General features: G+C 63.4%; 64 protein-coding genes, 8 pseudogenes and 1 other annotated feature. Of the genes and pseudogenes, 61 read left to right on the top strand and 11 right to left on the bottom strand.

The window, feature by feature from the left end:
* From IY145_RS24905 to IY145_RS24855, 12 genes and pseudogenes are all read left to right on the top strand, one after another.
* Nucleotides 1-186, top strand: a pseudogene (locus IY145_RS24905) (type II secretion system F family protein); the annotation flags it as partial.
* Complete coding sequence (gspG, locus tag IY145_RS24900) at nt 183-647, top strand: type II secretion system major pseudopilin GspG (RefSeq protein WP_196410944.1); 465 nt, start codon at nt 183-185, stop codon at nt 645-647. The pseudogene IY145_RS24905 and the gene gspG, both read left to right, overlap by 4 nt.
* A complete protein-coding gene (locus tag IY145_RS24895) occupies nt 634-1,077 on the top strand; it encodes a prepilin-type N-terminal cleavage/methylation domain-containing protein (RefSeq protein ID WP_196410943.1) in 444 nt (147 codons plus the stop codon). Before gspG ends, IY145_RS24895 begins: the two co-directional genes overlap by 14 nt.
* A complete protein-coding gene (locus IY145_RS24890) occupies nt 1,067-1,486 on the top strand; it encodes a prepilin-type N-terminal cleavage/methylation domain-containing protein (protein ID WP_196410942.1) in 420 nt (139 codons plus the stop codon). The genes IY145_RS24895 and IY145_RS24890 overlap by 11 nt, the downstream gene beginning before the upstream one ends.
* A 14-nt stretch (nt 1,487-1,500) precedes the next feature.
* Entirely contained in the window at nt 1,501-2,265 is a 765-nt protein-coding gene (locus IY145_RS24885) for a type II secretion system protein J (protein ID WP_196410941.1), read from the top strand.
* A gap of 267 nt (nt 2,266-2,532) precedes the next feature.
* On the top strand, nt 2,533-2,757 hold the full coding sequence (locus tag IY145_RS26400) for a hypothetical protein (RefSeq protein ID WP_312030671.1): 225 nt from the start codon (nt 2,533-2,535) through the stop codon (nt 2,755-2,757).
* Nucleotides 2,758-2,831: 74 nt separating this feature from the next.
* Nucleotides 2,832-3,164, top strand: coding sequence for a hypothetical protein (locus IY145_RS26395; RefSeq protein ID WP_409455335.1), 333 nt, complete (start codon nt 2,832-2,834; stop codon nt 3,162-3,164).
* An 87-nt stretch (nt 3,165-3,251) separates the two neighbouring features.
* On the top strand, nt 3,252-4,211 hold the full coding sequence (locus IY145_RS24875; protein WP_196410939.1) for a PilN domain-containing protein: 960 nt from the start codon (nt 3,252-3,254) through the stop codon (nt 4,209-4,211).
* A gap of 3 nt (nt 4,212-4,214) precedes the next feature.
* The gene (gene gspM, locus IY145_RS24870; protein WP_196410938.1) at nt 4,215-4,775 is read left to right on the top strand and encodes a type II secretion system protein GspM; all 561 of its coding nucleotides are present in this window, start codon (nt 4,215-4,217) and stop codon (nt 4,773-4,775) included.
* Nucleotides 4,776-5,626: 851 nt separating this feature from the next.
* Nucleotides 5,627-6,475: a molybdate ABC transporter substrate-binding protein gene (modA, locus tag IY145_RS24865; protein WP_196410937.1), complete on the top strand. Its 849-nt coding sequence runs from the start codon at nt 5,627-5,629 to the stop codon at nt 6,473-6,475.
* Between the two features lie 396 nt (nt 6,476-6,871).
* Nucleotides 6,872-10,081 (top strand): beta strand repeat-containing protein, encoded by a 3,210-nt coding sequence (locus IY145_RS24860; RefSeq protein ID WP_312030669.1) that lies wholly within the window; start codon nt 6,872-6,874, stop codon nt 10,079-10,081.
* Between the two features lie 29 nt (nt 10,082-10,110).
* Complete coding sequence (locus IY145_RS24855) at nt 10,111-11,835, top strand: ShlB/FhaC/HecB family hemolysin secretion/activation protein (protein ID WP_196410935.1); 1,725 nt, start codon at nt 10,111-10,113, stop codon at nt 11,833-11,835.
* Between the two features lie 170 nt (nt 11,836-12,005).
* Here IY145_RS24855 and IY145_RS24850 read toward each other — a convergent pair.
* A protein-coding gene (locus IY145_RS24850; protein ID WP_196406395.1) for an IS5 family transposase occupies nt 12,006-12,766 on the bottom strand; the annotation gives its coding sequence in 2 pieces (ribosomal slippage) (nt 12,006-12,433 and nt 12,433-12,766; 762 coding nt in all).
* A gap of 64 nt (nt 12,767-12,830) precedes the next feature.
* On the opposite strand from IY145_RS24850, the gene IY145_RS24845 reads away from it, so the two are divergent.
* The 3 genes from IY145_RS24845 to IY145_RS24835 all read left to right on the top strand — a co-directional run bounded on the left by IY145_RS24845 (nt 12,831) and on the right by IY145_RS24835 (nt 16,453).
* Nucleotides 12,831-13,034, top strand: a complete 204-nt coding sequence (locus IY145_RS24845) for an ABC transporter permease (RefSeq protein WP_210332904.1) — start codon at nt 12,831-12,833, stop codon at nt 13,032-13,034.
* 213 nt (nt 13,035-13,247) lie between these two features.
* Complete coding sequence (locus IY145_RS24840) at nt 13,248-14,915, top strand: ABC transporter ATP-binding protein/permease (protein ID WP_246722443.1); 1,668 nt, start codon at nt 13,248-13,250, stop codon at nt 14,913-14,915.
* Between the two features lie 47 nt (nt 14,916-14,962).
* Nucleotides 14,963-16,453, top strand: a complete 1,491-nt coding sequence (locus tag IY145_RS24835) for a glycoside hydrolase family 15 protein (RefSeq protein WP_196410933.1) — start codon at nt 14,963-14,965, stop codon at nt 16,451-16,453.
* Between the two features lie 36 nt (nt 16,454-16,489).
* Here the strand turns inward: IY145_RS24835 and IY145_RS24830 are convergent, their stop codons facing one another.
* Complete coding sequence (locus IY145_RS24830; protein WP_210332903.1) at nt 16,490-19,819, bottom strand: hypothetical protein; 3,330 nt, start codon at nt 19,817-19,819, stop codon at nt 16,490-16,492.
* Between the two features lie 260 nt (nt 19,820-20,079).
* On the opposite strand from IY145_RS24830, the gene IY145_RS24825 reads away from it, so the two are divergent.
* The 14 genes and pseudogenes from IY145_RS24825 to IY145_RS24760 all read left to right on the top strand — a co-directional run.
* On the top strand, nt 20,080-22,953 hold the full coding sequence (locus tag IY145_RS24825) for a discoidin domain-containing protein (RefSeq protein WP_196410931.1): 2,874 nt from the start codon (nt 20,080-20,082) through the stop codon (nt 22,951-22,953).
* A 95-nt stretch (nt 22,954-23,048) separates the two neighbouring features.
* Nucleotides 23,049-23,252, top strand: a pseudogene (locus IY145_RS26065) (ISL3 family transposase); the annotation flags it as partial.
* Nucleotides 23,253-23,684: 432 nt separating this feature from the next.
* A complete protein-coding gene (locus tag IY145_RS24815; protein WP_196410930.1) occupies nt 23,685-24,413 on the top strand; it encodes an SIMPL domain-containing protein in 729 nt (242 codons plus the stop codon).
* A 64-nt stretch (nt 24,414-24,477) separates the two neighbouring features.
* A complete protein-coding gene (gene atpD / locus IY145_RS24810) occupies nt 24,478-25,938 on the top strand; it encodes a F0F1 ATP synthase subunit beta (protein ID WP_196410929.1) in 1,461 nt (486 codons plus the stop codon).
* A complete protein-coding gene (locus tag IY145_RS24805; protein WP_196410928.1) occupies nt 25,935-26,381 on the top strand; it encodes a F0F1 ATP synthase subunit epsilon in 447 nt (148 codons plus the stop codon). Before atpD ends, IY145_RS24805 begins: the two co-directional genes overlap by 4 nt.
* Nucleotides 26,378-26,668 (top strand): AtpZ/AtpI family protein, encoded by a 291-nt coding sequence (locus tag IY145_RS24800; RefSeq protein ID WP_196410927.1) that lies wholly within the window; start codon nt 26,378-26,380, stop codon nt 26,666-26,668. The genes IY145_RS24805 and IY145_RS24800 overlap by 4 nt, the downstream gene beginning before the upstream one ends.
* Nucleotides 26,665-26,946 carry an ATP synthase subunit I gene (locus tag IY145_RS24795; RefSeq protein WP_196410926.1) on the top strand — a complete coding sequence of 94 codons (282 nt, stop codon included), beginning with the start codon at nt 26,665-26,667 and terminating at the stop codon, nt 26,944-26,946. The genes IY145_RS24800 and IY145_RS24795 overlap by 4 nt, the downstream gene beginning before the upstream one ends.
* Complete coding sequence (locus IY145_RS24790; protein ID WP_196410925.1) at nt 26,943-27,629, top strand: F0F1 ATP synthase subunit A; 687 nt, start codon at nt 26,943-26,945, stop codon at nt 27,627-27,629. Before IY145_RS24795 ends, IY145_RS24790 begins: the two co-directional genes overlap by 4 nt.
* Before the next feature lie 16 nt (nt 27,630-27,645).
* Nucleotides 27,646-27,891: a F0F1 ATP synthase subunit C gene (locus tag IY145_RS24785; protein ID WP_196410924.1), complete on the top strand. Its 246-nt coding sequence runs from the start codon at nt 27,646-27,648 to the stop codon at nt 27,889-27,891.
* 13 nt (nt 27,892-27,904) lie between these two features.
* Nucleotides 27,905-28,651 carry a F0F1 ATP synthase subunit delta gene (locus tag IY145_RS24780; protein WP_196410923.1) on the top strand — a complete coding sequence of 249 codons (747 nt, stop codon included), beginning with the start codon at nt 27,905-27,907 and terminating at the stop codon, nt 28,649-28,651.
* Nucleotides 28,641-30,167 (top strand): F0F1 ATP synthase subunit alpha, encoded by a 1,527-nt coding sequence (locus IY145_RS24775; protein WP_196410922.1) that lies wholly within the window; start codon nt 28,641-28,643, stop codon nt 30,165-30,167. The genes IY145_RS24780 and IY145_RS24775 overlap by 11 nt, the downstream gene beginning before the upstream one ends.
* Nucleotides 30,164-31,072, top strand: coding sequence for a F0F1 ATP synthase subunit gamma (locus tag IY145_RS24770; protein ID WP_196410921.1), 909 nt, complete (start codon nt 30,164-30,166; stop codon nt 31,070-31,072). The genes IY145_RS24775 and IY145_RS24770 overlap by 4 nt, the downstream gene beginning before the upstream one ends.
* A gap of 44 nt (nt 31,073-31,116) precedes the next feature.
* Nucleotides 31,117-31,877 (top strand): IS5 family transposase gene (locus IY145_RS24765; protein ID WP_196406395.1). Its coding sequence is split into 2 segments (ribosomal slippage): nt 31,117-31,450 and nt 31,450-31,877, totalling 762 coding nucleotides; the frame shifts between segments, so codons are not numbered across the junction.
* Nucleotides 31,878-31,944: 67 nt separating this feature from the next.
* Nucleotides 31,945-32,672 (top strand): annotated as a pseudogene (locus tag IY145_RS24760) (IS5 family transposase); the annotation flags it as partial.
* A gap of 335 nt (nt 32,673-33,007) precedes the next feature.
* On the opposite strand, the gene IY145_RS24755 reads toward IY145_RS24760, so the two are convergent.
* On the bottom strand, nt 33,008-34,255 hold the full coding sequence (locus IY145_RS24755; RefSeq protein ID WP_196410920.1) for a bifunctional 2-polyprenyl-6-hydroxyphenol methylase/3-demethylubiquinol 3-O-methyltransferase UbiG: 1,248 nt from the start codon (nt 34,253-34,255) through the stop codon (nt 33,008-33,010).
* A 485-nt stretch (nt 34,256-34,740) separates the two neighbouring features.
* Here IY145_RS24755 and IY145_RS24750 point away from each other — a divergent pair.
* From IY145_RS24750 to repC, 6 genes are all read left to right on the top strand, one after another.
* A protein-coding gene (locus IY145_RS24750) for an IS3 family transposase (protein ID WP_196410919.1) occupies nt 34,741-35,873 on the top strand; the annotation gives its coding sequence in 2 pieces (ribosomal slippage) (nt 34,741-34,996 and nt 34,996-35,873; 1,134 coding nt in all).
* A 324-nt stretch (nt 35,874-36,197) separates the two neighbouring features.
* Nucleotides 36,198-36,815, top strand: coding sequence for a DUF433 domain-containing protein (locus IY145_RS24745; protein WP_196410918.1), 618 nt, complete (start codon nt 36,198-36,200; stop codon nt 36,813-36,815).
* A 4-nt stretch (nt 36,816-36,819) separates the two neighbouring features.
* A complete protein-coding gene (locus IY145_RS24740; RefSeq protein WP_196410917.1) occupies nt 36,820-37,203 on the top strand; it encodes a DUF5615 family PIN-like protein in 384 nt (127 codons plus the stop codon).
* Between the two features lie 534 nt (nt 37,204-37,737).
* Nucleotides 37,738-38,949, top strand: coding sequence for a plasmid partitioning protein RepA (gene repA / locus IY145_RS24735; RefSeq protein WP_196410916.1), 1,212 nt, complete (start codon nt 37,738-37,740; stop codon nt 38,947-38,949).
* A gap of 78 nt (nt 38,950-39,027) precedes the next feature.
* Nucleotides 39,028-40,023, top strand: coding sequence for a plasmid partitioning protein RepB (gene repB, locus IY145_RS24730; protein ID WP_196410915.1), 996 nt, complete (start codon nt 39,028-39,030; stop codon nt 40,021-40,023).
* Nucleotides 40,024-40,173: 150 nt separating this feature from the next.
* Complete coding sequence (gene repC / locus IY145_RS24725; RefSeq protein WP_196406476.1) at nt 40,174-41,508, top strand: plasmid replication protein RepC; 1,335 nt, start codon at nt 40,174-40,176, stop codon at nt 41,506-41,508.
* 41 nt (nt 41,509-41,549) lie between these two features.
* On the opposite strand, the gene IY145_RS24720 is transcribed toward repC, so the two are convergent.
* From IY145_RS24720 to IY145_RS24710, 3 genes are read right to left on the bottom strand one after another with little or no spacing between them, the layout of a single operon-like run.
* Nucleotides 41,550-42,464 carry a recombinase family protein gene (locus IY145_RS24720; protein WP_196406475.1) on the bottom strand — a complete coding sequence of 305 codons (915 nt, stop codon included), beginning with the start codon at nt 42,462-42,464 and terminating at the stop codon, nt 41,550-41,552.
* A gap of 28 nt (nt 42,465-42,492) precedes the next feature.
* The gene (locus tag IY145_RS24715) at nt 42,493-42,723 is read right to left on the bottom strand and encodes a toxin-antitoxin system HicB family antitoxin (protein WP_246721621.1); all 231 of its coding nucleotides are present in this window, start codon (nt 42,721-42,723) and stop codon (nt 42,493-42,495) included.
* Between the two features lie 41 nt (nt 42,724-42,764).
* The gene (locus IY145_RS24710; RefSeq protein ID WP_196406473.1) at nt 42,765-43,187 is read right to left on the bottom strand and encodes a putative toxin-antitoxin system toxin component, PIN family; all 423 of its coding nucleotides are present in this window, start codon (nt 43,185-43,187) and stop codon (nt 42,765-42,767) included.
* Nucleotides 43,188-44,346: 1,159 nt separating this feature from the next.
* On the opposite strand from IY145_RS24710, the pseudogene IY145_RS26060 reads away from it, so the two are divergent.
* The 5 genes and pseudogenes from IY145_RS26060 to IY145_RS24695 all read left to right on the top strand — a co-directional run.
* Nucleotides 44,347-44,514: pseudogene (locus IY145_RS26060) on the top strand (sigma factor); the annotation flags it as partial.
* Nucleotides 44,515-44,717: 203 nt separating this feature from the next.
* A complete protein-coding gene (locus IY145_RS26055; RefSeq protein ID WP_312030668.1) occupies nt 44,718-44,846 on the top strand; it encodes a sigma factor-like helix-turn-helix DNA-binding protein in 129 nt (42 codons plus the stop codon).
* 107 nt (nt 44,847-44,953) lie between these two features.
* A pseudogene (locus tag IY145_RS26050) lies at nt 44,954-45,109 on the top strand (FecR/PupR family sigma factor regulator); the annotation flags it as partial.
* A gap of 78 nt (nt 45,110-45,187) precedes the next feature.
* The gene (locus IY145_RS24700) at nt 45,188-45,901 is read left to right on the top strand and encodes a FecR family protein (protein ID WP_246722447.1); all 714 of its coding nucleotides are present in this window, start codon (nt 45,188-45,190) and stop codon (nt 45,899-45,901) included.
* Between the two features lie 486 nt (nt 45,902-46,387).
* Entirely contained in the window at nt 46,388-48,940 is a 2,553-nt protein-coding gene (locus IY145_RS24695) for a TonB-dependent siderophore receptor (protein WP_409455334.1), read from the top strand.
* Nucleotides 48,941-49,555: 615 nt separating this feature from the next.
* On the opposite strand, the gene IY145_RS25375 is transcribed toward IY145_RS24695, so the two are convergent.
* Nucleotides 49,556-49,738 carry a hypothetical protein gene (locus IY145_RS25375; protein WP_210332902.1) on the bottom strand — a complete coding sequence of 61 codons (183 nt, stop codon included), beginning with the start codon at nt 49,736-49,738 and terminating at the stop codon, nt 49,556-49,558.
* A gap of 130 nt (nt 49,739-49,868) precedes the next feature.
* Between IY145_RS25375 and IY145_RS24690 the strand changes: the two genes are divergently transcribed.
* The 7 genes from IY145_RS24690 to IY145_RS24660 all read left to right on the top strand — a co-directional run bounded on the left by IY145_RS24690 (nt 49,869) and on the right by IY145_RS24660 (nt 55,629).
* Nucleotides 49,869-50,378: an RNA polymerase sigma factor gene (locus IY145_RS24690; protein WP_196410914.1), complete on the top strand. Its 510-nt coding sequence runs from the start codon at nt 49,869-49,871 to the stop codon at nt 50,376-50,378.
* Nucleotides 50,379-50,447: 69 nt separating this feature from the next.
* Nucleotides 50,448-51,137, top strand: a complete 690-nt coding sequence (locus tag IY145_RS24685) for a DUF4189 domain-containing protein (protein WP_196410913.1) — start codon at nt 50,448-50,450, stop codon at nt 51,135-51,137.
* A 359-nt stretch (nt 51,138-51,496) separates the two neighbouring features.
* Complete coding sequence (locus IY145_RS24680) at nt 51,497-52,642, top strand: pyridoxal phosphate-dependent aminotransferase (RefSeq protein ID WP_409455333.1); 1,146 nt, start codon at nt 51,497-51,499, stop codon at nt 52,640-52,642.
* Nucleotides 52,643-52,755: 113 nt separating this feature from the next.
* On the top strand, nt 52,756-52,851 hold the full coding sequence (gene mbnA, locus IY145_RS24675) for a methanobactin (RefSeq protein ID WP_157235562.1): 96 nt from the start codon (nt 52,756-52,758) through the stop codon (nt 52,849-52,851).
* 84 nt (nt 52,852-52,935) lie between these two features.
* Nucleotides 52,936-53,766 (top strand): methanobactin biosynthesis protein MbnB, encoded by an 831-nt coding sequence (mbnB, locus tag IY145_RS24670; protein WP_196410912.1) that lies wholly within the window; start codon nt 52,936-52,938, stop codon nt 53,764-53,766.
* Nucleotides 53,738-54,328, top strand: coding sequence for a methanobactin biosynthesis protein MbnC (mbnC, locus tag IY145_RS24665; protein WP_196410911.1), 591 nt, complete (start codon nt 53,738-53,740; stop codon nt 54,326-54,328). Before mbnB ends, mbnC begins: the two co-directional genes overlap by 29 nt.
* Nucleotides 54,325-55,629 carry an MATE family efflux transporter gene (locus IY145_RS24660; RefSeq protein WP_196410910.1) on the top strand — a complete coding sequence of 435 codons (1,305 nt, stop codon included), beginning with the start codon at nt 54,325-54,327 and terminating at the stop codon, nt 55,627-55,629. Before mbnC ends, IY145_RS24660 begins: the two co-directional genes overlap by 4 nt.
* Before the next feature lie 27 nt (nt 55,630-55,656).
* Here IY145_RS24660 and IY145_RS24655 read toward each other — a convergent pair.
* The 3 genes and pseudogenes from IY145_RS24655 to IY145_RS24645 form a co-directional block, all read right to left on the bottom strand.
* A pseudogene (locus IY145_RS24655) lies at nt 55,657-56,599 on the bottom strand (IS3 family transposase); the annotation flags it as partial.
* Nucleotides 56,194-56,309 (bottom strand) — a sequence feature (AL1L pseudoknot). Its footprint overlaps the pseudogene before it by 116 nt.
* A 47-nt stretch (nt 56,600-56,646) precedes the next feature.
* Nucleotides 56,647-57,741 carry a HAMP domain-containing sensor histidine kinase gene (locus IY145_RS26040; protein ID WP_312030667.1) on the bottom strand — a complete coding sequence of 365 codons (1,095 nt, stop codon included), beginning with the start codon at nt 57,739-57,741 and terminating at the stop codon, nt 56,647-56,649.
* A 296-nt stretch (nt 57,742-58,037) separates the two neighbouring features.
* Nucleotides 58,038-58,727, bottom strand: a complete 690-nt coding sequence (locus IY145_RS24645; protein ID WP_196410909.1) for a response regulator transcription factor — start codon at nt 58,725-58,727, stop codon at nt 58,038-58,040.
* 774 nt (nt 58,728-59,501) lie between these two features.
* Here IY145_RS24645 and IY145_RS24640 point away from each other — a divergent pair.
* From IY145_RS24640 to dhbA, 14 genes and pseudogenes are all read left to right on the top strand, one after another.
* Entirely contained in the window at nt 59,502-61,715 is a 2,214-nt protein-coding gene (locus tag IY145_RS24640; protein ID WP_196410908.1) for a TonB-dependent siderophore receptor, read from the top strand.
* 277 nt (nt 61,716-61,992) lie between these two features.
* Entirely contained in the window at nt 61,993-63,207 is a 1,215-nt protein-coding gene (locus tag IY145_RS24635; protein ID WP_196410907.1) for a PepSY domain-containing protein, read from the top strand.
* Nucleotides 63,208-63,957: 750 nt separating this feature from the next.
* Nucleotides 63,958-65,991, top strand: a complete 2,034-nt coding sequence (locus tag IY145_RS24630) for a TonB-dependent receptor (RefSeq protein ID WP_246722442.1) — start codon at nt 63,958-63,960, stop codon at nt 65,989-65,991.
* 10 nt (nt 65,992-66,001) lie between these two features.
* Nucleotides 66,002-66,265: a hypothetical protein gene (locus tag IY145_RS24625; protein ID WP_196410906.1), complete on the top strand. Its 264-nt coding sequence runs from the start codon at nt 66,002-66,004 to the stop codon at nt 66,263-66,265.
* A gap of 2 nt (nt 66,266-66,267) precedes the next feature.
* Nucleotides 66,268-66,552 carry a hypothetical protein gene (locus tag IY145_RS24620; protein WP_196410905.1) on the top strand — a complete coding sequence of 95 codons (285 nt, stop codon included), beginning with the start codon at nt 66,268-66,270 and terminating at the stop codon, nt 66,550-66,552.
* A gap of 9 nt (nt 66,553-66,561) precedes the next feature.
* Nucleotides 66,562-68,223, top strand: a complete 1,662-nt coding sequence (locus IY145_RS24615; protein WP_196410904.1) for a PepSY domain-containing protein — start codon at nt 66,562-66,564, stop codon at nt 68,221-68,223.
* Complete coding sequence (locus IY145_RS24610) at nt 68,216-68,425, top strand: MbtH family protein (RefSeq protein ID WP_026597790.1); 210 nt, start codon at nt 68,216-68,218, stop codon at nt 68,423-68,425. The genes IY145_RS24615 and IY145_RS24610 overlap by 8 nt, the downstream gene beginning before the upstream one ends.
* A 58-nt stretch (nt 68,426-68,483) precedes the next feature.
* On the top strand, nt 68,484-75,128 hold the full coding sequence (locus IY145_RS24605) for a non-ribosomal peptide synthetase (protein WP_312030666.1): 6,645 nt from the start codon (nt 68,484-68,486) through the stop codon (nt 75,126-75,128).
* A complete protein-coding gene (locus IY145_RS26035; protein ID WP_246722444.1) occupies nt 75,079-75,669 on the top strand; it encodes a thioesterase domain-containing protein in 591 nt (196 codons plus the stop codon). The genes IY145_RS24605 and IY145_RS26035 overlap by 50 nt, the downstream gene beginning before the upstream one ends.
* A complete protein-coding gene (entS, locus tag IY145_RS24600; protein ID WP_210332899.1) occupies nt 75,666-77,000 on the top strand; it encodes an enterobactin transporter EntS in 1,335 nt (444 codons plus the stop codon). Before IY145_RS26035 ends, entS begins: the two co-directional genes overlap by 4 nt.
* 132 nt (nt 77,001-77,132) lie before the next feature.
* The gene (locus IY145_RS24595) at nt 77,133-78,311 is read left to right on the top strand and encodes an isochorismate synthase MenF (RefSeq protein WP_196410903.1); all 1,179 of its coding nucleotides are present in this window, start codon (nt 77,133-77,135) and stop codon (nt 78,309-78,311) included.
* Nucleotides 78,308-79,924 (top strand): (2,3-dihydroxybenzoyl)adenylate synthase, encoded by a 1,617-nt coding sequence (locus IY145_RS24590; protein WP_196410902.1) that lies wholly within the window; start codon nt 78,308-78,310, stop codon nt 79,922-79,924. Before IY145_RS24595 ends, IY145_RS24590 begins: the two co-directional genes overlap by 4 nt.
* A 20-nt stretch (nt 79,925-79,944) precedes the next feature.
* Entirely contained in the window at nt 79,945-80,814 is an 870-nt protein-coding gene (locus IY145_RS24585; RefSeq protein WP_196410901.1) for an isochorismatase family protein, read from the top strand.
* A gap of 52 nt (nt 80,815-80,866) precedes the next feature.
* Nucleotides 80,867-81,611: pseudogene (gene dhbA / locus IY145_RS24580) on the top strand (2,3-dihydro-2,3-dihydroxybenzoate dehydrogenase).
* A gap of 214 nt (nt 81,612-81,825) precedes the next feature.
* On the opposite strand, the pseudogene IY145_RS24575 reads toward dhbA, so the two are convergent.
* Nucleotides 81,826-82,358 (bottom strand): annotated as a pseudogene (locus IY145_RS24575) (type II secretion system protein GspD).
* Between the last annotated feature and the right edge of the window lie 126 nt (nt 82,359-82,484).

Genomic DNA, 82,484 nt, shown 5'->3' with positions numbered 1-82,484 from the left:
ACCGGCGATCTGCCCGCGATCGCCGCCCATGTGATGCAATTCTACGAGCATCGACTCGGGGCCGGGCTCGATCGGCTCATGGGCGCGATCGGCCCAGCGGCCATCGTCGTCGTCAGTGTCCTCGTCGGCGCTCTCGTCACTTCGATCATGAGCGCTCTTCTCAGCATAACGGATCTCGCCCAATGACACTCTCCTGCACGCCGCATCACGGTCTCAGTCGCATCCCGAAGGGCGCGCGCGTCGGCTACACGCTCGTCGAAATGCTGGTGGTTCTCACCATCATCAGCCTCATCCTCGGCCTCGTCGGTCCGCGCGTGCTCAATTATCTCGGCGAATCCCGCGTGAAGACGGCGCATTTGCAAATCGAGAGCTTCGCCTCGGCGCTCGATCTCTTCTACATCGACGTCGGACGTTATCCCTCCTCTTCCGAGGGGCTCGCCGCGCTCGTGCAGCGGCCGAGCGACGTGGATATTTGGAACGGTCCCTATGTGAAAGGCGGGCGCCTGCCCAATGACCCCTGGGGCAAGCCCTATTTGTATCGCTTCCCCGTCGATCACGTTCCGCCTTACGAAATCGTCTCGCTCGGCTCGGATGGGCAGGAGGGCGGCGTGGGCGCGGCGGCGGATATCTCCAATGTCGAACATTGAGTGGCGCGCAGGCTTCACGCTCGTCGAGATGATGGCGGTGATGATGATCGTCGCGCTGATCTCCGCTCTCGTCGTCACATGGACCTTCGGCTCGGGCCGACCGACGCTGAAAGCGGTCGTGCTCGAGGCGGCGGCGCTCCTGCGGCGAGAACGGCTCGGCGCCATGTTGAGCGGCCATCCCCGTCATGTCGCGCTCGATGTCTCGACACGGGTGCTGATCGGCGAGAGCGGCGGAAAAGTCGCCGTGCCTCGAGATGTCTCGCTCGATCTTCTCGCCGCAGATGGGGCGAATGGCAATCTGCAGGGGGTCGCGCGTTTCGAGCCGGACGGCGCCTCGACGGGCGCGGTTCTCGCCTTCGCCAAGGAGCGCGTGCGCTATGATGTGCGAGTCGATTGGTTCAGCGGACGAGTATCCGTCGATGCGCCGTGACCGAGCCCGCCGCCGCGCCGGCTTCACGCTCATCGAGGCGCTGGTCGCGCTCGCCCTGCTGACCGCCTTCGCCGCGGCGCTCGGCCCGCAGCTCTTTCATGCGCGTGGCGCGCTCGCCAAGGGCAAGGGGCGCGTCGTGGCCGAGCAGCTGCTGCGCTCGCTCATCGAGGCTCCGTTCGACCGCGCCGGCCCTCTCGAGACGCGGGAAGGGGAGCGTGACGGCTTTCGTTGGCGCGTCGTCGTCGAGCCGATCTTTCTCGAGACGCCGAGCTTCCGGGAGTCGTCGCCGATAAAAGAGGGCGCCGATGAACGCGAATGGTCGGCCTATCGCGTGGAGGCGCGGGTCGCTTGGGGCTCCAGTGGTCAATCCATCGCGGCGGAGACGATCCGCCTCGCGCTCGTCCCTTAGACGGGAGGAAGACGTTGCGAAGCAGGGCAGAGACAGGACGCCGCGCTGGCTTCACTCTCGTCGAGACGCTCGCCGCCCTCGCCGTGGCTTCCTCGATCATCGTCGGGGCGGCGGCGCTCACCCATCATGTCGCCACTCATTTCGACCATGGGGCGCGCGGCGTGAACGACGCCGAGCGTTTCGCCCTCGCCATGGAGCGTCTGTCGCGCGACTTCGGCGCGGTGAGCTATGTCGCGCTGAAGCCCTCCGGCGCCATAGCGCCGGCGTCCGCCAACGCGCCCGGCAAGAAGCCGGAGGAGCCGCCTGCTCGGGTCGCTTTCGACGGGGATGGTCAAAGCGTCGTCTTCGTGACGGCGAGCGCCATCGGCGCGCAGGCGGCGCTGGAGGAGATCGTCACGCTCTCCGTCGAGCGCGCCGGCGAGAGCGCGCGTCTCATCCGTCGGCGCACGCCATGGCTCGGCCCACGCGCTGGGCTCGATGGGGGGCAGGCTCGAGACGATGTCGTGCTGCTCGAGGGGCGCTTCGACATCTCCTTCGCCTATGCGCGGGTCGAGAAGGACGTTGCGAGCTGGAGGGAAATTTGGCGCGGCGAGAGCGAGCTGCCGCGCCTCTTTCGCCTCGATCTGCGCGACCCGGAGACGGGCGCGAGCCTGTCGCCGGGAGCGGAGTTCCTGCTGCGCGCCGACGCTCCGGCCGACTGCGCGAGCGCCAAAGCGCAATGCCTTCCGGCGGCAAAGAAAGCGCCGCAGTCGCCGGCGCCGCGGCGGGCGCCGACATGAAGCCCCCCCGGAGCATCCGCTCGCGTCGGGGCGTCGTCCTCGTCGCCGTCTTGTGGACGATCACGCTGCTCTCGGCGCTCGCCATGGCGGCCTCGGCGAGCCTGCGCAGCTTTTGCGGGACTGCTGGCGGTCGATCGCGACCGCATCCAGGCCGAGGCGCTGATCGCCGCTGGCATAGAGGCGGGCGCCGATCTGCTGATCAAATATCGCGGACGGCCGCTGCTTCCGATCGAGACGCGTTTTTCCCTGCGGAACGGCGAGGGACGCGTGCGGATCAGCGACGAGCTCGGCCGCATCGACATCAACAAGGCGCCGGTCGAGACGCTCGCTTCTCTGCTCGCCGGCCTCGGCGCGCCGGACGCAGAGGCCGCGCGCTGGCGATCTCGCGCCGGCGCGAGCCGGCCGAAGCGACCGCTCCAAAGGCGGCGCAAAAGCCCGAATCGTCCGAAAGACGCCATTTCGACCAGATCTTCACCAATGTCGACCAATTAGCGCAGATTCCCGGCGTTCAGGCCGAATATGCGCGTCTCGTCGCGCCTTATGTCACCGTCTTCGGCGAGGCGACGGTGAACGCCGCGACAGCGCCGGCGGAAACGCTCCGGCTGCTGCCGCAAATCACGGAGGCGCGCATCGAGCGCCTGCTGACCGCGCGCGCGGAGCGGTCGCTCCAGGCGCCAGATTACGAGGGAATTCTCGGTCCCGCTGTGCGTTATGCGAAACCCGCCGATCACAGCGTCGCGAGGCTCGAGATCGCGGTCGCGCTCGCCGACGGTTTCGCCTCCGAGGCCGAGGCGATCATCGTCACGCTGCCGAAAGACAGCGAGCCGTACCGAATTCTCGCCTTTCGCCAATCGCCCCGGGCTTCGGCCTATGCCGGCGGCTTTTCGGAGACACGCTGAAGTGCCGAATTTCGACCTTCTTCTCCGCTGGCTGGACATTCTCTCGGCCTCCTCCTGCTTATCGCGGACGTACGGCGCAACCGAAACGTGTTGCGCGTCACACGCTCGGGCGATCGAATTCTGCTTCGTTCGGGCGCCGATCCCGATGCGCCGCCCCTCGCCGCCGCCCCGATCGGCGCGACTTTGCCGGAGGAGATCTCGCAACGTGCGCGCGGCGGCTTCGTCCTGCTCGAATGGCCGCGCGAGATGACCGTCATGCGCACTTTGGTGGCGCCGGCGCAAGCTCGCGAGTTTTTGGCCGGCGTCGTCGCCAATCAGCTCGATCGTCTCTCGCCCTGGCCCGCCGGCCAGATATTGCATGGCCATAAAGCGACGCCGGCGGAGGCCGGACGTGTGACGGCGCGGGTGCTGATCGCGCGCAAAGCCGATATCGACGCCACCCGCGCCGCGCTCGCCGAAATGGGGCTTTCGGTCGATCGCGTCGTCGGCGTCGCGGACGGGTTCCACGAGCCCATCGTTTTCTGGGCGAAGGGGGCGACGCAGAGCGACGCGGCGCAGCGTCGGCGCATGCGGCTTTTCGTCGGCGGCGGGATCGGCGCTTATGTCGCGCTCTGCGCGCTCATCGTGCTGGGGGCGTCGCTTTCCGCCAGCGCGCTCCAGGAAGAGGCGGCAACATTCGCGGCGCGCGCCCATGCGCTGCAAAAGCGCGCCGACGCCGCCAAGAACCCAGCCGTCGTCGCCGCTCTGCAGCCGCCCGAGCGCGCCTGGATCTGGAAAGAGGCCTCGACGCCCGCCGTCGCTCTCATCGACGCACTCACGCGCGCCATTCCGGACAGCGCTTTTCTCGAGAGCTTCGGCTTGGAGGGCGGCAAGCTGCGCATATCCGGGCTCGCCGAAGACGCCCCGCCGCTCATCGACGCTCTGGAAAAGACCGGACGATTCTTCGACGCGCATTTTTCTGCTCCGACGACGCGCGCTTCCGACGGCAGGCTGTTTCGCTTCGGCATAGAGGCGCAGCTCGCCGCCGCCACGAAAAAGGGAAAGTGATCCATGCGGATCGGTTTCGATTTCCAGCTCGATCGCGCACAGAGTCTCGCGCTCGGCGCGCTCGCCCTTCTCGTGGCTTGCTTCGCCGCCGCCGCGGTCTTCGCCCTCGGTTCTTGGAGCGAGGCCGCCGAGGAGGCGGCGCAGCGGCGCGCTATTCTCGCGCAGGTGGAGGCGGCGCAAGGCAGCAGCGGCGCCCGAGGCGGCAAAGCCGTGTTCGCGCCCGAGGCGGCCTTTTTCGCCGCGCCGACGCAAGGCCAGGCGAGCGCCTTGTTGCAGGCCCATCTCACGAGGCTCGTCGTCGCGCAGCATGCGAGCGTCACGACATCGGCCGCGCAACCGACGACGCGCGAGGACACGTCCGACGTGGTGCGGCTCCGAGCGACATTCGATATGGGTCTCGCACCCTTGCAGACGCTGCTCTACGAGCTCGAGACCGGCGTGCCCTATGTGTTCGTCGATACGCTCGCCGTTTCGCCACAACGCGGCGGCCAGAGGGGCGCCGAGCCGCCGGTGCTGCGCGTCACCTTGGATCTGCGCGCTCTCTGGCGGAGGACTCGGATATGAGGCGCTTTCACCTCCTGGTCGCCTTACTTGTCGCCGCTTGCGGCGCCGCCTCCGCCCAAGAGGCAGGAGAACGCGCCCGTCTCAACCCCTTGGCGCGCTTCGAGCCGGGGCAGCTGGCGGAGACGCTGCGACGGCCTCTGTTTTCGGCGAGTCGGCGTCCTCCTCCTCCGCCCACCGCGGCGCCCCGAGACGAGGCGCCGCCTCCGCCGCCAGAGCCTCCGCGGCTCACGCTGATGGGCGTCGTGACCGATTGGAACGGCGCGCGAGCGCTGGTGAAGACCGGGCCGCCGATTCGGATGCGCAGCTTGCGGAGAGACGACGAGATCGAAGGATGGCGTGTGGTCGAAATTGCGTCCCGGCGCGTGGTTTTCGGGCGGGACGCGAGTCGTCATGTCGTCGCATTGTTCGCGTCGCCGGTTCGCCCGGCGATCGCATCTCCTTTACCCGATGCGCCAGCTTCCGAGGGCGATTGAGGGCGCCGGCTCGCGCCAGCGGACCGAAAGGATACAAATTATATGAATAATATATTACAGCATACGAGTCCCCGCCAGATATTGTCCAGCCGACGAAATCAGCGATAGCCTATCTAAACGTCACATGACGCGAATAAAATAGGCGATTTGCTTCTACAAACAGCCTGCTGTCGTGCAACATCTTCATTTTTTGAAAAACAAGCACGCTTGACAGGCAAAAAATCGTTGGTAATATACTTTCGACTCATAACGCATATCTATGTTAGAATTCCATGCGTATGAGCGAATATAATACTTCAGACGATAGCCGTAAGTCGGGATAGCCGGCTTGCGTCGCGCCTTTTTACGAAAGGGGTATGGGGTATGCAAAAATACAAAATGAAGACGGTTCTGTCTGCGGTGGCGATTGTCGTGTCGCTTTTCTCCGGAGGGGCATCGCCGGCGCTGGCTACGACGAATATCAACGTCTCTGCCGCAGCCAATTTCTGCGCTCCGCCGAATCCTGGTGATCCGACTCCATTAGGAGATCTGATTACGGCGTTCCAGACGGCCAATCCGTCATATACGGTCACTCTGGTCCAATGCGGCGCCACCGGTACGCTCGCGAGCCAGATCACCGGCGGCAATAGCCTCGGCGTCGATCTCTTCCTCGCCGCCAACAGCTCGACTCCTGCGAGCCTCGCCAGCGGCTATGGCGTCGGTAGCCCTTTCACCTATGCGGTGGGCACGCTCGCCTTCTGGTCCAAGTCGGTGAACGTCAGCGCGGGCTACAGCTCCAGCACCTATTCCAAGGTGGCGGTCGCCAATCCCAGCACCGCGCCCTATGGCGCGGCCGCTTCGCAATTGCTCACGGGGCGCTATGGTCTCACTGCGCCGCTCTCCAGCAATAGCCTCGTCAACATCTACTCGAACATCGATTTGACCTTCCAAGCCGTCAACAGCGGGAGTGAGACGGTCGGCTTCGTCGCGCTTTCGCAAATCTGTTCCGCCGGAACCTATCCGAGCTCCGGTTACGCGCTCGTCTATCCGCCGACGGACACCAGCGTGTCGCCGGTGATCTATAATTACGACCCGATCAATCAGGCGGGCCTTCGCATCGCCCACAGCCGGACCAGCGCGCAGGATACGGAACTCAACGCCTTCGTCTCCTATTTGACGGATCACACGCTCTCGCCGCAGTCGCAGATGATCACGACGCTGCTGAACTATTGCTACGGCGTTCCGTGAGCATAGCGCGCAGCTTCGCTTATTCGTGCTGAAACGAGCCGAAGACAAAGAGAATGCCGCCGCGGCTCCCGCGGCGGCATTTTTCGCATCCGCCCAATGCCGCCCCGCCAGCCGGAGTCTTCGATGCGACGCCGGGCCCCAGGCTCCAAAACTGAGTACGAAGGCGCTCTGCATCGAGATTGATCGTTATGCATCAAATTTATATGGCTATTCACAAAATTTGCTCATCCTGATGCCTGCGCCCGCCTTGACCGGAGCATTTTCTATTCGATAATGTAGTTCAAATACATAATAAAAGTAGTCAGGCGCAAAAAGGCGTGCTCGATGAACCGAAAAGATTATAAAGTCTTATGTCGCGTCGCCGCTGGCCGCCCCTCGCGACTCGATCGGCCACCCGTGTCGCAGTCGTCCTGCATGACAATGACGGCGATCGCGGCAATTCTTGCCCTGCCGAGCTTCGCGCTCGCCAATCCGACGGGGGGCGTCGTCGTCGACGGCGCGGCGACCATCTCCTCGACGCCCAACGTCACCAACGTCGTGCAATCGACCAATCGCGCCATTATCAATTGGCAGGGCTTTTCGATCGGCGTGGGTGAGACCGTCAATTTTCTCCAGCCCACTGCGATGTCGGTGACGCTCAACCGCGTCGTCGGCAATGAGCAGAGCATCATCGCCGGCGCGCTCAACGCCAATGGCAAGGTGTTCATCGTCAATTCCAACGGCATTATGTTCACCAAGGACGCACAGGTGAATGTCGGCGGGCTCGTCGCCTCGACGCTGGATATCTCCAATTCCAATTTCATGGCCGGCAATTACACTTTCTCCGGCTCTTCCGCCGCTTCCGTCGTCAATAAGGGGACGATCAACGCCGCCGATGGCGGCTATGTCGCTCTGCTCGGCCGGGCTGTCTCCAATGAGGGGACGATCGGCGCCAAGCTCGGCACGATCGCGCTCGCCTCCGGCGAGCAGATCACGCTCAATTTCGGCGGCGATTCGCTGCTCGATGTCACCGTCGACAAGGGAACCTATGACGCGCTGGTCGAGAACAAGGGGCTGATCAAGGCCGACGGCGGCAATGTGGTGATGACCGCGCGCGCGGCCGATGCGGTTCTGTCGGCGCAAGTGAACAATAGCGGAATCATCCAGGCGCGCACGCTCGCCGATCTGACCGGCGGATCGTCATCGACGAGCGGGACTGTGCGCGTCGGCAAGATCAAGCTGCTGGCGCAGGGCGGAACGACCAAGGTTTCCGGCACGCTGGACGCTTCCGCGCCCAATGGCGGCAAGGGCGGAACGATCGACACTTCCGGCGAGAAGGTGACGATCGCCGATGGGACGCTCGTCACCACGGCGGCCGCGTCGGGCGAGACGGGAAGCTGGATCATCGATCCCGACGGCTTCACCATCGCCGCGAGCGGCGGCGACATCACCGGAACGCTGCTCGGCAGTCTGCTCGCCAACAATAATATCACCTTGACGTCGACCAATGGCGGCGGAACGGACGGCAATCTCAACGTCAACAGCGCGGTGAGCTGGGCGGCCAATACGATACTGACGCTGAACGCGACGAACAACATCAATATCAATTCCTCTATCACCGCGACCGGCGCGAGCGCCGGGCTCGCCCTCAATTATGGCAATTACGCCTCGACCGGCAGCGCTGCCTCTGGGACGAATTACAGCGTCAACACCGCCAATGGCGCCTCGGTGACGCTGAGCGGCGCCAGCGCGAGCCTGAAGATCAATGGCGACGCCTATAGTTTGATCCGCAGCATGAGCGATCTCGCCGCCATCAGCGGCGGCTCCGGCTATTATGCGCTGGCGCAGAATCTGGACGCGTCCGGCACGACCTATACGAGCGCGGTCGTCCCGACATTGGCCGGCACGCTCGCAGGCCTCGGCCATACGGTCGCAAATCTGACGATCAACGATAGCGCCGGAAATGGCGATATCGGGCTGATCGGAATACTCGGCGCGCAGACGAACTCCGCAGCCGCAGTTCGCGATATCGGGCTCGTCGGCGCCAGCATCACGGGCTCGACTGCGAGCGTCCGAGTCGCTTCGCTCGTCGCAGAAAATTGGGGCAAGATCACAAACGCCTATGCGTCGAATTTGACGATCAACGGCCTCTTGACCGTGGGCGGGCTTGTCGCGGTGAATTGGGGCACGGGGGTGATCGACAATTCCTATGTCACGGGAACTTTGACGACGCCCGTCACCACGACCCCCGCGAGTAATATCGGCGGGCTGGTCGGATCGGATCTCGGCGTCATCACCAACTCCCATACCAATGTGGCGATCACTATATTGGGCAGAGGCACCAATGTCGGCGGCCTCGTCGGGCAGAGCAATGGCGGCACAATTTCCAACTCCTACTCCACTGGAGATATGAACGCGAATGACACGTCCTACATCGGCGGCCTAGTCGGATTGGCCCAGAACAATAGCTCCATTGTCAACACGATCACCAACTCCTACGCCACCGGCAATGTGACGGTGAATTGGACAAACACCACGGGAACGAGCGGCGGCGCGATCGGCGGGTTGGTCGGCAGTGAATCTGGCGGAGCGATCACGAATAGCTGGGCGTCCGGAAACGTGACCGTCAATGCGCCCGACAGCACCTATGGGGTGAGCAATGTCGGCGGCCTTGTCGGCAGCCTGTCGGGAGTCAATAATCTCGCTCTCGTCGGCGGCAAGGTCGTCGTCGTCTCCACCACCACCGCCACCATTACGGGCTCGAGCGCGTCCGGAAATGTGAGCGCCGGCGTCAATGGCACGAATGTCGGAGGCCTCGCCGGAAGCGCCAGCCTGAGCAGCATCTCCAATTCCTCCGCCAGCGGCAATGTGACCGGTCTCAACTCGGTCGGAGGATTGCTCGGCAGCAACAACGGCAGCCTCTCCAACGTATCCGCCACCGGCAATGTGACAGCGACGGGCCTGCTCGGATGGGCCGGCGGCCTCGTCGGCGTCAACAGCGGCGCGATCGACAGCGCTTTTGCGAGCGGCGACGTTTCCGGCAGAAGCGATGTGGGAGCCCTGGTCGGGAGAAACATAGATTTAGTTCAGAACACGGGAACGCGGATCGGCTCGGTCACGAATTCGACGGCGACCGGCAGCGTGTCGGGCGGTGCGAACGCAGGCGGCTTGATCGGAAACAATACCGGCAAGCTAGGCGCGATCGCGAATAATTCCTATCATGACGTGAAGGCGGAGGCGCGCGCCGCCGCGCAGCTCGCCGCGACGCAGCGGACGGCCGCGGCGGCCGGCAATGTGATCTCCGACGCCGCGCAGGCCGCCTCGAAGACTCTTCCGAAGGCGGCGGCCTCGACAGCCGCGGGCAGAGCCGCGGTCGCCTCGGCCAACGCCTCGGCGAATGTCGATGATAAGCTGACGGGCCAGGAGTCGACGCAGACGCCGCTTCCAGCCGCGCGCGCGCCTGCGCGCCATGCATCCGCGGCGACCGCGGACGGCGCGCGCAGGGCCCATGCCCCTTCGCCCGGCGCCGGCTATCGCGCGCGCATCCGCAGCATCGACATCGATGGGCAGCATTTCGACCTCGGTCCCAATAGCAGGGATCTCGCGCCCGCGCCGAAAGCCCAGTGACCCGTTTTCCATCAGAAAAGTCGATCCAAATGAAACTCCGTGTTCTCCTCCTCTCCTGCGCCGCCACGCAGGCGCTTCTCCTCGCCGCGCCGCAGGCCTTCGCGCAGAGCGCGCCGACGCCGATCCTGCCCTATAATATCGGCGACGCCGTCCGTCAGGCCGAGGAAGCGCGGCCCGCGCCGCCACGGCAGAGCGGAGCGCCCGTGCTGCCCCAACTCGCCGAGCCGCGCTTCACTCTCGCCAACAAAGAGACGCTGTTCGTCGAGCATTTCGTGGTCGAAGGTCCGCTTCTCGTCCAAGACTCCGAGCTGCGCGAGATTCTCACGCCCTATGAAGGCCGCAAGCTCACGCTCGGCGATATCTACGGCGCCGCGGATAAAATTACGCTGCTCTATCGCGCCAAAGGCTATCTCGTCGCCAAAGCCTTTGTGCCGGCGCAGGATGCGCGCCATGGCTCTTTGAAGATCAAGCTCGTCATCGGCAAATATGGCAGCGTGCTCGTCAAGAACTCTTCCGCCGTCGACACAGACTTTCTGCAAGGCGTTGTCGACACCGCGCTCGAGGACGAAGCGCTCATCCATAAGGATGCGCTGGAGCGTGCATTGCTGCTCGTCTCCGATCTCCCCGCCGCCGGCGTGCCGCGCATCGCGGTCTCGCCCGGCCAGCGCCAAGAGACATCGGACTTTCAATTCGCCGTGCCGGAGGGAAAGCGCGTCGAGGGCTATCTGCTCGGCGATAATTTCGGCTCGCCCTATACGGGTCGTGACCGTCTGAACGGCGGCTTCAATATCAATTCGCCGCTCGGCTTCGGCGATCGCCTGTCGGGCTCTGCGATCGTCTCCGAGCGCGCCGCGCTCGCCAATGGCCGCATCGCCTATTCACTGCCGCTCGGCTATGACGGGCTGCGCGCCGAGATCGGCGCCTATCGCACGACTTATGCGCTCGGCGGCGCCTATAAGGATCTCGACGCCACCGGCAGCGCCTATGCGCTGACCGGGACGCTGAGCTATGCGCTGATACGCCAACGCGAGGAGAGCATTTCGCTGTGGGCGAATTTCACGCATAAATGGCTCAACGACAGGATCGCCGACACCTCGACCGCCAATCGCAACATCGCGCTCGGCACGCTCGGCGTCACGCGCGATACGGCGCAGGATTTGTTCGGCCTGCCGCTGGCGACGAGCTCGACGCTGTCCTTCACCTCCGGCTATGTGAATTATCTCGACGTCACGCAGAAGATTCAGAACCGCGCCGGCGCCGACACGGTCGGCAATTTCTATCGCATCAATCTCTCGATCAATGCGACAGTGGCGCTCGACGAGAAGTTTTCGCTGTCGACTCATCTGCGCGCGCAAAAGGCGCTTTTCGGCAATCTCGACACCAGCGAGCAATTCAGTCTCGGCGGCTTTTGGGGTGTTCGCTCCTTCGACGAAGGCCTCGCCGGCGACAGCGGCTATATAGTGACGCCGGAATTGAAATATGCGCTGCCGCAGATCGAGAATTACCGCCATGCGCTCGGCGTCTTCACCGACATAGGCGGGGTGTGGCTGGAGAACGGCTCCTACACGACGACGCAGCGCAGCTATACGGGGGTGAACGATCTCGGCGTCGGCTATTATGCGACCTATGACATAGGCGGCGGTAGCCTGCTGGTGCTCAAGGCGCAAGCCGCGCATACCTATGGGACGAACAGCGGCGCGACGGCTTACGACCGTCACACGAAGGGGCTGTTGCAGGTCGGGTTCACCTTCTGAGGGGCTCTGCTTCAAAATGAGAATCCTGCAGTGGCAGGATCCGCGCGCGAAGCCGTTCGATGCTCGCGCGTCCGTACATCGGGCTGTGGCGCAAATTTCACGAACGGCCATGAGTTGGGTTCGGGCGTTGTTTGGTTCAGGCGGCAAGCACCGAGGTCTAGGCTCAGGACTCATTGATTGAGATAGAAGGCGACAGCGGCGGCGATGCATATGGCGGAGAAGAAGGCGTGCGCGCATCGATCGTAACGGGTGGCGATGCGCCGCCAGTCTTTGAGCTTGGCGAAGAGGTTCTCGATCTTATGACGTTGCCGGTAGAGCGCCTTGTCGTAATCGAGAGGCTTCTTACGGCTCTTTGTCGGCGGAATGCAGGGCTCGGTCCCGCGTTCCGCGAGCGCTCGCCGAAACCAGTCGCTGTCGTAGCCGCGATCTGCGATCAGGGCCGAGGACGGCGGCAGCGCGTCGAGCATCGGCCTCGCGCCTTTGTGATCGCTCATCTGCCCTTCGGTCAACATCATGACAAGCGGCTTGCCGGCGCCGTCGCAAACGACGTGGAGCTTGGAGTTCAGCCCGCCTTTCGTGCGGCCGATACAGCGGGAAAGAGCCCCTTTTTTAGGAGGCTCGCCGCCGTCCGATGCGCTTTCAGATGAGTGGAGTCGATCATGATCCGCTCCGGCTTCGGCCCTTCTCCCGCGAGCGCGGCGAAGATACGATCGAAGACGCCGAGCCGGCTCCAACGGATGAAGCGATTGTAGAGCGTCTTGGGCGGCCCATACTCCTTCGGGGCGTCCTTCCATTGCAGGCCATTCTTGATGACGTAGACGATCCCGCTGACCACGCGGCGGTCGTCCACCCGCGGCACGCCGTGCGCCAAGGGAAAGTGAGGGGAAATTCGCGCCATCTCCGCTTCGCTCAGCAAAAACAAATCACCCATCAAAGCCTCCATTTCGGAGACCTTGAATCACGCCTCACTCCAAATTAATAGGTCCTGAGCCTAGGTGACCGGCGGGCTCGCCGGCATTGTCCTGGGCGTCGCGGTCTCGGGAATTGTCTCGCTGTTTTCCGAATGGTCCTCGCCGGTCTCTCTCGTGGCGGTCGCGGTGGGCTTTCTGTTCTCTGCGGCGGTCGGCGTCTTCTTCGGCTATTATCCCGCGTGGAAGGCGGCTCATTTCGACCCCATCCAGGCGCTGCGCTATGAATAGCTCGACCGCTGCTTGTCGTAACGGCTGTCGAGGAAAGCGATTTGGCGCTGAAGTCGTGCATTTGGCCGAGAGCGGGAGATCTAGCCGAAGATGGCAAAGGACGCATCTACACGACCCGGGCCGGTCGCGGAGCCAGGATGGATATCTCGAGAGTTCGCGCGCGAGGCTCTGACTCTCGGGCAGGTTCTCTGGGGCTCGCCGGAGCGACGCGTTTTGATCGGCATTTGGACCGCGCTCATCGTCGTCATCGGTGCGACCGCCTACGGCCAGATCGCACTCAACGCCTGGAATCAGCCTTTCTATGACGCGCTCGCCCGGCGCGACTCGGAAGGATTCGCGCATCAGCTCGGCGTCTTCGCCGTCATCGCCGGCGCATTGCTCGTTCTGAACGTCGCTCAGACATGGCTCAATCAAATGTCGCGCGTCGAATTGCGGAAGAGATTGACGCGCGATCTCTTCTCCCAATGGCTTGCGCCGAAACGCGCCTTCCTGCTCGCCGGCGTCGGCGACATCGGCGTCAATCCCGATCAGCGCGTTCACGAGGACGCTCGCCATCTCAGTGAGCTCACCACCGATCTCGGCGTCGGCCTGTTGCAGGCGGCGCTGCTGCTCGCCTGCTTCATCGGAGTGCTGTGGGGCCTTTCTAAGGGCGTGACGCTCCATTTTTGGGACAGCAGCGTCGTCATCCCGGGCTATATGGTGTGGAGCGCTCTGTTCTATGCGGGCGCCGCCTCGCTCGCGAGCTGGCTCGTCGGCCACCCGCTCGTCGGTCTCAACGCCGAACATTACGCGCGCGAATCCGACATGCGTTTCGCGCTCGTTCACGTCAATGAGCATAGCGAGGGCGTGGCCGTCTATCGGGGCGAAGCGGAGGAAGAACAGAAGCTCGACCTGACCTTCGACCGCCTGCTCGTCGTGCTACGCGAGCTCGTGCGCGCAACCACCAATTTGAGCTGGGTGACGGCGGGATATGGCTGGTTCACGATCGTCGGGCCCATCGTCGTCGCGGCGCCCGCCTTCTTCAGCGGCGATCTCACCCTCGGCGGCCTGCTGATGAGCGCCGGCGCCTTCACCCAGGTCCAGCAGTCGCTGCGCTGGTTCGTCGACAACGCCGGCGCGATCGCGGATTGGCGCGCGACCTTGCATCGCGTCGGCGCCTTCCGTCTCGCTCTCCTCGAAGTGGACAAGATCGGCGAGGCCACGAGCAGAATCGAATTCGGCGAAGCGGCGAGCGAGCGATTGGTTCTCGACGAATTGCAAGTGTCGCTCCCCACGGGAAGCATCCGATTGAGCGAAAGCCATGTGGAGGCCTCGCGCGGCGCGCGCATATTGATCGTCGGCGCGGCGCGCTCGGGCAAGACCTGCCTGTTTCGCGCCATCGCGGGTCTTTGGCCCTGGGGCTCGGGCCGCATCGAGCTTCCCTTGCCCGCTCGGGTCATGTTCATGCCAAAACGTCCCTTCATTCCGGACGGCGACCTGCGTCATATCCTCGCTTATCCCGGGCCGCCGGACGCCTTTCAGGATGAGCAGCTGCTCGCCGCGCTGACGAGTCTCGATCTTGGCTATCTCGGCCCCGATCTTTATCGATCGGCGCGCTGGGACCAGGAGCTCACGCATGAGGAGCAGCTCGGCCTCGCCTTTGCGCGGCTGCTCCTGCACAAGCCCGATTGGGTGGTCGTGGACGAAGCGATCGAGGCGATCTCGCCGGAGAGGCGGGATTTGGTCTTCGAGGCGCTCGCCAATGAGCTCTCGTCGACGTCGCTGCTCGTCATCGGCGGCCCGCGCGCGGAGGCCTCGCATTACAATCGAATCTTGCGGCTCGTCTTCGACCCGAAGGGGCCGCGTCTCGCGCCAATCGGCGCAAAGCCCGAGGCCGCGTGAGAAGCGCCTCGTGAAATTCGAATGCGGGCAGGCTCGGAGGGCGGAGAGTGAATGGCGGCGACAAAGGTCTCCTCGAATGGACGGCGGAACAGTATCGCTTCTGCGCCACGGCGATGTCGCGCGCCGTTTCTGCGACGACTCTCGTGAAGCATCGCTCCGCGCTGGGGCAGACGATCCGTCCTACGCTCGGCTCGATCGTGGCGTCGACAGAGATGGCGTCGTACGATCCCAATCCGGACTATTTCTTTCACTGGCTGCGGGACTCCGCCCTCGTCGCCGACGCGCTGCGGGAAGCCATCGAAGACGGAACGCTCGAACCGTCCGCGATCGAGCATCTCACTGAATTCGTCGCCTTCAGCCTCGATCTCTGTCGTTTGGACGGCCCATCCTTTTTGCAGCGAAGCTTCTATCCAGAAACAGTGGAGCCGTCCTTCCGACAACATCTGCGTTCACGTGAGGAGATCGCCGAGATCACCGGCGACAGAGCGCTCGGCGAAACGCGCTACAACGCCGATGGAAGCATCGACCTTATGAAATGGGCGCGGCCGCAGAGTGACGGACTCGCCTTGCGCGCGCTCACAGTCGTGCGCTGCTTCGCCTTGGACGGCTTTCGCGAGCGGGTGGGCGAAACAGCCTCGGCGTTGCTGCGCTACGATCTCGATTACACGCTGTCGCACTGGCGGGGGCCTTGCTACGATCTCTGGGAGGAAAATCTCGGCTTCCACTATCACACGCGCCTCGTCCAGCAGGCGGCGCTCGCCGCAGCCGCCGAGTTTTTGGCGGCGGAGGGCGACGCGGAGCGCGCGGCCGCCTGCGCTGACGTCGCGTGTGCGCTGCTCGCCGAGCTCGACGCGCATTTCGATCCGCATGACGGGGTCTATCGCGGCCGTCTCCCGGATGCAGCCCCGCCGCCGGATGCGCCGCCGCCGCGGCGCCTGGACATAGCCGTGGTTCTCGGGGCGATCCAGGCGGGCCGGCGCGCAGGGCCGCACAGCGTCGTCGATCCGAGAATGCTAGGGACTCTGGCGGCGCTCGAGCATCTGTTCGAGCAGGACTATCCGATCAATCGGACGCGTCCCGCCGATTGCGCGCCGGCGCTCGGCCGCTACGCCGGCGACAGCTATTTCACAGGCGGCGCCTATTACTTCTCGACACTGGGCGCGACACTGGGCGCGGCGCAATATTCCTTTCTTCTCGCGCAGGCCGCCGCGGAGGGGGAGGCGGTCGTCGTCTCCGAAGAGAGTCGCGGGCCGCTGGCCGAGCTGCTGCAGGCGCCGGCGGAATCGCTTCCCCGGGGCGCGCTCGCGCCGCCGCTTCGAGAACGGCTTGCCGAAGCGGCGCTTCGACGCGGCGATATGTATCTCGCAATGGTGCGGCGACACACGCCGGCGTCGCGCGAGATGGCGGAACAGTTCAGCCGATACGACGGCGCGCCGACATCTTCGCGCAATCTTACCTGGAGCTACGCCTGTTTCATCTCAGCCGTCGCGGCGCGCCGACGCGCCGCTCTCGCGATAGAGGAAGCGCGAGTCGGCTGAGCCGGTTTCGATGGCGCGCCATTCTCTCTTTCGTGCTCAGCCGAGCCTGACATACAGGCGGTTCACGCCATCGTCGATGATCCGACTCAGCACGGATTCGATCGCGATTTCCGCGGCGCCGACGCGGTAAGGATTCTCGCGGCGAAGGAAAGGCAGGTCGACGCCATTTAGATTCGTCCCGATGGGACCGCAGCCGACTTTGTCGACCGCATAGGTCACCTCGAAATCATGACCGAACAGCTCGATCTCGACACGCAAGCCGTTCAGGCTCGGAGGGATCGCCGGATCGAGCACGAGCGCCGATTTTTCCTGCGTCAATCCGAGGAAGCAGCAGATGATCAAACGGACCGCGACGCCCGGCCCGCTGGAATAGATCCTCCAACCACCCTCGGTCGGGATCGTTCCGCGCATGACGCGATCGTAATTGTCGCGCGCCTCATAGCGATCGGCGAAGTCGGCGTCCGAGCTGGTGTAGTAGCAATTCGACTGGCGTAGCGCCGCGGAGGGCGTGAGGTCGCGAATGCCGATGGGGTTTGCGAGGCGAAGGGCGCGAAAGAACCCATCGACGTCGCCGTAACGCCACAAGGCCTCCGCATAGCGCAAATGCGCGTGAGTGTACATCAGCCCGACCTCGCGGCCGAAGAAGGCGGCGGTTTCCGCCCGCTGAAAGCATTTTTGCGCGCCGCCCCGATATTCGATCGGCCGATCGAAAAGCCTGGCGCCATCGGGCGCCAGCAGATGGCGCTCGATGATGGCAAGATGCTCGCGCGCCTGCGCGGGCGTGAAAAGGCCGGCGATAATCGAATGGATCATCGGAATGAGGCTGTAGGAGACGCCCGTCGCCGCATCGCGTGGATGCAGCAGATAATGATCGGCTCCACGGCGATCGGCGCCACGGAATGAGGCCAGTCCGGCGACCACGCCGTCGACGATCAAGAGGCGCTGGAAGTCCTCCCTCACTCGCTCCGCTCGGGCGCGGATATCCGCCGCCCTCGCAGCCGAGCCTTCACGAAGATAAGCGTCGGCGAGCGCGATATAGGTCTGGTAATGCAGCGTCACGGTCCAGGCGCTGCAATAAGTGTCGCGCATGCTCGCGTCGGCGGGCTGCAGCGTGTCGTTCCAGTCGCCGCGGCCATAGGCGGCGAGGCGCGTTCCGTGGATCACGCGCCGGGCGATGAGATCGAGCGCTCGCTCGACATGTTCTTCGATCGGCGTCGGCTCGATCGCATCCTCGCGTTCTGCGTAAAAGGGGATGCGTTCGACGAGGATATCGCGATCGTGGGAGGCAGTCAGATATCTCGCCAACGCCAGCAAGGGCCAGAAAACGACGTCGCCATGGGAGTCGTCGGCGCGATCGCGTCTCTCCCGCGCGAACACGCCGAAGAATTGCGGCCAGTCGCCGTCGGGATTCTGCTGCGCGAACACGCGCCGCAGAATGTCGCGCAGCGCGTCGAAGCGGCCGAGAGCGAGAAGCATTTCGACCGGCCCCTGCGTGACGTCGCGGACGCCCCAGCTGCCGCCGGAAAATTGTTCGAGCCCCCTCGGCGCGAGATAATGGACGAGCGCGTTCTGCGCGAACCAGGGCAGAATCTCGCCGATCCGCGCTGCGTCCTGCGCCAGAGGGGCGTTCGGGGGCGCGTGTATTCGCATGCCCGAGGACATATCGCGCCAATAGCGATCGGCCGGCGCGCCCGTCGGCGGCTGCGGCCGCAGCAGACGGCCGAGGATGCGAAAGCCGATCGATCGCGCGGGCGAAACGATCAGGCAGAGGAAGGGCTGGCGCCGCGAAACGCCGTCCGGGAAGAGAGCTTCGTCCCCCGCGATGCTTTCGATGTTCGCGCCGGGTAGTGGATCGATGCGGAAGCCGCCGCCGGGAAAGCGCCTCCCGATTTCGCTGTCTGGAGCCGCTCGAACGAACACACCCTCGCCGTCGCGAACATAGCGCGTCGGCGCCTCGTCGGCGCCGTCGTCGTCATCGAGGGCGATGTGGTTCGACAGAAGGCAACGCATCGGCGAACCCGAGAGAAACTCGACAGACAGTCTCAGCTCCTGGCTTTCCGTCAGCGCCCGGCTCTCGACCCGTATCAATCCGGCCTCGTGCTTATAGAACCAGCGACAGGCGTCTGGGGTCATCTCGAAAGCCGAGGGCTCGTCGAGTAGGCGCCAGCCGCTTCCGCCGTCCACGAACAGTCGCTGGCCATGCGAGCGGAACAGACCGAGGTAGCTCCGGCTCCCGGAAAGGAACCGATCGACGCCGACATGGCCTTGCGTCAGCTGCGAATGAAATACGCCGGACATCCAGACCGTCGAGGTCAGCGCGGCCTCCTCGGGAAGCGAGCCACCGCCGGTGCGCAGGATCTGGCCATGAGGCCGCAGCGTTCGCAGCTCCTTCGCTTTCAGCGCCACATGGCTTCGTTCGCCGCAGAAGAAGGAGAGAAGCCGCCCGTTCTCCCGCTCCCCATGCCGGAGATCTTCGCCGAAGAGTTGCGAGATTTCTCCTTCGGTCAACTCCAGCGCGTCGAGGAGAGGCGCGGAGCAGAACAAGCTCGACGGATTCGGGACCGCGCCCCCCTTCCCGCAGGCAAACCACGCGGAGCGCGCTTCGGGCAGCGCCGAGGCTCGATCAACGAAAGCCGTGTCTGCAGCCGACGTCGGCGCCGAATGGTCTGGCTCGAACCAACCGAAAAAGCCGCGCTCGATTCGCTCTCCCGGCGCGAGTTGGAACGGCGCATCCTGTATGGCGGCCAGCGAATGCTCGTGCTGGAGGCGCTTGCCCGGGAGGCCTCGCGTCATCGCCTCCGGGGAGCCGCCCGCCCGCGTGGACAGACCATTGACCTGCAAGGCGTCGGTGGCGAAGCCGATCCCTCGCCCGAGCGAGCCGATGATGCACCATGGATGGCGCCCGTCGACGGTCTGGTTCTGGCGGGAGGCGACGACGACGCCGCGCTCCGGGTGAGACAGTGGCGCGTGATCGACATATTGGCTGACGTAATATTCGTTGGATCGCGCCGCTTCATAATCGGCCAGGCCCAGGTCCTGCGCATAGATCATATCCAGCCGCTGGGCTTTGTCGCCGCGATTTTCGAGCGCCAGACGCCAGAACCATGCGGCGGCGGATCGGGCGAGAACGAGCGTCAGGGAAAAGCGAATGTCTCGCCACGCGCCCTCGACGGTCATGCCTCGATCGTCGAACTGCGCGGCCGCGCCGCTGCGTGGTCCGAGCAAGCCGATCGCATCCCGCCCATCGTCGAGGCCGCGCAGGTAGATATTGGCGGGTCCGCCCTCGACCTCATTGCCGAGGAACAGGTTGAGCAGAACCCCATGGCGCCGCAAGCGCCGGATCGAACCATTGGCGTTCGCTTCCACGATCAGATCCGACTCACTCTTCAGCAGGCGAGGACTTGTCGGAGGTGGGTTTGCTTCCATGCCGGCGTGACCCTCGTCTCGGCGGCGCATGTTGCGTCCGCTTGGAACAGAATATGCGTCCTCGGCCGCCCGTTCCAAGCGCCATACCCCAGCGCAGTCGGCGCGCGAAGGCGAGGCTGTCGAAGGCGAGGCTTGCCTCCGGCGCAGCGTCGGGAGTTAATCGGCGGCGGGACGCGCATGACGTCCGTCGGAAGCGATAGATGAACGTCCCGCCGAAAGCCGCGTGGAAGGCGACGGCCAGCTGCGGCGATCCGCGACATGCGATCGACGATCGCTATTCCACCGCATGGTCGGCCGAACCGTCGGCAAGGCCGTGGCTCGAGATCGATCTCGGCGAGGCGGCCGTGCTCGGCGGGCTGGAAATCTACTGGGGGCGGCGCGCGTCGAGCGAATATTGGTTCGAGGGCTCGCCGGACGGAAAGCGATGGATGCGCGTCTGCGGCTCCGGGCACGGCGAAGGCGGCCAGGAGATTTTCGCCTTTCCGCCGACGCTGGCTCGTTTCTTGCGCTGGAGCGCCGAGAATCCGGAGCGCCGGCCGGGTCCAGACATCGTCGAAATCAATCTCTACGGCCCGGCCGACGCCGCGACGACGCTGGAAGCGGAGCGGATCGCCGCGCTCGGCCATGCGCCGGTCCGCCTGCGCGCGGGCGAAAGCATAACCGTCGACTTCCGTTTCGTCAGATCCGTGGTCGGCGCGCTCGTCGAGTGGGGAGAGAGCTATGGACTGGATTTCTCGGCCTATCTCTCCGATGATGGCGAAAATTTCCGCGAGCTCGGCCGCATCACGGCCGGCGGAGGGGGAAATGGCAGCTTCTGGTGGCCGCGCGCGAGCAGTCGGTTTCTTCGCCTGACGCTGCACGAAGCGAGCGGGCCCGAAGGCGCCGTCGTCGACGAGCTCAAGCTCCGCATCCTCGACAGCGATCGCATGCCCATCGGCCAGCTAGAGCGGGCGGCGCGCGCCGGGCGCGGCGAGCTCTACCCGCAATCGCTGCTCGGCCGTCAAGTCTATTGGACCGTGCTGGGAGAATTCGATCGAGAAGGAGAAGCGCTTTTCGACGAATATGGCGACCTCGAACCCCGCCGCGGGTCGCCGCAGATCACCCCGCTGCTGCGATCAGGCGACCAGCTGCATGGGGCGCCGGCGAGCGCGCGCATCCGCCATTCCCTCGTCGGCGGCTCACTGCCGATCCCGAGCGTCATTTGGTCCATAGATGGACTGGAAATTCGCGCGACGGCGCTCGCTCACGCCGGGCAGGCGCTGGTGCAGTATCGGATCGTCAACACATCTCGCGCGCCTCGAAAAGGAGCGCTCGTGCTGGCGGTGCGGCCCGCGCAGATCAATCCCTATTGGCAGCACGGCGGTCATGCGCCGATCGACGCCATCGCCGTCGTGGGACGCGAGGCGCGGATCGACGATCAAATCTATGCCGCGTTTTCGCGTGAACCGGACGCGGTGACGGTTGCCGACTTCGACGATGGAGACGTGGTGAGACTGATCGAGAGCGGCGCGAGCGGGACGGATCGCAGCCTTCGCTCGGACTCGGGGCTGCTCAGCGCCGCAGTCGAATTCGCATTTTTGCTGCCGCCCGGGGCGAGCGACGCCATCGTCGTCGCCGCGCCGCTGCGGGCCGGCGTCGCGCCCGACGCGGACGAGCAATTCTCCGCCCTGCGCAAGAAGGTCGCGCGCCGCTGGCGGAACAAGATCGGCCCTCGGCGGATATCGGTCGGCGACCCGGACGTCACCGAGACGGTCGAGGCGCAGATCTCCCTGATCCTCGTGAATGCGACGCGATCCGCCTTCAAGCCCGGCCCCAGAAATTACGATCGCATATGGATACGCGACGGCTCCGCTCAGGCGCTCGCCTTGCTGTGGGCGGGGCTGACCGAAGAGGCCGAGGCGTTCGTGCTGTGGTATTCGCAGCGCATCTATGAGAACGGAATGGTCCCGCCCATTCTCGACGAGGATGGGGCAATAAATCGGGGCTATGGTAGCGATATCGAATTCGACGCGCAGGGAGAGTTCGTCTGCATCGCCGCGGAGGCCTATCGGATCACCAAAGACCGCGCGTTCCTGACGGCGGTCCTCGAGCCCGTGGTCCGAGCGACGCGCTTCATAGAGGAGCTTTGCGCCCGAACCAACGCGCAGCATGGCCCTACGTCCCGTTTCCACGGTCTCTTGCCGCCGTCCCTAAGCCATGAGGGCTATGGTGAGCCGAGCTATAGCTATTGGGACGACTTCTTCGCATTGAGCGCCTTTCGGGACTGCGCCTTTCTCGCCGACGCGGCAGGCGAGAAGGAGATAGCGGCGCAGGCGCGAACGTGGGGCCGAAAGTTCGCCGCGGATCTTTCTCGCTCGATCCGAATGACGTCCGAACTCATGGGCAACGGGTCGATCGCGGGCTCCGCCGATCGTGAGGATGTCGATCCCACCTCGACCTCGATCGCCTTCGAGCCGTGCCGCGTAGCGGATGTTCTTCCACCCGAGTTGCTTGCAGCAACCTACGACCTCTGCGCTACGCAAACAAAATCACTCGGCGCCCCGGACTTCGAGGGCAACTTCACGCCCTATATCGTGCGCAATCTGAATGCCTTCGTGTCGCTGGGCCGGTTCGAGGACGCATTGGGTCTGCTCGATCTGCTTCTCGATCGCCGGCGGCCCGAGAAATGGCGGCACTGGGCCGAAGTGGTCTGGATGCCTCCTCGCGCGCCGCAATATATCGGCGACATGCCGCACACTTGGGTCGGGGCGGAGTTCGTCACTGCGATCCGAAGAATGCTGCTGCGCGAAAACGGCGATGCCTTGGAGCTGTTCCGCGGCGCACCAGACCATTGGTGGGACGGCGACGGGATCACTCTGCGGGATCTGCCGACGGCCTTCGGCGTCGTCGATCTGCGAGCTCGCCGGACGAAATCGAAGGCGACGATCGAACTGGCCTCGTCAGGTCCGTCGCCGAAGCATGTCACGATACGCTTTCCTGCGGCCAAGCGCGCGTTTGCGGACGGAAAATCCTGCGTCATCGCCGGCGATGTGATCTCCTCGGCGAATTTCCGTCGACTGGTCATCGACTATTGAGCCGTGCGCCGGTTCTTCCTCACTTCCTGTTGCGCACTTGATCGACCCGGGGAGAGACCATAAAGGCGCGCCGCTCGGAGGAGGCGACGCGCGTCGTGGGCGTCGAGGATTGGGCCCGGCGCAAGGGTTCCACTTACGGGACCATCGTGGTGGACCTGGAGCGGCGGGAAGTGCTCGATCTATTTCCAGAACGCGCCGCAGGCATGACTGCCGACTGGCTCAAGCGGCATCCCGGCGTTGAGATTGTCAGCCGCGATCGCTGCGGGTCGATCGCCCAAGGGGCGCAGGAAGGCGCGCCGCAGGCGCGACAAATCGTCGACCGATTTCATATCGCGCAGAATCTGTGCGAGGCCATTCAGGCCCAACTCGGCCACGCGGTCGGGTCGTGCCCCCTCTGGTGGTGTAGCAGTTCGGGAGCAAGCCACTCGCGACGAGATGATGAGCCTGCGAGCGCTTCTGGAAAAGTCCCCCGACGCCGATTTCCTTCGCGAGATGATCGGCTTCGCCGCCGAGCGGCTGTGGCAAAGCCACATGTCCTGATCTGTGAGGGCGAAGCCGAATGGCGGAGCTACTCGACCACGATCTACACCGAGAGTGAAACAGAGCCATATATTGGTCGATAATGCTTCACGCACGCCCTCGCCTCGGATTGCCGAATCGGCGGGAGCCGGAAGCGCCGAGCGTGCATTTTTCGCGGCGACCCGTGTCGTTCGCTTCAAGGGACAGAGTCGATGGCCCGATTATCTCTCGCTGCGCTGGCGAGCATCGTCTTCCTCGCGAGCGCTTCGGCCGAGACTTTGAAGGATACGCTCCCGCATATTTCCGTGACGGGAGAGGCGTCGGAGGATGAGTTTCCCGATAAGGCGACCCTCTTCCTGGATGTCGTGACAGAAAGGCCGACCGCGGTCGAAGCCGTGAGCGAGAACGCGCAGAAGACGCAAGCCTTGCTGGACGATCTTGTCCGCCAGGGGGTACAAACCGAGAATATTCGCGCCGCAGGCTCGACGCTCGTCTCCGTCACGTCGGACGACTCCGCCGTGCGTGGCGCGCATGGACGGCGCGTCTCCAGGGGCTTCCGAGCGCGAAACGAGTTGAGCGTTCTCGTGAATTCTCTCGATAAGGCCGGGGCGCTCATCCTGCGCGCCATCGACGCCGGCTCCAATGAAGTTCGGGGCGTGGAATTCGTCGTCAGCGACGAGAGGGCGCGTCTCGAACGGCTGCGGATCGTGGCGCTCAAAAATGCGGAACAGCGCGCGCGAAGCTATGTCGAGGCCTTGGGCTCGAAGCTGGGGCGCATCATTGAAATCGATCACGAAGAGATGGCGCCCTCCGACGAAATCAAACGTGAGTCGACGCCTGCGGCCACCGCGTCGGCGAATGGAGCGATCAACCTGCCTCTGCGGCCCGCCGCGCGACGGCTCACGGCAAAAGTCTCGGTGACATGGGCGCTTTCGCGTTAGCGTGCTCTGTCTGCGTGTATGATCTCAAGCTCCGAGCTCGAGCTCGGCCTGAAAGTCGAAACGAATGCGCGAAACACCTTTTTCTCCCGAAACCGCGGCGCGGCATGGAACGGTCTCCGCGGTTCGGGGAGCGGTGATAGACGTGCGTTTCGAAGAGGGCGAGCTGCCGGAGATCGAGGAAGCGCTGATCGTCGAGAAGAACGGCGGCGGAGAAATCTACGTAGAGGTGCAGGCGCATCTCGACCGCAACAGCATACGGGCCATCGCTCTGCAATCGACCGTCGGATTGTCGCGTGGACGCAGGGTCAGGGCGACCGGCGGCCCGATCGCGATCGCTGTCGGCGATGCGACTCTCGGACGGTTGATCGATGTGACGGGCGGCGTGGGCGACAATGGGCCGCCCCTGCCCGCAGACGCGCCACGCCGGCCGATCCATCGCGCACCGCCGCCGCTCGCCGAGCGGCCGCGAGGCGCCGAGATTTTCGCGACGGGGATCAAGATCATCGATCTGCTGACCCCCATCGCGCAAGGCGGCAAGGCCGCGATGTTCGGTGGGGCGGGCGTCGGCAAGACCGTGCTCGTGATGGAGCTCATTCACGCAATGGTCTCGGGCTATCGGGGCGTGTCGGTGTTCGCCGGCGTCGGCGAGCGCTCGCGCGAAGGTCATGAGCTGCTGCTCGACATGGGCCGCTCGGGCGTCCTCGACCGCACCGTGCTGGTCTACGGCCAGATGAACGAGCCTCCCGGAGCCCGCTGGCGCGTGCCGCTCACCGCTTTGACGATCGCGGAATATTTCCGCGACGAGAAGCGCCAGAACGTGTTGCTGCTGATGGATAATGTCTTCCGTTTCGTCCAGGCCGGGGCGGAGGTTTCGGGCCTGCTCGGGCGATTGCCCTCGCGCGTCGGCTATCAACCGACGCTCGCGAGCGAAGTGGCGGCGCTGCACGAGCGGATCGCCTCGGTCGGCGGCGTCGGAGTGACGGCGATCGAGGCGGTCTATGTCCCTGCGGACGATTTCACCGACCCGGCGGTGACGACGATTGCGACGCATATCGACAGCATGATCGTATTGTCGCGGCAGATGGCGGCGGAGGGCATGTATCCGGCGATCGATCCGATCGCCTCGTCCTCCGTTCTGCTCGACCCGCTGGTCGTCGGCGAGGAGCATGCCAATGTCGCGGAGGACGTCCGCCGCGTCATCGAACATTACCTCGAATTGCAGGATGTGATCGCTCTGCTCGGCGTCGAGGAGCTCGGGGCCGAGGACCGCAGGCTCGTCGCGCGCGCGCGCCGACTGCAGCGCTTCCTTACGCAACCTTTTGCCGTGACCGAGGCCTTCACCGGCGCGCCGGGGCGATCGGTCCCGCTCGCCGACACGCTCGCGGGCTGCCGAGCGATTCTCTCCGGCGCCTGCGACGAATGGCGTGAAAGCTCCTTCTATATGGTCGGAGCGCTCGGAGAGGCGGAGCTGAAGGAGAAGGCCGCGGCTCTCCAGGACGCCGAGACGAGGGGAGGACGGGCATGAGCAGAGCATTGCGGCTCACCATCACGACGCCGAACGTCGTCCTCCTCGATGAAACCGGCGTGCGCTCCGTTCGAGTCGAGGACAAGAGCGGCGGATTCGGGCTCCTGCCCGGACACGCCGATCTGCTGACAGTGCTGCCGCCGTCGGTCGTACGCTGGCGAGCCTCCGACGGGACCGAGCGCTATTGCGCGATCCGAGGCGGCGTGATGACCGTCCGAAAAGGCGAGAGCGTGTCGATCGCATGCCGACAAGGCGTAATGGGCGGCGATTTGCGAAAGCTGGAAGCCGAGGTCGAGTCGGCGCGGGCGGCGGAGAAGGACGCGTCGGCGCGCGCTCGCGTCGAGGAGACGCGGCTGCACGCCAGCGCCGTGCGTCAGCTCGTCCGCTATCTGCATCCTTCGAGCGTTTCGGAATTATTCGGCGACGGAAAGGACGCGCCATGAGCGAGCCCGGCCACGAGCGAGAGCGCGACCCTATGGCGGAAGCTTCGCGCCTGGCCGCCGAGCGCCGCGAGCTGTTGCGCGAGCAGGCCGAGCCCTCGCTCGGACGACGGCTGGGGCAGATCGGCGCGCTCGGCTGGACCATTGTCCTTCCGGCGCTCGCCGGACTGTTCCTCGGCCGCTGGCTCGACAGGACCTACGCCACGGGCGTGTTCTTCTCGGCTCCCCTCGTCATGATCGGGGCCGGCGCCGGCCTGTGGCTCGCCTGGAAATGGATGTCGCGTCAATGACCCCTCCCGCCGCCTCACTCGTGTTCCAACTCGCGCTCGGCGCGGGGGCGGGCCTCGCCGCGGGCTTCGCCTATTTCATCGCCTTGCGCTGGAACGTCGATCTCTTCGAGCGGGGCGCGACGCCCAAGGCCTTACTCCTGCTCATGGCGCGCTTCGGCGCCCTCGCCCTGGCGTTGACGGCGCTCGCGAAAATCGGAGCCATCGCCCTGCTCTCCGGCGCTCTGGGATTGCTCGTCGCGAGGCGCGCCGTTCTGCGTCGATTGGGAGGCCTTCGATGAAATCCTCGCCGCTCGCGCTAGAGCCCGGCTTTCAGCTCGGACCAGCGCCGATCAGCAAGCCCGTCGTCGTCACATGGTTTCTGATGGCTGCGCTCACGCTCGCGAGCCTCGTCGTGACGCGGCGGCTCTCACTGCGGCCGGGGACCGCGCAATCCGCGCTCGAGCTCTTCGTCGAGACGCTCGACGGACAGATAAGGGATACTTTGGGCGCGGATCCGGCGCCCTACCGAGCGCTGCTGGGAACGATCTTCCTGTTCGTGCTCGGCGCCAATTGGTCGTCGCTCATTCCCGGCGTCGAGCCGCCCACCGCGCGGCTGGAGACGGACGCCGCGCTCGCGCTCATCGTCTTTTGCGCGACCATCTATCACGGCCTGCGCACGCGCGGCCCGCTCGGCTATCTCGCGACTTTCGCCGAGCCGAGCTTCGTCATGATCCCGCTCAACCTCATCGAGCAGATCACGCGGACCTTCTCGCTGATCGTTCGCCTGTTCGGGAACATAATGAGCGGCGTGTTCGTCATCGGCATCGTCCTCTCACTCGCCGGTCTGCTCGTGCCGATACCGCTGATGGCGCTCGATTTGCTGACCGGCGCGGTCCAGGCCTACATTTTCGCGACGCTCGCCATGGTGTTCATCGGCGCGGCGGTCGAGGAGCGCGACTCTCGAGCGCGCGAAGGTCGATAGCGGAGGAAGCCGCGAAATGGACGATATTCAATATATCAGCGTGATCGCCGCCGCCGTGGCCGTGTCTTTCGGCGCGATCGGCCCGGCGATCGCGGAAGGCATGGCGGTCGCCGCGGCCATGGACGCGATCGCACGCCAACCGGAGGCCGCTGGCGTCCTGTCGCGCACATTGTTCGTCGGCCTCGCGATGATCGAGACCATGGCGATCTATTGTCTCGTGATCGCGCTGCTGCTTCTCTTCGCCAATCCTTTCGTCAAATAAGGCGCGCGCACGCATGCAGATCGACTGGTGGACGCTCGGTTTGCAGACGGTCAATGCGCTCGTGCTGATCTGGCTGCTCTCCCGTTTTCTCTTCCGTCCGATCGCGTCGATCCTCGCCGATCGCAAGGCCGAGGCGCAGCGCCTTCTCGACGAAGCCGCCGCCGCCGAAGCCGCGGCTCGAACATTGGAAGAGAAAGCGCGGGCCGCCGTCGAGGAGATCGCGTCGAAGCGCGCGGAGACGATCCGCGCCGCCACGGAGGAGGCGAAGGCGGCGAGCCGGGAGCTGCTCGACTCCGCCGAGGCCGACGCCGATCGCATGCGGGCCGACATGCGCGCCGAGATCGAGCGCCTCGAAAAATCGGAGCGCCGCGCCGAAGCCGAGCGCGCCAGCCTCCTTTCCGTCGACATCGCCCGGCGTCTGCTCGACAGGCTGCCGCAGGAGTCGCGCGTCGCAGGCTTCGTCGAGGGTCTCGCCGAGGCGATCGCCGCTCTGCCGGAGCCGGAGCGCGTGGATTTCCGTCTGCGCGGCGACGCGACGCTGACCGCGCCGCGCCCGTTGACCGCCGAGGAAGACTCCCTTTGCAGGAGCGCGTTCGAGCGCGCTCTCGGGCGCCCGTTGCAATTCACCCTTCGCGTCGATCCGACATTGCTCGCCGGCCTCGAATTGGAGAACAATCACACGAGCATCCGCAACAGCCTGCGCGCCGATCTCGAGCGCATTTCCGCAACCTTGCTGACGGAGCGGGAAAATGCCGGATGACTCGTCGGCCTCCGGCGAATGGCTCGCGCGCGGCCGCGCGGCGCTCGCGGAGATCGATCTCGGGCCGAAAGTCGAGACAGTCGGTCGGGTCGAGAGCTTCGCCGACGGAATCGCCTTCGTCTCCGGTCTGCCTCAGGTCCAGCTCAATGAGCTGCTGCGTTTCGAGAGCGGCCAGCTGGGCTTTGCGCTCGCGCTCGAAGCGGACCGTATCGGCGTCGTGCTTCTCGATTCGGGCGAATCGATCGAGGCCGGCGCGCGCGTCTTCGGCACGGGCGAGGTTGCGCGCGCGCCGGTCGGCGATGGGCTACTCGGCCGCGTCGTCGATCCGCTGGGGCGCCCTCTCGACGGCGGCGAGCCGATCTCCGCCGCCGCGTTTCATCCCGTCGAGCGCGAGGCCCCGAGCATCATCGCGCGCGATCTCGTGACCGAGCCGGTCGAGACCGGCATATTGGTCGTCGACTCGATGTTCGCTCTGGGGCGCGGCCAACGCGAGCTCATCATCGGCGATCGCGCCACCGGCAAGACCTCGATCGCCATCGACGCCATCATCAACCAGCGTCATTCGGACCTCGTCTGCGTCTATGTCGCCGTCGGGCAACGGATGACCGCGGTGGAGCGCGCGATCGAAGCGGTGAGGAGGCGAGGCGCCGCGGAGCGCTCGATCTTCGTCGTCGCCTCGGCCGCCGCGCCTCCCGGCCTGCAATGGATCGCGCCCTTCGCGGGCGTCACCATGGCGGAGTTCTTCCGTGATCGCGGCGGTCACGCGCTCGTCGTCATCGACGATTTGAGCAAGCACGCGGTCACCCATCGCGAGCTCGCTCTGCTGACGCATGAGCCGCCGGGACGCGAGGCCTATCCCGGCGACATATTCTATGTCCATGCGCGGCTGCTGGAGCGCGCCGCCAAATTGTCGAAGGAGCTCGGCGGCGGCTCACTGACCGCGCTCCCGATCGCCGAGACCGATTCCGGCAATCTCTCGGCCTATATTCCGACCAATCTCATCTCCATCACCGACGGCCAGATCGTGCTCGATCGCCGCTTGTTCGCCGCCGGCCGCCGGCCGGCCGTCGACGTCGGTCTATCGGTCAGCCGCGTCGGCGGCCGCGCGCAGCCGGAGGCGCTGCGAGACGTCTCGGGAAGGTTGCGGTTGCAATACTCGCAGTTTCTCGAGCTCGAAATGTTCACGCGCTTCGGCGGCATGTCGAACGCGCGGATCGAGCGCGACATGATCCGCGGCGAACGCATTCGCGCGCTGCTGACGCAGCCTCGTTTCACGCCTCTGCGCCTCGCCGATCAGGTCGCTCTGCTCGCCGCCTTGGACGCGGGGATTCTCGACTCCCTGCCCGTCGCGGCCATTCCGCTGCTGACGGCGAGACTTCCTGCGCATCTCGATTCCGTCGCTGCCCAAAGCGTCGCCGCGCTCGCGCATGGCGCGCCGCTCGATGCGGCGAAACGCGCGGATCTGGCGGCGAAAGTGCGAGACCTCGCGACAGAGCTCGGGGCGCCGGCGTCATGACGGAGCGCTCGAGCGACATAAACGCGCATATCGTCGCGACCCGTCAGCTCGAAAGCGTTGTCACGGCGATGCGCGGCGTGGCCGCGGTTCGAGCGCGCGAGGCCCAATCGCGTCTCGATGGCGTGCGCGCTTATGCGGCGGCCCTTGGCGAAGCGATCGGCGCAGCGCTCGCTCTGATGGCGGAAACGCCACATCTGCGCAATGCGGGCAATCATCGGCCCGTTTCCGGCCACATCATCCTGGCCTTTTGCTCGGGACGCGGGTTCGTCGGCGCGTTCAACGAGCGCATTCTCACGGCGGCGACGCGGCTCGCCGCGGGCGCTGGCAAAGAGCGCGCGAGCGTTCTCATCGTCGGAGAGCGTGGCGGGACCCTCGCCCACGAAAGAGGCTTGCCAATCGACTGGACGCTGCCGATGGCCTCGCGCGTCGACGACGCGCCGTCGCTCGCCGAACGGATCGCCGACGCGCTGTATCGGAGACTCGGCGAACATAGCGCGGATCGCGTGACGCTCATTCACGGAACGCCGAGCGCCGCCAGCGTCGAAATCATCGAGCGATCACTGATTCCTCTCGATCTCGCCCGCTTTCCAACGGCGCCGCGTCTCGTCCCGCCGCTCGTCACCCTAGCGCCCGAAGCGCTCATCGAGAGCCTGGCGCAAGAATATGTCTTCGCCGAATTATGCGAGGCGGTGGTGCTGTCCTTCGCCGCAGAAAACGAAGCGCGAATGCGCGCGATGATCGAAGCCCGCAACAATGTGCAAAAGACTCTCGAAGAGCTGGAGGCGTGGCATCGCCAAAAGCGGCAGGAGGAAATCACCGAAGAGATCGTCGAGCTCGTAAGGCCAACTTCCGAGGGAGCCCGCGCCAACTTCTTGCGGCGCGGGCCTAGGCTCAGGACCTATTAATTTGGAGTGAGGCGTGATTCAAGGTCTCCGAAATGGAGGCTTTGATGGGTGATTTGTTTTTGCTGAGCGAAGCGGAGATGGCGCGAATTTCCCCTCACTTTCCCTTGGCGCACGGCGTGCCGCGGGTGGACGACCGCCGCGTGGTCAGCGGGATCGTCTACGTCATCAAGAATGGCCTGCAATGGAAGGACGCCCCGAAGGAGTATGGGCCGCCCAAGACGCTCTACAATCGCTTCATCCGTTGGAGCCGGCTCGGCGTCTTCGATCGTATCTTCGCCGCGCTCGCGGGAGAAGGGCCGAAGCCGGAGCGGATCATGATCGACTCCACTCATCTGAAAGCGCATCGGACGGCGGCGAGCCTCCTAAAAAAGGGGCTCTTTCCCGCTGTATCGGCCGCACGAAAGGCGGGCTGAACTCCAAGCTCCACGTCGTTTGCGACGGCGCCGGCAAGCCGCTTGTCATGATGTTGACCGAAGGGCAGATGAGCGATCACAAAGGCGCGAGGCCGATGCTCGACGCGCTGCCGCCGTCCTCGGCCCTGATCGCAGATCGCGGCTACGACAGCGACTGGTTTCGGCGAGCGCTCGCGGAACGCGGGACCGAGCCCTGCATTCCGCCGACAAAGAGCCGTAAGAAGCCTCTCGATTACGACAAGGCGCTCTACCGGCAACGTCATAAGATCGAGAACCTCTTCGCCAAGCTCAAAGACTGGCGGCGCATCGCCACCCGTTACGATCGATGCGCGCACGCCTTCTTCTCCGCCATATGCATCGCCGCCGCTGTCGCCTTCTATCTCAATCAATGAGTCCTGAGCCTATGGCCTGTTGGGATTCAAGATTCCCATTTTTAGCTTGGCGTGATTCAAGCTTTGGATGAATCGCTTCGTATTGACGGACGCCCAATGGGCGAAGATTGAGCCGCGTTGCCTCGGCAAGGCCAGTGATCCCGGCCGCAGCGGCAGGGACAACCGCCTCTTCGTGGAGGCAGTGTTGTGGATCGCGCGCACAGGAAGTCCCTGGCGCGATCTGCCAGCGCTTTTCGGCAACTGGAGCACTGCATACACGCGTTTTCGCGACTGGGTGAAGGCGGATGTCTGGCAGCGAATGTTCGACGCTGTCTCTGATGAGCCCGACATGGAATATGTCATGGTCGATGCGACGATCGTGAAGGTCCATCGCCACGGTCAGGGCGCAAAAGGGGGACTTCGAGCCAGGCCATAGGCAAATCCCGAGGCGGCGTGACCACGAAAATTCTGGCGCTCACCGATGCGCTCGGCAATCTCGTGCGCTTTCGTCTGATGCCGGGGCAGCGTTTCGACGCCGTCGATGTGCCGCCGTTGATCGAAGGATTGTCTTTCGCGGCGCTGATCGCCGACAAGGCCTTCGACAGCAACGCCATCATCGCAGATCTCGACGAGCGCGGCGCCAAGGTCGTGATTTCACAACATCCGCGCCGCAGCCAGCCGCATAAATGGCGGCATCTGATCGGAAAATTTCTTCGGGAAGCTCAAAGAGTTCAAGCGCATCGCGATGCGAGCCGACAAGACAGATCAGAGCTTCTCCGCATGATCTATCTCGCCGCCGCCGTGATAAGCTCACGGCGAATCCCAACAGGCCCTAATCGATACTGGTGGGATTTTTCAGGGGCACGTCAGCGACCGTGTGACGTTTGAAGATGGGCAAGGGCGTACGGCCGACGGCACGCTGACCCGCTACAATCGCAAATCTGTGACCGTCATTGGAGCTGGTGGACGGCACTGGAATGTCGCGCCGGGCTTCTTGCGGAAAGCAGATCAAGCTGCCACGGCGAAGACGCTCCCAAACGATAACATCAGGAGAGGGCGTAAGCATATCCATGCACCAACACCGCGCGATGATCGCATTTGGGCTGAAAAAGCCCCTTGTCCATAACGGATACTCTAGTTTGCCAAAGTAGCTAGTCGGGCGACGGCACCAGCTGTATCTTGAGTTCTTTGAGTACCCCCTGGAAACCTTGCTCCGAGAAGAGGCGCACCTCAACCATCTCGCTTTCATCTGCCAGGAAAAAAGTCAGCGTCGCCGAGTCGTCTTTCAGTGATGCGGACGTTAATTTCTGCCGCGCAATTTGCCGCTGGCCGCTATCCACGGCGACATCCATAAGCGCTTCGCCAGCCAGGCCGGGCGCAAAAACAAGAGTCGCGGCATAATTTCCAGCGGGAAGGTGGATGTAGGGGCCAAAGAGACAGAGGCCAGACTCCTGCGGATTGAATGCGACGCCATCGTTTCTTTTGATGCCGACCGCCGTCTTTAACCGGGGATCGGTTGCGCGGAACTCAAATTTAAACTCTTTGCGACGCGTGGCCTTCCAAACGCAATTCCAAGCCATGTCTCGCGAAGCAAAACGCTCGCCCAGCCATCCCTTCCGGGTCAGCGCTTCGCGAAAATAATCGTCGCGAAAACCAAGCTCCATCCAGCCCATGCGTCGCACCGCCCACATCGACTCCCCGTCGAGCCGCAATCCCCAGGGCATGGGAAAATCTGACGAAATCGGCTCCGATCCAAAGTAAATCGCGCCACCGGGTGCTACGACGCGGTCGAGCGCCGTCAGTAGCCGATTGTGGTCAGCGCAGTGATGGAAACACTCGAAAAATAGAACCGCGTCGAACTGACGATTCAGGCGTTCAGACAAATAGAAATCGTCATTAATGACTTCGATATCAAGGTCATAAAGCGCAGCGCGTCGTTTGATGAGTTCGCAGAACGAGACCTCTATATCCACAGCAGTGACTTTATGGCCAAGCCTCGCGAGCGCGAGCGTGGTATTTCCCCACCCTGGGCCAAACTCCAATATGCGTGAAGGATGGCCGAGAGACAAACTGCGCAGCAGGAACCCCATCGCCTGATAGTGTTCGCCCGCGCGTAGATGGCTATTCGTCTGATAAGGGTAGGGAAACCTGACGGCACCAGCTACATCAAATTTTGTTACTTCGTTCTGACGATCGTAGGCTTTTCCTGAAATTCTCTGATAGAAATCCATCTGATAGCGAAGATATTCAACGGAAAACGGGTCTGATGGTAAATCGGTTGGCGGTGCTAAGTGATAAGAATTGAAGACGTCCCTCAGCGCGTTGTCCGAAATGGCCGCCGCCCGCTCACACTCGGCGAGCATTTCATCGATTTCCTTGGTAGTTGACAGGCGCTTCATAATAACCTCGAAGGATGCCAGGGGCTGGCTCCGATTGTCTTTTTTGGGCGTGATCTACAACGAAGCTGCTACCTACTGGCACGACGAAAACGACAGCCTCCAAGATCCCCGATACCTCTATAAGTGCTCGCGTACGGCTTGAAAAGCAGGTATCCGACATCGCATTTAGAAATGTTCGCCCGTGAGATCCGCCTCTGTCGCGCGGAAGGCGGAATGCGCGCCGCACGCCGCGGCGCAGCAGCACCGCCCGCAGATAGGCCGCAGCGAGATGCGGGCTGATAGGTTGCGGTGCAAATTGAGGGAATGGGCACGCGATCAGGTTCGGCATTTTGCCGGGGATCAGGCGGCGAGCACCGCGCTCCAAATTTCGGGGGCAGTTCGTCCGGCGGTTCTAAAAGAGCCGGCCTCGGAAATTCGGACAGTGTCTTGAGTGGATTTTCTGCCTGACAGCGGCGAGGATTCTCGCTGCGAATCAGGAGCATTCGATGACGAAGAAGAGCCGCCGGACGCATTCCCCGGCGTTTAAAGCGAAAGTGGCTTTGGCCGCGATCAAGGGCGAGAAGACGCTCAGCGAACTCGCGCAGCAGTTCGACATTCATCCGAACCAGATCACGACTTGGAAGGGCCAGCTTCTCGAAGGTGCGGCGGGCGTTTTCGGTCAGGAAAAACCGGAAGCGAAGGAAGCGGCGGTCGATTTGAAGGCGCTTCACGCCAAGATCGGCGAACTGACGCTGACCAATGATTTTTTGTCCGGCGCGCTCACCAAAGCGGGATTGCTGAGCGTAAAACGATGATCGACCGCAGCCACGAACTCCCCATCGCCCGTCAGGCGCGAGCGCTCGGCGTCGCGCGCAGCTCGGTCTACCACAAGCCGCAGCCCGTCTCGGCCGAGGATTTGAAGCTCATGCGGCGGATCGACGAATTGCATCTCGAACATCCCTTTGCGGGGGCGCGGATGCTGCGCGATCTTTTGCGGCGCGAGGGCGTCGTCGTCGGTCGCCGCCATGTGGCGACGCTGATGAAGCGGATGGGCATTGCCGCGATCTATCGGCGTCCCAACACGAGCAAGCCCGCGCCGGGGCACAAGATCTACCCTTATCTCCTGCGCGGCGTGAAGATCGAGCGGCCCGATCATGTCTGGGCGACGGACATCTCCTATATCCCGATGCGGCGCGGCTTCGTCTATCTCGCGGCGGTCGTCGACGTGGCGAACCGGCACGTGCTGGCGCATCGCGTATCGATCACGATGGAGGCGGAGTTTTGCGTCGAGGCGTTGAAAGAGGTGCGGGCAAAGCATGGCAGACCCGAAATCTTCAACACGGACCAGGGCAGCCAGTTCACCGGCCATGACTTTACGAGCGTGCTGCTCGATGCGAAAATCGCCATCGGCATGGACGGCAAGGGCGCCTGGCGCGACAATGTGTTCGTCGAGAGGCTGTGGCGCAGCGTCAAATATGAAGAGGTCTATCTGCGCGCCTATGACAGCGTGTCCGAGGCGCGCGCGTCGATCGCCGAATATCTGGCCTTTTACAATGAGCGGCGCCCGCATTCGAGCCTCGACGCCCGCACGCCAGACGAGGCTTATTTTGGTCGTGGAGAGACCGTGATGGCGGCATGATCGTCGCCACGATTTTGTCGCGCCTCTGGTCGGGCTACGCCCTCCCGACGCCGCGACAAAATCGCGAAAGCCCCGCGTTCGGCAAACCCCGGCAGGATTCCACCTTATTTTCGTGGGGCGCTGTCCAAATAGGCGAGGCCGGCTCTCTGCGAGCTTCGCCGCGCCGTTGCGAGGTCCTCCGGTGAGACCTCGCTCGGCGCATGCGTATAGCGTCGGCGAGGCGTCCGACGGACGAATTCCGACGGCGCCGTGTCGGATCGACATTGGATTTTCTCACTCCATCATATAACCTATCCCTAATTAGGAACCAATTTAGAGGCGAGCATGACCCGCACTGCAGCCGATCTCACGCCGCGCGAAGTCGCCGAACTCGCCGGTGTACCCAAACGGGCCATCGAAAAGGCGATCGAGGAAAAAGTACTGCCGGTTCATACCGGCAAAATTCCCGCCCTGCGCTCCGGCAAGGCGATGGGCACGCGCCGCTTCCTCGGCGTGGAGAGCGTCGCCTACGCCACGCTGGTCCGTCGACTGACCGGTGACGTCACGCTGACGATCGCAGGCAAGCGCAAATTGATAAAGGCTCTCAAAAGCCACGAGCTATCGCGTCTGAAGACCGCGCACGTCGAAATCGCGCCTTCTGTAACGGCCGATATCGGGGAACTCGCCGGTGAGGCGCTCGAGCGCACCGATCGGTATCTGAGAGCGCGCGAGACTTGGATCGACAGCGTCCCTGGCATCAAAGGAGGACTGCCTGTTATTAAAGGCACGCGCCTCACGGTGCATTCCATCGAGGCTCGCCTCGAGCACGGCGACAGCATGGACGACATCGTCGCCGAAAATCCGGATCTGCCACGCGAAGCCCTCGAAGCGGCGCTCCTGTTCGCCAGATCGCATCCGCTCTCCGGCCGCCCCCAAAACGTCTCGCGACGGCCGGCGGCCTGATCGAATGCGATTGTTCATCGACGAGTGTCTGTCGCCGAGTTTCGCCATCGAGCTCGCCCATCTCGGCCATGATGCAATTCACCCGCTTCATGTCGGCCGACGCGGTCAGCTCGACCACACGGTAAAAGATCTCTGCATCGCCGAGGATCGTGTCATCGTCACCGAAAACATCGGCGATTTTCGCGGCCTACTCGGCCGTGAACCGATCCATCCGGGATTGATCGCCCTGCCCCAGACCAGTCGCGCGCGCGGATGGGCTCTGATCGAAGCGGCCCTCGTTTTCCTCGAAACGCGCGGCGGCGATCCGATGGACGCGATGATCAATCACTGTCTCGATTTCGACGCCGACGGTCGACCCGCGCTCCGCGCCCTATTCGCCTCGGGATGACCGTCGGTGTCAGCTGAGTGGAATTGGCGTAGGCGCCACGCACATCCGCCAAGCTATCGAAGGGCTTTCCAAGCGAAAGGCTCGGTGCGCGCGTTTTCGGTTTGGAGCTTCTCGGGCTCTTAGGGCCCGAACTAGCACTCAGAGGCTCGCGAAATCGCGGATAATGCACGTCTTCAACTGTTCCATGACGGCACCCTCTCCTGCTCCGGTCCCGTTGCTTCCGCATGCGCTACGTGGCCGGCACGCGCCGCAAGCGCCTCGTCGTCAGCGTGGGTGTGGCGCGCCGACAATTCGCTGCTCCAGCGAACGCATGATATGCCCACATTCTCTTTTTGACAGCCGTGCAAGATCTCAGAAAATTTCGTAAAAACAACTAAATAGTGCAGGCAGTGAGCCAAGGCTCGTCGCTGGGGCGGTCCACGACGTTAACCAGTCATTAACCAAAAACTCGTTGCGGAGCAGAGAGAATCAGGATTAATTCCCGCTTGTAGGCGGGTTTGGCGTGGAAAAGCGTTATTTCGGGAATTGACGCCGATGAATGTGACGACAGCTATCGACGAGACGGGCGGTTTCAGCTTCTACGAGACTATTCTTCAACAGGGAGAATTGATCTCGGATAAGCTGAACATGCTCCGGCTAGAGCATTATCCGCCCGACGCCGTTAAGAGCCTTCGCTCCTTTTCCTTGGCGGAGGCCGCATATTTTCTGGGCGTGACGTCATCTAACATTAAGAAGCTCCATCTCGAAGGTAAGGGTCCTACTCCCGCCACCTCGGCGTCCGGACGTAGGAGCTACACGGCTGAGCAAATGTTAGAGTTGCGGCAGTATCTCGATCGTCACGGGCGAGCCGATTACAAAAAATATGTGCCGCATCGACGTGGGGGGGAAGAGCTCCAGGTCATCGCCGTCGTCAATTTCAAAGGCGGCAGCGGAAAGACCACGACGGCGGCTCATCTGGCCCAGCACCTCGCTCTCACCGGCCATCGCGTGCTCGCAATTGACCTCGATCCACAGGCCTCCCTTTCCGCGCTTCACGGTATTCAGCCCGAGCTCGATCGGAATCCGTCACTCTATGAGGCCCTACGTTACGATGGCTTGAAGAAGCCGATTTCCGAGGTCGTTCGGCGCACCAATTTCCCCGGGCTCGACATCGTTCCTGCGAATTTGGAACTGCAGGAATACGAATATGAAACGCCTCTCGCCGCTTCCGACAAATCCTCGGCCGAGGGCCGGATGTTCTTCACCCGGATCACCGACGCACTGAAGGAGGTCGATCACGATTATGACGTCGTGGTGATCGATTGCCCCCCGCAGCTCGGCTATCTCACCTTGACCGCATTGGCAGCTTCCACCGCCGTTCTCATTACCATCCATCCTCAGATGCTGGACGTCATGTCGATGAGCCAATTTTTGCTGATGCTGGGCGGCGTCCTTCAGTCGATCAGCGGAGCCGGAGCCGATGTCCGCCTAAAATGGTTTCGGTATCTTGTCACACGCTACGAGCCGACCGATGGCCCGCAGGCGCAAATGGTTGGTTTCATGCAATCGCTGTTTCCAAAGCAGATGCTCAAAAGCCCGATGGTGAAATCGACCGCTATTTCGGACGCGGGGATCACCAATCAGACGTTGTACGAGGTCGAGCGCGCCCAATTCACGCGCGCAACATATGACCGCGCATTGGAGGCGTTGAATGCAGTCAATGAGGAGATCACGGCGCTCATCCATCAAGCGTGGGGGCGGAGATGATCTTCCTTTTGACAGCCGTGCAGAATTGCCGAACCGCTAAATTCCTCAAGAGATTAGCGCAAGGGAGAGGAGCCTGATATGGCCCGTAAGAACCTCTTGGCGACTATCACGGGGGCGGAGACGCCGAAGGCCGATGTTGCCGCGCGGCATGATTATGCGCTTCGCGGAGCGTCTCGCTCGATGATGCTTTCGATCGATGAGATGGCCGAGAACGCAAAGAAAATGCTGGCCGGGGAAACAGTCGTCGAACTCGATGTCTCAGTTCTAGATCGCTCTTTTGTCGCGGATCGCATCGAAGACGACGATGCTGATTTCGCCGATCTGCGCGAGGCGATCAGGGAGCACGGGCAATCGACGCCGATTCTTGTGCGGCCTCATCCGCAGAGCAAGGGTCGATTCATGATAGTGTTTGGCCACCGTCGCGCGCGCGTCGCCAAAGAACTGGGTATTCCTGTTCGCGCGGTGATCAAGAACCTAGAGGATATCGCGCATATTATCGCGCAAGGTCAGGAGAACACTGCACGAGCAAATTTGTCTTTCATCGAAAAGGCGCTGTTCGCCAAGAAGCTCCTCGATATGGGGCAGCGGAAGGAAATTATCAAATCCGCGCTGACGATCGACGACAGCTTGCTGTCGAGGATGCTTTCTGTGGTGGAGACGGTTCCTGCGCCCGTGATCGAAGCAATCGGCGCGGCCAAGACCATTGGCCGTGACCGGTGGGAAGAACTCAAGAAGCAGGTGAAGTCGCCGAAGGCCGGGGAGGCTGCGATTATCGTCGTGGCGTCCGACGAATTCCGTTCCAAAGACGTAATGGAGCGGTTCAATTTTTTGCTCGCCCAGCTCCAGACGCTCGGACGCAAGCCACGGAAGTCCGCGCGGGGGAGGATCGACCCGGCGTGCTGGGAATCAGAGAGCAAGACCGTGTCTGCAAGCTACCGGAATAACGGAAGCAGCTTCAACCTCTCGCTCAAGTCGAAAGAAGCGAGTGAGTTCGGCCGATACATCTCGTCTAATCTCGACGCACTCTATCGAGCGTTCAAGGAGACGAAGATCATAAGTGAATCAGGAGATTGAACCCGCAAAAGAAAAAAGCCCCCGAACGTCGCCGCCCGGAAGCCCTTCTCTGATTTAAGCACTCCGAGAATCCCACTTCCGCGAATCGCTGTCAAGAGTCGGCGCCGTTTTGGTGAGCGGATTTCTTTTGCCTGAACGAGGCAAAGGAACATGCAGACACGTCCAACGACGCCCTTCGGGCGGCGGTCGCTATCGCTCGCCATGGTGGCGAGCCAGACCGCGACCGAAAATTTCGCCGCCAAGCCGGGAGCATCCGAAACCGTCGTGCATAAATGGCGGCTATTTCGCGCGCTCACCGAAGCCAAGGAGCCGCTCGGCGTCACCGAGCGTGCGCTATCCGTATTGCACGCGTTGCTGAGCTTCCACCAGGAGACAGCGCTCTCATTGCCAGGGAATGACGCGCGGTGCGAGCCGGGGGCCGGAGCCGGCGCCGGCATCGTCGTGTTTCCCTCGAACAAGGAACTCTCGATCCGCGCTCATGGCATGGCGCCGGCGACGTTGCGGCGGCATCTCGCCTGCCTGGTCGACGCCGGACTGATCATCCGCCGCGATTCTCCGAACGGCAAACGCTTCGCCAGAAAAGGGCAGGGCGGAGCCATAGAGGATGCTTTCGGCTTCGACCTCGCGCCGCTCGTGGCGCGTTCGAGCGAAATCGAGAACCTCGCCGAGGAGGTGCGGGCCGAGAACCGCGCGATCACGCTGCTGCGAGAAAAGATCACCATCACCCGGCGAGACATCGTCAAAATGATCGAGACCGGATTGGAGGAGGGCGTTTCGGGCGACTGGGAGGGCGCGCATCAGCGCTATGCGACGCTTTCGGGGAGCTATGGACGTGGGCTTTCCCGCGTCGATTTGGAGGCTTTGGCCGACGAACTTGCCGCGCTTGCGGCTGAAATCCACAAGCTGCTGGAAACGCACATAAAAGCTCGAAATATGAGCGGCAATGAGTCTCAAACTGAGCGCCACATACAGAATCAAACCACAAACTCTTCTGATCTTGAATCTAGCCTTCAAAAAGGCAGGGCCGATCCGTCCGAGCCAAATCTCGAACAGGCCAGGTGGCCGATCGAGCGAGAGCCGGAAGCATCTTCGGATCGCTCTCGGGTTACCCATCCCAAGCCCGCGCTTCGAGCCTATCCGCTGGGTATGGTGTTGGAGGCGTGTCCGGACATCGTCGATTACGGCCCGAGCGGCGAGGTTTCGTCGTGGCGAGACTTGGCTGCGGCGGCGGCGACAGTGCGCTCGGCGCTCGGCGTTTCGCCGGACGCCTGGTCGCAAGCCTTGGACGTCTTGGGCGAGCATGACGCCTCGATTGTCATCGCCGCGATCCTGCAACGCGGCGAGGAAATCAAAAGCGCCGGCGGTTATCTTCGCGTTCTGACCGAAAAGGCGAGGGCAGGGGAGTTCTCGCTCGGGCCCGTGCTGATGGCCCTGTTGCGCGGCAAGGCTGGGAAGGCGGCGCGAGAGCGCAAGAGGACGGGGTGACGCGAGGTGTGTTTTCGGACGCGCCTCGGTAATCCGCTCGGTCACAGTGTTTCGACGCTGAGCAACCGGAGCTTTTCCGCGCGGTCGAGCAGACTTTTGACGGAGGAGGGCGCCCAGCGGGTTCCGCCGCGCGGCGTGCGCTCATACATGGCCTCGAGCTGCGCGCCGATTTGCGCGAGCGTCAGATCGGGATTGGCCCGTTTGATCCCGGCGACCAGCGTGACAAGGCGTTCGCTGCTGACTTTTCGGCTGGCGGCTTGAAGGAGGAGTCTCGGCTCGATCAAACCCTCGGCGACGAAGCATTTGACTGCGCGCTTCAGACGCTCGACGGTCCATTGGGGCAGGGGAACGCCGCTGACGCTATCGCGCTTGGCGTTGAGCACGCGCACGACATCCTGCCAGCGGTGATCCGGGCGCATTTGCCGGACGATCGGCAGCCAATGTTCGGCCGTTCGATTGACGCGCTCGAAATAGTTTGCCGCCTTGATGTCGACGATACGCTGGATGGCGTCGCGGTCGCCGGCGCGCAGTTTTGGATTGCCGCCGATGCGGCCGCGCTTTTTGGCGGCGCGCAAGCCGTCTTTGGTGCGCTCCTGGATCAGGGCGCGCTCCAATTCCGCCACGGCGCCCAGAACCTGCAAGGCGAAACGGCCTTGCGGCGTCGTCGTGTCGATCGGATCGGCGAGCGATTTGAAATGCGCGCCTTTGGCGTCGAGCTCGGCGATCACCGAAAGGAGATGCGACAGCGAACGGGCCAAACGGTCGAGCCGCGCGACGACCAGCACGTCGCCGCGGCGCACCCGCGCCAGCGCCTTGGCCAGTTCCGGCCGGGAGGCTTTCGCCCCCGACATGTGCTCGCGAAAAATCTCGACGCAGCCGGCCGCCTTCAGCACATCGGTCTGGGCGTCCGTGACCTGATCCTCGGTCGAGACGCGGGCGTAGCCGATCAGGGGCATTGGCCCTAATCTCCTAATCTGCGACGGACTATTTGCGAGCCGTTCGATAGGCTTCAGGAATTTCGTCGTCCGCGACCGGCGGCTCGCCACCCTCGCGGCGCATGATCTGGTCGAAGGCGCTCCAATCGGTCCGGCCTTTCTTTTCCGCGAAATAGCGAGCCGTGCGCAACGCCGAGACCTTTTCAGCCACCGCCGAAGCGACGAACTGGTTGAGGCTCGTGCCATCCTCGGCGGCAATCTTTTCGGCTTCCGCCTTCATCGAAGCGGGGAGCCGAAGCGCGTAAGCGGCTGTTTTGGTTTTCATTGCACTATCCTTATCAGCGTATCTCTCGGCGTGAGAACCTCGATCCCAAAGCGCTCTCGCACAAGTCCGAAGTCACGCGAATTGAACGTGACGATCGTCGAGGCCCGCCCATTCACAGCCGCCTCGAGCACGAACTCGTCGCCCGGATCGCGCAATTGCGGCCGCCAAAGGAACCAGATTTCGATCGGTTCGATCAGATCGATGATCGCGTCGAGAAACTGACCGACCTCTTTCGTCGACAGGCCGGCCGCTTTTCGGTGTTCGTCGCGCAGACACACGGCCTCATATTCGATTGCGAGGGCGGCGCTGGCCAAAAGCTGGGCCTGCCCTCGACGCACAAGCTTGAGAAGCTCGGCGGAGGCTCCGCCTGGGCTTCGGAGCGCTGCGATCAGGGAGTTCGTATCCAGAACCAATCTCATTGCCGTAAGCGTATCATATCGCCTGTGATGTTATCAATGGGCTGCTTAAAATCGAAATTGCGATTTAGATTAATATCAATAAACGGTCGTTTAAAAACGCATCCGATGGCCGAAGTTCCCCGCCGCGACATAGTGGTGAGCAGGAGAAAGGCCCGAAAAACAGCCCATTTTCGTCGATTTGCGGGCCGAAAACGCGCCTTCGGAGCCGTCCCGAGGCTTGCTCTCGGCCAGCCGTGGCGACGCATTTCGATCCTGTCGGCGAAAGATAAAAAAGCATCTTCTATCACTCAAGCTAAATTATAACTAAGTTGATAATGATATTGATATGCATGGAATTAAAATGGGATTAGATCGTCCCGGCTCGGTCTCATTCGAGCGCCTGCAAGCGCCTTTCGAGAGCGCGTCGGACGCTCTCGCGCGTCTCGACGAGCGGCTTCGCTCCAGTCCCGTCGCCGAAGCCTTCGTTCTTCGCGCGCATTTCCACGACGCCTGCGCCGCCTTGTGGCGCGCGGGCGAATTCGTGCAGATCGAGGATCTCATCTCATTCCCACCGCGGCCCCTCACTGCCGCCTGGAAAAGCGTCGGATGTCCCAGCGCCTTGACCGACGACGGAGACCGAGCTTACAAATCACTTATGGCGGATTGGGGATTTCAGCGGAAACTAGCAGCGAGCGCCCTTATCGGCGCTGTGATTTGCTTGGTCGCATTGCAGGGTATTATTTCCTCCGCACGTAGTGCTGCGGCGTTTCGATTTCATGCCTCCGCCTCATTCGCGGCTGCAAATTATGAGATTTGCCGAATCGACCCAGAGTCGGATCGAGGCGTCCCTATTGATGAACGCCACACGACCGATCAATGCTGCCTTCTCTGTGGGGCCGGTGGACGAGACGATCCGCCCACTCTGCTTTCGCTCCTCGCAGTTGTTTGCGATTTTTTCGCCCGTCCAACCTCGACCGGCGTCCCCCTTGCCTCGGTCGACGACTTCGACCGCAGCCTCGAACCTTGGGCAAACTCTCACCTCGCTCGCGCTCCGCCGTCTCTGTCCTGAACGCGCGTCTCCCTGATCTAGAGCGGGGAGATCGTTCGAGGCGGGAACCGCTCGGGGCGGCCTTTCGCTTCGCTGTCATCGCGAATTCGAGGCTCCAGCGGAAGCCCGCCCATGTCCAAGACCAAAGGCCGTTTGATCGGCAAACTCTTCGAGCGCAACAAGCGCGATCTTCTCGGCTGTCTGACGCGGCGCGTGGGCCATGAAGATGCTTTCGATCTTCTACAAGAGACCTTTGTGCGACTCCTGCGGCGTCGGGAGATCGGGCCGATCGTCGACGAGGACGCCTATCTGCGAACGACGGCGATCAATCTCGCACGCGACTTCTCCCGTCACCGCAAGAGCATAGCCAAGCACGTCGCGCCAGGCGATATTCCGACCGAGATCGCCGAGGCTGGGCTTGATCCGTCGCAGATTTGTGAGGCGAAGGAAAGCGTCCGCTTGTTCTACGCCTCGTTGACGAGCCTACCCCCAAGTGCCGGGAGGTGTTCATCTTACGCCGCTTCCATGATCTCTCGCCGGACGAGATCGCTCATAGGTTGGGCATTTCCCGAAACATGGTCCTCAAACATCTACGATTGGCGCTAGAGCGGTGCCATGCGGCGCTCGACTAAAATTTTTCCTCGAGACGAGCTCCTTTACCACTGCCGACATACGTCCTCTTACAGTAAGGGATCAGTGGCGGCGGTGACGCCCGATAAGAGGTAGATTGGCGCGACGTATGGAGGAGGATGACGCTCCCTTTGATCGGGCGAGCCGTCGGAGAGCGGCCATCGAATGGTGGACGCGCCTCGACTGCCGAGCCCCGACGCCGCAGGAGCGCGAGGCGTTCGTCCTTTGGCTGACACGTGACCCGTCGAACCGCGAAGCATTCGAAAAGGTTTGCCGTATCTGGGGCGATCTCGAAGGCCTGCGGCCACTCATCGACGAGTTCGAGGTGCCCCCGCCGCGCCGGATGCCGCACGCTCGCGTCGCCGCCGGCCTCGCGGGGCTCGCTTTCGCCCTGTTGTCCTATGTCTTCTTCGACGACGCCTGGATCATGCTATGGGCGCAGGCCCGCACCGGCGTCGCGGAGACGCGGATGGTTCGGCTCGCGGATGGCTCTCGGATCGAACTCGGCCCTCGCTCGGCCATCTCGCTGGATTTCGACGAAGGCAAGAGAAACGTGACGCTCCTGAGGGGGGAGGCTTGGTTCGACGTCGCGCCGGACGCCGACAGGCCCTTCTCCGTTCTGATCGCCCGCGGCTCGGTGACGGCTCTCGGCACCAGTTTCGACATTTCGACCACAGGGGAACGAACCGAGGTCACAGTCGCGCAGCATCGCGTGCGCGTCATGGCGGGCGGCCCGGCGATCATTGTCGATGAAGGCGAACAGAGCGCTTTTGGGCCGGGCGCCGCCGCGGTTGCTCCATATCGGGTGCAGGTCGACCATGTGACCGCATGGCGGCGCGGAAAGCTGATTTTCGACGACAGGCCGCTCACGGAGGTTGTCTCCGTCCTCGGACATTATTTGCGCGGATACATTTTGATTCTCGATCCGTCGATCCGCGAGAGGCGTGTGAGCGGCGTGTTCGATGCGGCAGAGCCGATGGCCGCGATTTCCGCGATCGAGAAGGCCCTCGGCCTCCGGGCTCTCGATCTCGGCTATATTGTCGTGCTCACGGGATAAAAAAGATTTTATTTGATCTTCTCAATGACATTGTCGAATAGGACTATCGCGCGGTGAAGCGAATGACGAGGCCGATGTCGGGTTTCAAATCATTTCGATCGGCTGCCGCGAAACTTCCAGGGAGCGAACTCAAGCATATGATCCGAAAGGATCCGTTTCAGACCAGGACCATATTGCGTCCAGCGCAGCATTTCTACGCCCTCGCGGCGTAAGCCGCGTCACTCTATACACGTCTCTGCGTCACCTCCGCAGACAAAATTTGCGACACAACCCCTTTTTCCGCGCGGCCGCGTCCCCTATCGCGGCCGCCGTTCGTCTTGTTGTATAGCGGGCCCGCCGTCGGGGCGAAGGCGGCGGCCTCGCGCTCGCGGCATAGGGAAAGGAGAATTTTTTAACTCGTCGACCTCCCCGGAGGAGGAGAGCTTCGTCCTTGTCAGAGTGGGAGGCGCTGTGCCTGCCGCTAGGAGACGGGACGGAACCAAATCGATGTCGGATCGGATTCTCAATGGAAGCAAGTCGGCGAAGGGTGGGATGATGAGCGCCACGGCCATCGCGTCCGTGATGAGCGCCATAGCGTTCGGCTCGAACGCGGATCGCGCCGAAGCGCATGCGCAGATGTCGCAGAGGGAAATCTCCGAGATCGTCCGCAGCTACGACATTCCGGCCGGCCCCATATCGACCGCGCTGAACAGCGTCGCCGATGCGAGCGGCGTCCGCATCGTCTATGATTCGCGCCTCACCCGTTCCCATCGGACCAGAGGACTGACCGGCCAGCACAGCCTCGCCGAAGCGCTTTCGGAAGTTCTGTCCGGAACCGGCTTGAAATATGAGCTGTCGCCCAACGGAAAATCCGTGGTGATCGTTCTCGCCCAGGCGACCGAAGTGCGCAATGACGCGAACCCGGAGGGCGCGACGCCGCTGCCGACGATCGACATCGGACACGAATCGAACGCCGATCGCGCGGGTCGTCGCGCTGGCGGCGCTCCCCAGGGCCCCGGCGATCGCATGACCGGGTATAAGGCCGAAAACGCGTCCAGCGCCATGAAGATGGACACGCCGCTGCTCAAAACGCCGGTGGCCGTTCAAGTGGTGACGCGGCAGCTGATGGACGATCAGCAAGCGATCAGCGTCAAGGACGCGATCGTCACCAATGTCAGCTCCGTGCAAACGACTCCAGGCTTTTCCGAATCTTATAAGATTCGTGGATTTTCCAGCAATGGCAACTCTTATAAGAACGGCCTGATGGAATACCGAATGCGCTATCTCGACACCGCTAATCTGCAATCGGTCGAGGTGCTGAAAGGTCCGGCGGCGATTCTCTATGGCCGCGTGGAGCCCGGCGGCCTCATCGATCTCGTGGTGAAGCGCCCGTTGGAGACGCCTTATTATTCCGTTCAGCAGCAGAACGGCTCTTATGGACTTACCCGAACGACGGTCGACGCCACCGGTCCGCTGACGCCGGACAATGTATTCGGATATCGGATCAACGGCGAATTCTACCACACCTATTCCTATCGGGATTTCGTGAAGGACCAGAATATTTTTCTGGCGCCGACGCTGAGCTTTCGTCCGACCGAGCAATTCCGGATGAACATAGATTTCGAATATCAGCATCGCACTTGGGTCGACGACTATCCCGTGCTGCCGGCGATCGGCTCCTATCCTGCGCCGATACCGATCTCGCGCTATCTTCAGACTCCGCTTCTGACGACGACCTCTCCGCACGAATACGACAAGAAGCGCGTCGCCTATGACTGGACCTATGATTTCTTCCCCGGTTGGAGCCTCACCAATCGGATGAGCTATTCGACATTCGACGACAGCCAGATCAACGCGCTCGGCGTGACCATCAATCAAGCGACCGGCGTTCTCACGCGCACATTGACGAACTCCACGCTCGGCGGCGGATTCCACGAATTCGACTTCGCGACCAATTTGGACCTCAAAGGCAAGTTCGAGACGGGCCCGCTATCGCATTCGACCCTCGTCGGCTATGATTATCTCAGCACTCATATGCCGATGTACACGAATATATTCGCAGCGACGAGCTCGATAAACATCTATGCTCCCAATTATTGGACGCTCGACAATCCCTTCGCCGCCCCACAATACATCACGCAGGATCAACGCTGGACCGGCGTCTATGCGCAGGACATGGTCTCCTTCTTCGACGACTCGGTTCATGTGCTGCTGGGCGGGCGCTATGATTGGGCGGAAACGGGCAGCAATAAGACCGTCACCTCGCTCGCCGGCGCTCTCGCTTCCTACACCACGGTCTATAATAAGGCGTTCAGCCCCAGAGTCGGCCTCGTCTATCAGCCGACGCCATGGCTCTCGCTCTACGGCAATTTCACGCGTTCCTTCGGCTTGAACAATACGACCAGCCTCGGAGTGGCGCTTCCGCCGCAAAAAGGCGAGCAGTTCGAAGGCGGAGTCAAAGCGGAACTCCTCGACGGTCGGCTGACGGCGACGCTCGCCTATTTCGACATCACAAAGACGAATATTCTGACGCCGGACCCCACCAATGCGAGCAATTCGCTGGTCATCGGAAAAGCGCGCAGCCGCGGCGTCGAATTCGATCTCATGGGCCGCATCGACGACAATTGGAGCGTGATCGCCAATTACACGCATGACGATGTGCGCACGATACAAGGCGCGCTCACCTATAATCCCGCCACGCTGATGACGACGCAGCTCGCGGTTGCCGGCAATAAGCTGCCCGGCAGCCCGCGCAACTACGGCAACCTCTGGGTCAAATATGCAGCCGATGGCGAATTGCGCGGTCTGAGCCTCGGAGCCGGCGTCACCGTCGTCGACGATTTCTTCGGCGATAACGCCAACACATTGATCCTGCCGAGCTATGCGCTGCTCAATGGCATGGTCGCCTATGCGACCGAGATCGCGGGCTACAAGGTGACCGCGCAGCTCAACGTCAAGAACATAACCGACACCATCTATTATCCTACGGCGAGCAGCAGGACGACGATTCAAACGGGAACGCCGCGCAGCTTCCTCGGCTCGCTCCGATGGGAGTTCTGAACAGCTGAAAAAGCGGACGCCTCCCGCCTCGAGCGGAAGGCCTCATCTAGCGGGCGCTCGTCTCACGCGACGACGCCCACTGTTGCATCGATGAAAGCGAGGCGACTGAAACCGATCGTCAGAGGAAAAAATGCGGCCATTGCGATTTTCGAAAGAAATGACGGCGCGAAGCGCTCTGTCACATACAAACTGTCTCGGCGTTCGAACGGCCACATTCGCCGCGCCGACATCACATCAAACGCGCGTCATAGGCGCGAGTGCGACCGCTGTGGCGTGGCGCGCTCGTCGCCTCGACACCGCATGACGCGGCCGCACATCCAGCGCGCTTCGAGCGAAGCCGCCTCGAACCGAGCGCGGCGACGGACGCCGCCCACGGACAACTGACCAGGCGACTCGGGAAAGCCGAAGCAGCTCGCGCCTGAGCCGACGACCGGACTCGGCCGCAATTTCAACGCGTCTTCCATTCTGCGAAGAGCGATCGATCTGTCGTGACGTCGCTCCCGCCTTTTTAGCTTCTCGCAATCTCATTCGAGGCGAATTGGCATGCAAAGAGAAAGAGAGCTCATCGCTCGCCTGCGACGCGAATTGCCTTTCGCGGCGCAAGGCCGACCCGCGCTATTGTCCTTCTTGCGTAGTCGTTCGATCGATGTCCGACGCTCGCCCCGCCTCACGGTGATCGAAGTCTTCGACGCTGGCGAACAGTTCGGACTCATGTGCCGGATCGCGCTCGCGGATGCGTCGAACGCCTCCGCCGTCTTCGTCGTGCCGATGAATCAGATCGCTTTGAACCGAAGCCATTCTCATATTCGGCCGTTGGCCAGATCCGTGAAGAAGCTCGGCGGCGAAGGAGGCGATCGATCGCGCCATAGACGCTAGAGCCCACAGAACGCCTGTTTCACCACTTCCGAGCGAAGCTATGGAGATGCGCATGACAGCGAAGGAGAAGTCGGTCCAACAGCTCTACCGGGACTATGCGCCCAGATTACGTCAATTCGCCAGCCGTCGGCTCGGTTGGGAAGAATCAGAAGACGTCGTTCAGGAGGCCTATCTGCGACTGGTGAAGGAGGGAGCCGAAAAGCTAACCTGCCCGCGCGCCTATCTATATCGCATCACCGCCAATCTCGTCACCGACATGCACAGGCGGCGAAAGCTCCGCTCCGCCTTTACCGACGCCGCGACGCCCTTCGACGAATCCGTCGTCCTTCCCATTCATTCCGACACGCCGAACGTTGCCGAGCTCCACCACTATTCCTCGACATTCGAACAGCTGTCGCCATTGCGCAAGCAGATCATCCTCTTGAAAGTGGTCGACGGCGCCACCAACGCCGAAATCGCCGACCGTTGCGGCGTATCGACACGAACGGTGGAAAGGCACTTGACCAAAGCCCGTGGCGATTTACGCCACAGCATGGCGTTTCAATCGTCGAATCCCGCATGACTTCCGACAGGCGCGCGCATTCGTCGACTCGTCGAGCGTGCGTCGACTCATCAGCAATCGAGCTCGTTCATGACCGAACCAATCTCACTATTTCATGCTCATGCCCACAGGCCGAAGAGAGTGCGCCTCGGACGCAGCGCCGCATACATCCTATCGACGTGGATTTTGCTCATATCGGGAGCCTCTTCCGACTCTCGGGCGGAGTCGGCTCTCGCGCTCGGACGACGCGACAATGGGGAATGGCTGACGGGCTCCGCTCGCGGCTTTTCAGACCCGCGCGGGGCCGCGCGATTCGCCGTCTATGTCTGCGGCGGCGAGAGAAGCGCCTGCACGGTCGTGCAGTCGTTTCACGACGGCTGCGCCGCCGTCGCGGCGAGTCTCGACGGATCTCGCTACGCAGCGGCGATCGGCGACAGTCTCGCTCACGCCCGAGACAAAGCCGACACCGAATGCCGCGCGAAAGATCCCTGCAAGATCATCGAAACAGTCTGCGAAAATGATGAGGGCGTCGACGCGGATGCGCATCGCGCCGGATCGGCGACGCCCTTCGATCCGAGCATGGCGAGATATATCGAGAGCTGGCGCAAATGCTTCAAAAAGCCGAATTCGCCGACATCGATCGCCGCCGCGACTAATGCTTGCGCGCAGGCGCTCGCATTTCCACAAATTCCTCGCTCCGAAAGCGATAAGATTGAGGCGCATCGCACGCGATTGTCGAAAGCGCTGGAGCTGAGCCTCCCCGACACGGCCGCCCGATAAGAAACATGACGAACGGCGTCGCCGCTGCGAGGTCGTTTGCTTCCACATCTTCGGCTCGAGCGGGCATTCGTTCACGGTTCGCGCATAAGTTCCAGCGCCGACGTATGTCTCCTTCTAGTCGATCATCGTGACATAGATCGATCGAACGAATTTTTCGGCATCACGAGAAAATTTTTTTCCACCCATGTCGGATTCGATCGCATCTGCGCGTCTCTCATCACGAGTGAATGATCCGACATGTTTCGTGAATGACTCGCCGACGCGCGAGACGCCATCGTCACATGTTTTGATGAAGCACACAGAGCGAGCGCAGGCATGGCCACGATAGCTTTCACCATCGGTAGAACAGGAGACGCGCCTTGTCGGACCTGATCGATGTTCTTGAGCAACCAGCGCCACACTCTGCGACGGCCAGGCCGCAAGCCAAGAGACGCTTGGGAGCGACGCCGATATACGGCTCGATTCCGCGGAGCGACGGCCTTTGTCTCGACGCCAATGAGATGCGTTTTCCTCTCCCGGACGAATTCCTGACGCGTGTCGCGCGAGAGATTTCGGCGATCGACTTTCGACACTATCCGGATGCGACGGAGATCGATGCGCTCGAGGCCGAGATCGCAGCGAATATCGGCGTGCGCGCCGAAAATATTCTTCTCGGCGTCGGCTCGACGGAAATGCTCGATCTCGTTTGTCGTGCTTTCGGGGGGCCGTTCGACGCGGTGGTCGTTCCGACGCCGACATTCCCGCTCTACGGGCATTTCGCCGCTCTCAACGACAAAGGCTTCGTCACCATTCCGCTCGACGACGCATTTGCCTTGTCGACGGAGGTCGCCGACAAAATGACGGTGGTGGAGGGCGCAAAGATATTTTATGTCGGCAATCCCAATAATCCGACCGGCCGTGCCCTGGATCGCGCCGCATTCGAGCGGCTCGCGGCGTCCACGAGCGACCTGCTGTGCCTGGACGAGGCATATTCCGCCTATGCCGGCGTCTCCTATGCGACGGATGCGATCGATCGCCACAATGTAATCGTCGCGCAATCATTTTCGAAGATCGGACTCGCGGGGTGCCGATTGGGATATCTCGTCGCATCGGAGCCGCTCATTCGCGAATTGGAACGCGCCTCGCTCCCTTACCGCGTGAATGCGATGACCGCATGCGTCGCGCGAATCTTTCTCGAAGAAGCCGCTCTGTTCCAGCCGCTCATCGACCAAGTGAAGCGCGAGCGCGAGCGCCTGCGTGAGGAACTGGCTGCGATGCCGGGCTTTTCCCCCTTTCGTTCGGAAGGCAATTTCCTCTTTTGCGCGACGCCGCGGGCCGGCGCGAGCGTCGCGGAGGAATTGAGAGAGAGATTTCGCATCTTCGTCAAAGCGTTTCCTCCGACCTCTCGGATCGGGAAACATTTGCGCATCACCGTCGGGACGCCGTCGGAAAACGATGCGCTCCTCGAAGCGCTCGCATCACTGTCGTCCGCCGAGAGCCGCGAATCTTCGGGTCTTTCGACATAAAGAGCGATACGCGACACGGAATCGTCTTCCGCTGGGGCGTTGCGGAAGAGCGAGTCGTCACGTCGCCGGTTGCGACGGCGTGGCGACAGATCAAACGCCGAATGGAGCAAGCAATGACCATCAAAGTAGTCAAGAAGGAAATCCTCCCCGTGATCGGCCGCGTTCAGGCCATGTGCGCGTGCAACCCGCCGTGGTGCGGCACCTGCTGATTTTATTCGGCAGCGTCGTCCCCGGTTCATACGGCCGGGGGCGGCTTTCCAGCTTCCATGCGGACATCGTCGAAAGCTTTCCAGATGCAAATCGGATTCAACTTCACCTTGAACGGCACGCTGGACATGGTTCGGCGCATGCTCAGAGAGCGGCAGATCGACTATTGCGAGCTGCTCATCGACAATTTCTTGAATGTTCCGGTCAAAGAGCTGGCGGATGCGTTCGAGTGTCCGGTCGGGTTCCATATCATGCTGTCGAAGTTTCTCGAGAATGATAGAGAGACGCTCGAGAAGCTTGCCAAGCAGATTCGCATTTTCATCGATGCGCTACAGCCGGTCTATGTGTCCGACCATCTGCTGCGCTTTGCGCCGAACGGACGGAATCTCTTCTATCTCGGCGAAATCGATTACGCCCAATATGACCCCGTGCGCAATCGCGTGGAGCAATGGCAGGATATGCTCGGCGTCCAACTCCATCTCGAAAACTACCCATCCATCATGGACGGCGGATGGGAGCAGCCCGAGTTTTTTCGAAAGCTCTGCCGAGAGACCGGAGCGGGCGTCCTCTTCGACGCCTCCAATGCGGTGGTCGCCCGACACAATTGCGGCGCGTCGCTGGACGCTTGGAACGACGTCATCTCGTCGACGCGACATTTTCATGTCGCGGGATATGGGCCTTCGTTTCTGGATCCGCGAGTCATCGTCGATTCGCACGACAGGGAAATGGCGCCGGATACGTTGGAGTTCCTTCGCTCCATGCGCGCGGCATTCGACAAGCCGGGCTCGACGATCACATATGAGCGCGATTTCGAGATCGAATATGATTCGATCGCGATCGATCTCGAACGTCTGCGCGAGATATTCCCCCACGCCGAGGACACGACGAATGAGTCTCTTGTCGCCTGCGCCGGCTAGAATCGACGCCGATCTCTATCAAGACATGATGAATCCTTCGCGGCTCGACGCGTTCGCGCGAGAGTCACGAAGTCATGTTCGTCTCGACATCAGCTATCGGGCCTATTGGCATGTGCTGTTCGACGCCGTTCCGCAATTGTTGGAGCTTTCGGGCCCCGACGGGCGCGCGATTTTCCTGCCGTTCATGCAATGGGCGCAGGAGAAGAACCTCACATTCGATTGGGCCTATCATATCTGGGCGGCGGAATGGCTGCTGCAATCGGAGTTTCGTGAGCGCGTCGGAGCAGACCTCGCTCTGAAGCTCATGGCTGCGGCCGCATCGCGGTGGTCGGGGCGCGACCGTGATCTCGACTATTGCGGGATCGTCATCGCGAGCCGCCTGATCGAGCCGACGAAGGCTGTCGCCGGCTGGAAGCTCAGCAGCATAGAGACACGCTTCATCGAAGTCGAACAGGTCGAGTTCGAATGCGAGCTTCCGGCGCCAGAAGGCAATTTCGGATGCTTTCGGACGCCGGGCTACGAGCTCGATCATTTCCCGGGGTGGCGCCCCATACCTCTATGATCGAGAACGACAAGGGCTTTTGGCGAGGCTATTGGCCTTTGCTCCTCGTGATCGTGGCGGGACAGCTCGCACAGCAAGCCGATGTCATAATGGTCGGCCATTTGGGCGGCGGCGCGCCGGGGGCCTATGCGATGACGACGCGTTTGGTCGTCGTCGATGTGATCTTGCTGAGCGCGATGGGCGCCGTCGCTTCGACCGCGATCGGCGAGGCGCGGCGAAACGGGGCGAGTCCGCGCGTCATTGGAGCGATCCTATGGCTCTCGCTGCTCGCGGGCCTGTGTTGCGCGGCGTTCGGAGCGGCGACTTATCCCCGATTGGCGAAGCTGCTCGTCGGCGATGATGCGATCGCCGGATTGATCTGCGACGGAGTGCTCTGGTATTCGTTCGCCGCGCCGTTCCGCTTCATCAGCAGCACTTCGGCCTTCATGCTCCATGCGCTCGACCAAGGCGCCGGAGTCGTGAAATGGAAGCTGTGGGAGTTCGCCGCCAAGGCCATCGGCAATTTTTTGGCCATGGAGATTTTCGGGCTGGGGTTTTCCAGCTGCTTCCAGATAGGGGCCGTCATCTGCGTCGGCTCGTCGATCTGGGGAATTTGGGCTCTATTGCGGCATGGCGTCGATTGGCTGACCTTGCCCGGCGCTTCATGGGCGCGCCGCTTCGGCAATGCGGCGCTCTGGGAGTCCGAGCGCGGCGTCGCCATGCATCTCGCTATGCTCGCATGCCTCACCATGTTCGCGGCGCCCGGACTCGGCAATTATGACGTCGGGCGGCTGAATTGCTTCGCTGCCGGTCAGACGTTGATGTTGATTGTTTTCACGCCGCTCGTCACGTTGATGCGCTTTCTCGCGTTTCGCCTCGCAGGGCTCACCGACGAACGCCTCATAGATTCGATCAGAACGATCTCGCTGCAAGGCGCTCCCTTCGCCGTGGGCGTCGCGATCTTGCTCATGGCCGGAACCGACGCACTCGGGCGATTATATGGTCAGCATGGTCCTTGGTGGACGACCTTGGTCGAAATTTTGGCCGCGTCGATACCGCTGCGCTACATGACGTCGATCCTCAGAGCCGTCTTGCAGGCTCGAGGGTCGTTCGGGACGGTGGCGAGAACGGATAGCTCGGTCTTTTGGCTCGTCGCCTTGCCTCTCGTCGCGCTCGGACTTTATATCGATTCGCCTCTCGTCGCTTATTTGTCGCTGATCGTCCCGGAAGGTCTCGGCGCATTGCGCTTCTGGAAGCAGGCGCCTCTCGTCTCGCGGGCCGCGCGGCCGCGGTCCGGCCCCGAAACATCGACGGCGATCTGACGCCGCGTCCCAGGTCGCACGGGCTCCGCTGCCGACCGAGGGCTCGACGCCGGCCTCGGCGAGGCGCGCTGTGTATTTTATAGAGACGTATTGAACGCCGCGATCACTATGATGCACGAAGCCCGCATGCGCCGTGCGCGAGGCGCGCCAACCGACGATCCGCCGAGCGAAGGCGTCGATGACGAAGGCGACATAGACGAAGCCCTGCCAAGTGGCGACATAGGTGACGTCGGACAGCCACAGCGTATTCGGCCGAGGCGCCTGGAACTGCCGGTCGACCTTATCGAGCGGACAGGGCGTCTTGCGATCGCTCACTGTTGTCTTCACGGGCCTGCCGCGCACGGCGCCGCGCAAGCCCATGCCCCGCATCAGCCGTTCGACCGTGCAGCGCGCTACGCTCTCTCCGTCCCGCTTCATCTGCCGCCACACCTCGCGTGCGCCGTAAACCTGGAAGTTCTCGTCGAAGACGCGCCGTATCTCCTTGCGAACGGTCACATCCCGACGCGCCCGGGCTGACGCTTTCGCGGGGTCGTGCCGACGCGTCGCATGCGCCCGATAGGTCGACGGGCGATCGGCAAAAGCTCGCAGATCGGCTCGACCTCATGCGCCTCCCGATGAGCGTCGATGAAGGCGATCATGGTTTCGAGCGGCGGTCGAGCTCCGCCGCCGCAAAATAAGCCGACGCCTTGCGCAGGATCTCATTGGCCTAACGCAACTCGCGGTTCTCCCGCTCCAGCGCCTTGATCCTCGCGCGCTCATCCGTCGTCGCACCCGGACGGGCGCCCAAATCGCGCTCCGCCTGGCGAACCCAGTTCCGCAACGTCTCGCTCGTGCAGCCGATCTTCGCCGCGATCGAGGCGATCGCCGCCCATTGCGACGCATGATCGCCTCGATGCTCCAGCACCATCCGAACCGCTCGTTCTCGAACCTCAGGTGAAAATCTGTTCGATGTCTTCTTCTTCGTATCCATCGGCCCATCCTCTCAAGAGTTCGGGCCTCCGGCAATCCCGGGGCGGTTCACTGACAAGGTCGCGCCGATTCACCCTCTGAGAAAATCAATTCAAAAGTTGCTCCGCCACCCGGCGTTTCCTCGATAGCGATGGAGCCCCGCAACTTTTCCATGAGTTCTTTTGCTATGGCGAGGCCTAGCCCGGTACCTGGCGTCGCCTCGCTCCTGCGCCAGAATGGCTCGAAAATCATCTCGCGCTCGGCTCGGGCGACGCCTTCGCCATGATCGATCACGCAGACGACTGGGCCAGGCCCCACGCGGATGATGATAGTCCCCCCCGGCGGCTCGGCTCGCAGGGCGTTGTCGATGAGGTTCGCGACGATTGCCTCGACCGCCCGAAAATTGCCGCGCGCGACAATGACCGGCGCGGCCGCGTCGAATTCGATCATCCGGTCGCATTCGATGGCGAGCGGTAAATGCAGTGAAACGACTTCACGGACCGAGCTCACGAGATCGATCTCCTGATCGAGCGTGTCCTGCCGCCCGGACAAACGCGCGGCCGCGAGCATCTGCTCGATGATCGCCTGCAAGCGGCTCGCGTCTCGAAGTAGGGCGCCCTTGACCGGAAGCTCCTCCAAATTGTCGAGTCTCGCACGTAGAATCGCGATCGGCGTGCGCAACTCGTGCGCCGCATCGTCCGCGTAACGGCGGATCCGCACCGCGCTCGCGGCGAGCCGTTCCAGCGCGACATTCATTCCGTGAACCAGCGGAGCGACCTCCGCCGGAACATTGCCCACGGGCAGGCGCTGTTGCAGCTCGTTCATGTCGATGCGGGCCGCCTCGTCGGCGACCGCGCGCAGTGGCGTCAGCCCGCGGCGCACGGCGAACATCGCCGCGCCGGCCGAGATAAGGGCGGTCACGACGAAAAAGCCGACCAGATGCCGGAAATCCTCGTAGATCGCGTAGAGCAGGTCCGCCGAGACGAATTTCATCGCATAGACCGCTACGTGCAGCCGACCGAACGGTGTGCGCACGGGCTCGACCAGCCCCTGCGGAGACTCGATCGGATCGCCGGGAAGGATGAAGTGGGTATGCGTCGGATTGACTTTGATCGCGCCGGTCAACGCCGCGATCAATTCCGGAGAGGAGCCGGCCGCCGCCACGTTTCGAGCCGCGTCGAAAACCGCGAATTTCAGGCGTGGCGTGTCGCGCGCCTCGGCGCGAAGCTCGCGTATCGGCTGGAGGCGCAGAGCGCCGTCGTCGTCCTGCTTCAGCGACGCCAGGACGAGCCCGATCATTCGCGTGGAGGCGAGCTCATCGGCCGTTCGGCCGAATCCTTCGAAGATTCCGAAGCCGGCGAAGCCGAGGACGAGAGTGACGAGCCAGCCGGCCGCGAATGCGATGAATTGCGAAACGACCAGATAGGCGACAACGCGATTGGCGAGGGAGCGCGCCATGCCTATTTCGGCGGTCGGGATTTCGACTTGGCGATGAGGTAGCCCAGGCCGCGAGCCGCGTGAATCTCGACGCCGGAGTCGAGCTCGGCGAGGCGGGCGCGAACACGCGAGACTAGGGCGGTCAGCGCATGCTCGTTGACCTCCGCGTCGAATCCGTAGACACCGGTCAACAGCCTCTCTCTCGGAACGACACAATTCGCGCGCCGCAAAAGAGCGTCCAGGAGCGCTAACTCTCGGCGGAGAAACAAAACGGGGCGATTGGCGATCGACACCGTCCGCGCGTCGAGGTCGTAGGAGAGCGCTCCAACGATGATCGGCGGCGTTCGATCGCCTCCGCGCCGTCGCAGGCTCGCGCGGACGCGAGCCATCATCTCGTCGAGGTTGAAGGGCTTGGTCAGATAATCATCGGCGCCTGCGTCCAGTCCTTCGATCTTGTCGTCGACGGAATCGAGCGCGGTCAGCACGAGGATGCGGCTCGTCGGCTGCCGCTTGCGGATCTGCGAAATCAGCGAGAGTCCGTCGCCGTCCGGCAATCTGCGGTCCAGCAGAGTCACAGTATAGGCCCCGTTGTCGAGAGCCGCGGACGCGCTTTCGATCGAGCCGACCCGATCGACGGCGAAGCCCGCCCGCTCGATTCGACAGGCGATCTCGCCTGCGAGCTCCGCATAATCCTCGACCAACAGAATCCGCATGGGCGCCGCTCCCAGTTGGTCCTGCGTTCGGCGTCTCCTGTCAGAAAACCCGTCGCTCGGCCATTCATAACCAAAGGCGGGTTCTTGGCAATAGGCCGGGACGAGCTTTCGCGGTCGACGCCGCGCCGCTCTTTTTTATCTCGCTCTCTCGGGCGATGAGGCTCACATGAGCTTTTCCGATTAGAATTGCCATGAAAAGACAAATGGATCGCCTGTGTATGACATAAATCCTATGTCGGTAATCGACGCCTTCGGTCGGAATGACGCGCATGAAACACCGTGAGCTGAACTGCGGCGAGGGGCAATGGCGCTCGGCCGTCCGTGGGGTGATCGCATGTCTCGTGGGTCTGGTCCTCATTCTGCTGGGCGTCGCCTCCATCGGATCCTCTGCTGATCATCGACCATTTCGCGACCGGCTATCGACCTCCTCGGCTCTCGGGTCGGGGGGTCGGATCTGCACGGCGAGTTCGGATCGTCACGAGCCGTCCCACGAGGGCGACCAAGGTCAGTGTTGCGTTCTCTGCGCGCAGCGTGATCGCGTCGTCGATGTGCTCGCCGCTCCGCCGTCCGACCGGCGACATCCGGCGCAAAGAGCAATCGTCACGACGGCCTGCTTTTCTTTATGCGCGGCTCGCCCGATCATAACCGGCTGGACCAGTTCCTGGTCGTCTCGCGCGCCGCCTGCCTTCTCCTGACATCGTGCGGCCGAGCGGCTGCGCCTTTCCAGGCTTCCTCGATGCGGGCGGCTTTTGCGCCGTCTCAGGAGAACATCTCATGAAATATTCGATGCTGACGCGCTGCGCTTCCGCAGGCGCCTTGTCTTTCACTCTGGTCTATCCGGCGCTCGCGCAAGAGGCGCTTCCTACCATCGACATCGGGTCCGCGACCGGCCGAGCGGGGGCGGAGGCGACCGACAAGCAGGCCGAACTCGGCGGGCGTCTGACCGGCTACAATTCGGTCGGCGCGCCGACATCCTCGAAGACGAACATTCCGATCCTGAAGACGCCATATGCGGTGCAGGTCGTGCCGCGAGAGACGATGGACGACCGCCAAGTGGTGAGCGTCAAGGACGCCTTGCTCGAGAATGTCAGCAGCGTTTCGATCGGCGTGCAGTACTACGACCAGTTCAACATACGTGGCCTTCCGGCCGGCGGCAGCCTGTATCGCAACGGCCTTCGGCAGATGAACACCAGTGGATTCGAAACCGCGAATTTGCAGGCGATCGAGGTGTTGAAAGGCCCGGCCGCGATGCTGTTCGGTCGTGTGGAGCCCGGCGGTCTCATCGATTTCGTCCCGAAGCGCCCGCAATCGACGCCCTACTATTCCATTCAGGAGCAGGCGGGCTCGTTCGGCCACACGCGGACGCTGCTCGACGCCACGGGACCGCTGACGGAGGACAAGACGCTCGCCTATCGGGTGAACCTTTCCTACCTCAACAAGAATTCTTTCCGAGATTTCGTCAATACGGAGAGTTTTTTTATCGCGCCCACGGTCAGTTGGCGTCCCACCGAACGTTTCACGTTGAATGTCGACGGCGAGTTCCAGAAATCGAGCTGGGTGGACGATCTGGGCGACTTGGGAATTCCGGCGGTGGGGCGCCGGCCTGCCAATATCTCGATCAGCCGATATCTCGGGGATCCGAATCTCACGACCAAATATCGCGACGGTCAGGAGCGGGTGCTCTTCGCCTATGATTGGACCTACGAATTTACGGACGGCTGGAGTCTGACCAACCGCCTGAGCTACAACAATGTCGACTATCGCCAGGCGGTTACCGGCGGATATTCTCTCGACGAGGCGACCGGGAATATGTTGCGCTCTGTGTGGTTCGTGCCAGGGCCGAATTCGTCGTATCCAGTCTCCTATCGCCGTGCAGTCGCCACGAATATCGATCTCAAAGGAAAATTCGAGACAGGGATTTTCTCCCATCAGACCCTCGTGGGGTTCGATTATTTCGACTACGAAGGGAAGATGGTCGGGCACTGCTGCAATGACATCTCCGCCATCAACATCTACGCTCCTGTCTACACGCCGAGCAGTGACCAGCTCACGAGCAATTTTTCATTTGTCGACAAGGACAAATGGAGAGGAATATACGCTCAGGATCAGATTTCCTTCTGGGACGATCGCGTGCATCTCCTCATCGGAGGCCGGCATGATTGGGCCGAATCGAGCGTCAAGAGAAACTTCGGCGGCGAGCCTCTAGCCTATACGGACATGGGTCGCGTGGTCGTGCCGACCAGCGCGAACAGCCCAAGAGTTGGCGTCGTCCTGCAGCCGTTTCCCTGGCTGTCCGTCTATGGAAACTACACGCGCTCTTACGGCTCCAGCAATGGCGTAAGCTCGCAGAACGCGCATCTTCCCCCGCAGGTAGGGACGCAATTCGAGGGAGGAGTCAAAGCCGAGCTGCTAGATAGGCGGCTGACCGCGACTTTCGCCTATTTCGACATCACCAAGAAAAACATTACTCGTCCCGTGCCTGGGACGCCATTCGTACGGCCGATCGGCGCGGCGAACAGTCGCGGCGTCGAGTTCGACCTCAACGGCCGCATCAACGAGAATTGGAGCATCATCGCCACATACAGCCATATCGACGCCGTCGTCACGAGCGACGAGGACGCATCCGGAACGGGCGGCCTCACCGGCAAGCGTCTCGCCGCCGTTCCGCGCAATTCGGCCAATCTCTGGGTGAAATACGAGGCCGATGGCGTGTGGAAGGGGCTGGGGCTCGGCGCTGGTGTCGTCTATGTCGACATACGGCCTGGCGATGACGCCAACACTTTCGAGCTTCCGGCGTATGCACGTGTCGATGCGATGGCGTCCTACAGGTTCAAGGCTTCCCTATTGCCTTGGTCGCCGGATCTGACATTTCAGATCAATGTGAAGAACCTCGCCGGAACGACCTATTACGAGGGGTCGTTCGATCGATTCAGCGTCGTTCCCGGAGCGCCTCGCGCGTTCCTCGCGTCGCTGCGCGCCGAGTTCTAGCCGCAGGGTTTCCCGCTCCGAGAGCGACTGCGGCGCAGTGAAAATCGGAGCCGAATTTCGAGATCGCCGGCGGGCGCTTTGGCGAAGTGCGCCTGCCGACACCTTCTCATGCCGGCGTGTGATGAAAGAATCACATGGATTGCTATCGGGATGATGAAACTCGCCGATACGTTTCGTGGCGGTATCAATGATACTTGGAGATCTCGTTTCGCCTATGAGGCTCATTGGAACATTCGTCGGGTCGATCAAAATGCGACTCTGCCAGGGAGGCTTCGCGATGAGCGGAATCGAACTTCGTCGACGGCAGCTTCTTGCATCCGGGCGGATAGCTTTTCGGAGTTGGCGCGAGGTCTGGCTGAAGACCCATCTTTGGCTGGGCCTCGCTCTGGGGCTGTTCCTGTCGGCTATCGGACTCACCGGCTCGGCGCTGGTGTTTTTCCACGAGATCGACGAATGGCTGAATCCGGCGCTTCTGATCGTGGAGGCCCCGCCGGAAGGACTAGCCGCTCGACGACCGCTGGAGGAGATCGCCGCGGCGGCGCGCAAGGCAATTTCCAGAGAGCCGACTGCGAGCTTCGTCTACTATCCAAATCACGCGCGCAAAGCATTCTGGTTCTTCTATGTCGTCGAGCGGACGGACGACTCGCCGCCCGATGTGCTGAACGTCTTCGTCGATCCCTATAGGGCGAAGGTCACGGGAACGCGGCTGCATTATTCTGGCCGCAATCCTTTTACGAACAGCCTGACCGGCTTTTTGTTCAAGCTCCATTACTCGCTGCTGCTCCGCGATACGGGGGCGACGATCGCGGGCGTTATCGCGATTCTCGCGCTGATCTCGACAGTGACCGGCGCCGTATTGTGGTGGCCGCGCAACGGCCGATGGCGCAACGCCTTCTCTGTGAAATGGCCCGCGAAGCAGGAGCGGTTGAACTACGACATTCATCGGCTCGCCGGGATATTCCTCCTACCGGTCGCCTTGGCCGTGATCGTCTCGGGCGTCTATTTCAACTTGCCGAAACAGTTCAACGCGATCGTCGAGCTGTTTTCGCCGCTCACCAAGGTGGAGCAACTGCCGTCCTCGCCGGAGGGCGATCGGCGAGTGACGCTCGACGAAGCCTTCGCCGTCGCCGCGGAGAAGTTTCCCGACGGCCGAACGGAGTCGTTCAGCGTCGACCACCGTAGCGGCCGTTCTGTCTTCAATCAATTGTTTCCGATCGGCTGGGGCGTCGAAGGCCGCCGGACGATCTATGTCGATCGGTTTACCGGCGGCGTGCTGCATGTGAGCGACCCGCTCGCAGGCGACGGCGATGGATTCATTCAATGGCAATGGCCGCTGCATTCTGGTTATGTCTACGGCTGGCCGGGCCGCATCGCTGTCTTTCTCTTCGGCCTGAGCTGGCCGCTCGTTTTCGTCACGGGGGTCATTCGCTGGCTTCAAAAAAAGCGCGCTCGGCGCGCTATGCGCGTACGACGACAGCGAAGGGGGCTCTAGAAATTTACAAATTTTACGGGCTCTGTTTCACTCTCGGTCGGCCATTGAAAAGATCGTCTACGTTCAGCATCGTCCTTTGCCCCAGCGCCGTCGTGCCTCGCCCATGCGATTATGCCTCTCGCGGGCCGCTTGCACCAGAACCCGATGAGCCACATCGAGGCCGCGGTTTTCACCGTGCGCGATCCGCTGCCACGCGAGGCGCTGGCGAGACTCATCGGAGACGCGGGCCGAGCGCGACAATCGCGCTTGTTTACAAGTAAAACAATTCCACATTTGGCGGCAAGCGCGGTGTATCTATTTATATTAGATAATGAATCTGCAATTTGTAAATGTTTCAACCTGAGCGCGGCCGCAATTGACCTTCAATGTTGTAGTTCATACTATAAATATAGCAATGATATATGAGAAATGAAGGTATATATAGAAATGCGCAGCCCTCGTCGGCCCCAGATATCAAGTCCGTCTCAAGTGAAAACGCGGTCAGATAGCCGCATCGATGGGAGCAGATTGCTGAGCGCCGCCGCGCTTCTGCTTCTCGGCGCCGATGGCCCTCCTGCGCATGCGGAGTCGGGCGTCACGCCATTGCCTGCTGTCACCGTCGACGCGCCCAAAGAGAGGCCGCGAGCGATCGTTCGGCAAAGCGCGGCCGCCGCACGCGTCGGGCGAAAGCGAACGCGCGCCGTGATAACGCCAGCGCAGAACCGCGCATCATCGCCTTTCGCGGCCACAGCATCATCGGCGGCGCCCGCGTTGTTTCCGTCTCCTCTGCAAGCCGAGCTCGGCAATCTGCCGAAGGAATATGCGGGTGGTCAGGCGGCGCGCGGGGCGCGTCTCGGCATGCTCGGCAATCGCGATTTTCTCGACACGCCCTTCAATATGACGAGCTACACCTCGAAGCTCATCGAGAACCAGCAGGCGCGCACGCTCTCCGATGTGCTCGAGAATGATCCTTCCGTGCGCTTCACCGTGTCTTCCGGTCAGGTCCGTGAGAATTTCCGCATTCGTGGCTTTTCGGTCCTCGTCAGCGAGACGGCGCTCAACGGACTCTATGGCGTGGCGCCGGACGGCCGCGTGCCGACGGAGTTTCTGGAGCGCGTCGAAGTGTTGAAGGGGCCGGCTGCGCTGTTGAGCGGCATGGCTCCTTATGGCGCCGTCGGCGGATCGATCAATCTCGTCACCAAGCAGGCCGGCGACACGCCTGTGACGAGCGTCACCGCCGATTATACATCGAACTCGCAATTCGGAACGCATATCGATGTCGGCAGGCGTTTCGGCCAGGACAACGCCTTCGGCATTCGCTTCAACGGCGCCTATCGCGGCGGCGACACGACGCTCGATTATCAATCGCGCGAACGTGGCCTCGAGGCGCTCGCGCTCGACTATCGCGGCGAGAAGCTGCGCATCGCGCTCGACGCCTATTTCAACCAGGAGATCGCGCGCGGCGGCGTGCCGATGATGGCGAGCTTCACCGGAACCGGCGTCGCCGCCGCGCCGGATTCCAGCAACAATATCTTCCGCGGTCTCTCTGGTCGAATGAACAATTCCGGCGCCATGGGGCGCGTGGAATATGATCTCGCCGACAATGTCACTCTGTTCGCGAGCGCCGGCGCGATCGACGCGCGCTTCAACGGGCTGACGAACTCGACCGTCGCGACCAATGTCAATGTCCTCGGCCGCTACAGCGGAACCTCCATCGATTTGCGCGGCTATACAGACACGATTTCGTTTCAAGGCGGCCTGCGCGCCGATTTCCGGACTTTCGAAATCGGCCATCGATTGTCTTTGAGCGCGGCCAATCTCGAATCGAAGATCGGCTCGGCCTTTCAACGCAGCTCGGCCTATGTGTCGAGCATCTACTTCCCCGTCACGCCGCTCATCGCGCGCGATCCAGGAGAAGCGCCGAAGTCGACCGATACGACGCTCTCGAGCATCGCCCTCGCCGATACGCTCTCCGCCTTCGACGATCGGGCGCAGCTCATTCTCGGCCTCCGCGCGCAGCGTGTTCAGACGAAGAGCTACAATACGACGACGGGCGCAGAGACGACCTATTACGACGAGAGCGCGGTGACGCCCGCTTTCGGCCTCATCATCAAACCTCTGCCGATATCCATGTCGCTCTACGCCAATTACATCGAGGGACTGACCCAGGGCGACCGTGTCACCGACACGGCGGCGACGAATTATAATCAGATGTTTCCGCCCTATAAGTCGCGGCAGATCGAGACGGGCGTCAAATGGGACGCCGGAACGATCGCCAACACGCTGAGCTTCTACGAGATCGAGAAGCCGAGCCTCATCAAGAGCGGCAATGTCTATAATTCCGACGGACGCCAGCGCAATCAAGGCGTAGAGTGGAACGTGTTCGGCGAGATCGTCGAAGGCGTGCGCATTCTCGGCGGCGCGGCCTATACGATCGGCGTGCTCACCAAGACGGCGAATGGCCAGCTCGACGGCAAGACGGCCTATGGCACGCCGAAATGGCAGGTCAATCTCGGCGGCGAATGGGATACGCCTTTCATTCCGGGGCTGACGCTCGAGGGACGTGTCGTCTATACGAGCGCGCAATTCGTCAACTCCGCCAACACGCAGAAAATTCCTGAATGGGCGCGCCTCGACGCGGGCTTGCGCTATTCGACGCAGTTCTTCGACAAGAAGGTCACCTTCCGCGCCAACGCGAATAATCTGCTCGATCATAATTATTGGGCGGGATCCTATTTCGCGGACGGCATCGTCACTTTGAGCTCGCCGCGAACGGTTCTCCTATCCGCGACCGTCGATTTTTGAGGAGAGAGAAATGTCGGCGGCGCTCGTCCATTCATCGGCTCTCGCGCTCGTCGTCGCCGGCGCAGCCTGTCTCTATCTCGCCTCGCCGCGCCAATCGCTCTTGCGCCTTCGGTGGCGGAAGGCGGGCCTCTTTGCCGCGGTCTTTCTCCTCGCCGCTTGGATGGTCTGGACGATTCGTCTCGAGTCTTCGACCGCCTTCTTCGCGACGCTCGCCGCGCTGATGCCGCTGCTGATCGCGCTGCCGAGCCTCGTGGCGCTGAAAGGGAGGAAATAGGCATGGCCGAGTTTCGCTCCGATTGGCTGAGCAAAAGCGTCGCCGGCTCTGTGCTGGGCTTCACTTTGGCGGTCGCTCTCGCCGGCCTCTTCGCCGTCGCCGGCCCCGGCGGCCTCGAGGCGCGCAACAAATATCAATTCGTCATGTGGCTCGTCGCGCCGATCTGGCTTGGCGTCGCCAGCCTCGTCTTTCTGTTTCGCAGCGGACGCGCCGCCTTTCTGTGGCTCGGCGGCGCCAATCTTCTCGCCTTGGGCGGACTCTATCTCTGTCGGCGACTTCTGTACTGAGGACGACAAATGCGCGGCGAGATCTTGCGGCTCTACAAGAGCGTTCACACATGGACCGGCATTGTGACCGGCATGTTGCTCTTCGTCTGCTTCTACGCCGGCGCGCTCACCGTCTTCGCGGAGCCGCTCTCCCTTTGGGCTTCGCCGCCGACCGGCGGCTCCATTTCGACCGACAACGCCGATCGCCTCATCGAGAAGACATTGGCCGTGCGGCCCGAGGCGGCCAAAGACTTCACGCTTCGTCTCGCGACGGCCAACGAGCCGGCCCGTCTGACTTGGCGCAAGAGCCGCAGCGACGATGTCGTCTGGTCGGCGACGCTCGGCGCGGATGGCGAATTGCGCATCGAGCGCTCGAACGCTTTTGGCGTCGGCGCCTTTGTGGACATGATCCATCGCACCGCCGGCCTTCCTCTCGATCGCGAAACGGGAACGACAGTGATGGGCGTCGTGAGCGCCGTCTACGCCGTCGCGCTCGTCTCGGGTCTCATCCTGGTTCTCCCCTCGCTAGCCAAGGATTTTCTGGCGCTACGACTCACCGCGAATTTGAAGCGAATGTGGCTCGATGCGCATAATCTCGTCGGCGTCGCGAGCTTCCCCTTCCATCTCGTCATTGCGTTGACGGCGGTTGTGTTCGGCCTGCACGAGCCGATCTATGACGCATTGGATCATGTCGTCTATGACGGCAGGCTGCCAACGATCATGCGCGCGACCGGCCCTTTCGGAGGCGCAAAGCGCGACGAGCAGAAGGCGCCGATGAAGCCGGTCGCGGAATTGGTCGCGGCCGTGGCGTCCGTCTCGCCGCAGTTCTCGCCGATCAGCCTGCATTATCGCGATGCGGATACGCGTGGCGCGTTCGTGCGCGTCGTCGGAGAGGATCAGCGCTTTCTGTCGCGCGGCGGCGGCTTCGCCGTCGTGCGTGGCGCGACTGGGGAACTCGTCAATGTCGACTATCTTCCCGAGAAGCAGAGCGGCTGGACGGCCGCCGTGTCGCCATTCTTCGCGCTGCATTTCGGCAGCTATGGCGGCGAGCCCGTGCGCTGGGCCTATTTCTTTCTCGGTCTCGCCGGCGCCTTCCTGTTCTATTCCGGCAATCTCTTGTGGATCGAATCGCGTCGGCGGACCGCGCGCCGCCATGGGGAGCAGGTCGTGCAGACGACGGCCTCGCGCCTCATGGCGGCGGCGTCGATCGGCGTGTGCTCGGGATGCGTCTGCGCGCTCTCTTTCGCCATCGTCTCGACCAAATGGCTCTATGGCCATGTCGACGACCTGGAGGCGTGGCGACATGGAATTTATCACGCCGTCTTCTTGGGCGCTCTCGCCTTCGCGTTTCTGCGCGGCGCGGCGCGCGCTGGAGTCGAGCTGGCCTATCTCGCGGCGGTCGGCGCTCTCTCGCTTCCCCTCACCAGCGCGATCGCTCTGGCGGCGCCCGGCCTCGGGCCGTGGGCGGCGGCCGATTCGATCAGCGCCTGTGTCGATATCGTCGCTTTGTGCGCAGCGCTCTGCTTTGCGGCTCTGGCGCGCGTGACGGCGCGCCGCGCCGAGCTGGGGCCGACAGACAGCGTCTGGTCGACGCGACGGCAGGAGCCGGCCCCAGGCGCCCCAATTCCAGTTTCTTCGAGCAGATGCGCCGTTGCGGTCGGCGCTGGTGAAGGAGACGACATCCATGGATGATGCGCAGATCAATCCTTTCGACGACGAGCGGCTGAGCTTCGTCGTTCTCGTCAACGCACGCGCGCAATTCAGCCTGTGGCCCGATTTCTCCGCTGATCCGAAAGGATGGCGCCGTGTCTTCGGTCCGGGAACGCGCCTGCAATGCATGCAATATGTCGACGATCATTGGATCGACATGCGCCCACGTGCAGAGGCTGGCTGACGCGCCTTTTCGCGCCTGTTTTGTTTCGTGTGACGTCTCGATTTTCAAAGGACTGATCGTGCTCGCAGACATCGCTCCAGAGCGGCCGCTCGCGGCTGCGCAGACGCTTCCGCTCGTCGCGGCGCAGCCCGGCATATGGATGGCGGAGCAGCTCGCCGCCGCCTCCAACGCTTATGTTGTCGCGCAATATGTCGAGCTGAACGGCAGGCTGGACGTTGCCTGCTTCAGCGCCGCGGTCCGTCTCGGGCTCGCGGAGGCCGATCTTGTCCATGCGCGCTTTGTCGAGACGGAGGAGGGGCCTGCGCAGCTCGTGCCGAACAATGTGCAGGCGGTCGATCTGCCAGAGCCGGAGCTCGTCGATCTGACAGGCGAAGCCGATCCGGCCGGCGCCGCGCGGCGACTGATGCGCGACGATCTGGAAACGCCTCGGACGCTCGCGGGCGAAGCGCCGCTCTACCGGCATATGTTGTTTCGTCTCAGCGCGGAGGGGTCGGTTCCCGGCGGCGCCGAACGCTGGTTCTGGTTTCAGCGCTATCACCATCTTTCGGTCGACGGATATGGTTTCACGGCGATAGCGCGACGCGTGAGCGAAATCTACACCGCGCTGCGTCGCGGACTGGCGCCGTCTCCATCGCCTTTCGTCTCCTTCGCCGAGGTGGTGAAGGAATATGCGGCCTATGACGGCTCGCCGGCGCAGGCCGCCGATCGGCGATTTTGGGCGGAGCATGCGCGCGATCTGCCGCAGGCTGTCACTCTGTCGTCGCGGCGCGCGCCGGCGGACGGAAAATTCACGCTCCCATTGCGCGAGCGGATCGTGCTCGACGCGCAAACGACCACGCTTCTGTCCGCGCATGCGACGGCCGGGCGCGTTTCTGTCGGCGTGATGGCGATGGCTGCGGTCGCCGTCTATCTGCGCCGCATGACCGGCGCGGCGCGTCTCTCGGTGGGCGCGCATTTCATGCGGCGCATGGGCTCGGTCGCATTGCATGCGATCGGGCCGGTGGTGAATGTCCTGCCGCTGCAGATCGCGATAGACGCGGATATGTGCTTCTTCGACGTCGCCGCCGCGCTCGGGCGCGAATTGGAAATGGTGCGTCGCCGTCAGCGATATGAGGTCGAGCTGCTGCGGCGCGATCTTAGCTTCCTCGCTTCCGGACGCGCGCTCCATGGGCCGCTGCTGAATTTCAAAATGTTCGACTATCGCCTCGATTTCGCGGGTGTCGAAGGGATCACGCATCAGCTCGCGTCCGGCCCCGTCGAGGATATCGAATTCGACCTCTATCTCGCCGAGCGCGAGCTCATTGTCGATCTCGTCGCCAATGGCGCGCGTTACGGGGAGCGCGAGCTGGAGCTGCATGCGGCGCGACTCGCGCGCTTCGCGCGTCGGCTCGCCGAAAGCCCGCAGACGCCGATCGGCGAAATCGCGCTCATGACCGAGAGCGAAACGGCGCTGATCGCAGCGGCCAATGACACGCGGCGCGTCATTCCGCCGCTTTCTGTGTGCGATCTCTTGCACGCGCAGGCCGAATGCACGCCGGACGCGCCCGCAGTGATCGATTGCCGAGATAGGCTGGCCTATCGCGAGATGCGCGGCCAAGTCGCGCGGCTGGCGCGGGAGCTCGCCGCTGCGGGAGTGGTTCGCGGCGATCGCGTCGCCGTGGCGCTTCCGCGCTCGGTCCATTTGAGCCTGGCGCTGATGGCGGCGCTCGAGGCCGGCGCCGCCTATCTGCCGCTCGACACGAGCTATCCCGACGAGCGTCTCGCTTACATGGTCGAGGATGCGGCGCCGCGGCTCATCGTCACCAATAGCGCTTTGCGCGGGCGTTTCGAGATGATGGCTTCCGTGCTGATCTTCGACGCGCTGGCCGCCATCGAAGCGGATGCGCCGCCTGCGCGCGTCGCGTCGCCGTCGCCAGAAGACGCGGCCTATGTCATCTACACGTCCGGCTCGACGGGACGGCCGAAGGGCGTCGTCGTTCCGCATGGAGCGGTGGTCAATCTCCTGCTCTGGCTGCAGCACGAATATCGCCTCACCAGCGATGACGTCGTGCTGCAGAAGACGCCTTGCAGCTTCGACGTCTCGGTCGGCGAATTCTTCTGGCCGCTGACGGCGGGCGCGCGCCTCGTGATGGCGCCGCCGGAAGCGGATCGCGATCCGGCGGAACTGCTGCGCGTCATTCGCGAGCATCGCGTCACGACGCTGAATTTCGTGCCCTCGCTGCTCTCCGCCTTTGTGGCGGCCACGCGCGCGACGCCGGGCGCCGAGCCGGAAAAGACCGCGCTGCGGCGCGTCTTCTGCATCGGCGAGCCGCTGCCGCGCGAGCTCGCGGAAGCTTTCGAGCGCACGTTCCATGCGCCGCTGCACAATGTCTACGGCCCGACCGAGGCGACGGTGGAGGTCACTTATCAGCCGGCTTTCGGCGCGGCGCTGGCGGCGGCGGAAGGGGTCGGCGTGCCGGTCGGACGCCCGCTCTGGAATTGCGGCTTGCGCGTGCTGGACGCACGGTTGCGTCCGGTCCCGATCGGCGTCGCCGGCGACCTCTTTCTGACCGGCGCGCAGCTCGCCCAATATTATTGGCGGCGGCCGTCGCTCACGGCGAGCCGTTTCGTCGCCGATCCAGAAGGCGACGGCCAACGAATGTATCGCACCGGCGACATCGCCCGTTGGCTGCCGAGCGGCGTTCTCGATTTTCTCGGCCGCAATGACGATCAGCTCAAAATCCGCGGCCAGCGCATCGAATTGGGCGAGATCGAGAGCGCGCTCCTCGAGCAGCCCGGCGTCGGTGGGGCGGCGGCGGTCGCGCGTCTCTTCGGCGCCGCCGCGGCGGAGGGCGACGCGCGCCAGATCGTCGCCTATGTGACGCCGGATGCGCCGGAGGGCGCGCTCGATCCGGAGGCGCTGCGCGCCGCTCTGGCGCGTCGCCTGCCGGCCTATATGACGCCGGTCGCCATTGTCGTGCTCGAGGCCTTCCCGCTCGGCGCGAGCGGCAAGCTCGATCGTAAGGCGCTGCCCGATCCGTCCGGGGATGCGCCGATGGCCCGCTCGCCGGCGCCCGGACTGGAGACGCTGCTCGCGGAAATATTCGTCGAGGTCCTGCGGCTCGAGACGGTCGGCGCGCAGGATGATTTCTTCTTTCTCGGCGGCGACAGCATTTCCGCCATCGGCCTCTGCGCTGCGCTGCGCAAGCGCGGATATAGGCTGCGGCCGCGCGACGTCTTCGAGCGGCGCAGCGTCGCCGCAATGGCGGCCGTGCTGCGCCGAGCCGAGGAAGGCGTGACGACGCTCCGCGACGACGGCGTCGACGCCGCGACGGTCGAGTCGCTGCGGGCGCGCCATGGCGCGATCGCCGCCGTTCTGCCGGCGCTGCCGCTGCAAGAGGGACTGCTGTTCCACGCCGGACTCGGGGACAGCGCGAGCCGCTACAACGCCGTCTCGCGCTTCACTCTCGACGGGCCGCTCGACGTCGGTCGGCTGCGCGACGCGCTCGAGGCGCTGTTGCGCCGCCATCCGCAGCTCGCGGCGATTTTCGACGTCGAGCAGGGCAAGGCGTTCCAAATTCTGCCGCTCGTCGAGGGGCCGCAGGCGCTGCGCCGCTGGCCCTGGAGCGAGCGTCTGCTGGCGGAGCTCGGTCCGCGGGAGCAGGCCGCCGCGCTCGAGAAAATCGAGCGCGAGGAACTCGCCCGCGACCTTCTGGCCGAGAGCGGCGGCCGCCGCATGCTGGCGCGCGCCCTGCTGCTTCGGCTGGCGGAAGAGCGCCATGCGCTTCTCCTCGTCTGCCATCATCTCATCGGCGACGGCTGGTCCTCCGGCGTGATGCTGCGCGATCTTCTCGCCGCCTACGCCGGCGCCGCGCTCACGCCGATCCTTCCCGATTACCCGAGCGTCGTCCGCCGCCTCGCCGCGCGCGACCCCGAGCCCGCCCGCGCCGCATGGCGGGAGGCGCTCGCCGGCGCCGCGCCGACCTTGCTGTTCGATCCCGCCGCCGCATTCGGCGAGACGCGCGAATTGCCGCTCGCACTGCGGCCTGGTCTGGCGAAGGAGCTGGAGGCGTTCGGACGCCGGCGCGGATTGACCCTCGCCACTCTCCTGCAGGGCGTTTTTGCGGCCGTTCTCGGCGCGATGACGGGGCGCAGCGATATCGTTTTCGGCGCGCCGGTTTCCGGCCGCTCGGAGGCGGAAGCCGGGCTCGACGCGCATATCGGGCTCTTCACCAACACGCTGCCCGTGCGCGTGCGCTTGCGGTCCGATCTGCCGCTCGCCCAGCAGCTCGCCGCGCTTCAGAGTCGGCAGATCGCCCTCATGGAGCATGACGGGCTCGGCCTCGGCGAGATCCAGCGCCTCGCCGGCGCCTCGACGCTGTTCGACACTCTGCTCGTCGTCGAGAATTATCCGGATGACGCGCGGCTCTACGCCGAGGAATTCGGGGGCCTGCAGCTCGTCGGCGCGCGCAATCGCAGCTATTCGCATTATCCGCTGACGCTGATGGCGCTGCCCGGCCGCGAATTGGAGCTGCGGCTCGAATATCGCGAGGGAGTCGCCGAGCCGGAGCGTCTCGGCCGCCGCATTGTCCAGCTGCTCGAGCAGCTCGTCGATGCGCCGGAAACGCCTCTCGCGTCGCTCGATCTGGTCACGCCGGACGAGCGCGAGACGATCGCGGCCGTCAATGACACGCACGTCGAGACGCCGGCGGCGACGCTCTGCGGCTTGCTCGAGGAGCAGGCGCGGCGCACGCCCGAGGCGCCCGCGCTGATCGACGCCGATCATGAGCTGAGCTATGCGCAGCTGCGTCGGCAGGTCGCGCGATTGGCGCGCGCGCTCGCCGAGGCCGGGGTTGGCCGCGGCGATCTCGTCGCGGTGGCTTTGCCGCGCTCGGCGCGGCTCTCCATCGCGCTGATGGCGGCGCAGCAGGCCGGCGCGGCCTATCTGCCGCTCGACACGAGCTATCCCGACGAGCGTCTCCACTTCATGGTCGAGGATGGAGCGCCGCGCCTCATCATCACAGACGAGGCGTCGCGAAGCCGGTTCGAGGGGCTGGCGCCGCTGCTCGCCTTCGACCGCTCGCCGCAAATCGGCGAAGCGGAGGAGGCGGGCTTCGCCTCTCCCGCCACGCCCGATGATCCGGCCTATGTGATCTACACTTCCGGCTCGACGGGCCGGCCGAAGGGCGTCGTCGTCTCGCATCGCGCCATCGTCAACCGCCTGTTGTGGATGCAGCACGAATATGGCCTCGGCGCGGGCGACGTCGTGCTGCAGAAAACACCGTCGAGCTTCGACGTCTCGGTCTGGGAATTCTTCTGGCCGCTGATGGCCGGGGCGGCTCTGGTCATGGCGCCGCCGGAGGCGCATCGCGATCCGGCGGAGATTCTGCGGCTCATCCGCGCGCATCGAGTCACCACGCTGCATTTCGTCCCCTCCATGCTCGCGGCCTTCGTGGCGGCGACCGACGCCGCGCGCGCCGCCGAGGCGGAGAGCCTGCGCTGCGTGTTCTGCAGCGGCGAGGCGCTGTCACGCGAGCTGGCGGAGGACTTCGAGGCGCTGTTCGGCGCGCCGCTGCACAATCTCTATGGGCCGACCGAGGCGGCGGTGGATGTGACCTTTCAGCCGGCCTTCGGCGCGGCGCTCGCGAGCCTCGAGACAGCGGGCGTTCCGATCGGCCGACCCGTTTGGAACACGGGCGTTCGCGTGCTCGACGCCTGGTTGCGCGAGACGCCGATCGGCGTCGCGGGCGATCTCTATCTGACTGGCGTCCAGCTCGCCGATGGCTATCTTCGGCGGCCGTCGCTGACGGCGAGCCGCTTCGTCGCCGATCCGCAGGCCGTGGGCGAGCGAATGTATCGCACCGGGGATATCGTCCGCCGACGGCCCGACGGCGCGCTCGACTATCTCGGGCGCAGCGACGATCAGATCAAGATTCGCGGCCAGCGCATCGAGCTCGGCGAGATCGAGAGCGTGTTGCGCGAGCTGCCCGGCGTGGAACAGGCGGCCGTCGTCGCGCGAGCCTCCGCGGCGGGTGGCATCGCCGGCGCCGATGAACGGCGGCTCGTCGGCTATGTGGTCGCGGCTGCGGGCGCCGCACTGGACCTCGAGGCGCTGCGCTGCGCATTGGCGTTGCGGCTGCCTCCCCATATGACGCCATCGGCGATCGTCGGCCTTGCGGGATTTCCGCTCTCCGCCAGCGGCAAGCTCGATCGCAAGGCGCTGCCGGAGCCGGAGGCTGCGCCGCGCCGCGCCGGCCGCAAGCCGACGCCCGGCGTCGAGATCGCGCTCGCCGATCTCTTCGCCCGCGCGCTCGGCGTCGATCAGCTGGACGCGGACGATGATTTCTTCGCGCTCGGCGGACATTCGCTGCTGGCGATGCGCCTCGCCGCAGATATTCAGCGCGAGATGAAGGTCTCCGTCTCGGTCGGCCAGCTGATGGCCGCGCCGAGCGTCGAGAGCCTCGCGCGCGAATTATTCGCGGAGCGGCGCGAGGAGGATCGCCGCGCCGGCTTCGCCGAGACGCTGCGTCTGCGCGCGGGCGAGGGGCCGCCGATCGTCTGCATCCATCCGGCCTCGGGCTTCTCCTGGCAATTCGGCGCGCTCACCCGCTATCTGCGCAGCGATTGGCCGGTGATCGCGCTGCAATCGCCGCGGCCTTCGGACCGATCGCCTCCTGCCGCAATATGGAGAGGTCTGCGATCGGCATCTCGCGACTCTGCGTGAAATCCAGCCCCACGGTCCCTATCGGCTGCTCGGCTATTCGCTCGGCGGCGTCGTGGCGCAGGCCATTGCGGCGCGTCTTTCGGCCGAAGGGGAGGAGATCGCCTTTCTCGGCCTGCTCGACACCTATCCTTCGGAAATCCAGGATTGGACCAAGCCGCTCGACGCGGCTGGCGAAGAGGAGATCGAGCGCGAGAAGGCGCTGTTCATGGACGCCTCGCAAGAGGCGCTCGATTCGACGCTCGCGCGCGAGAAGGCCGAGATGTTCGGCCACATCATGGCCAATTACGAGGACTCGGTCCGGCTGCTCGCCTCCGCGAAGACCCCTCGCTACGAGGGCGAGGCGACGCTCTTCGTCGCGCTGCGCACTTTGCCGGCGGGCATGGACGTCGAGGAGACGTGGCGGCCCTATGTCGGCGCGCTGAAATTCGTCGCCTTCGATTGTCCGCACACAGAAATCATCTCGCCGCGCATGCTGCGGGAGCTCGGCCCCGCGCTGAACGAGATTCTCGTCGCGATCGACGCGAAGCGAGGTCCCAAATGAGCGCTCTCGCACGCTTCTTCTGCAAATTCTCCAGCGATCGGACCAACATGACCCAACCTCGCATTTTGACCGATTTCAGCCTGTTGCGGGACAATCGCGATTTCCGCGTTGTGTTCGTGGCGCGGACGCTGTCGCTATTCGCGCTCGGCCTGCTCACCGTCGCGGTTCCCGTGCAGGCGTTGCAGCTGACCGGCTCACCCGCCGCCGCCGGATTCGTCGTCGCTTTCGGCGGCGTCGCGGCTTTCGTCGGCCTCCTCACGGGCGGCGTGCTGGCGGATCGCCACGATCGCCGCAAGCTCATCCTCTTCGCGCGCGGAACCTGCGGCCTCGGCTTCGTCGCGCTCGCCCTCAACGGGCTTGCGGCCGCGCCCTCGCTCGCCGTCGTCTATGCGCTCGCGGCCTGGGACGGCTTCTTCAGCGCATTGGGCGTGACGGCGCTGCTCGCCGCGACGCCGGCCATCGTCGGGCGCGAAAATCTCGCGGCCGCCGGCGCGCTCAATATGATCGCCATGCGGCTCGGCGGCGTCGCCTCGCCGGCGCTCGGCGGGCTGCTCATCATGTCGGTAGGCGTCGGCTGGGCCTATGCCTGCGCCGCGGCCGGCGTGCTGGCGACGCTGGTGCCGCTGATGCGCCTGCCGCCGCTGCCGCCGCCCAAGGGCGCGAGCCTGGAGACGCCGGCGCGCGCACTTCTGTCGGGCGTGCGCTATCTCTTCGAAAATCGCATCGTCGGCGCCGTGGTCGCAGTGGGGACGCTGGCGAGCCTCGCCGGCGGCGCGCGCGTGCTGTTTCCGGCGCTCGCGAGCGCCTACGGAGACGGCCCGGCCGATGCGGGGCTCATGTATTCCGCCGTTCCGCTCGGCGCGATGCTCGGCGCGACGACGAGCGGCTTCGTCACGCGCCTCGCGCGTCCGGGCCTCGCTCTGCTCGCCTGCGCCGCGGCCGCATTCGCGGCGCTGGCCGCGCTCGGCGCCGTCGGCGGACTGGTTCCGGCGCTGCTCGTCCTCGTCGTCTATGGCTATCTCGGGTCCATCGTCTCGCTGCTGCAATTCATGCTGGTGCAGAAGAACACGCCGGACCGGCTGCGTGGGCGCGTCAATGGACTCTGGACCGCGCAATTCATCGTCGGCGACGCGCTCGGCGCGCTTCTGCTCGGCCTGCTCGGGGGGATTTTCCCGCCCGCGCTGGCGGTGGGCGCCTTCGGCCTCGCCGCTCTTTTCTCCTTCTTGCCGATGGCGGGGGCCTTCGGCGCGCTGCGCCGATCGCCGGCCGAATCCGCCGCCGAAGGCGTGGCGATCGAAAAGGAAAAGCAGAGCCTCGCGCCCTCCGGTTGAGGCGCGACGCTCAGAACCAAACGAGGACCGCTTTCTTCGCTAACGCGACGGCGCTTGCCGCCGCGGCCGGGAGCGCGCGTCCCGCTCGACCGATTTTCATTCGTCCACAAAGGAGCGTTCCGATGGACGCGATTGTCGCAGAGAGACCTTCCAGAGAGATTTCGGCGCAGGCCGAAACGCCCGTCGTTTCTGTTCAGCTCGCCCCATTTCGCCATAGAGGCCTATGGCGTTTTCGAGCGAATACGCACGCCCGCGGTCGGCGGCGGGGGCGCAGACAGCGTTCTGCAGGCGGCGGTCGACGCTGCGCTGGCGAGAGCGCGTCGCGCAGGACAGGATCATCCGATCGTCGTCGGCGCGATCCCCTTCGACTCGCGTCAGCCCTCCTTCCTCTTCGCGCCGAAGACGCATCGCATCAGCGCGCCACGCATGGCGATGAGCGCGCCAGAGGCGAAGGCCAGTGTTCCCGCGCTCTGGTATCGCAGCGTGCCGGGACAGAGCGGTTTCGAGGAGGCCGTCGCCCAGGCCGTCGCCAATTTTCGTGACGGCCATGCGCGCAAGGCGGTGCTGTCGCGCATTCTCGAGATCGAATTCGCCGAGCGCGTCGATGCCGTCGCGATTCTCGAAATTCTGCGGCGCCAGAATCCCGCCGGCTATCACTTCCACGCGCCGCTGCCCGACGGCGGCGTTCTGCTCGGCGCGAGCCCCGAGCTGCTCATCCGCAAGATCGGCGGCTCCATCCGCTCCAATCCGCTGGCGGGCTCGGCGAAGCGCGTCGCAGAGCCGGAAGAGGATGCGCGCATCGGGCGTTGTCTCCTGCAATCGAGCAAGGACAATTTCGAGCATAGGCTGGTGATCGACGAAATCCGCCGTCTGCTCGAGCCCTTATGCGCCGAGCTGCGCATCCCGGACGAGCCGGCGCTGATGAACACTCCGACCATGTGGCATCTCTCGACCTCCATCTCCGGCGAACTCGCCGACGGACGTCTCTCCGCGCTGCAGCTCGCGAGCCTGCTGCATCCGACGCCGGCCATATGTGGGTCGCCGACCGCGCAGGCGCGCATGCTGATCGAGCGGCTGGAGCCTTTCGATCGCGGATTCTTCGCTGGAATCGTCGGCTGGTGCGATGAGAGCGGCGATGGCGAATGGGCGATCGCCATTCGTTGCGGCACGGTGAACGAGATGGTCGTGCGCCTGTTCGCGGGAGCGGGGATCGTCGAGGCCTCCGACCCGCGCGCCGAATGGGCCGAAACGGAAGCCAAGCTCGCCACCATGCTGCGCGCTTTCGGCGTCGAGCGGGGGATCGTGCAATGAGCGTCGATTTCACTCCCTGGCCCGAAGATTTCGCGCGCCGCTATCGCGAGAAGGGCTATTGGCGCGGCGAGCCTTTGACCGCTCTCCTCGCGAAGCGGCTGGAGATCGCTCCGCACGCGACGGCGCTTCTCTGCGGCGAGCGCCGCTTCAGCTACGCCGAGCTCGACGCCTGGTCGACGAGCCTCGCCATAGGCTTCTCGCGCCAAGGCCTGCGCGCCGGCGACACGGCGCTCGTTCAGCTCCCGAATGTTGCCGAATTCTACGCGGTGTTCTTCGCTCTGCTGAAAATCGGCGTCGCGCCCGTCAATGCGCTGTTCAGCCATAATCGCCTCGAGCTCTCGGCCTATGCGGAGCAGATACGGCCCGCGCTTCTTGTCGCCTGCGCGCGGCATCCGCTGTTCGCGAATGGCGCTTATGTCGAAGCCTTGCAGATCGCCATTCCGGCGCTGCGCGTCGTGCAGATTCTCGGCGAGACGTCTTATGCGGAAAGCCTCGCGCCTTTTGCCGAGCGTCGCTACGACGTCTCGGCCAACGAGTTGCGCGGCTCCGCGCCGGGAGAGGTCGCGTTTCTGCAATTGTCGGGCGGCAGCACGGGGGCGCCCAAGCTCATCCCGCGCACGCATGACGATTATTATTACAGCCTGCGCCGCAGCGCGGAGATTTGCGGCTTGACCGAGAACAGCCGCTATCTCTGCGCGCTGCCGGTGCCGCATAATTTTCCGCTCAGCTCGCCGGGCGCGCTTGGCGTGTTTCACATGGGCGGGACGGTCGTGCTGGCGCCGGACCCGAGCCCGTCCGTCTGCTTCGATCTCGTCCGCCGCCATGGCGTCGACATCGCCGCCGTCGCGCCGCCGATCGCCATGCTCTGGCTGGAGGCCGTGGCCGATGAGGCGCCGCTTTCGAGCCTGCGCCTATTGCAGGTCGGCGGCGCGCGGCTCGGCGAAACGGTCGCGCGGCGCATTCCCGCGACGCTCGGCTGCCGCTTGCAGCAAGTGTTCGGCATGGCCGAAGGGCTGGTGAATTATACGCGCCTCGACGATGACGAGGAGACGATCTTCACGACGCAGGGACGGCCCATGTGCGAGGACGACGAGGTGAAGATCGTCGATGCGCAGGGCGCGCCGGTCGGCGCCGGCGAGATCGGCGAATTGCTGACGCGCGGGCCTTATACGTTCCGCGGCTATCATCGCGCCGCCGAGGAGAACGCCCGCGCCTTCGACGCCGAGGGCTTCTATCGCTCCGGCGATCTCGTGCGCATGACGGAGACGGGACATATTCAAGTCGTCGGGCGCAAGAAGGATCAGATCAACCGCGGCGGCGAGAAATTCGCGGCCGAGGAACTCGAGACTCTGCTGCTGACGCACGCCCAAGTCGCCGACGCTGCGCTGGTCGCGACGCCCGACGCGCTGATGGGCGAGAAGAGCTGCGCCTGCGTCGTGGCGCGCGGCGATGTGCGGCCGCTCGCTCTGCGCAAGCATTTGCGCGCGCTCGGCGTCGCGGAATTCAAGCTGCCGGATCGATTCGAATTTCTCGAGCGGCTGCCGGTCACGGCCGCCGGCAAGATCGACAAGCGCGCCTTGCGCGATCTCGTCTCGAGCGGACCCGCTTCCTGATGCGTGGAGAGGAAACGACAATGGCCATTCCCCGGCTTCCGACCTATTCCCTGCCGCGGCCCGAGGATTTTCCGAGGAACAAGGTCGGCTGGACTTTCGCGCCCGAGCGCGCCGTGCTGCTCATTCACGACATGCAGGATTATTTCCTGCATTTCTTCGGCGAGGAGAGCCCGCTCGTCGCGCAGCTCGTCGCCAATGTCGCGGCGCTGCGCGCCTTCTGCAAGTCGCGCGGCGTTCCAATCGTCTACACGGCCCAGCCGATCGACCAGAGCCCGAAGGATCGCGGCCTGCTGAACGATATGTGGGGGCCGGGGCTGAATGCGCATCCGCAGCTGAAGGACATAGCCGCGGCGCTGGCGCCTGACAGCGATGATACGGTGCTCGTCAAATGGCGCTACAGCGCGTTTCAGCGTTCGCCGCTCGAAGCGATGATGAAGGACTGGGGCCGCGATCAGCTCGTGATCTGCGGCGTCTATGGGCATATCGGATGCCTGACGACAGCGCTCGATTCCTTCATGCGCGATTTCGAGACCTTCGTCGTCGGCGACGCCATCGCCGATTTCTCGGCGGAGGATCACGACATGACGTTGCGACATGTCGCCGGCCGCTGCGGCGTCGTTGTCGCAGCGGATGCGCTGATCGGCGCGCCGGCGCCGCGCCTGACGCGCGCGCAAGTCGAGGCGCGCGTGCGATCCCTCGTCTCGCTCGATGGGGAGACTTTCGATCCAAGCGAAAATCTCATGAACTATGGGCTCGATTCAATTCGCGTCATGACGCTGGTGACAGAGTGGCGCAAGCTCGGCGTCGAGATCGGCTTCGTCGATCTCGCCGATAATCCGACGCTCGACGGCTGGTGGGCGCTGATCGAGCGCAAGCTCGCAGCGGCGTGACCATCATCGTCACGAAAGGAGGGGCGAGATGAATTCTGCGCAGAGCCCGCAGATGGGCTTCACCGGCAAGAGCGTCTGGGTGACGGGCGCGGGCAGGGGATCGGCCTTTGCGCTGCGACGACATTCGTCGCGCTCGGCGCGAATGTCGTCGGGCTGGACAAAGCCTTCGCCGAAGCGCGCTATCCTTTTCGCACGCTCATCGTCGATATCGCCGATCACGAGCAGGCGGAGCGCGCCTGCGCGCATCTGCTGGACGAAGCGGGGCGGCTGGATGTGCTCGTCAACGCGGCGGGAATTCTGCGTCTCGGCGCGACGGAGGAGGTGAGCCTCGAGGATTGGCGCGCCTCTTTCGACGTCAATGTCTCGGGGCCTTTCATCTGCTCCGCAACACGATCGCTCAATTCAAGCGCCAACGCTCCGGCGCCGTGGTCACGGTCGGGTCCAATGCGGCGCATGTTCCGCGCCTGTCGATGACCGCCTATTGCGCCTCCAAGGCTGCGCTCGCCAGCCTGACGCATTGCGTCGCGCTGGAGCTGGCGCCCTATGGGGTGCGATGCAATCTCGTCTCTCCCGGCTCGACCGACACGCCCATGCAGCGCGCCATGTGGCGCGCGCCGGACGCCGAGCAACGCGTCGTCGCCGGCTTTCCAGAGGCTTTCAAGCTCGGCGTTCCACTCGGCAAGATCGCGACGCCGCAGGAGATCGCCAATGTCATCGCCTTTCTGGCGTCGGATCTCGCGAGCCATATCGTCATGCAGGACATTGTCGTCGATGGCGGCGCCGTACTGACAGCCTAGCATTACAGTTGTTTTTGAAATGAGCTCGCCGCGCTTCGGCTTGATGCGCTCGTCGCCATAGCGACCATGCGATGACAAAGTCGGGACGAATTCGTTTTCGTGCGAGGCGCGTCTCGCCATCCGTCTGCATCTCCTCAGGGAGATGGCGGCGTGGAGGGCCGTGACGACAGCCGCCTGAGATACCACTGATCGGTCGCTGTGCGGCCGCGTCCGGTTAATGACTCGCCGCACGCATCATGTCGAGGCGTGAACGGAACTCCTCGGCGACTCCTTGCGCGTCGAGCGAGTCACGAATAATGCGTGGCTTGATGAAAATGATGATTTCCGAGCGATCCTTGTTCCGGGTCGTGCTGCCGAATAGATCGCCGAGATAGGCGAGATGCCGAAGGCCGGAATGCCGTCCTTGGTGTTGTTCTCCTGCTCGCTGATCAGGCCGCCAAGCAGAACTGTCTGCCCGCTCCGGACCGAGACCGTCGAATGCACGCGCCGCTGCGAGATCGTCGGGGTCAGGCTCGAATTCACCGGATTGGAAATTTCTTGCTCGACCTCGAGCTGGACAACGCCATTGGCATGCACATGCGGCCACACTTTTAGAATGACGCCAGTGTCGCGCATTTGAATCGAGTTGACGATGGTGTTGGAAGTCGACAGCACCGTCGCCGATCCTGTCGAAATCGGGACTTCCTGGCCCACTTGCAGGAGCGCCGGTTGATTGTCCGATACGACGAGCGAGGGGGAGGACAGCACTTTGACGCTGGTCAGCGTTGTCAACGCGTTCAGCACCACATGAGGCTGCGCCTCCGGTCCCAGCAGCAAATTGAAGCCTGGCAACACGCGTTGAAGGACGAGGTTCGATACGATATCCGTCGTGGA

The sequence above is a fragment of the Methylosinus sp. H3A genome (assembly GCF_015709455.1).
Classification (GTDB): Bacteria; Pseudomonadota; Alphaproteobacteria; order Rhizobiales; family Beijerinckiaceae; genus Methylosinus.
Note: the sequence above shows the minus strand (reverse complement) of the source record. Positions and strands in the feature narration are given on the sequence as shown.

Coding starts and splice junctions, on each gene's coding strand:
- IY145_RS24660 (WP_196410910.1), top strand. CDS start 54,325: ATGATCGAGAACGACAAGGGCTTTTGGCGAGGCTATTGGCCTTTGCTC.
- IY145_RS24690 (WP_196410914.1), top strand. CDS start 49,869: ATGACAGCGAAGGAGAAGTCGGTCCAACAGCTCTACCGGGACTATGCG.
- IY145_RS24815 (WP_196410930.1), top strand. CDS start 23,685: ATGGCCCGATTATCTCTCGCTGCGCTGGCGAGCATCGTCTTCCTCGCG.
- IY145_RS24895 (WP_196410943.1), top strand. CDS start 634: ATGTCGAACATTGAGTGGCGCGCAGGCTTCACGCTCGTCGAGATGATG.
- IY145_RS24755 (WP_196410920.1), bottom strand. CDS start 34,255: ATGAAGCGCCTGTCAACTACCAAGGAAATCGATGAAATGCTCGCCGAG.
- IY145_RS24695 (WP_409455334.1), top strand. CDS start 46,388: ATGTCGGATCGGATTCTCAATGGAAGCAAGTCGGCGAAGGGTGGGATG.
- IY145_RS24890 (WP_196410942.1), top strand. CDS start 1,067: ATGCGCCGTGACCGAGCCCGCCGCCGCGCCGGCTTCACGCTCATCGAG.
- IY145_RS24800 (WP_196410927.1), top strand. CDS start 26,378: ATGAGCGAGCCCGGCCACGAGCGAGAGCGCGACCCTATGGCGGAAGCT.
- IY145_RS24805 (WP_196410928.1), top strand. CDS start 25,935: ATGAGCAGAGCATTGCGGCTCACCATCACGACGCCGAACGTCGTCCTC.
- IY145_RS24585 (WP_196410901.1), top strand. CDS start 79,945: ATGGCCATTCCCCGGCTTCCGACCTATTCCCTGCCGCGGCCCGAGGAT.
- IY145_RS25375 (WP_210332902.1), bottom strand. CDS start 49,738: ATGGCTTCGGTTCAAAGCGATCTGATTCATCGGCACGACGAAGACGGC.
- IY145_RS24775 (WP_196410922.1), top strand. CDS start 28,641: ATGCCGGATGACTCGTCGGCCTCCGGCGAATGGCTCGCGCGCGGCCGC.
- IY145_RS24620 (WP_196410905.1), top strand. CDS start 66,268: ATGGCCGAGTTTCGCTCCGATTGGCTGAGCAAAAGCGTCGCCGGCTCT.
- IY145_RS24720 (WP_196406475.1), bottom strand. CDS start 42,464: ATGCCCCTGATCGGCTACGCCCGCGTCTCGACCGAGGATCAGGTCACG.
- IY145_RS24590 (WP_196410902.1), top strand. CDS start 78,308: ATGAGCGTCGATTTCACTCCCTGGCCCGAAGATTTCGCGCGCCGCTAT.
- IY145_RS24740 (WP_196410917.1), top strand. CDS start 36,820: ATGCGATTGTTCATCGACGAGTGTCTGTCGCCGAGTTTCGCCATCGAG.
- IY145_RS24785 (WP_196410924.1), top strand. CDS start 27,646: ATGGACGATATTCAATATATCAGCGTGATCGCCGCCGCCGTGGCCGTG.
- IY145_RS24770 (WP_196410921.1), top strand. CDS start 30,164: ATGACGGAGCGCTCGAGCGACATAAACGCGCATATCGTCGCGACCCGT.
- IY145_RS24635 (WP_196410907.1), top strand. CDS start 61,993: ATGAGCGGAATCGAACTTCGTCGACGGCAGCTTCTTGCATCCGGGCGG.
- IY145_RS24640 (WP_196410908.1), top strand. CDS start 59,502: ATGAAATATTCGATGCTGACGCGCTGCGCTTCCGCAGGCGCCTTGTCT.
- gspG (WP_196410944.1), top strand. CDS start 183: ATGACACTCTCCTGCACGCCGCATCACGGTCTCAGTCGCATCCCGAAG.
- entS (WP_210332899.1), top strand. CDS start 75,666: ATGAGCGCTCTCGCACGCTTCTTCTGCAAATTCTCCAGCGATCGGACC.
- IY145_RS24645 (WP_196410909.1), bottom strand. CDS start 58,727: ATGCGGATTCTGTTGGTCGAGGATTATGCGGAGCTCGCAGGCGAGATC.
- IY145_RS24610 (WP_026597790.1), top strand. CDS start 68,216: ATGGATGATGCGCAGATCAATCCTTTCGACGACGAGCGGCTGAGCTTC.
- repC (WP_196406476.1), top strand. CDS start 40,174: ATGCAGACACGTCCAACGACGCCCTTCGGGCGGCGGTCGCTATCGCTC.
- IY145_RS24685 (WP_196410913.1), top strand. CDS start 50,448: ATGACCGAACCAATCTCACTATTTCATGCTCATGCCCACAGGCCGAAG.
- IY145_RS24825 (WP_196410931.1), top strand. CDS start 20,080: ATGAACGTCCCGCCGAAAGCCGCGTGGAAGGCGACGGCCAGCTGCGGC.
- IY145_RS24855 (WP_196410935.1), top strand. CDS start 10,111: ATGAAACTCCGTGTTCTCCTCCTCTCCTGCGCCGCCACGCAGGCGCTT.
- modA (WP_196410937.1), top strand. CDS start 5,627: ATGAAGACGGTTCTGTCTGCGGTGGCGATTGTCGTGTCGCTTTTCTCC.
- IY145_RS24710 (WP_196406473.1), bottom strand. CDS start 43,187: ATGAGATTGGTTCTGGATACGAACTCCCTGATCGCAGCGCTCCGAAGC.
- IY145_RS24795 (WP_196410926.1), top strand. CDS start 26,665: ATGACCCCTCCCGCCGCCTCACTCGTGTTCCAACTCGCGCTCGGCGCG.
- mbnB (WP_196410912.1), top strand. CDS start 52,936: ATGCAAATCGGATTCAACTTCACCTTGAACGGCACGCTGGACATGGTT.
- mbnA (WP_157235562.1), top strand. CDS start 52,756: ATGACCATCAAAGTAGTCAAGAAGGAAATCCTCCCCGTGATCGGCCGC.
- repB (WP_196410915.1), top strand. CDS start 39,028: ATGGCCCGTAAGAACCTCTTGGCGACTATCACGGGGGCGGAGACGCCG.
- IY145_RS24625 (WP_196410906.1), top strand. CDS start 66,002: ATGTCGGCGGCGCTCGTCCATTCATCGGCTCTCGCGCTCGTCGTCGCC.
- IY145_RS24700 (WP_246722447.1), top strand. CDS start 45,188: ATGCCGCACGCTCGCGTCGCCGCCGGCCTCGCGGGGCTCGCTTTCGCC.
- IY145_RS24615 (WP_196410904.1), top strand. CDS start 66,562: ATGCGCGGCGAGATCTTGCGGCTCTACAAGAGCGTTCACACATGGACC.
- mbnC (WP_196410911.1), top strand. CDS start 53,738: ATGAGTCTCTTGTCGCCTGCGCCGGCTAGAATCGACGCCGATCTCTAT.
- IY145_RS24745 (WP_196410918.1), top strand. CDS start 36,198: ATGACCCGCACTGCAGCCGATCTCACGCCGCGCGAAGTCGCCGAACTC.
- atpD (WP_196410929.1), top strand. CDS start 24,478: ATGCGCGAAACACCTTTTTCTCCCGAAACCGCGGCGCGGCATGGAACG.
- IY145_RS24715 (WP_246721621.1), bottom strand. CDS start 42,723: ATGAAGGCGGAAGCCGAAAAGATTGCCGCCGAGGATGGCACGAGCCTC.
- IY145_RS24790 (WP_196410925.1), top strand. CDS start 26,943: ATGAAATCCTCGCCGCTCGCGCTAGAGCCCGGCTTTCAGCTCGGACCA.
- IY145_RS24780 (WP_196410923.1), top strand. CDS start 27,905: ATGCAGATCGACTGGTGGACGCTCGGTTTGCAGACGGTCAATGCGCTC.
- gspM (WP_196410938.1), top strand. CDS start 4,215: ATGCGGATCGGTTTCGATTTCCAGCTCGATCGCGCACAGAGTCTCGCG.
- repA (WP_196410916.1), top strand. CDS start 37,738: ATGAATGTGACGACAGCTATCGACGAGACGGGCGGTTTCAGCTTCTAC.